This is a genomic window from Streptomyces bluensis, assembly GCF_014650715.1.
GTDB lineage: Bacteria > Actinomycetota > Actinomycetes > Streptomycetales > Streptomycetaceae > Streptomyces > Streptomyces bluensis.
On record NZ_BMVM01000008.1, the window covers coordinates 171,526 to 286,256 of the forward strand.

Annotated in this window: 96 protein-coding genes, 2 tRNA genes and 4 pseudogenes (2 of these 102 only partly in view); 45 read left to right on the top strand and 57 right to left on the bottom strand. The window is 70.4% G+C overall.

All coding sequences use genetic code 11. From position 1 onward, the window contains the following. Positions 1 to 84, bottom strand: a pseudogene (locus IE262_RS21105) (ATP-binding protein) (it extends 336 nt beyond the left edge of the window). Between the two features lie 235 nt (positions 85 to 319). Here IE262_RS21105 and IE262_RS21110 point away from each other — a divergent pair. Further along, positions 320 to 1,168 (top strand): helix-turn-helix domain-containing protein, encoded by an 849-nt coding sequence (locus IE262_RS21110; RefSeq protein ID WP_189875599.1) that lies wholly within the window; start codon positions 320 to 322, stop codon positions 1,166 to 1,168. Positions 1,169 to 1,175: 7 nt separating this feature from the next. Continuing rightward, positions 1,176 to 1,388, top strand: a complete 213-nt coding sequence (locus IE262_RS21115) for a DUF397 domain-containing protein (protein ID WP_189875601.1) — start codon at positions 1,176 to 1,178, stop codon at positions 1,386 to 1,388. A 21-nt stretch (positions 1,389 to 1,409) separates the two neighbouring features. Here the strand turns inward: IE262_RS21115 and IE262_RS21120 are convergent, their stop codons facing one another. The 9 genes from IE262_RS21120 to rsmI form a co-directional block, all read right to left on the bottom strand. Further along, positions 1,410 to 2,114 (bottom strand): helix-turn-helix transcriptional regulator, encoded by a 705-nt coding sequence (locus IE262_RS21120; protein WP_189875603.1) that lies wholly within the window; start codon positions 2,112 to 2,114, stop codon positions 1,410 to 1,412. Between the two features lie 277 nt (positions 2,115 to 2,391). After that, complete coding sequence (locus tag IE262_RS21125) at positions 2,392 to 4,260, bottom strand: outer membrane protein assembly factor BamB family protein (protein ID WP_189875605.1); 1,869 nt, start codon at positions 4,258 to 4,260, stop codon at positions 2,392 to 2,394. 281 nt (positions 4,261 to 4,541) lie between these two features. Then, positions 4,542 to 6,353, bottom strand: coding sequence for an ABC-F family ATP-binding cassette domain-containing protein (locus IE262_RS21130; protein WP_189875608.1), 1,812 nt, complete (start codon positions 6,351 to 6,353; stop codon positions 4,542 to 4,544). Between the two features lie 103 nt (positions 6,354 to 6,456). Continuing rightward, positions 6,457 to 7,359: a 4-(cytidine 5'-diphospho)-2-C-methyl-D-erythritol kinase gene (locus tag IE262_RS21135; RefSeq protein WP_189875609.1), complete on the bottom strand. Its 903-nt coding sequence runs from the start codon at positions 7,357 to 7,359 to the stop codon at positions 6,457 to 6,459. Further along, entirely contained in the window at positions 7,356 to 8,255 is a 900-nt protein-coding gene (gene rsmA, locus IE262_RS21140; protein WP_189875611.1) for a 16S rRNA (adenine(1518)-N(6)/adenine(1519)-N(6))-dimethyltransferase RsmA, read from the bottom strand. Before rsmA ends, IE262_RS21135 begins: the two co-directional genes overlap by 4 nt. 339 nt (positions 8,256 to 8,594) lie before the next feature. Further along, positions 8,595 to 10,007 carry a resuscitation-promoting factor gene (locus IE262_RS21145; RefSeq protein ID WP_189875614.1) on the bottom strand — a complete coding sequence of 471 codons (1,413 nt, stop codon included), beginning with the start codon at positions 10,005 to 10,007 and terminating at the stop codon, positions 8,595 to 8,597. A gap of 167 nt (positions 10,008 to 10,174) precedes the next feature. Then, entirely contained in the window at positions 10,175 to 11,116 is a 942-nt protein-coding gene (locus IE262_RS21150) for a TatD family hydrolase (protein ID WP_189875616.1), read from the bottom strand. A gap of 47 nt (positions 11,117 to 11,163) precedes the next feature. After that, positions 11,164 to 11,559, bottom strand: a complete 396-nt coding sequence (locus IE262_RS21155) for a hypothetical protein (RefSeq protein ID WP_134038845.1) — start codon at positions 11,557 to 11,559, stop codon at positions 11,164 to 11,166. 352 nt (positions 11,560 to 11,911) lie between these two features. Continuing rightward, positions 11,912 to 12,760, bottom strand: a complete 849-nt coding sequence (rsmI, locus tag IE262_RS21160) for a 16S rRNA (cytidine(1402)-2'-O)-methyltransferase (protein WP_189875618.1) — start codon at positions 12,758 to 12,760, stop codon at positions 11,912 to 11,914. 92 nt (positions 12,761 to 12,852) lie between these two features. Between rsmI and IE262_RS21165 the strand changes: the two genes are divergently transcribed. Then, positions 12,853 to 14,571: a dolichyl-phosphate-mannose--protein mannosyltransferase gene (locus IE262_RS21165; protein ID WP_189875860.1), complete on the top strand. Its 1,719-nt coding sequence runs from the start codon at positions 12,853 to 12,855 to the stop codon at positions 14,569 to 14,571. A 154-nt stretch (positions 14,572 to 14,725) separates the two neighbouring features. Here the strand turns inward: IE262_RS21165 and IE262_RS21170 are convergent, their stop codons facing one another. Continuing rightward, a complete protein-coding gene (locus tag IE262_RS21170) occupies positions 14,726 to 15,241 on the bottom strand; it encodes an SRPBCC family protein (RefSeq protein WP_189875620.1) in 516 nt (171 codons plus the stop codon). Between the two features lie 249 nt (positions 15,242 to 15,490). Continuing rightward, positions 15,491 to 16,516: an alcohol dehydrogenase catalytic domain-containing protein gene (locus tag IE262_RS21175; RefSeq protein WP_189875622.1), complete on the bottom strand. Its 1,026-nt coding sequence runs from the start codon at positions 16,514 to 16,516 to the stop codon at positions 15,491 to 15,493. A gap of 273 nt (positions 16,517 to 16,789) precedes the next feature. Here IE262_RS21175 and IE262_RS21180 point away from each other — a divergent pair, with 273 nt between their 5' ends. Together IE262_RS21180 and IE262_RS21185 are read left to right on the top strand one after the other, a co-directional pair. Continuing rightward, positions 16,790 to 18,448 (top strand): penicillin-binding transpeptidase domain-containing protein, encoded by a 1,659-nt coding sequence (locus IE262_RS21180; RefSeq protein ID WP_189875625.1) that lies wholly within the window; start codon positions 16,790 to 16,792, stop codon positions 18,446 to 18,448. A gap of 101 nt (positions 18,449 to 18,549) precedes the next feature. Further along, positions 18,550 to 20,295, top strand: a complete 1,746-nt coding sequence (locus IE262_RS21185) for a penicillin-binding transpeptidase domain-containing protein (protein ID WP_189875627.1) — start codon at positions 18,550 to 18,552, stop codon at positions 20,293 to 20,295. Positions 20,296 to 20,548: 253 nt separating this feature from the next. Here IE262_RS21185 and IE262_RS39560 read toward each other — a convergent pair. Further along, positions 20,549 to 20,668 (bottom strand): annotated as a pseudogene (locus IE262_RS39560) (FAD-binding protein); the annotation flags it as partial. Between the two features lie 68 nt (positions 20,669 to 20,736). Further along, positions 20,737 to 21,012 (bottom strand): DUF1876 domain-containing protein, encoded by a 276-nt coding sequence (locus IE262_RS21190; protein WP_134038838.1) that lies wholly within the window; start codon positions 21,010 to 21,012, stop codon positions 20,737 to 20,739. Between the two features lie 190 nt (positions 21,013 to 21,202). On the opposite strand from IE262_RS21190, the gene IE262_RS21195 reads away from it, so the two are divergent. After that, complete coding sequence (locus IE262_RS21195; protein ID WP_189875629.1) at positions 21,203 to 21,589, top strand: AQJ64_40280 family protein; 387 nt, start codon at positions 21,203 to 21,205, stop codon at positions 21,587 to 21,589. On the opposite strand, the gene IE262_RS21200 is transcribed toward IE262_RS21195, so the two are convergent. The 3 genes from IE262_RS21200 to IE262_RS21210 form a co-directional block, all read right to left on the bottom strand. After that, complete coding sequence (locus IE262_RS21200; RefSeq protein WP_189875631.1) at positions 21,586 to 22,434, bottom strand: EamA family transporter; 849 nt, start codon at positions 22,432 to 22,434, stop codon at positions 21,586 to 21,588. The two genes, IE262_RS21195 and IE262_RS21200, sit on opposite strands and share 4 nt — an antisense overlap. Continuing rightward, positions 22,431 to 22,982 carry a YbaK/EbsC family protein gene (locus IE262_RS21205; protein WP_189875633.1) on the bottom strand — a complete coding sequence of 184 codons (552 nt, stop codon included), beginning with the start codon at positions 22,980 to 22,982 and terminating at the stop codon, positions 22,431 to 22,433. Before IE262_RS21205 ends, IE262_RS21200 begins: the two co-directional genes overlap by 4 nt. Before the next feature lie 131 nt (positions 22,983 to 23,113). Further along, entirely contained in the window at positions 23,114 to 23,689 is a 576-nt protein-coding gene (locus IE262_RS21210) for an XRE family transcriptional regulator (protein ID WP_268249575.1), read from the bottom strand. 127 nt (positions 23,690 to 23,816) lie between these two features. Between IE262_RS21210 and IE262_RS21215 the strand changes: the two genes are divergently transcribed. Together IE262_RS21215 and IE262_RS21220 are read left to right on the top strand one after the other, a co-directional pair. Beyond that, on the top strand, positions 23,817 to 25,289 hold the full coding sequence (locus IE262_RS21215) for an MFS transporter (protein WP_189875637.1): 1,473 nt from the start codon (positions 23,817 to 23,819) through the stop codon (positions 25,287 to 25,289). Positions 25,290 to 25,323: 34 nt separating this feature from the next. After that, the gene (locus IE262_RS21220) at positions 25,324 to 25,956 is read left to right on the top strand and encodes a class I SAM-dependent methyltransferase (protein ID WP_134038833.1); all 633 of its coding nucleotides are present in this window, start codon (positions 25,324 to 25,326) and stop codon (positions 25,954 to 25,956) included. A gap of 117 nt (positions 25,957 to 26,073) precedes the next feature. On the opposite strand, the gene IE262_RS21225 is transcribed toward IE262_RS21220, so the two are convergent. The 3 genes from IE262_RS21225 to IE262_RS21235 are packed head-to-tail and all read right to left on the bottom strand — an operon-like array spanning position 26,074 to position 28,677. Continuing rightward, a complete protein-coding gene (locus IE262_RS21225) occupies positions 26,074 to 26,844 on the bottom strand; it encodes an energy-coupling factor ABC transporter ATP-binding protein (RefSeq protein ID WP_189875639.1) in 771 nt (256 codons plus the stop codon). 11 nt (positions 26,845 to 26,855) lie between these two features. Continuing rightward, positions 26,856 to 27,617, bottom strand: coding sequence for a cobalt ECF transporter T component CbiQ (gene cbiQ, locus IE262_RS21230; RefSeq protein ID WP_134038832.1), 762 nt, complete (start codon positions 27,615 to 27,617; stop codon positions 26,856 to 26,858). 1 nt (position 27,618) lies between these two features. Then, positions 27,619 to 28,677 (bottom strand): energy-coupling factor ABC transporter permease, encoded by a 1,059-nt coding sequence (locus tag IE262_RS21235; protein WP_189875641.1) that lies wholly within the window; start codon positions 28,675 to 28,677, stop codon positions 27,619 to 27,621. A 288-nt stretch (positions 28,678 to 28,965) separates the two neighbouring features. On the opposite strand from IE262_RS21235, the gene IE262_RS21240 reads away from it, so the two are divergent. Then, positions 28,966 to 29,313: an SsgA family sporulation/cell division regulator gene (locus IE262_RS21240; protein WP_189875643.1), complete on the top strand. Its 348-nt coding sequence runs from the start codon at positions 28,966 to 28,968 to the stop codon at positions 29,311 to 29,313. Between the two features lie 149 nt (positions 29,314 to 29,462). Here the strand turns inward: IE262_RS21240 and IE262_RS21245 are convergent, their stop codons facing one another. The 4 genes from IE262_RS21245 to IE262_RS21260 form a co-directional block, all read right to left on the bottom strand. Then, on the bottom strand, positions 29,463 to 31,733 hold the full coding sequence (locus tag IE262_RS21245; protein WP_189875645.1) for an MMPL family transporter: 2,271 nt from the start codon (positions 31,731 to 31,733) through the stop codon (positions 29,463 to 29,465). A 222-nt stretch (positions 31,734 to 31,955) separates the two neighbouring features. After that, a complete protein-coding gene (locus IE262_RS21250; RefSeq protein ID WP_189875647.1) occupies positions 31,956 to 32,555 on the bottom strand; it encodes a TetR/AcrR family transcriptional regulator in 600 nt (199 codons plus the stop codon). 230 nt (positions 32,556 to 32,785) lie between these two features. Then, positions 32,786 to 33,775 carry an alpha/beta fold hydrolase gene (locus tag IE262_RS21255; RefSeq protein WP_189875649.1) on the bottom strand — a complete coding sequence of 330 codons (990 nt, stop codon included), beginning with the start codon at positions 33,773 to 33,775 and terminating at the stop codon, positions 32,786 to 32,788. After that, complete coding sequence (locus IE262_RS21260) at positions 33,772 to 35,271, bottom strand: flavin-containing monooxygenase (protein WP_308432774.1); 1,500 nt, start codon at positions 35,269 to 35,271, stop codon at positions 33,772 to 33,774. The genes IE262_RS21255 and IE262_RS21260 overlap by 4 nt, the downstream gene beginning before the upstream one ends. A 355-nt stretch (positions 35,272 to 35,626) precedes the next feature. Between IE262_RS21260 and IE262_RS21265 the strand changes: the two genes are divergently transcribed. Next, complete coding sequence (locus IE262_RS21265) at positions 35,627 to 36,274, top strand: MerR family transcriptional regulator (protein WP_134038957.1); 648 nt, start codon at positions 35,627 to 35,629, stop codon at positions 36,272 to 36,274. 218 nt (positions 36,275 to 36,492) lie between these two features. On the opposite strand, the gene IE262_RS21270 is transcribed toward IE262_RS21265, so the two are convergent. Next, positions 36,493 to 39,774, bottom strand: coding sequence for an AfsR/SARP family transcriptional regulator (locus tag IE262_RS21270; RefSeq protein ID WP_189875654.1), 3,282 nt, complete (start codon positions 39,772 to 39,774; stop codon positions 36,493 to 36,495). A 244-nt stretch (positions 39,775 to 40,018) separates the two neighbouring features. Between IE262_RS21270 and IE262_RS21275 the strand changes: the two genes are divergently transcribed. Next, entirely contained in the window at positions 40,019 to 41,281 is a 1,263-nt protein-coding gene (locus tag IE262_RS21275; RefSeq protein WP_189875657.1) for a hypothetical protein, read from the top strand. A gap of 367 nt (positions 41,282 to 41,648) precedes the next feature. Here IE262_RS21275 and IE262_RS21280 read toward each other — a convergent pair whose 3' ends face one another. Both IE262_RS21280 and IE262_RS21285 read right to left on the bottom strand, forming a co-directional pair. Next, positions 41,649 to 43,904: an ATP-binding protein gene (locus IE262_RS21280; RefSeq protein ID WP_229877375.1), complete on the bottom strand. Its 2,256-nt coding sequence runs from the start codon at positions 43,902 to 43,904 to the stop codon at positions 41,649 to 41,651. 121 nt (positions 43,905 to 44,025) lie between these two features. Continuing rightward, entirely contained in the window at positions 44,026 to 44,826 is an 801-nt protein-coding gene (locus tag IE262_RS21285) for an exodeoxyribonuclease III (protein ID WP_189875661.1), read from the bottom strand. 74 nt (positions 44,827 to 44,900) lie between these two features. On the opposite strand from IE262_RS21285, the gene IE262_RS21290 reads away from it, so the two are divergent. After that, positions 44,901 to 45,377, top strand: coding sequence for a GNAT family N-acetyltransferase (locus IE262_RS21290; RefSeq protein WP_189875663.1), 477 nt, complete (start codon positions 44,901 to 44,903; stop codon positions 45,375 to 45,377). 54 nt (positions 45,378 to 45,431) lie between these two features. On the opposite strand, the gene IE262_RS21295 is transcribed toward IE262_RS21290, so the two are convergent. Both IE262_RS21295 and IE262_RS21300 read right to left on the bottom strand, forming a co-directional pair. After that, a complete protein-coding gene (locus tag IE262_RS21295; RefSeq protein ID WP_189875665.1) occupies positions 45,432 to 46,967 on the bottom strand; it encodes a family 43 glycosylhydrolase in 1,536 nt (511 codons plus the stop codon). A gap of 325 nt (positions 46,968 to 47,292) precedes the next feature. Beyond that, on the bottom strand, positions 47,293 to 48,450 hold the full coding sequence (locus tag IE262_RS21300; RefSeq protein WP_189875667.1) for a nuclear transport factor 2 family protein: 1,158 nt from the start codon (positions 48,448 to 48,450) through the stop codon (positions 47,293 to 47,295). A gap of 95 nt (positions 48,451 to 48,545) precedes the next feature. Between IE262_RS21300 and IE262_RS21305 the strand changes: the two genes are divergently transcribed. Beyond that, a complete protein-coding gene (locus tag IE262_RS21305; RefSeq protein ID WP_189875669.1) occupies positions 48,546 to 49,484 on the top strand; it encodes a LysR family transcriptional regulator in 939 nt (312 codons plus the stop codon). A 243-nt stretch (positions 49,485 to 49,727) separates the two neighbouring features. Here IE262_RS21305 and IE262_RS21310 read toward each other — a convergent pair. The 7 genes from IE262_RS21310 to galU form a co-directional block, all read right to left on the bottom strand. Further along, positions 49,728 to 49,801: transfer RNA gene (locus tag IE262_RS21310), tRNA-Ala, on the bottom strand. 115 nt (positions 49,802 to 49,916) lie between these two features. Then, the gene (gene sepX / locus IE262_RS21315) at positions 49,917 to 51,242 is read right to left on the bottom strand and encodes a divisome protein SepX/GlpR (protein ID WP_189875671.1); all 1,326 of its coding nucleotides are present in this window, start codon (positions 51,240 to 51,242) and stop codon (positions 49,917 to 49,919) included. 172 nt (positions 51,243 to 51,414) lie between these two features. Further along, positions 51,415 to 52,065, bottom strand: coding sequence for a GNAT family N-acetyltransferase (locus IE262_RS21320; protein ID WP_189875673.1), 651 nt, complete (start codon positions 52,063 to 52,065; stop codon positions 51,415 to 51,417). A gap of 20 nt (positions 52,066 to 52,085) precedes the next feature. Next, positions 52,086 to 52,739: a MogA/MoaB family molybdenum cofactor biosynthesis protein gene (locus tag IE262_RS21325; protein ID WP_189875675.1), complete on the bottom strand. Its 654-nt coding sequence runs from the start codon at positions 52,737 to 52,739 to the stop codon at positions 52,086 to 52,088. After that, the gene (gene moaC, locus IE262_RS21330; RefSeq protein ID WP_134038814.1) at positions 52,736 to 53,248 is read right to left on the bottom strand and encodes a cyclic pyranopterin monophosphate synthase MoaC; all 513 of its coding nucleotides are present in this window, start codon (positions 53,246 to 53,248) and stop codon (positions 52,736 to 52,738) included. Before moaC ends, IE262_RS21325 begins: the two co-directional genes overlap by 4 nt. A gap of 113 nt (positions 53,249 to 53,361) precedes the next feature. Continuing rightward, positions 53,362 to 54,684 (bottom strand): molybdotransferase-like divisome protein Glp, encoded by a 1,323-nt coding sequence (gene glp, locus IE262_RS21335; protein WP_189875677.1) that lies wholly within the window; start codon positions 54,682 to 54,684, stop codon positions 53,362 to 53,364. Positions 54,685 to 54,689: 5 nt separating this feature from the next. Continuing rightward, positions 54,690 to 55,592 carry a UTP--glucose-1-phosphate uridylyltransferase GalU gene (gene galU / locus IE262_RS21340; RefSeq protein ID WP_134038812.1) on the bottom strand — a complete coding sequence of 301 codons (903 nt, stop codon included), beginning with the start codon at positions 55,590 to 55,592 and terminating at the stop codon, positions 54,690 to 54,692. 103 nt (positions 55,593 to 55,695) lie between these two features. Here galU and IE262_RS21345 point away from each other — a divergent pair, with 103 nt between their 5' ends. After that, entirely contained in the window at positions 55,696 to 56,313 is a 618-nt protein-coding gene (locus tag IE262_RS21345) for a 5-formyltetrahydrofolate cyclo-ligase (protein WP_189875680.1), read from the top strand. A 105-nt stretch (positions 56,314 to 56,418) separates the two neighbouring features. Here the strand turns inward: IE262_RS21345 and IE262_RS21350 are convergent, their stop codons facing one another. After that, positions 56,419 to 59,259 carry a penicillin acylase family protein gene (locus IE262_RS21350; protein WP_189875682.1) on the bottom strand — a complete coding sequence of 947 codons (2,841 nt, stop codon included), beginning with the start codon at positions 59,257 to 59,259 and terminating at the stop codon, positions 56,419 to 56,421. Positions 59,260 to 59,494: 235 nt separating this feature from the next. On the opposite strand from IE262_RS21350, the gene IE262_RS21355 reads away from it, so the two are divergent. The 6 genes from IE262_RS21355 (at position 59,495) to mscL (ending at position 65,328) form a co-directional block, all read left to right on the top strand. Continuing rightward, on the top strand, positions 59,495 to 61,030 hold the full coding sequence (locus IE262_RS21355; protein WP_134038809.1) for a potassium/proton antiporter: 1,536 nt from the start codon (positions 59,495 to 59,497) through the stop codon (positions 61,028 to 61,030). A gap of 292 nt (positions 61,031 to 61,322) precedes the next feature. Continuing rightward, the gene (locus tag IE262_RS21360) at positions 61,323 to 62,603 is read left to right on the top strand and encodes an MFS transporter (protein WP_134038808.1); all 1,281 of its coding nucleotides are present in this window, start codon (positions 61,323 to 61,325) and stop codon (positions 62,601 to 62,603) included. A gap of 68 nt (positions 62,604 to 62,671) precedes the next feature. Then, positions 62,672 to 63,004, top strand: coding sequence for an FmdB family zinc ribbon protein (locus tag IE262_RS21365; protein WP_134038807.1), 333 nt, complete (start codon positions 62,672 to 62,674; stop codon positions 63,002 to 63,004). A 137-nt stretch (positions 63,005 to 63,141) separates the two neighbouring features. Further along, complete coding sequence (locus IE262_RS21370) at positions 63,142 to 63,984, top strand: S-methyl-5'-thioadenosine phosphorylase (protein WP_134038806.1); 843 nt, start codon at positions 63,142 to 63,144, stop codon at positions 63,982 to 63,984. Positions 63,985 to 64,110: 126 nt separating this feature from the next. Then, positions 64,111 to 64,734 (top strand): CpaB family protein, encoded by a 624-nt coding sequence (locus IE262_RS21375; RefSeq protein ID WP_189875683.1) that lies wholly within the window; start codon positions 64,111 to 64,113, stop codon positions 64,732 to 64,734. A 123-nt stretch (positions 64,735 to 64,857) separates the two neighbouring features. Further along, on the top strand, positions 64,858 to 65,328 hold the full coding sequence (gene mscL, locus IE262_RS21380; RefSeq protein WP_189875685.1) for a large conductance mechanosensitive channel protein MscL: 471 nt from the start codon (positions 64,858 to 64,860) through the stop codon (positions 65,326 to 65,328). A 43-nt stretch (positions 65,329 to 65,371) separates the two neighbouring features. On the opposite strand, the gene IE262_RS21385 is transcribed toward mscL, so the two are convergent. Continuing rightward, the gene (locus IE262_RS21385; RefSeq protein WP_134038804.1) at positions 65,372 to 65,554 is read right to left on the bottom strand and encodes a hypothetical protein; all 183 of its coding nucleotides are present in this window, start codon (positions 65,552 to 65,554) and stop codon (positions 65,372 to 65,374) included. A 130-nt stretch (positions 65,555 to 65,684) separates the two neighbouring features. Between IE262_RS21385 and IE262_RS21390 the strand changes: the two genes are divergently transcribed. Both IE262_RS21390 and IE262_RS21395 read left to right on the top strand, forming a co-directional pair. Further along, positions 65,685 to 66,908, top strand: a complete 1,224-nt coding sequence (locus IE262_RS21390; protein WP_189875687.1) for a low temperature requirement protein A — start codon at positions 65,685 to 65,687, stop codon at positions 66,906 to 66,908. 44 nt (positions 66,909 to 66,952) lie between these two features. Continuing rightward, positions 66,953 to 67,984 carry a P1 family peptidase gene (locus IE262_RS21395; protein WP_189875689.1) on the top strand — a complete coding sequence of 344 codons (1,032 nt, stop codon included), beginning with the start codon at positions 66,953 to 66,955 and terminating at the stop codon, positions 67,982 to 67,984. A 35-nt stretch (positions 67,985 to 68,019) separates the two neighbouring features. Here IE262_RS21395 and IE262_RS21400 read toward each other — a convergent pair whose 3' ends face one another. Next, positions 68,020 to 68,421: a DoxX family protein gene (locus IE262_RS21400; RefSeq protein ID WP_134038801.1), complete on the bottom strand. Its 402-nt coding sequence runs from the start codon at positions 68,419 to 68,421 to the stop codon at positions 68,020 to 68,022. 290 nt (positions 68,422 to 68,711) lie between these two features. Between IE262_RS21400 and IE262_RS21405 the strand changes: the two genes are divergently transcribed. Together IE262_RS21405 and IE262_RS21410 are read left to right on the top strand one after the other, a co-directional pair. After that, positions 68,712 to 69,899, top strand: a complete 1,188-nt coding sequence (locus tag IE262_RS21405) for a L,D-transpeptidase (protein WP_373305096.1) — start codon at positions 68,712 to 68,714, stop codon at positions 69,897 to 69,899. 241 nt (positions 69,900 to 70,140) lie between these two features. Beyond that, positions 70,141 to 70,896, top strand: a complete 756-nt coding sequence (locus IE262_RS21410; protein ID WP_134038800.1) for a DUF6227 family protein — start codon at positions 70,141 to 70,143, stop codon at positions 70,894 to 70,896. A gap of 89 nt (positions 70,897 to 70,985) precedes the next feature. Here the strand turns inward: IE262_RS21410 and IE262_RS21415 are convergent, their stop codons facing one another. The 4 genes from IE262_RS21415 to IE262_RS21430 form a co-directional block, all read right to left on the bottom strand. Beyond that, the gene (locus IE262_RS21415) at positions 70,986 to 71,258 is read right to left on the bottom strand and encodes a hypothetical protein (RefSeq protein WP_134038799.1); all 273 of its coding nucleotides are present in this window, start codon (positions 71,256 to 71,258) and stop codon (positions 70,986 to 70,988) included. A 273-nt stretch (positions 71,259 to 71,531) separates the two neighbouring features. Further along, positions 71,532 to 73,712, bottom strand: coding sequence for a PTS fructose transporter subunit IIABC (locus IE262_RS21420; protein ID WP_189875693.1), 2,181 nt, complete (start codon positions 73,710 to 73,712; stop codon positions 71,532 to 71,534). Positions 73,713 to 73,905: 193 nt separating this feature from the next. Beyond that, complete coding sequence (pfkB, locus tag IE262_RS21425; RefSeq protein WP_189875695.1) at positions 73,906 to 74,853, bottom strand: 1-phosphofructokinase; 948 nt, start codon at positions 74,851 to 74,853, stop codon at positions 73,906 to 73,908. Beyond that, entirely contained in the window at positions 74,850 to 75,611 is a 762-nt protein-coding gene (locus tag IE262_RS21430; protein ID WP_134038796.1) for a DeoR/GlpR family DNA-binding transcription regulator, read from the bottom strand. Before IE262_RS21430 ends, pfkB begins: the two co-directional genes overlap by 4 nt. A gap of 207 nt (positions 75,612 to 75,818) precedes the next feature. On the opposite strand from IE262_RS21430, the gene IE262_RS21435 reads away from it, so the two are divergent. After that, complete coding sequence (locus tag IE262_RS21435; protein ID WP_189875698.1) at positions 75,819 to 76,793, top strand: helix-turn-helix transcriptional regulator; 975 nt, start codon at positions 75,819 to 75,821, stop codon at positions 76,791 to 76,793. Between the two features lie 616 nt (positions 76,794 to 77,409). On the opposite strand, the gene IE262_RS21440 is transcribed toward IE262_RS21435, so the two are convergent. From IE262_RS21440 to IE262_RS21450, 3 genes are all read right to left on the bottom strand, one after another. Next, positions 77,410 to 78,408, bottom strand: a complete 999-nt coding sequence (locus tag IE262_RS21440; RefSeq protein ID WP_134038794.1) for a sigma-70 family RNA polymerase sigma factor — start codon at positions 78,406 to 78,408, stop codon at positions 77,410 to 77,412. Positions 78,409 to 78,694: 286 nt separating this feature from the next. Next, positions 78,695 to 82,714: a wHTH domain-containing protein gene (locus IE262_RS21445; RefSeq protein ID WP_189875700.1), complete on the bottom strand. Its 4,020-nt coding sequence runs from the start codon at positions 82,712 to 82,714 to the stop codon at positions 78,695 to 78,697. A gap of 192 nt (positions 82,715 to 82,906) precedes the next feature. Continuing rightward, entirely contained in the window at positions 82,907 to 83,707 is an 801-nt protein-coding gene (locus tag IE262_RS21450; protein WP_189875702.1) for a dioxygenase family protein, read from the bottom strand. Between the two features lie 112 nt (positions 83,708 to 83,819). Between IE262_RS21450 and IE262_RS21455 the strand changes: the two genes are divergently transcribed. After that, positions 83,820 to 84,323 (top strand): MarR family winged helix-turn-helix transcriptional regulator, encoded by a 504-nt coding sequence (locus IE262_RS21455; protein WP_134038790.1) that lies wholly within the window; start codon positions 83,820 to 83,822, stop codon positions 84,321 to 84,323. A 153-nt stretch (positions 84,324 to 84,476) separates the two neighbouring features. On the opposite strand, the gene IE262_RS21460 is transcribed toward IE262_RS21455, so the two are convergent. Further along, complete coding sequence (locus IE262_RS21460; protein ID WP_134038789.1) at positions 84,477 to 86,015, bottom strand: MFS transporter; 1,539 nt, start codon at positions 86,013 to 86,015, stop codon at positions 84,477 to 84,479. A 311-nt stretch (positions 86,016 to 86,326) separates the two neighbouring features. Beyond that, positions 86,327 to 86,971: a TetR/AcrR family transcriptional regulator gene (locus tag IE262_RS21465; RefSeq protein WP_134038788.1), complete on the bottom strand. Its 645-nt coding sequence runs from the start codon at positions 86,969 to 86,971 to the stop codon at positions 86,327 to 86,329. A gap of 551 nt (positions 86,972 to 87,522) precedes the next feature. Between IE262_RS21465 and IE262_RS21470 the strand changes: the two genes are divergently transcribed. Together IE262_RS21470 and IE262_RS21475 are read left to right on the top strand one after the other, a co-directional pair. Next, positions 87,523 to 88,809 (top strand): M6 family metalloprotease domain-containing protein, encoded by a 1,287-nt coding sequence (locus tag IE262_RS21470; RefSeq protein WP_373305097.1) that lies wholly within the window; start codon positions 87,523 to 87,525, stop codon positions 88,807 to 88,809. Positions 88,810 to 89,114: 305 nt separating this feature from the next. Continuing rightward, a tRNA-Arg gene (locus IE262_RS21475) sits at positions 89,115 to 89,190 on the top strand. Between the two features lie 68 nt (positions 89,191 to 89,258). Here the strand turns inward: IE262_RS21475 and IE262_RS21480 are convergent. From IE262_RS21480 to IE262_RS21490, 3 genes and pseudogenes are all read right to left on the bottom strand, one after another. Further along, the gene (locus IE262_RS21480) at positions 89,259 to 90,410 is read right to left on the bottom strand and encodes a tyrosine-type recombinase/integrase (RefSeq protein ID WP_189875715.1); all 1,152 of its coding nucleotides are present in this window, start codon (positions 90,408 to 90,410) and stop codon (positions 89,259 to 89,261) included. Next, positions 90,410 to 90,592 (bottom strand): helix-turn-helix domain-containing protein, encoded by a 183-nt coding sequence (locus tag IE262_RS21485; protein ID WP_134038768.1) that lies wholly within the window; start codon positions 90,590 to 90,592, stop codon positions 90,410 to 90,412. The genes IE262_RS21480 and IE262_RS21485 overlap by 1 nt, the downstream gene beginning before the upstream one ends. After that, positions 90,585 to 91,291, bottom strand: a pseudogene (locus IE262_RS21490) (replication initiator); the annotation flags it as partial. The pseudogene IE262_RS21490 and the gene IE262_RS21485, both read right to left, overlap by 8 nt. A 697-nt stretch (positions 91,292 to 91,988) precedes the next feature. Here IE262_RS21490 and IE262_RS21495 point away from each other — a divergent pair. From IE262_RS21495 to IE262_RS21505, 3 genes are all read left to right on the top strand, one after another. Further along, complete coding sequence (locus tag IE262_RS21495) at positions 91,989 to 92,936, top strand: trypsin-like serine peptidase (protein WP_189875717.1); 948 nt, start codon at positions 91,989 to 91,991, stop codon at positions 92,934 to 92,936. An 11-nt stretch (positions 92,937 to 92,947) separates the two neighbouring features. Then, a complete protein-coding gene (locus IE262_RS21500; protein WP_134038766.1) occupies positions 92,948 to 93,340 on the top strand; it encodes a carboxypeptidase-like regulatory domain-containing protein in 393 nt (130 codons plus the stop codon). 239 nt (positions 93,341 to 93,579) lie between these two features. Further along, entirely contained in the window at positions 93,580 to 94,458 is an 879-nt protein-coding gene (locus IE262_RS21505) for a peptidoglycan-binding protein (protein WP_189875719.1), read from the top strand. Positions 94,459 to 94,496: 38 nt separating this feature from the next. On the opposite strand, the pseudogene IE262_RS21510 reads toward IE262_RS21505, so the two are convergent. Beyond that, positions 94,497 to 94,841 (bottom strand): annotated as a pseudogene (locus IE262_RS21510) (HAD family hydrolase); the annotation flags it as partial. A gap of 57 nt (positions 94,842 to 94,898) precedes the next feature. Here IE262_RS21510 and IE262_RS21515 point away from each other — a divergent pair. From IE262_RS21515 to IE262_RS21540, 6 genes are all read left to right on the top strand, one after another. Next, positions 94,899 to 95,087 carry a hypothetical protein gene (locus IE262_RS21515; protein WP_134038765.1) on the top strand — a complete coding sequence of 63 codons (189 nt, stop codon included), beginning with the start codon at positions 94,899 to 94,901 and terminating at the stop codon, positions 95,085 to 95,087. A gap of 943 nt (positions 95,088 to 96,030) precedes the next feature. Beyond that, positions 96,031 to 96,234, top strand: a complete 204-nt coding sequence (locus IE262_RS21520) for a cold-shock protein (protein WP_004986771.1) — start codon at positions 96,031 to 96,033, stop codon at positions 96,232 to 96,234. Between the two features lie 232 nt (positions 96,235 to 96,466). Continuing rightward, positions 96,467 to 97,960, top strand: coding sequence for a DEAD/DEAH box helicase (locus IE262_RS21525; protein WP_189875721.1), 1,494 nt, complete (start codon positions 96,467 to 96,469; stop codon positions 97,958 to 97,960). Between the two features lie 44 nt (positions 97,961 to 98,004). Continuing rightward, complete coding sequence (locus IE262_RS21530; protein ID WP_134038763.1) at positions 98,005 to 98,352, top strand: CBS domain-containing protein; 348 nt, start codon at positions 98,005 to 98,007, stop codon at positions 98,350 to 98,352. A 47-nt stretch (positions 98,353 to 98,399) separates the two neighbouring features. After that, on the top strand, positions 98,400 to 98,708 hold the full coding sequence (locus tag IE262_RS21535; protein WP_189875723.1) for an SCO5918 family protein: 309 nt from the start codon (positions 98,400 to 98,402) through the stop codon (positions 98,706 to 98,708). 758 nt (positions 98,709 to 99,466) lie between these two features. Further along, positions 99,467 to 99,817 (top strand): MerR family transcriptional regulator, encoded by a 351-nt coding sequence (locus IE262_RS21540; protein ID WP_134038761.1) that lies wholly within the window; start codon positions 99,467 to 99,469, stop codon positions 99,815 to 99,817. 689 nt (positions 99,818 to 100,506) lie between these two features. On the opposite strand, the gene IE262_RS21545 is transcribed toward IE262_RS21540, so the two are convergent. After that, positions 100,507 to 101,664 carry a Dyp-type peroxidase gene (locus tag IE262_RS21545; protein WP_189875725.1) on the bottom strand — a complete coding sequence of 386 codons (1,158 nt, stop codon included), beginning with the start codon at positions 101,662 to 101,664 and terminating at the stop codon, positions 100,507 to 100,509. A gap of 87 nt (positions 101,665 to 101,751) precedes the next feature. Here IE262_RS21545 and IE262_RS21550 point away from each other — a divergent pair, with 87 nt between their 5' ends. After that, entirely contained in the window at positions 101,752 to 103,107 is a 1,356-nt protein-coding gene (locus IE262_RS21550; RefSeq protein ID WP_189875727.1) for a right-handed parallel beta-helix repeat-containing protein, read from the top strand. A gap of 51 nt (positions 103,108 to 103,158) precedes the next feature. On the opposite strand, the gene IE262_RS21555 is transcribed toward IE262_RS21550, so the two are convergent. Continuing rightward, the gene (locus tag IE262_RS21555) at positions 103,159 to 103,947 is read right to left on the bottom strand and encodes a hypothetical protein (RefSeq protein WP_229877377.1); all 789 of its coding nucleotides are present in this window, start codon (positions 103,945 to 103,947) and stop codon (positions 103,159 to 103,161) included. Positions 103,948 to 104,149: 202 nt separating this feature from the next. Then, a complete protein-coding gene (locus tag IE262_RS21560) occupies positions 104,150 to 106,567 on the bottom strand; it encodes an SdrD B-like domain-containing protein (protein ID WP_189875729.1) in 2,418 nt (805 codons plus the stop codon). 679 nt (positions 106,568 to 107,246) lie between these two features. On the opposite strand from IE262_RS21560, the gene IE262_RS21565 reads away from it, so the two are divergent. The 4 genes from IE262_RS21565 (at position 107,247) to IE262_RS21580 (ending at position 111,257) form a co-directional block, all read left to right on the top strand. Then, positions 107,247 to 108,203 (top strand): GlxA family transcriptional regulator, encoded by a 957-nt coding sequence (locus IE262_RS21565; protein ID WP_134038758.1) that lies wholly within the window; start codon positions 107,247 to 107,249, stop codon positions 108,201 to 108,203. A 120-nt stretch (positions 108,204 to 108,323) separates the two neighbouring features. Beyond that, positions 108,324 to 109,322, top strand: a complete 999-nt coding sequence (gap, locus tag IE262_RS21570) for a type I glyceraldehyde-3-phosphate dehydrogenase (RefSeq protein ID WP_134038757.1) — start codon at positions 108,324 to 108,326, stop codon at positions 109,320 to 109,322. Between the two features lie 175 nt (positions 109,323 to 109,497). After that, on the top strand, positions 109,498 to 110,697 hold the full coding sequence (locus IE262_RS21575) for a PP2C family protein-serine/threonine phosphatase (protein WP_189875731.1): 1,200 nt from the start codon (positions 109,498 to 109,500) through the stop codon (positions 110,695 to 110,697). A 215-nt stretch (positions 110,698 to 110,912) separates the two neighbouring features. Further along, positions 110,913 to 111,257: a hypothetical protein gene (locus IE262_RS21580; RefSeq protein WP_189875733.1), complete on the top strand. Its 345-nt coding sequence runs from the start codon at positions 110,913 to 110,915 to the stop codon at positions 111,255 to 111,257. 84 nt (positions 111,258 to 111,341) lie between these two features. Here IE262_RS21580 and IE262_RS21585 read toward each other — a convergent pair whose 3' ends face one another. Continuing rightward, positions 111,342 to 111,983, bottom strand: coding sequence for a dihydrofolate reductase family protein (locus IE262_RS21585; RefSeq protein ID WP_189875735.1), 642 nt, complete (start codon positions 111,981 to 111,983; stop codon positions 111,342 to 111,344). Positions 111,984 to 112,054: 71 nt separating this feature from the next. Here IE262_RS21585 and IE262_RS21590 point away from each other — a divergent pair, with 71 nt between their 5' ends. From IE262_RS21590 to IE262_RS21600, 3 genes are all read left to right on the top strand, one after another. Beyond that, positions 112,055 to 112,633 carry a TetR/AcrR family transcriptional regulator gene (locus IE262_RS21590; protein ID WP_134038753.1) on the top strand — a complete coding sequence of 193 codons (579 nt, stop codon included), beginning with the start codon at positions 112,055 to 112,057 and terminating at the stop codon, positions 112,631 to 112,633. A 123-nt stretch (positions 112,634 to 112,756) separates the two neighbouring features. After that, entirely contained in the window at positions 112,757 to 113,218 is a 462-nt protein-coding gene (locus IE262_RS21595) for a GNAT family N-acetyltransferase (protein WP_134038949.1), read from the top strand. 307 nt (positions 113,219 to 113,525) lie between these two features. Next, positions 113,526 to 114,431 carry a calcium-binding protein gene (locus IE262_RS21600; protein ID WP_189875737.1) on the top strand — a complete coding sequence of 302 codons (906 nt, stop codon included), beginning with the start codon at positions 113,526 to 113,528 and terminating at the stop codon, positions 114,429 to 114,431. Positions 114,432 to 114,493: 62 nt separating this feature from the next. Here the strand turns inward: IE262_RS21600 and IE262_RS21605 are convergent, their stop codons facing one another. Continuing rightward, positions 114,494 to 114,731 carry the final stretch of a cation-translocating P-type ATPase gene (locus IE262_RS21605; protein WP_189875739.1) on the bottom strand. The gene runs 4,457 nt beyond the window's last position, so only the last 238 of its 4,695 coding nucleotides appear in the window; the start codon falls outside the window, past its right edge; the stop codon is at positions 114,494 to 114,496.

Here is a 114,731-nt window from a genome sequence, read left to right on the forward strand (position 1 = left end):
AGTTCGGCGACTGATGGTGACGGCTCGGGGGTCGTTCGGGATGTGGAGGCAGTACTCCCAGGGTTCGCATTCGTTTTCAGGCATGGGTGAACTCCGTTCGGTGGGGAGGGGTTGGCAGGTCACAGCGGTCGCGGGCGGTGGCATTGCCGCAGCCGTCATGGCAGGACGGAGTGGTGCGCTTCCGGGACTCCCGGCGTTTCGCAGCGTGTGCGTCGCATCACTGACGGTAGAGCAAAAATTTTTCCTCCCGCAACCGAATGGCGTAGCCTGACGCCCGAACGAGGCACAGCGGCAGGCCGGTTGAGGCCAGGAGGGGTGCATGGCGCCAAGGAGCCAGCCCACCGCGCGACAAGTACGACTGGGCACGGAGTTGCGGAGACTGAGAGAGGCCGCCGGCCTGAAGGCTCGCGAGGTTGCAGGGCTCTTGAGCTCAACGTCGGCGCAGATCAGCCAGGTCGAAGCGGGCCTGGCAGGTGTGAGCGAGCAACGTGTGCGACGGCTCGCGGCCCACTACGCGTGCGACGACGAGACCTTGATCGAGGCACTCGTCGCCATGGCGACCGACCGCACAAGCGGCTGGTGGGAGGAGTTTCGGGGCATCCTGCCGTCGGTGTTCCTGGACGTCGCCGAGCTGGAGCACCATGCGACGTCCCTGCGCGAGGTCGTCATCACCCACGTACCGGGCCTGTTCCAGACCCCCGACTACGCCCGCGCCGTCTTCGGGTACATGGTCCCGGAACTCCCGCCGAGCGAGTTGGAACCCCGAGTCCAGCACAGGCTGCGGCGCAGGGCCGCCATCGAGGGGGACGACGCTGCCGAATACGAGACAATCGTTCACGAATTCGCACTGCGCATACTCGTTGCCGACCGCCAAGTGGCGCGTGCCCAACTCCTGGAAATCCTGAGCCAGATCGAGCGGGGCCATGCCGTACGGGTCATCCCCATCGACGTGCAGGGCTTCGCCGGCGCCAGCAGCGCGATGCTGTACGTGGGCGGACCGCTCCCTCGGCTGGACACTGTGCTTCGCGACTCGCCCCACGGCACCGCATTCCTCGATGCGGAGTCCCAACTGGACCGGTTTCGAAAGCTCTTTCGTAAGGTGGAGAAGGCAGCTCTCGATCCCATCCCGTCACGGGAGCTCATCCACCGCATCGCCAAGGAATTGTGAGGCAGGCATGGCCCACCCCCTCCACTGGCAGAAGTCGTCCTTCTCCGAGGGAGGCGACGGCAACACCTGCGTTGAGCTGGCGAGGGCCCACACCACCCTCCACCTCCGGGAAAGCGACACCCCGCACACCGAGGTCACCATGGCCCCCGCCCCCCTCGCCCACCTCCTCCACGGCATAAAGACCGGCAGACTCGGCACCGGGACACCCCGATGTGACTGAGCGCTGAAACCTGTGTGGGGGTCAGTCCCGTTCCGCGTCCAGGTCGTCCTCAGGGCGTGGTGGTGGGCCCGCGCGGTCCAGTAGGCCCGTGCGCGCCGCCAGGGCCGCCGCCTCCAGGCGGGAGCCGACGTCCAGCTTCATCAGGACCCTTTGCACATGGGTGCGGGCCGTGGAGGGGGCGATGCCCATGCCGGCCGCGATCAGGCGGGTGTCCTCGCCTTCGGCGACGCGGACCAGCACCTCGACCTCACGCGGGGTCAGCAGCTGGAGCAGGCGCTGGCCCTCGTCGTCGGGCTGGGCGGCCGGGTTGAGCAGTTCGCTGAAGGCGCCCTGGAGGAGGGCGGGTGCGACCGCCGCCTCGCCCGCCCGTGCCTTGATGATCGCGCGCTCGACGCCCTCTATGCGCTCGTCGTGCCGTACGTAACCCGAGGCGCCCGATGCGAACGCCGCCGCTATGCCGCGCGGGTTCGGCACCGGTCCGAGGACCAGTACCGCCACCTGCGGGCGCTCCCGTTTGATGCGCACCACCGGATCGAAGATCCCCGGCTCGGCGGGTGCCGCCGTACCGAACAGGCACACCTCCGGTGCCCGGGTGATCACCAGTTCCGCCGCCCCCGCGGCGGGCGCCGCCGCGGCGAGCACCCTGTGCCCGCGCAGCTTCAGCGCCGAGGCCAGTGCCTCCGCGAGCAATCGGTGGTCGTCGACCACCATGAGCCGCACTCCCATCGAGCAACCCCCCAGTCCCCCCAATGGCGCACCACTATGGCTGCCCACTGATCCCCACGAACAGATCCCCCTTGGTTCCCCCGCTCTTCATGCCCCCGGAAGCTACACGCTTGTTCGACGTTACGCTCCCCCTCTACGGGAGAAGTGCCCCGGAATACAGGTATTCCTCCCGTTCGAGAGTGATGAGGGGTAAGGGCACGGCCCCGCCCCTGAGCAGGGGCGGGGCCGTTCCGCGGGGGCCCGGGGGCGCATGGAGTTGCGCGGCACCGAATGGGGATCACTTCGCGCCGAAGGCGAGCGCCGCGTACCTCTTCTCGTCCGGGGAGTACGCCTTGCCGGCCAGTTCCTTGCCCATGAAGAGCCGCCCGTTGCTGTAGAGGAGCTCGGCGGAGTCCGGGACCATGCTGCTGATCGCCATGAGTACCTCCCGGGAGGCCGGGGTCTCCAGGAGCTTGGTGGTCTTCAGCGTGGAGGTGTCGACGGAGACGACCTGGGCGCCCTTGTTGTACGGGGGGTCCTTGAAGGCGATGATGTTCGGCCCGTCCATGCGGATCGGGAACAGCGCGTAGCCGTCGCCCGCGTCGACGCGCTCACCGGTGGGCTTGCCGGTGGCCAGCGAGAAGGACACGATCTCGTTGGTCTGGGCGCTGCCGCTGCCGTTGTGCTCCTCGGTCGACACGTACAGCTTGTCGTTGCCGACCGTGACCCCCTTGCAGTCCCAGACCTCGCCGACGTCGCAGTCGGACTTGTACTTGCCCGCCGGGGTCGTGATCTTCGTACGGAGCTTGCCGTTGTCGTCCAGCGAGAAGACGTCCGTGAAGCCGGAGGCGGTGATCTCGCCCGAGTCCACGCCGAAGACGACCGGCTTGGTGGAGATCACCTTGGCGTTGTCGATGCCGGAGGGCAGCTTGTAACTCCACTTGCTGGAGCCGCTCTTGGGGTCGAGGAGCTGTACCTCGTACTGCTCGTCGCCGTAGTCGCCGCACTTGCGGACCGCGACGAGCTGGGTGCCGCCGGCGTAGCCGACGTCCACGCACTCGCTGACCTTCGGCGCCCACAGGGGCTTGCCGGTGTTCACGTCGAAGGCGGCGCCTCCGTAGAGACCGCCCACCGCGGCCGTGGAACCGGAGATGGTGACCTGGGTGAAGGCCACGGCCTCGCCGCTGAGTTCGGCGCTCCTCGTCCACACCTTCTTGCCGTCGGCCACCCGGAAGGCGGTGATCGCGGTGCAGGGCTGGGCGAGGCCCTTGCTGTCGCGCTTCTTCGTCTCGTGCACGACCACGGCGATCCCGTCGGCGCTGACCTCACGGGAGGCCGCACAGGTCTGGCCGTCCAGCGGGAGCGTCCATCGGGGGTCGCCGCTGTCGGGGTCATAGCCGACGATCTTGGCTACGCCGCCCTTGACGTACACCGAGTCGGTGAGCCAGGAGCCCTTGATGCTGGCGACCTGCTGCCGGTCCTTCACCTCCGGCGCTTCCAGCCGGAACAGCACCTCGGCGCTGGTGCTGGACGGCACCTTCTCCTGGGCATCACTGTCCCCGCCGCCGGACGTACCGCCGGTGCTCCCGTCGTCGCCTCCGGTGGCGCCGCCGGAGTCCGCGGAGTTGTTCTTGCCGTCGTCGCCCTTGCCGTCGGAGGACGCGTACCAGACGCCACCACCGATGATCAGCGCGATGGCGGCGACGGCCGCGACGATGATGACCAGCTGGGAGTTGACCTTCCTCCCGCCTTGACCGACTCCGACTTGGCCGACTTGGCCGGCCTGGGGCTGCTGGGGCGGGGTCGGCTGCGGGTAGCCGTACGGCGGCTGGCCGTAGGGGGGTTGCTGGCCGTAGGGGGCCTGTTGGCCGTACGCGGGCGGCTGGCCGTACGGGGGCTGCTGGCCCGGGGCGCCGTAGCCGGGCTGGGCGGGCTGCGCAGCGGGCTGGGGCGGTGGGGGCGGCGCCTGGGGGTAGCCGTAGCCGGGGGCGGGCGCGCCGAAGCCGCCCTGCGGCGGCTGCGGGGGTGCCGCGGGCGGCTGCTGTGGTGGCGGAGGCGGGGGTGGCGGCCCTTGCGGCGGCGGCCCTTGCGGCGGCTGTCCCTGCGGTGGTTGCCCTTGTGGTGGGCCGAAGCCGCCCTGCGGCGGCTGATTGGGCGGCTGAGTCATCAGCGCGCTCCCCCTCTTCGCTGCTTTTGAGCCACCCGCTGTCACGCGAGGTGATGGTTCTCGGAGTTCTCAGAGTTCTCGAAGTGTTCCCAGACGGCTCTTTCTACCACTGCCCAGCACCGCGACGCTCCCACGCACGGGCCGGTCACTTCCCCCGTTCCCAAGGGAGGACCGGCCCGTGATGCCCTCGTTACGCTCCTTCATGGCCGCTTCATGGCCGCTTCGCGGTCGTTTCACGGTCGCTTCACGTGTCGCGAAACCATCGGTGGAAGCGGTAGCGGTCACGCTTCCTCGGCCAGCTCCAGCCAGCGCAGTTCCAACTCCTCGCGCTGCCCCGCCAGGTCGCGCAACTCCGCATCCAGTTCAGCCACCTTCGCGAAGTCCGTGGCGTTCTCGGCGATCCCCGCGTGCAGCTTCGTCTCCTTCTCGGAGATCTTGTCCAACTGCCGCTCGATCTTCTGCAGTTCCTTCTTCGCGGCCCGCTGGTCGGCCGCGCTCTTCTCCGGTGCCGCCTTTGCCGCGCTCGCCGCGGGCGCGGCCGCCCTCGCCGCGCTCTCCTCCATCGCGTGGCGCCGCTCGATGTACTCGTCGATTCCGCGCGGCAGCATCCGCAACGCCCCGTCGCCGAGCAGCGCGTACACCCGGTCCGTCGTCCGCTCGACGAAGAACCGGTCGTGGGAGATGACGACCATCGAGCCGGGCCAGCCGTCGAGGAGGTCCTCCAGCTGGGTGAGGGTCTCGATGTCGAGGTCGTTGGTGGGCTCGTCGAGGAAGAGGACGTTCGGCTCGTCCATGAGCAGGCGGAGCAGCTGGAGCCGCCGGCGCTCACCACCCGACAGGTCACCGACCGGCGTCCACTGCTTCTCCTTGCCGAAGCCGAACGTCTCGCACAGCTGGCCCGCGGTCAGCTCGCGGCCCTTGCCGAGGTCGACCCGGTCGCGGACCTGCTGCACGGCCTCCAGCACCCGCACGCTCGGGTCGAGTTCGGCGACCTCCTGGGAGAGGTAGGCGAGCTTGACGGTCTTGCCGACGGCGATCCGGCCCGCGGCGGGCTGCTCCTCGCCCGCGGAGCGCGCCGCGTCCGCGAGGGCCCGCAGCAGCGAGGTCTTGCCGGCGCCGTTCACTCCGACGAGGCCGAAGCGGTCGCCGGGGCCGAGCTGCCAGGTGAGGTGCTTGAGCAGCACCTTGGGGCCGGCCTGGACCGTCACGTTCTCCAGGTCGAAGACCGTCTTGCCGAGGCGGGAGCTCGCGAACTTCATCAGTTCGCTGCTGTCGCGCGGCGGCGGCACGTCCTTGATCAGTTCGTTGGCGGCCTCGACGCGGAAACGCGGCTTGGATGTGCGGGCGGGGGCGCCGCGCCGCAGCCAGGCCAGTTCCTTGCGGACCAGGTTCTGGCGCTTGACCTCCTCGGTGGCGGCGATGCGCTCGCGTTCGGCGCGGGCGAAGACGTAGTCGGAGTAGCCGCCCTCGTACTCGTAGACCGCGCCGCGCTGGACGTCCCACATGCGGGTGCAGACCTGGTCGAGGAACCAGCGGTCGTGGGTGACGCAGACGAGGGCGGAGCGGCGCTCGCGGAGGTGGTTCGCGAGCCAGGAGATGCCCTCGACGTCGAGGTGGTTCGTGGGCTCGTCGAGGATGAGGATGTCCTGCTCCTCGATGAGCAGCTTGGCGAGGGCGATACGGCGGCGCTCGCCTCCGGAGAGGGGGCCGATGACGGTGTCGAGCCCCTGCGGGAAGCCGGGGAGGTCGAGTCCGCCGAAGAGGCCGGTGAGGACGTCCCTGATCTTGGCGTTGCCCGCCCACTCGTGGTCGGCCAGGTCGCGGATGACCTCGTGGCGGACGGTGGCCTCGGGGTCGAGGGAGTCGTGCTGGGTGAGGACGCCGAGGCGGAGTCCTCCGGAGTGGGTGACGCGGCCGGTGTCGGCCTCCTCCAGTTTGGCGAGCATGCGGATGAGGGTCGTCTTGCCGTCGCCGTTGCGTCCGACCACGCCGATGCGGTCGCCTTCCGAGACGCCGAGGGAGACTCCGTCGAGCAGGGCGCGGGTGCCGTACACCTTGCTGACGTTCTCGACATTGACCAGGTTGACGGCCATTACTCTCCTGAGCGCGGGGGTGGATCGACCCTCCAGGGTACGCGTCGCGGTCGGTCGGCCGTCCGGATATGTGGCCCCCGCCGCCTCCCCGGCCTCCCGGGTGTCAGCGGCCCCGGACCACGGTCGCTCCCTGCGCCGGGGATGTCGCGGTGCGGGCCGCGCGGCACGTACCGGAGGCCAGGAGGGACTCGGCGACCTCGGCGGCGCTCTCGGCGTCCCGCACCAGGAACGCCGTGGTGGGGCCGGAGCCGGAGACGAGGCCGGCGAGGGCGCCGGCGGCGCGACCGGCGGCCAGCGTGTCGGCGAGCGACGGGAAGAGGGAGATCGCCGCGGGCTGGAGGTCGTTGGAGAGGGCGGTCGCCAGGGCCGTGGCGTCGCCCTTGGCGAGGGCGTCGAGCAGTTCCTGGGAGGCGAGGGGCTCGGGGACCTCCGTGCCTTCCGTGAGGCGGTCGAACTCCCGGTAGACGGCCGGGGTGGAGAGACCTCCGTCCGCGACCGCGAACACCCAGTGGAAGGTGCCGCCCACGTCGAGGGGCCGGAGTTGCTCGCCCCGCCCGGTGCCGAGCGCGGCGCCACCGACCAGGCTGAAGGGCACGTCGCTGCCCAACTCGGCACAGATGTCGAGGAGTTCGCCCTGTGGGGTGTTCAGGCCCCACAGCGCGTCGCACGCCACCAGCGCGCCCGCCGCGTCCGCGCTACCGCCCGCCATACCGCCCGCGACGGGGATGTCCTTGGCGATGTGGAGGTGCACGGCGGCATCGAGGCCATGACGTGCGGCGAGGGCGAGGGCGGCGCGGGCCGCCAGGTTCGTACGGTCCAGGGGGACCTGGTCGGCGCCCGGCCCCGTGCACGTGATGCGCAGCTCGTCGGCCGGAGTTGCGGTGACCTCGTCGTACAGGCCGACGGCCAGGAAGACGTTGGCCAGGTCGTGGAAGCCGTCGGGGCGGGCGCCGCCCACCGCGAGCTGGACGTTGACCTTGGCGGGGACGCGTACCGTGACGCTCACTGCTGGACCGGCTCCTTGTGTTCTTCTGCGTTCCGCGCGGAACGGTGCTCCGCGATACGGGCGAACTCCTCGACCGTCAGCGACTCCCCGCGCGCCTGCGGCGACACCCCGGCGGCCACAAGCGCGGCCTCTGCTGCCGCGGCCGAGCCCGCCCAGCCGGCGAGGGCGGCGCGCAGGGTCTTGCGGCGCTGGGCGAACGCGGCGTCGACGACGGCGAAGACCTCCTTCCGGGAGGCCGCGGTCCTGACCGGCTCCGCCCGCCGGACGAGCGAGACGAGACCGCTGTCGACATTGGGCGCGGGCCAGAAGACGGTGCGGCCGATGGCGCCTGCTCGCTTGACCTCGGCGTACCAGTTGGCCTTCACGGACGGGACGCCGTACACCTTGGAGCCGGGCGGGGCGGCGAGGCGGTCGGCGACCTCCGACTGCACCATGACGAGCGTGCGCTCGATGCTCGGGAACGTCTCCAGCATGTGCAGCAGCACCGGGACGGCCACGTTGTAGGGCAGGTTGGCGACGAGGGCCGTGGGTGCGGGGCCCGGGAGTTCGCGTACGTGCATCGCGTCGGAGTGCACCAGCGCGAAGCGGTCGGACCGCTCGGGCATGCGCGTGGTGATCGTGGTGGGGAGGGCGGCGGCGAGTACGTCGTCGATCTCGACCGCGGTGACGCGGTCGGCCGCCTCCAGCAGGGCGAGGGTGAGCGAGCCGAGTCCCGGGCCGACCTCGACCACCACGTCGTCGGGGCGTACCTCCGCGGTGCGGACGATCCGCCGTACGGTGTTGGCGTCGATCACGAAGTTCTGGCCGCGTTGTTTGGTGGGGCGTACGCCGAGGGCTGCCGCCAGGTCGCGGACGTCGGCGGGGCCCAGGAGGGCGTCGGGGGTGGGGCTGCTCACGTGCCAAGGGTACGGGTGGCCGGCCACCGGGTTGTTCCTCGCCCCCGCCGCCCCTACCCGTCCCATCCCCAGGGGCTCCGCCCCTTCGACCCCGCCAAGGGGACTCCGCCCCCTGGCCCCCGGACTTCGGGGCTCCGCCCCGGACCCCGTCTTCGGGGGCCGGCCCCCGGACCCCGGCTCCTCAAACGCCGGAGGGGCTGGAATGGGCGGGCACCCCCAGCCCGTCCGGCGTTTGAGGACGAGGCCGTTCAGGCCGACAAGCCGGGGTCTGGGGGCGGCAGCCCCCAGGGAAGGATGGGACGGGTAGGGGCGGCGGGGGCGAAAGAAACCACCCCCGCCTCAGCCGTGCAGCCGCGCACCGCAGTGGGGCCACGGGCTGGCCCCTCGGCGCACGTACAGCTTCTTCGCCCGCATCGTCTGCTCGTCCGCCGACGCGTCCTGGGGCCGCCCCTCACCCCCGAGGCTCTGCCAGGTACGGGAGTCGAACTGGTAGAGCCCTCCGTACGTCCCGGAGGGATCCACCGCCCCCGGCCGCCCACCGGACTCACACGCCGCCAGCCCCGCCCAGTTCAGATGGTCCGCCCCCCGCACGGACGTCGGCACCGGCTTCGTCCCCACCTTCACGACCTGCGTCCGTGCCTCGCGCACCACCTCGGAGCGGGTACGGCGCGGTTTCTGTCTGACGCCGTTGACGACGCGCACGGAGTACGTGTCGCGGCGCACGCCCGGACGCCCGGCCCGCTCGACGACCTCCGTGCCCTGGAAGAGGGACGGGTCCTCCGTCCGGAACACGTCGAAGGGGATCGACTCCTCGCGCACCTCCCGCTCCCCGGTGATCCGCAGCACGGTGATCGTCTGCCCGTCCCGTGGAAAGCCGTCCTGCGGAACGGACGTCGTGTCCTGCCCCTCCAGCGTGATCCCGGCCTGCTCCACGGACTCCCGCACGGTCGCCGCGTTCGTACGGATCGTCCGCGGGCGGCCGTCCGCCATGATCGTGACCGTCCGCTCGGTGCGGACGTCCAGCGCCAGCCCCTCTCGCCCGATCCGCCGGGAGCGCGAGGTCGACACGTACGCCCCCTCCGCTCGCACCCCGAGTTGTTCGAGCGCCCCGTCCACCGTGTGCGCCGTCGTCCACACCTGGCGCCGCTGCCCGTCAAGGGTGAGCCGCACGGGCCGCCCGTAGCGGACCGCCACCTCGTCGCCACTGGCCAGGGCGGTGCCCGGCGTGGGCGCCACCACGTCGTGGGCGCCCACGGCGACACCCTCGTCGGCGAGCAGTTCGCTCACGTCGTCCGCGAAGGTGTGCAGGGTGCGCGGCTTCCCGTCGACGCTCAGCTCGATCGCCTTGTCCTTGGCGACGAAGGCGGACGTACCGCCCGCGAGGAACGCCACCACCAGCGCCTGCGGGACCAGGCGGCGCAACGGCACGGGCCGCTCGACGGCACGTCTGCGGCGCGGGGCCCGCCGGGGCCGGGCCCGGCTGCCGGGGCTCGTGGGCACCGCCCGGTCCTCCGGACGGGACACCACCGGCTGGGCCGCCGTCTCGTAGGCGGGACGGTACGTGTCCTCGTACGCTCCGTGGCTCAGCCCGTACGCTTCGCCGTACATGTCGCCGTGCATGTCGCCGTACGACTCGTACGACTCGAATGGCTCGTACGGCTCCAATGGCTCCAATGGCTCGTACGGCTCGTACGACGTGCCAAGCGTGTCTCCATACGTCTCGCCATACGTCTCGTGCTGCACTCTGCTCACAACGACACGCTCCTCGGGAGGCCGGAGGCCGGATCGGGCGACCGCAACCTAATGGAACGGCCATCACTCCCCCAAGCAACGCGACTACACAGCGTGGCGACACGGGCCAATACCCAGTGACCTTGATCACTCGAACGGCGCCGCGGCTGTACCGGAAGTGTTATCCCTCAGTAATCAAACGCCCGCGCGGTGTTCGCGCCGATCGCCGTCGCCAGCGCTTCCTCGCCGATGCCCCGCACGGCGGCCATGGCGCGCACCGTGACCGGAATGAGATACGGCGCGTTGGGCCGACCGCGGTACGGCGCCGGGGTCAGGAAGGGCGCGTCGGTCTCCACGAGGACCAGCTCCAGCGGGGCCACGGCGAGGGCGTCGCGGAGCGGCTGGGCGTTCTTGAAGGTCACGTTGCCGGCGAAGGACATGAAGTAGCCGTGCTCGGCGCACACCTCGGCCATCTCCGCGTCGCCGGAGTAGCAGTGGAAGACCGTCCGGTCCGGGGCGCCCTCCTCCTTGAGGAGGCGCAGCACGTCGGCGTGGGCCTCGCGGTCGTGGATCACCAGCGCCTTGCCGTGCCGCTTGGCGATCTCGATGTGGGCCCGGAAGGACCGCTCCTGCGCCGCCTTGCCCTCGGGACCGGTACGGAAGTAGTCGAGCCCGGTCTCGCCCACGGCCTTCACGTGCGGCAGCGCCGCCAGCCGGTCGATCTCGGCGAGCGCCTCGTCCAGGGCCGCGTCCCCGCCCGGCTTCCGGGCGCCCTGCCGGGACCATCCCGCCCGTCGCCCACCACCACCCTTGTCCGAGTCGCTTCGCGACGCCCCCTCGATGGGGTCGCCGTGGACGATGCGCGGGGCCTCGTTGGGGTGCAGCGCGACCGCCGCGTGGACGTTCCCGTGCGCCGCCGCCGTGTCGGCCGCCCAGTGGGAGCCCTTCACGTCGCAGCCGACCTGCACGACCGTCGTCACACCCACCGACGCGGCCTTGGCGAGGGCCTCCTCCACCGTGCCGGACTGCATGTCGAGGTGCGTGTGCGAGTCGGCGACGGGCACCCGGAGGGGCTCGGGGAGCGGGGGCGCGGCGTTCTTGTCGTGCGGGCCGGAGGTGTTCGAAGGCATGCCCCGATCCTACGAAGGGGGCATGCCCTCACGGCGTCCGGTGGCTGTCAGCTCGCCTTGCGCTGGAACGGGTGCAACAGGTCGGACAGATGCCAGTGGTGGTGGTTCTTGGGGCCCTCGGGCTCCTCCGCCCTGATCTGCCGCGGCACCGGTGGGGACTGCCGGCGGAGGTGGCTCTGCACGGAGGACACCTGCCCCGGCCGCATGATGCGCACCACGTGGTTGTCGCAGTTCTGGCAGGTGGGCTTGGACAGCGGCGACGGGACGACCCGTCCGTCCGCCACGTACATGACGAACTCCTGCCCCTGGCCGTCTATGTGGTGCTCTATCTCGTACGACTGCTCCCAGCCGTGCCCGCAGCGCATGCAGGCGAAGGAATAGGACTCGTGGACGACTGCGGTCGCCGTTCCGCGGTGGCCGATCTGCCCTGCGATCTCGGTCATGCCAGCTCCTGTTGTCCGCTGGACAAGCACCCCCGGCGCGGGTTCCCCCCGGAATGCCAGTGGAGGCGGGGGACGGGTGCGTCCCCTCACCCAGTGGACTCCGCTCCGGGTGGGCGCGCAGCAGCCCTGTCGAGTGTTGGACCCGATTTGGCGTTTCCTTGTCGCAGAGCGTGTGACGAAAGGCCTGAGCTTTGCTTTTAACGGCGTGCTTTTACACACCCATGGGGCGCAGGGGCGCACCTGGGGGCGCAGAGCGCCCGGCGCGCCCCGCAAAAACGCTCACCCCGCATAGCAGCTCACCCCCCCAAAAAAAATCACCCCCCCAAAAAAACCGCTCCCCCCGCAAAGCCGCTCACCCCGCGGAGCTCTTCGCCGCAACCACCGCGTCAAAAACCACCCGCTTCGGCACCCCCGCCTCCACGGCCACCGCCGCGATCGCCTCCTTGCGCCGCTCGCCCGCCTCCTCCCGCACCCGCACCCTCCGCACCAGTTCGTCGGCGTCGAGTTCCTCGGCCCCCTTCTCGGGGGCACCCTCCACGACGACGGTGATCTCCCCGCGCACCCCCTCGGCGGCCCAGGCGGCCAGCTCGTCCAAGGACCCCCGCCTTACCTCCTCGTACGTCTTGGTCAGCTCGCGGCACACCGCGGCCCGCCGCTCCGCCCCGAACACCTCGGCCATCGCCGCGAGGGTGTCGTCCAGCCGGTGCGGGGCCTCGAAGTACACGAGCGTGCGCCGTTCCCCGGCCACCTCCCGCAGCCGCGACAGCCGCTCGCCCGCCTTGCGCGGCAGGAACCCCTCGAAGCAGAACCGGTCCACGGGCAGCCCGGACAGCGCGAGCGCGGTGAGCACGGCGGACGGGCCCGGGACGGCGGTGACGCGGATGTCCTTCTCGACGGCCGCGGCCACCAGCCGGTACCCCGGGTCGGAGACCGACGGCATGCCCGCGTCCGTCACGAGCAGCACCCGGGAGCCCCCCACCAGCGCCTCGACGAGCTCGGGCGTTCGGGCGGACTCGTTGCCCTCGAAGTACGACACGACCCGTCCGGAGGGCTGCACGCCCAGCGCCTGGGTGAGGCGCCGCAGCCGCCGGGTGTCCTCGGCGGCGATCACGTCCGCCCCGGCCAGTTCCTCGGCGAGCCGGGGCGGGGCGTCCGCGATGTCGCCGATGGGGGTGCCTGCCAACACAAGGGTTCCTGTCACGTTTCCATCCTCGCAGGGGGCATACGCGGGACTCCCACAGACGTGTTCCCTACGATGGCGCGGTGACCAGTACCGCGAGTACCGAGTCCTCCATGGACACCCGGCAGAGCCAGGCCACCGAAGAGCAGCGGCCGTCATGGCAGCAGCGGCTGCGCCGGTTCGGATACACGGCGAAGCCGAGAGGCGACGTCCGTGACCGTCTGGTGCCTCCGTACACCCGGCCCGGCCCGCTCCTGTGGGCCGTGCTCGGGCTGCGCGGGGAGACCGGCGCCCGGATCACGCGCTGGGCGGCATGGGGCGGGCCGCTGCTGGTGACGCTGCTCGCCGGGCTGCTGCGGTTCTGGAACCTGGGCAGCCCGAAGGCGGTGATATTCGACGAGACGTACTACGCCAAGGACGCGTGGGGGCTCATCCACCGCGGGTTCGAGGTCAACTGGGCCAAGAACGCCAACGACCTCATCCTGCAGTCCGGCGGTCACGTCCCGGTCCCGACGGACCCGGCGTACGTGGTGCATCCGCCGATCGGGAAGTACGTCATCGGCATCGGCGAGTGGCTGTTCGGGTTCACGCCGTTCGGCTGGCGCTTCATGCCGGCGCTGCTCGGCACGCTCTCCGTCCTGATGCTGTGCCGCATCGGACGCAGGCTGTTCCGCTCCACGTTCCTCGGCTGTCTCGCGGGGACGCTGATGGCGGTGGACGGGCTGCACTTCGTGATGAGCCGTACGGCGCTGCTCGACCAGGTGCTGATGTTCTTCGTGCTGGCGGCGTTCGGCTGTCTGGTGATCGACCGCGACAGGACGAGGGAGCGGCTCGCCGCCGCGCTGCCACCGGACGGCGACGGGGTGGTCCGCCCGAACGCCCATGTGGCGGAGACCACCCGCTTCGGTCTGCGCCCCTGGCGCTGGCTGGCGGGCCTGTGCCTGGGCCTGGCCTTCGGCACCAAGTGGAACGCCCTCTACTTCCTCGCCGCGTTCTGCCTGATGGCGGTGTTGTGGGACGTCGGCTCCCGCAGGGTCGCGGGCGCGCACCGCCCGTACGCGACGGTCCTCAAGCGCGACACGGGCCTCACGTTCCTGGCCACGGTCCCGGTCGCCATCGCCACCTACCTGGCCTCGTGGACCGGCTGGATCCTCTCCCCCGACAACGGCTCGGGCGGCTACTTCCGCGACTGGGCGGCGACCGCGGGCAAGGGCGGCCACTTCACGTGGCTGCCCGACTGGATGCGCAGCCTGTGGCACTACGAGTACGAGGTCTACCAGTTCCACGTGGGCCTGCACTCGCCGCACACGTACCAGTCGAACCCGTGGAGCTGGATCGTGCTCGGCCGCCCGGTCTCGTACTTCTACGAGTCCCCGATGCCCGGCAAGGACGGCTGCCCGTCGGACGCGGGCGAGAAGTGCGCCCGCGAGGTCCTGGCCCTCGGCACACCGCTGCTGTGGTGGGCCGCCGCCTTCGCCGTGCTCTACGTCCTGTGGCGCTGGTTCTTCCGCCGCGACTGGCGCGCGGGCGCCATCGCCTGCGGTATCGCGGCCGGCTACTTCCCCTGGTTCATCTACCAGGAGCGCACGATCTTCTTCTTCTACGCGATCGTCTTCCTCCCGTTCCTCTGCCTGGCCGTCGCCATGATGATCGGCGCGGTCCTGGGCCCCCCGGGCTCGACGGAACGCCGCCGCGTCGCGGGCCTGGCGGGCGCGGGCGTCCTGGTCCTCCTGATCGCGTGGAACTTCATCTACTTCTGGCCGCTGTACACGGGCACGGCGATCCCGATCGACTCGTGGCGGGCTCGGATGTGGCTGGATACGTGGGTCTAGCTGGGCCGTTCGGTTGGTCAGCCTGCTGCTCGCGTGAACCCGTGGCTCCGCTCCACTTTCGCCACGTGCAGCGTGTAGCCGAGTGATCGCTCATGGCGCCACCGTAAGGCGGGGCGTACGCCTCCGGAAGAACCAGGGGGCCTGAGTGCAGGCCCTAGCCGACCAGCGAGGTCGCCAGCTTCTCCAGCGCCGCCATCTGCTCCTGCACGCCGGTCTCCATGCCGGACTGGACGATCGCGTCGCGGACGGTGCGGTCAGGCACCTCGGTGAGCAGCCACAGTGATGTGCGGCCGTCCTTCTCGGTGAAAACGGCGGTGTTCACCGCCGCGTTCTCCTCCGCCTCCTCCGGGGTCATTCCGGGCGCGCCCTCGAACACCTCGGTCCAGACGATCCGCTCCTCGGGGACGATCTCGCGGTACTCGCCGTGGAAGGCGACCTCGAATCCGCCGTCGGCCAGCGCACCCCACATGACGTATCGCCACTTGCCGCCGACACGGAAGTCCGTTTCGACCGTGTCCAACGTGCCACGCTCGCCGCACCACCAGCGCTTGACCAGTTCCGGTGTGGTCCACACCCGGTAGACCAGCCGGCGGGGCGCGTCGAAGTCCCGGGTGATGAGGATCTGGTCGTCCGCCGGGAGGGTGAGGGTCGCGGTGCGGTGGCTGGTCATGGTCTGTTCTCCGTCCTCTCGTCATGGTGCTCTTGCCGCTTGAGGTCCGCGATGACGGCGTCCAGCCGGTCGAACCGCGCCGACCAGAGCCGCTCGTATTCCCCGACCCAGTCGTGGATCGGCTTCAGCGCTCGGCGTTGAGCCGGTAGAACCGGTAGAACCGGTAGAACCGGTAGAACGGGTAGAACCGGTCCCGGCCGTCCTCCCGGACGTCCACGGCACCGCCCTGAGGCAGGCGTCAGCCGGGCGTCAGCCGGGCGTCAGCACCATCCGGAAGCGGGCCCTTCCGGCCAGCATCTTCTGGTAGGCCTCGTCGGCGCGGTCCAGCGGTACGGGCTCCGTCATCGGGCGGATGCCGTGCAGGACGCTGAACGCCATCGTGTCCTCCACGTCCTGCGAGGTGCCGGACGGGTGGCCCCGGACGACCTGGGCGCCCATGATCAGCTGGGCCGGGGTGATGCCCATCGGTTCGGTGGTGGCCCCGATGACGATCAGTTCCCCGCGGTGGGTCAGGCCGTCCGCGGTGGCCGTGATGGCCGCGGAGTTCCCGGCGGTGGCGAGGACGGCCTTGGCGCCGCCGAGGGACCGCAGCGCCTCGCCGACCGGGGTGCCGGAGGTGCTGTCGATGTAGTGGTGGGCGCCCAGTTGCTTGGCGAGGTCGGCCTTCTCGGCGCCGCGGGCGATCCCCACGGTCTCGTAGCCCATCGCCACCGCGTACCGCACCCCGAGGTGCCCGAGGCCGCCGAGGCCGAGCACGGCGACCAGATCGCCGGGACGGGCGGAGCTGCGCCGCAGCCCGTTGTACGTGGTCACGCCCGCGCAGGCCATCGGCCCGGCATCGCTCGCCGCCAGTCCGTCGGGGATCCTGGCCAGGGCGTCGACGGGCGCGATCACCTTCTCCGCGTAGCCTCCGTCGTACGCCCATCCCGGGACCTTCAGGTTCTCGCACACGATGAAGTCGCCCTCCCGGCAGGGCCCGCAGTGGCCGCAGCTGCCGCCGAACCAGCCGACCGCGACCCGGTCACCGACCTGCCAGCCACGGTCCTGAAGACCTTCGCCCAACTCCTCGATGTGCCCGGCGATCTCGTGCCCGGGAACATCGGGGAAGGACACACCGGGTACCGCGCCGTTCACGAAGAGTGCGTCGCTGTGGCAGACGCCGCACGCTTCCACAGCGATCCTCACATGGCAGGGTCCTGGCCGCGGCACCTCTCGCTCGGCCAGCTCGAACGTACCGCCCGGGGCGGTCACCTGCGCGACTCGATAGGTACTCATGCGTTCCTCCGGCGAACCCGTACGCAGCCCCTCCAACCAGCAGACCAGTTGCGGGCCGATCGTGCGCGCCGAGGGCACCGGACGTTTCGGCGCATGACGTGGGTCAGGTTCGAGCCACGCATTCGATCTCACTTCGGACATCATTGGGGCAACCCCTTCCACAGTCCCCCCTCAGGTCGCTTACAGTTCCAAGCGGCCGAGGATTTCTGAACACGTTCAGAAACGGTCTCAGGGGGTGCCGCCTACAGGGCGCCAACGGGGAGGGAGCGCGCGATGCGCAAGGGGGCAAAGGCCGCCGTCGTCGGTGGGGTGTTCGCCGTGATGGTGGGGGGTGCCGGGTACGGGGCGTACAACTTCGTGACCGCGTTGAGCGGCGACGGGGGTTCGGGCTCGGCCGGGACACCCGTGGTGAGGACCGGGCCGCCGAGCCGGGACGAGGTCCAGGAGACGACGCGGAAGTTCTTCGCCGCCTGGGAGAAGGGGCAGGCCGCCGAGGCCGCGTCGTACACGAATTACGAGGAGGGGGCCGAGGGGCTGCTGGCCGCCTACCGCGACGATGCGCACATACGTGACGTGACGATCACGCCGGGGACGACGTCCGGCCGGACCGTACCGTTCTCCGTCAAGGCCACGGTGGCGTACGAGGGGAAGAGCGAGCCGCTCGCGTACGACAGTGAACTGACCGTGGTGCGCGGGAAGACGACCGGCAAGGCACTCGTGGACTGGCAGCCGTCCGTGGTGCACCCGGAGCTGCGCAAGGGCGACACCCTGGTCACGGGTGAGGCCTCGGCCCCGCCGATCAGGGCCGTGGACCGCGACGGCGTCGAGCTCAGCAAGGAGAAGTACCCCTCCCTCGGGCCGATCCTGGACGCCCTGCGGGACAAGTACGGCGACCAGGCGGGCGGCGAGCCCGGCGTCGAGCTGTCGGTGCGGCACACCGGCGGGGGGCAGGGCGACGGACAGGGCGACGGACAGGGCGAGGGTGACACGACGCTGGTGACCCTCGCCAAAGGCAGGGCCGGCGAGTTGCGGACGACGCTCAGCGCCACCGCGCAGGCGGCGGCCGAGAAGGCGGTCGCGAAGTTCCCCGAGTCGTCGGTGGTGGCCGTGAAGCCGAGCACGGGCGAGGTGCTGGCCGTCGCCAACCACCGCGAGGACGGCTTCAACGCGGCCTTCCTCGGCAAGCTGGCCCCGGGATCGACGATGAAGATCATCAGCGCCGCCATGCTCATCGACAACGGGATCACGACAGCGACGGGCCCGGCCCCCTGCCCGCCCACCGCCGCCTGGCAGAGCCAGACCTTCAAGAACATCGACGGCATGGACCCGAACGAGAACGCCACCCTCTCCGAGAGCTTCGCGCGCTCCTGCAACACGGCGTTCGTGAAGTACGCGGACGATCTGGAGGTCGACTCGCTGACGAAGGAGGCCAAGGAACGCTTCGGGCTCGGCCGGGACGACTGGAAGGTCGGCATCCCCTCCTTCGACGGATCGGTCCCCGCCTCCGGCGGCCCGGACACGGCGGCCAACATGATCGGCCAGGGCCAGGTGCAGATGAGCCCGCTGAACATGGCCTCCGTCACGGCGACCGCCATGACGGGCAGCTTCCGCCAGCCGGTCATCGTCTCGCCACGGCTCGACGACCGCCAACTGGCCACCGCCAAGGGCCTGTCCGCGAGTACCGTCCAGCAACTGCGCCAGATGATGAACCGGACCGCGACCAGCGGCACCGCCGCCACCGCGATGTCCGGGCTCGGCGGCAGCATCGGCGCGAAGACCGGCTCCGCCGAGGTCGACGGGCAGGCGGTGTCCAACAGCTGGTTCACCGGCTACCGGGGGGACGTCGCGGCCGCGGCCATGACCCAGGAGGGCGGTCACGGCGGCGACGCGGCCGGTCCGATTGTCGCAAGCGTGCTACGAGTTGCCGGCTGACGTCACAGCTGTCACAGCGGGACTCTAGGGTGGTGCTGTCGTTCTCGTTTGAGGAGCGTGAGGGCAGCGGGGGCCTGGGTACAGCGGAGGAACGTAGGGCTGTGGGCAAGAGAAGGCGTGTCGCCGAGGAAAACAGCAGCAACAACCGCCCGCTCGTGGTGGGTGGGCTGATCGCCGCCGTGGTCGTCGGCGGCGGCGCGGTCGGCGCGTACGCCCTGTTCGGCGGTGGCGCGGTGGCGGAGGACGGGTCGTCCTCGGCTTCCGGTGCCGATGCGGTGAAGACCGGCCCCCTGTCGGCGGCCGAGGTCCGCACCGCCGCCACGACGTTCCTCACCGCCTGGCAGGGCGGCTCCGTCACGAAGGCGGCGGCCGCCACCGACGACGCGGTGGCCGCGAAGGCCGCGCTGACCGGCTTCAGCGAGGACGGGCACATCACCGATGTGACCCTCACCCCCGGCAAGCGCTCCGGCGACGCGGTCGCCTTCTCGGTGAAGGGCACGGTGTCCTACAAGGGCACCGCCGACAAGCCGCTGGCGTACGAGTCGTCCCTGACCGTCGTACGGAATGCCAAGGACGGCAAGCCGCTGGTCGGCTGGAAGCCGTCGGTGGTCCACCCGGACCTCGGTGAGGGCGACCGGCTGGTGACAGGTGAGGCGGGCACGCCTCCGGTGAAGGCGCTCGACCGGGACGGCGGCGAGCTGACGGCCGCCGAGTACCCGTCTCTGGGGACCGTGCTGGACGGGCTGCGCGAGAAGTACGGCAAGGAGGCGGGCGGTAAGGCGGGGATCGAACTGCGGGTGGTTCGCGCGAAGTCGTCGGAGTCCTCGAAGTCGACGGACGCGTCCAAGGCCTCGACGGTCTCCAATACCTCCAAGAACGAGGACGCCGACAAGAAGGTCCCGGACAAGACACTCCTGGAGCTGAGCAAGGGCACGCCCGGAACCCTGAAGACCACCCTCAGCCCGAGCCTCCAGAAGACCGCCGAGCAGCAGGTGTCGGCGAAGAAGGGGGCCTCGGTCGTGCTGCTGCGCCCGTCGACCGGCGAGATCCTGGCCGTGGCGAACTCCAACCCGAACTTCAACGTGGCCTTCCAGGGCTCACTCGCGCCCGGCTCCACGATGAAGATCGTGACGTCCGCCCTGCTCATCGAGAAGGGCCTCGCCTCGTCGGACAAGCCCCACCCCTGTCCCAAGTACGAGACGTACGGCGGCTGGAAGTTCCAGAACGTCGACAAGTTCAAGATCGACGGTGGCACGTTCAAGGCGAGCTTCGGGGCCTCCTGCAACACGGCCTTCATCTCGCAGGCCAAGAAGCTGGACAACGACTCGCTGACGAAGGAGACCCAGCAGGTCTTCGGGCTCGGCCTGAACAACTGGTCCGTCGGGGTGCCGACGTTCGACGGTGCGGTGCCGGTGCAGAGTGACGCCCAGATGGCGGCGTCGCTGATCGGGCAGGGCGGGGTGCGGATGAACCCGCTGAACATGGCGTCCGTGGTCGCCACCGCCAAGACGGGCGTCTTCAAGCAGCCCTACCTGGTCGCTCCGTCGGTGGACGACCGCTCGCTCGCGACCGCGTCGCGCACGATGTCGTCGAAGGTGCAGACGCAGCTCCGTGAACTCCTCCAGTACACGGCGGCCGCGGGTTCGGCGGCGGAGGTGATGGCAGGGCTGGGCCCCGACTTCGGTGCGAAGACCGGCTCCGCGGAGGTCGACGGGCAGAAGAAGCCCAACGGCTGGTTCACCGCGTGGAAGGGTGACCTCGCGTCGGCGGGTGTGGTCCAGCAGGGCGGCCGCGGTGGTAAGTCGGCCGGTCCGATCGTGGCGGCGCTGCTGCGGGCGGGCAGCTGACCGCAGCTTTTCCTCGCCCCGCCGCACCGCCCCGTCCCGTCCCGTCCTGTCCCCGGCAAGGAAATCGTGCGCCAGTGCCGCCTTCGCGGATGCGGCCTCCCTCCAGGGAAGCGGTGGTCCGGCGGATCGCGCGGCCGGACCGGTCCTCGACTGCCCATACCCGAAACACCCCTACCGCGGGGACCGGCCCCGGACGCCTCAGTCGCTGCCCGGGGAACGGCACCAGGCGGTGCGCACGCACTCCCAGCACAACCGCCGGAGCGGTACGCGGTTCCCCCGCGTCGATCACCAGCACCGACCTGCGGACCGGTGCCAGGTTCAGGGCGGCCGAGAGGCCGGCCGCCCCACCCCCTACCTCATGCCGTTCCGGCAAGGCAGGGGCGAGCGGACCGTGCGGTGACGTCTCGGCTCACACGGCTTACGCGCCTCACGTGGCCGCGCTCAGAGCGCGATCGGGTGCGAGGTCCTGCCGGACGCCTCGTCGATCTCGTCGTGTGCCTTGGTGAGCAGCTTCATCGCGAGTTCGTTCAGGGCCCTGGCGCCGGCGATCTCCTCGCCGACCCGTGGCTGATTGGTGTCGGTGCGGTAGCGGCTGGCGTACCCGTGGGCCCGTACCTCGTTCCCGTCGGGCAGCCGCACGAGGGCCGCCGCCTTGGTGCGCTGATCGTCCTCCTCGAATTCCAGCTCGACATGCCATCCGACTGTGGTGTGCTTCATGACGATCACCTCCGGAACCGCTGCTTCCAGGGTGCGCCTCCGCGCCCGCCGATGCACGACTTCGCGCTCGTCCTCGCCCCCTGCCATGGCCCGCGCCTGGTGCCGTGCTGGTTCCGGCTCAAGCAACCTTCGCCGGCGCCGGGCCGTCTTGGCAGACGACGATGTGCCCAGTGACTGAGCAAGGGCGGCAATGACCAGTCTGAACACCGTGGTGACGTGGGTGGACGTACGCGAGAGGCTGCCTCCCAGCGGTATACCGGTGGCCGCAGCGATCACGGGCCGGTATCCGGCTGACAGCGCCACTGAGTCCGATACGGCGCTGGGTGAGGAGTTCTGGCTGGTGAGGCCGATGTACTTCACGACTCAGCACTGGAGTGAGGACGGGGCGGAGCACAGAGACTGCTTCGTGGACTCCGACGGGGTTGTCCGTTTGCCGCACGGCCTGACCAGCGATGAAACCGTGACTCACTGGGCTGAGTTGCCCACCCTGCCGGGCGGGATGACGCACGTCGTTCTTGGGGAAGACGTGCAGTCAGCTCTCCAGAACGCGTGGGGCGCTCGTCCCCTCACCGACTAGCCCGCCCGCAGCATCAGCCCGATGCCGATCACCAGCAGCCCCGCCGCCATGATCCGCGGCGCCCCGAACCGCTCCCTGAAGAACACCGCGCCGATCGCCGAACCGACGATGATCGAGGACTCGCGGAGCGCGGCGACGGGCGCCAGCTCGGCCCGGGTCTGGGCCCACAGGACCAGCCCGTACGCCACCACGGACAGCGCGGCGCCTAGCAGCCCGAGTGCGGCGAACGGCCGGAGGACCCGAAGGGTCTCCCCGCGCCAGCGGTACGCCACCGCGTACACCGGGAGCGCCACGCCCTCCAGCGCCATCAGCCAGGCGATATAGCCAAGGGACGACCCCGAGGCCCGTACGCCCAGGCCGTCGACCACGGTGTACGCCGCGATCGACAGGCCCGTGGCGAGGGCAGCGCCGATCGCCGCCCAGGGCGGACGGTTCCCGCGCAGGCCCCACAGCGCCACGCCCGTCAGCCCGGCGCAGCTCAGCCCGATGCCGGCCGCCGCCCAGCCGTCGGGCACCTCGTGGGCGAACACGGCCGCCAGCAGGGTCACCACGAGCGGCGCGGTCCCGCGAGCGATCGGATACGCCTGCCCGAAGTCGCCGAGCCGGAACGACCGCATCAGCAGCACGTAGTACAGGAGGTGGATCACCACGGACGCGATCAGATACGGCCACGCCCCGGCCGCCGGGACCGGTACGAACGGCATCGCGGCGAACCCGATGAGCGCGCCACCGCCCGCGATCAGTGTGAAGCCGACCAGCTTGTCGGTGATGCGGTGGGCGATGGCGTTCCAGCTGGCGTGGGTGACCGCGGCGAGCAGCACGGCCGCGGTCACGGCCGGTGTCACGCGGTCTGCTCCCGCACGTCGACGAGCGTGGCGCCGGCGTGCGTGATCAACTCCTTCGGAGCCATGGGGAAGACGGTGTGCGGGGTGCCCGCGGCGGCCCACACGGTGTCGTGGTCCAGCAGTGAACGGTCGGCGAGCACACGGGTCTTCGTCCGGTGCCCGAAGGGCGGCACGCCGCCGATCGCGTACCCGGTGGTCTCCCGTACGACGTCCGCCTTGGCCCGGGTCACCTTCCCGGCGCCCAGTTCGCTCCGTACGAGCTCCACGTCGACGCGGGAGGCGCCGTCCATGAGGACCAGGACGGGCACCCCGTCGGCCGCGAACACGAGTGACTTGCAGATCTGGCTGAGTTCGCATCCGACCGCGGCGGCGGCCTCGGCGGCGGTACGGGTCGCGTCCGGGAAGCGGCGGATCCGGTCGTGGAGCCCGTCGAGCCCCAACTCCGTGAGTGCCTCGGCGAATCGGGGGTGAGCACCCGAGGCACCGGAAGCGGCTGAAGCACCGGCAGCGGCTGAAGCGGACACAGAGGCGGCGTCGGAAGCGGTCATGGCGGCACGGTAGCGGTAGGTATACGGAGCGTGCGACCGAGTTCCAGGGGATGGCGGACTGCCGGCGGTTGACTGCACACGGGCCTGTTCTGGCGCGCCGGCTCGCGCACGTCCAGAACCCGGCGTCCCGTTCAGGTGGTACGGGCCTTGAGATGGGCCCGCTCGCCCTGGTGCCCGAACAGGACGAGGAGTTCGACGGTCTGGTCGTCGTCGGGACCGAGCCAGTGCGGCACATGAGTGTCGAACTCGGCGGCTTCGCCGGGCTTGAGGACCAGGCGCTGGTCGCCCAGCAGCAGCCTTAGCCGCCCGGCGAGCACGTAGATCCACTCGAAGCCCGCGTGAGTCCGCAGCTCGGGCTCTGTGCCCGGCCTGGGCGGAATGAGGAGCTTGTGGGCCTGGACGCCGCCGGGGTGGCTGAGCGGTATGTAGGTCATGCCGTCGCGGGTCACCGGGCGCAGGTGGATGCGCGGGTCCCCGGTGCGGGGCGCGCCGACGAGGTGGTCCAGGGGGATGGCGTAGACCTCGGCGAGCGACAGCAGCAGTTCGAGGGTCGGTTTGCGGGTGCCGCCTTCGAGACGGGAGAGGGTGCTCTCGTTGATCCCGGTTCGCTCGGCGAGTTCCGCGAGCGTCATGCCGCGCCGGCGCCGCAGCTCGCGCAGCCGGGGGCCGACCGCGTCCAGGACGTCCTTCTTCGTTCTGCGGCTCACGCCTTCAGGTTGCCGAAACAGCACGAGCCTTTGCAACTGCGGCAGCAGGAGACGCACTGTCGTCCCGGCGGCGACCGACGACTTACTGCCTGCCCGTATCCCTGCTTCGCACGAGGAATGGACTGCGATGACCATGCGAACCGACGCCACGAGCCAGGGCGCTCCCGCTCTGGATCCGCGGCGCTGGCAGGCCCTGACCGTGATCTCCGTGGCCACGTTGATGGTGGTGCTGGACGCCTCCGTCATCAACATCGCCCTCCCGCAGGCCCAGATCGACCTGCGCATCAGCGACGCGGACCGGCAGTGGGCAGTGACCGCGTACGCGCTGGCCTTCGGTGGTCTGCTGCTGCTCGGCGGACGCATCGTCGACTTCGTCGGCCGCAAGCGCGTCTTCCTCATCGGACTGGTCGGATTCGCCGCCGCCTCCATGCTGGCGGGCATCGCCCCCGACGGCGCGACCCTGTTCGCCGGACGGGCCTTGCAGGGCGTCTTCGCCGCACTGCTCGCCCCCGCGGCGCTGTCGCTGATCGCGGTCACCTTCACCGACGCCCGGGAGCGGGCCAAGGCGTTCGGTGTGTACGGCGCGTTGCAGGGCGCCGGCGGCGCCATCGGCCTGATCGCGGGCGGCGTGCTGACCGAGTACACGACCTGGCGCTGGTGCCTGTTCGTGAACGCCCCCATATCCCTGGCGGCGGCCCTGGCCGCCGTTCCGACCGTCCGGGAGAGCCGCGCCGAGGGAGAGCGCCGCTACGACATCCCCGGCGCCGTGCTGGTCACCACCGGCCTCGTCGCACTGGTGTGGGGCTTCACCCACGCCGCCGAGTCCGGCTGGACCACCATCCTCACCTGGCTCCTGCTGGCCGCCGGCCTGGTCCTGCTGGCCGCGTTCGTCCTCGTCGAACAGCGCACGACGCACCCGCTGCTGCCGCTCCGTGTCGTTCTCGACCGTGACCGCGCGGGCGCCTTCCTCGCCTCCCTGCTCACCGGGGCAGGCATGTTCGGGCTGCTGCTGTTCCTGACCTACTACCTCCAGGTCAACCTCGGCTACCAGCCGCTCCACGCCGGTCTGGCCTTCCTGCCGTTCAGCGCGGGCATCATCGCCGCCGCCTCCTTCGGCGCCCCGCTGGTCCCCCGGCTCGGCCCCAAGCCGCTCATGGCGGTCGGTATCGCGGTGACCCTGGCCGGGACGCTGTGGCTGCTCCTGGTGCAGCCGACGGGCGGCTATCTTCCCGTGGTGCTGCCCTCGATGGTGCTGACCGGGCTCGGTCTGGGGGTCTTCTTCGTCGCCCTGCCCAACACCGCCCTGTCGGCCGTCGACCCCTCCGACACGGGCGTGGCCAGCGCCATGATCAGCACGACCCAGCAGGTCGGCGGGGCGATCGGCCCGGCCCTGCTCAACACCCTCTACATCTCCGCTCTCACCGGCTTCCTGGCCGGCCACGGCGGGACGGTGACACGGGCGGTCCAGCTGGACGGATACGTGCACGGCTACCGCGTCGCCTTCACCGCCAGCGCCGTCCTGTTCGCCCTCGCCCTGGCCGCCGTCGGCCTCCTCGTCCGTACCCAGCGCGGCGCCGGCCCCTCGGCGTCCGCCGCCTGACCAACCACCACCACCCGCAGAACAGGACCCGCAGATGACCAACGCCGGCAAGTCCGCGACCTTCTGGGAGAACCACTACTCCCGCCTCGACGACCAGTGGGGCACCCGGCCCAACGCCGTCCTCAAGGATCTTGTCACTGCCCTCACGCCCGCGCCCGGCACGGCCCTGGACCTGGGCTGCGGGCACGGCGGCGACGCGATCTGGCTCGCCACCCACGGCTGGGACGTCACCGCCGTCGACGTCGCGCAGACCGCCCTCGACCGCGTGGCCGCGGGGGCCAGGGCCACCGGCGTGTCCGACCGGGTGCACCCGGCTCGCCACGACCTGGCCGAGTCCTTCCCCGAGGGGCAGTTCGACCTGGTGAGCGCCGCCTACTTCCACACCCCCGTCGACATCCCCCGCGCCCTCGTGCTGCACCGCGCCGCGCAGGCGGTCGCCCCCGGCGGCCTGCTGATCGTCGTGGAGCACGCCTCCGTGGCGCCCTGGTCCTGGCAGGCCGGCCAGGACGTGCGCTTCCCCACCCCCGCCGAATCCCTCGCCTCGCTGCGCCTCGGCGACGGCTGGCACACCGAACGCTGCCACGCGCCCCAGCGCACCGCCACCGGCCCCCAGGGCCAGATCGCGACCGTCACCGACAACGTCCTCGCCCTGCGACGGACACCCTGACGACACACCCGCCCGTAACGGCTGCCCGGCTCGCCCGAGCCGGGCAGCCGTCGCGTCCATCGGCGGCGAGGTCCTACCGCTGTGCCCCGGCGGTTGCCGCAGCCGCGAGAACTTGCTTCACGCGCCCACGCTCACGGAACGCGGATCGAAGCCGAAGGGGAGCTCCAGACGGTGGGCGCGCATCAGGTCGTCGTCCGCGAGGAGTTCGCCGGTCCTCCCGTCCGCCGCGATCACGCCCTCGCTGAGGACCAGCGAGCGCGGGCACAGTTCGAGGGCGTAGGGCAGGTCGTGCGTGACCATGAGGACGGTGACGTCCAACGACCGCAGGATGTCGGCGAGTTCGCGCCGGGAGGCGGGGTCGAGGTTCGAGGACGGCTCGTCCAGGACGAGGATCTCCGGCTCCATCGCCAGCACCGTCGCCACGGCCACCCGGCGGCGCTGTCCGAAGGAGAGGTGGTGCGGCGGACGGTCCTTGAACTCCGCCATGCCGACCCGCGTCAGCGCCCGGTCCACGCGCGCCTCCAGTTCGGCGCCCTTCAGCCCGGCCGCCGCGGGCCCGAAGGCCACGTCCTCCCGTACGGACGGCATGAACAGCTGGTCGTCCGGGTCCTGGAAGACGATGCCGACGCGCCGCCGGATCTCGGCCATGTGCTGCCTGCCGACCGGGAGCCCGGCGACCCTCACCGTGCCGGCGCCCGCGGTGAGGATGCCGTTGAGGTGCAGCACGAGCGTGGTCTTGCCCGCGCCGTTCGGCCCGAGCAGCGCGACCCGCTCACCGCGGGCGAGGCTGAAGTCCACCCCGAACAGGGCCTGGTGGCCGTCGGGATAGGCGAACGCGAGCCCGGACACTTCGAGGGAGGGCACGGGGGTCACGGAATCCGTGGCCATGGATGATGAGGTCACAGGAACCATCCCAACAGACACACGACGAGGGCGGCGCACGGGAGGGCGAGGGCGTACGACCACTGCGCCCGGGACGCGGTCACCTCGTCGATCACGGGCATGGAGCCCGCGTACCCCCGGCTGATCATGGCCAGGTGCACGCGCTCGCCACGCTCGTAGGAGCGGATGAAGAGGGCGCCCGCGGACTTGGCGAGCACGCCCCAGTGCCGTACGCCCCTGGCCTCGAACCCGCGGGACTCGCGCGCGATCCGCATCCGCCGCATCTCGTCGGTGATCACGTCGCCGTAGCGGATCATGAAGGACGCGATCTGGACGAGGAGCGGGGGGAGGCGGAGCCGTTGCAGCCCGAGGAGGAGTTCGCGCAGTTCGGTGGTGGCGGCGAGGAGGACGGAGGCGGCGACGCCCAGGGTGCCCTTGGCGAGGACGTTCCAGGCGCCCCACAGGCCGTTCACGCTCAGCGACACACCGAGGACGTCGACGCGCTCGCCCTGCGCCACGAACGGCATCAGGACCGCGAAGGCCACGAACGGGATCTCGATCAGCAGCCTCTTCAGCAGGAAGGAGGCGGGCACGCGGGCCGCGTACGCGACCGTGCCGAGCAGCGCCGCGTACAGCGCGAACGCCCAGACCGCGGTACGCGGCGTGGACACCACGACCACCACGAACGCGAAGACGGCCGTCAGCTTGGTGTGCGGCGGCAGGGCGTGCACGGGCGAGTGCCCGTGACGGTAGAGCTTGTGCGCGTGGCCCGCCCCCATGTCAGGCGTTCCCGGGGATGTCGGACGTGGACGCCGGAGACGTGCCGCCGGTACGGCGCCTGCGGACGGCCCAGAAGACGCCGGTGCCGGCGACGACGGTGACGCCGACGCCGATCACGCCCGCGAGACCGCCGGAGAGGCGGCTGTCGGTGATGCCCTGCACGCCGTAGTCGGCCAGCGGGGAGTCGGCGGCCGCGTGGTCCTCGGCCTTGGCGTCGATGCCCTTGTCGGCGGCCACCTTCTCCAGGCCGTCGGGGTTGGCGGAGGCGTAGAAGCTGACGAATCCGGCGAGGAGGAGGGAGGTGACGAGGCCGGCGAGCAGCAGTTTGCGAGGGGATCGTGCCGCGACGGGCACGGGCTCGGCGGCCGGGGCGTCGACGAGTTCGCCGTTCACCCGCAGCTTCAGCGGAGCGGTCAGGCCGCGGGCGCCGTACACCAGGTCCGGCCGTACGGCGATGACGGCGCCGACCGTGAGCGCGGTGATGGTGGCCTCGCCGATGCCGATGAGGAGGTGGACGCCGACCATCGCGGTGAGGACCTGCCCGATCGGTACGTCCGTGGTGCCGCCGACGGCGTAGACGAGCGTGAAGGCGGCGGCGGCCGCGGGCACGGAGAGCAGGGCGGCGACGAAGGCCGAGACGGTGATGGAGGGCCGCTTCTTCGGCAGGACCTTCACCAGGGCGCGGAAGACGGCGTACCCGACGACGGTCGTCACGACGCCCATCACGGTGATGTTCACGCCGAGCGCGGTGAGGCCGCCGTCGGCGAACAGGATGCCCTGCATGAGCAGCACGACGGACAGACACAGGACGCCGGTGAAGGGGCCCACGAGTATCGCGGCGAGCGCCCCGCCCAGCAGATGCCCGCTGGTGCCCGCGGCGACCGGGAAGTTCAGCATCTGCGCGGCGAAGACGAACGCGGCGACCAGTCCGGCGAGCGGTGCTGTGCGCTCGTCCAGTTCACGCCGGGCGCCGCGCAGGCTCACGGCCACGGCGCCCGCCGCGACGACTCCGGCGGCCGCCGAGACGGGGGCGTTGATGAATCCGTCGGGCACATGCATGGGAGGGCTCGCTCTCCTGCTCGGGGTCGGGCCGCGATCGGCTGGTGTCGACTGTGTCGGCTGTCTCGGCTGTGTACGGTTCGGCGGGCCGGCTGGAACCGTACGATGATAGAGCCTTGTTGCGAACCTTTCGCAAGAGCGCACAGCAGCCAATAACCTGCACGCCCGAAGATCATCCCCGGCCGGGCTGCGCAAAATATGCGACATTGGACAAATAGCGGAATCGCAGCTGCGGAACGCGCCCGCGGGATGTTCCGCTTGGGTCGCTCAGCGCAAGGGAGCCGTCCGATGTCCGTTGTCGAGCAGTACGCACGAGCCCACGTCGTCACGGACTCCGTGGGGTCCGAGGACACGGTGCGTGTGCTCCTCCGCTACGACTCCGAGGCCGATCCGCGCTCCGTCCACGTCAACCTCCCCGGTATCCACGAGGGACCCCAGGACTGGCAGGTCTCCCGTGACCTCATGGAACGCGGCCTGCGCACCCCCGCCAGCAGCGGCGCCGTGAGCATGTGGCCCTGCGGCCGCGTCCAGGCGATCATGGAGTTCCACTCGGCCGAGGGCGTGGAGGTCATGCAGTTCGACGCGAAGACCCTGATCCGCTTTCTCCGCCGGACGTACATGACGGGGACCGCCTGACACCGCCTCGACGGTCCTCGACGACGAGGAAGCCGGTGAGGGCGCCCCGTCCCCACGGAGCCCTCACCGGCTGGTCCACTGCGGTGGCCGTCGCGTCAGACGCGTACGTCAGACGTGTGCGTCAGAACGGGTGCGTCAGACCGGGCGCTTCAAACATGTGCCAGCTTCCGCTGCCCGTCCGGGTCCGCGTCGCCGCCCTCGGAGCCGGAGCCGGTGCGCTCGGATTCCTTGCGCAGGCCCTCACCCTCGACGTCCACGTTCGGCAGCGCCCGGTCCAGCCACTTCGGGAGCCACCAGGCCTTCTTGCCCAGCAGCGCGAGCACCGCGGGGACGATGGCCATGCGGACGATGACGGCGTCGAAGAAGACGGCGATGGCGAGGCCGAAGCCGATCATCTTGACCATCGACTCGCTGGAGCCGATGAAGCCCGCGAAGACCGCCATCATGATGACCGCCGCGGCCGTGACGACCCGGGCGCCGTGCTGGAAGCCGGTGACCACCGCCTGGGTGGGCTTCTCCCCGTGGACGTACGCCTCGCGCATGCGGGTCACGAGGAAGACCTCGTAGTCCATCGCGAGGCCGAAGACGATGCCCACCATGAAGATCGGCATCATCGACATGATCGGGCCGGTCTCCTCGATGCCCAGCGCACCCGCCAGCCAACCCCACTGGAAGACCGCGACCACGGCGCCCAGCGCCGCCAGCACGCTCAGCAGGAAGCCGAGGGCTGCCTTCAGCGGGACCAGGATCGAGCGGAAGACCACGATGAGGAGGAGGAAGGCGAGGCCCACCACCAGCGCGAGGTAAGGGATCAGCGCGTCGTTCAGCTTCTGGGACACGTCGATGTTCATCGCCGTGGTGCCCGTCACCACGGCGTTCGCCTGCGTGTCCGTCCTGATGTCCGCGCCGGCGGCACGGATCTCGTGCACCAGGTTCTCGGTCTTCGCCGAGGACGGCTTGGAGTCCGGGATCACCGTGAGCATCGCGGTGTCCCCGGCCTTGTTGAACATCGCCGGGCTCACCGACACGACGCCCTTGATGTCCTTGACCGTGTCGGACACGTCCGTGACGGCGGCCTTGGGGTCGTCACTGGACTTCGCGTCGACCACGACCATCAGCGGACCGTTGAAGCCGGGACCGAATCCCTCGGACAGCAGGTCGTACGCGCGGCGCTGGGTCGTGGAGGTGGGCTGGGAGCCGTCGTCCGGGAGACCCAGTTCCAGGTCGCTCGCCGGGACGGCGACCGCGCCCAGGCCGACGATGCCGACGAGGAGGACGGCGACGGGACGGCGCACGACGAAGCCGGCCCAGCGGGCGCCCAGCTTCGGCTTGACCGGTTTCGACACGTCCCCCTGGGTGTCGGCAGCCTTCTTCTCGGCCCGGCCGCCGCCCATCCACCGGGCCTTCCTGCCCGCGGGCTGGATCCTGCGGCCCGCGTAACCGAGGAGCGCCGGGGTCATCGTCAGCGCGATGAGGACGGCGACGGCGACCGTGCCCGCCGCCGCGAGGCCCATCTTCGTCAGCATCGGGACCTGGACGACCGACAGACCGGCCAGCGCGATCACGACCGTGAGGCCCGCGAAGACCACCGCCGAGCCCGCGGTGCCGGCGGCCCGGCCGACCGCCTCCTCGCGGTCGTGGCCCTCGGCCAGTTCGCCGCGGTAACGGGAGACGATGAACAGGGCGTAGTCGATGCCGACGGCGAGGCCGAGCATCGCGGCCAGGGTGGAGGTGGTGGAGCCCAGATCCAGTGTGCTCGCCAGCGCCATGATCGACGCGACGCCGATGCCCACACCGATCACGGCGGTCAGCAGCGGCAGCCCGGCCGCCACGAGCGAACCGAGGGTGACGACTAGGACGACCGCGGCGACCGCGATGCCGATGATCTCCGTGGTCCCGGTCGAGGGCGCCGCTTGCAGCGCGTCACCGCCCACCTCGACGGTCAGCCCGGTGTCACGCGCGTTCTGCGCGGCCTTCTCCAGGGCGTCCCGCGACGCATCCTCCAGTTCCATGCCGGCGACCTTGTATCCCACCTGCGCGTACGCGATGGTCCCGTCCTGCGAGACCGAGCGGGTCAGATACGGGTCGCTGACGGAGGTGACTTCGGAGCCGGTGCCCAGTTCCTTGACCGTCTGCTCGACGGCCGCCTTGTTGCCGGCGTCCGTCATCTTCTCGCCCGAGGGCGCCTTGAACACGACACGCGCGGTCGCACCGTCGGCACTGGAGCCGGGGAAGCGCTGTTCCAGCAGGTCGAACGCCTTCTGCGCCTCGGTGCCGGGGATGGAGAAGGACGTGGAGCCCGCGGGGGGCGCGGAGGCGGCGCCGACGCCCGCGAGCGTCAGCAGGGCCACCCAGATCAGGGCGACGAAATGCCGTCGCCGGAAGGCGAGTCGGCCGAGTTTGTAGAGGAATGTGGCCACGGGGGCGTACTCCCGTTCAGGTCGTGGATGAGCATGCGGGCAGGGGAGATCAGCCCGTACGAGGGCAGGGGTGATCGACTCGCGGGGAGGCGGGGTCGGTGTGCCCGTGCGGGGACAGGGCTGATCAGCCCGACGACGTGAGCGGTCGCGTCAGGTGGTACTCAGCTGCCGGCCAGGCAGTGACTTCGGGGCTTTTCAGTGGTTTTGAGGTTTTCAGGGGTATCAGTGGGTTCGCACGCCGAGGGCGGGGAGGATCACGGCGTCGATGTACGAACAGATGAACTCCTGCGTCGGCGGCAGCTCGTCGAGCAGCGTCCGGGTGACGAAGGCACCCAGCATCATGTGCACCACGTACTCGATCGCCGGACTGTCCGCGGGGACCTCCCCGCGGTCGACGGCACGCTGGACCACCCGGCGGAACTCCGTCGTCTCCGGATCGACGAGGAACTCCCGGAAGGCCTGAAGCAGTTCGGGGTTCGTGTGCACCGCCATGAACAGGCCCCGCATCAGCGCGGAGTTCTGTTCGATGACGCAGTCGTCCGCACGCCCGATGAGGGCGTGGAGATCGCCTCTCAGCGACCCGGTGTCGACGTCGGCGAAGCCGCCCGGCTTGCTGAATCGCATCGCCTTCGCGACCAGTTCGGCCTTGCCGCCCCACTGGCGGTAGAGGGTGGCCTTGCTGGAGCGGGTGCGGGCGGCCACGGCGTCCATGGTCAGGGCGTCGTAGCCGACTTCCCGGAGCAGATCGAGCACGGCCGTGTAGAGCTCGGCCTCGCGCTCGGGCGTGATCCGACTGCGGCGCACCGTCGCGGTCTCAGTCATCCCACTCTCCTCTTTCCCACTCCGCGTTCGGGGGCGGCCCGGGGACAGCCTAGTGGGAGCACTGCCGCCCGACACCGTTCCGAACGAAACGGTTTCGTACACTCACGACGATACCCCAGGACTCAGCGAAACGAAACGGTTTCGTACGTGTCCTGGGTCACGCGGTGCCGTGGTGCGGTGGTGCCGTCATGAGGCTGCCGGGGGCCGGCCCCCTCCCCCTCCCCCGCCGCTCACGCACTCGCCTCCTCGCCGACCCCGACACCTCCCGTATCAATGCCGGTACCGTCCCCCGCGATGACACCGCTCGCACTCGTGACATACGTGGTGACGAGCTCCCTGATCCGCGAGCACACCAGCTCGGGCGCCTCCATCGGCGTCATGTGCCCGACGCCCGTCAGTTCGGTGAGGCCGACGCACTCCGGCAGCGCGGCGGCTATGGCGCGCGCGTGCACGGGCGGGGTCAGCCGGTCCGACGTACCGGTGACGACGGCCGTGGGCACCCGCAACTCCCGTACGCCGGCGTCGAGGTCGAGCAGATCGAGCACGTGCGCCCAGGTGTAGCGCACCCGGCTCGGACAGGCGTGCGCGATACGTGCGCACGCCTCGACCATCAGCGGCGACGCACCGGCGCCCATCGTCCCGTACTTGAGGATCGCCTTGGCGACCGGTGTGACCGGCCCGAGCGGAAACCGGAAGCCGAGGAGCTTCCGGGTGAGCCAGGCACGCAGCCGTCCCGCACGGATCGGGACGACGAGTGACTCGGCGACGAGGTTCGAACTGCCCGTGCTGAGCAGCAGGGCCGCCACGATGTGCTCCCGGAACGCCGGCCGGGCGGAGGCGGCCATCACGGTCATTCCACCCATGGAGTGGCCCGCGACCACGGCCCGTTCACCGGGTGCGAGCGTGACCCTCAGCACCGCCTCCAGGTCGTCGGCGAGCGTGTCCGTGCTGCACATGGTGGCGGCCGGGCTGCGTCCGTGGCCGCGCTGGTCGTAGGCGATCACCCGGTGGTCGACGGACAGGTCCCGGATCTGCGCCGCCCAGAAGGCGGTCGAGCAGGTCCAGCCATGGGCGAGCACCACGGCGGGCGCGGCGGTGTCGTCGACGGGACCGTGCACCTCCACATGCAGCCGGGCGCCGTCGGCGGAGACCGCGGTCACCTCCCGTACGGGGACGGGCGGAGCGAACGGGCCGCTCTTCACACTCATCAGTCGGGTCACGCTCCTGCCTCCGTCTTCCTCGTCTTCGTCGCCTTCGCTGTCTTCGTTGTCTCCCGCAGCACCTCGTACTCGTCCAGGTGCACGCGGCGCGTGGCGCTCCGGAACTCCGTCGTCGTGCCCGGCCAGATGGTCGTGTTGCGGCCGCTCGCGTCGAGGTACCAGCTGGTGCAGCCGCCCGTGCTCCACACGGTGCGCTTCATGCGTTCCTGGACCCTGAGGTTCCAGGCGGTGACGGCGGCCGGGCGGGCGTCGAGGGCGACGCGTCCGCCGAGCGCCCCCAACTGCCGCAGGAAATCGACCATGTAGTTCAGCTGGGACTCGATCACCAGGATCATGCTGGAATTCCCGAGTCCCGTGTTGGGACCGATGATCGTCAACCAGTTGGGGAAACCGGCGGCGGAGGCTCCGCGCAGGGACCGCATGCCGCTCTCCGCCCAGGTGTCGGCGAGCGTGCGCCCGTCCGCGCCCACGACCCGTTCGGCGATGGGCATGTCGGTGACGTGGAAGCCAGTGCCGAACACGATGGCGTCGACCTCGGCGCGGGTGCCGTCGGCGGCGACGACGGTGGAGCCGTCGATCTCGGCGAGTGAGGAGGCCACGACGTCGACGTTGGGCCGCGTCAGTGCCGGGTAGTAGGTGTTCGACAGCAGGATGCGCTTGCAGCCCAAGCGGTAGTCGGGCGTGAGTTTCGCGCGCAGGGCCGGGTCCTTGACGGCACGGGCCATGTTCCGCTTGGCCATGCGCTCGACCAGGCCCAGCTCACCCGGGTGCCGGGTGAACGCCTGCACCTGCACCTCCCGTACCCCCCACAGGAATCCTCGCCTGAGCCGCGTGGTGAAGGGCAGGTGCCGGTGCAGTCGGCGCTCGATGCCGCTGATGGCGCGGTCGACGCGGGGCATCACCCAGGGCGGGGTGCGCTGGAAGAGAGTGAGGCGGCCGACCCGTGGCTGGATCTCGGGCACGATCTGGATGGCGGACGCGCCCGTGCCGACCACCGCGACCCGCTTGCCGCGCAGGTCGTAGTCGTGGTCCCAGCGGGCCGAGTGGAAGACCTTGCCGGGGAAGGAGTCGATCCCGGGAACGTCGGGAATCCTGGGGTCGGAGAGTGGGCCGGTGGCGGAGACGACGACATCGGCGCACAGCCGGCCACTGCTGGTCTCGATGTCCCACCAGAGCCGCTCGCTGTTCCATGTCATCCGCTTCACCTCGGAGTTGAAGCGGATGTGCGGGCGAAGCCGGAAGACGTCCGCGACGTGGTCGAGATAGGCGCGGATGTGCTCCTGCCCGGAGAAGGTGCGCGGCCAGTCGGGATTGGGCGCGAAGGAGAACGAATAGAGATGGGACGGCACGTCACAGGCGCAGCCCGGGTAGCTGTTGTCGCGCCAGGTGCCGCCTACGGAGTCGGCCCGTTCCAGGACGACGAAGTCGGTGACGCCGGCGCGCCGCAGCCGCACGGCGGCGCCCAGCCCGCCGAACCCGGTGCCGACGACGGCCACCCGCACATGCTCGCCCCCGTGCTCAACTCCACACCCATCGCGCCCATGAGGCCCACTAAGTCCGTTACGTCCATCAAGCCCGTTATGCCGGTCAGGACCGCTGGACCCGTCACCCCTGCGATCGCTCCGCTGCCCCCGTTCCCACCCCCGCTCCTGCCCCTGCTCGGCCATCCCGACGCCTCCTTGCCTCGCACCGGCCGCGCCACCACGCCAGTGAACACTGGCGCAATGGGGAGGGTAGGGCAGGACCGTACTGCTGGGTAGGGGCGGAGCCAACGAAGTTACTTTCAGCACAACATAGGCTTCTGTCGTGGCTGACCGAACGGGAGAACACGGCGGACGACGCGAGTACCGCATGGAGGAACTGGCCGAGGTGGCCGGAATCACCGTACGCACCGTGCGCTTCTACCGGGAGCGCAAGCTGATCCCGCCACCCCGCCGCGAGGGCCGTATCGCCTGGTACGACGACACGCACCTGACCCGCCTGCGCACCATCGCGGCCCTCCTGGAACGCGGCCACACCCTGAGCGGCATAGCCGAACTCGCCGAGGCCTTCGACCACGGCCGCGACGTGGCCGAACTGCTCGGCCTGGGCGCCCCCTCCGAGGAGGTGCCGGTCCGGCTCTCCCCCGAAGAACTCGCCGACCACTTCGGCGGCCAGGCGACCCCCGGGAACCTCGCGGCCGCCCTGGACCTCGGCTATCTCGGCACCGACGGCGGCGAGATCGTCCACGTCAGCCGCCGACTCCTGGACGCCTCGGCGGCCCTGGTCCGCGAGGGCCTCCCGCTCGCCGACGTGCTGGCGGCCGCCCAACGCGTCCGGTCCCACGCCGACGCACTGGCCGAACTCTTCACCGAACTCGTCCTCGCGCAGCCCGGCCGGACCACCGAGGACCTCCAGAGGCTGCGGCCGCTGGCCAAGAGCGTGGTGGAGGCGGAGGTGTCGATGGCGCTGGACCGACGGTTGCAGCAGTCGACATATAAACAAAGGCAAGATGGCTGACGGCAGCCCCCGCAATCACGCGTTCGAGTAGCGACAGCCGTTTCGATCATCCACCCCAGATGCACTAATGTGACTGTCGCACAGACGGTTCCGTTTCACAGCTTGCTCGTATCGGGAGAGAAGTGCGTACCTTCTCAGTTCTGTTCTGCACCGCCACCATTCTGGTCATGAACATGACCGCAGCGCACGCCGAGTGCATATGGTAGCCCCACCGGCATTCAGGAGCCGGTAGCACCCCAGTCACCGAACAGGCGGTCCAGTTCAGCCGCCTCCCCGTCCGCCCCGAGCCTCCGGTACATCGTCAGCGCACGTTTCGCGTGGGCCAGGGCGGACGGGGTGTTGTGCATACGGAGATACACCCGGGAAATACCGGCCAGCGCGCGTGCCGCGCACAGCGAATAATTGTGCTCGCGCGCTATCGCCAGCGCGTTCCGGTACGTTTCGAGCGCGGCACCCAACCGTCCCTCCGTGTACTGCGTTTCGGCAATTCCGAGGAGGGCTCTTTGCCTTTCGTACGAGTTGTCAATACGGCGGGCGACCTCCTCCGCCGCACGGAAGTGATCGAGCGCCTCCTCCACGTGTCCGGAACCGGCATACGTCTCGCCCAGGCAGATGAGGGTGTTGACCTCGCCGATGGCGTCCCCGCCGGCCCGGTGGCTGGCCAAGGCCCGCCGGAAACAGGCGAGCGCCCGCCCCGGCTGACCCGTGGCGTGGTACACGGCACCGAGGTTGGTGTCGAGGATCGCGCGTTCCTTCTTCCCGCCGACCTCGCGCATCAGAACCAGCGCCCGCTCGTAGTGATCGCGGGCCTCCTCGTGGAGCCCCAGCGCGAGCCGGATGTCCCCCAAGTTGTTCCACGCGACGGCCTCGCCGTGACGGTCGTGCAGTTCCTGGTTGATGCCGAGCATGGTCCGGAAGCAGTGTGTCGCCTCGGCGTACTCCGCGCGGTGCACCCGTGCAGTGCCCTGCACGTTCAGCGTCGCGGCCACCCCGTGCCGGTCGCCGACCGCGCGGTAGAGCACGAGGGCCCGGTCCAGCTCCCGCAAACACGCCTCTCCCCGGCCGGCCCCCAAATGGGCCCGGCCCATCTCGAACAGGGCCTCGGCACGGCCCTGTGGGTCGGCGAGGCCCTCGAACAGGGTCAGCGCCTCGGTCGCCGCGGCGAGGGCCGCGCTGTGGTTCTCACGGGCCAGGACACTCGCCTGCTCCACCAGGGTCTGGGCGAGGGCCGGGCGGTCGCCGCCCGAGCGGAGTGCGCTGAGGGCAGCGGCGTGGAGTTCGGCGGTGATGTCGCGCGTGCCCCAGTGTCCGAGGGAGTGAGCGAGGACATGGGGGAACAGGGCGGCGAACTCCGGAAACTCCGCCGCGGCCATACGCGCCACCGCCAGCAGGTTGCCGCGCTCCACGTTCAGCCAGACCGACGCCCCGTCGGCGGCGGATTCCGTGTGAGGGCCCCCAGGGCCTGTCGTCGAACTCCCCTCGTCCGCCCGGAGGGCGGGCGCGGGGCAGGCGGGCGTTTGACGACAGGCCCTGGCGAAGCCGGGTGTGATCGGTGCCGTCAGCTCCGGCGGGACGTGCCGTCTGCGCCGCCGCGGGTGGGCGAGCCGGTCGGCGTGGTCGGCGGCCGTGAGGTAGTACGACACCAGGCGCCGCGAGGCCGCACGGCGCTCCGGTGGCGGGTCCTCCCCGCGGCTCAGGCGGTCCCCGAACGCCCGGACCAGATCATGGAGTTGATAGCGGTCCCGGACCCGTTCGTCGAGGAGGTGACGGTCCAGCAGTGCGTCGGCCGCGCGCCGGAGCACGCCCGGCTCGACGTCCCCCGAGAGGGCCATCGCGGCCTCCAGGGGGATGTCGGGGCCCGGGTGCAGGGCCAGCAGGCGGAAAAGCCGCCGCGCGGACTCGTCGAGGTCGGCGTAGGACAGCTGCAGGGCGGCGGCGACGCGCTCGTCGAACTCGTCCAGCCGGTCGGTGGCCCCATCCAGCCGGTCCGCTACGTACTCCAGGTCCCAGGTGTCCCGGTGCCGGAACCGGCTCGCGTGCAACTGCAGAGCGAGTGGGTGGCACCCACACAGTTCCACAACGCGGCGCAGCGTCGCGGTGTCGGAGACCCGGGCCGCCCCCGCGATCCGGGCGAAGAGCGAGGCGGCCTCGGACACGGACAGCACGTCCAGGTGCAGGGACGTGGCGCCGTCCAGTTCGGCGAGCCGGTTGCGGCTGGCCACGAGCGCGTGGCAGTCCGGCGAGCCGGGCAGCAGCGGCCGAACCTGCTCGGCGTCCCGGGCGTTGTCGAGCACGACCAGGACCCGGTGCTGCGCGGTCCACTCCCGCCAGCGCGCGGCCCGCTCGTCGAGTGTGACGGGCAGCGGATCGGGGACGCCGACGGCGTGCAACAGGAACGCGAGGGCGTCCGCGGGATCGTACGGCGGCTGGTCGCTGTAGGCGCGCAGGTCCACGTAGAACTGGCCGTCCGGGTAGCGGTCACGCATCCGATGCGCGGCGTGGACGATCAGCGCGGTCTTGCCGATGCCGGGCATTCCGTGCACGACGGTGACGGGCAGCGCCGTCCCGTTGCCGTCGGGGACGGGCTCGGCGAGCAGGATGTCGAGTTCCCCCGTGCGACCGGTGAAGTCCCGTGTGCTCCGCGGCAGGCTGCTCCCCAAGGGAGCGACGGAGCGGTCCGGCGCCCGTCCGGCGGCGCCCGGTCCGGCCCCCGGCACCACGGCAGCCGGGCCGGGCTCCCGCAGGGTGGGGTCCTGGCTGAGGATACGGCTCTGCAGTGCCTGGAGTTCGGCACCCGGATCGATGCCGAGTTCCTCGCTCAGGTGGCGCCGCGTCGTGCGGTACACGGCCAGGGCCTCCCCGTCCCTGCCGGACCGGTACAGGGCCAGCATCAGCGCGGCGACGGCCTGTTGGGCCAGCGGGTTCAGGGAGACGAGCTCGTGGAGTTCGCCCAGGAGGTCGGCGTGCCGACCGAGTTCCAGCTCCAGCCGGATGCGCTCCTCCCGTACCCGGCGGTGGTCCTCGGTCAGCCGCGCTCGCGCGGAGGCGGCCCAGCCCCCGGTGAACTCCGCGAACGGCTCCCCGCGCCACAGTGACTCCGCCGTGTGCAGCAGACCTACGGCGTGCTCCCGGTCACCGCGCCCAGCGGCCGCGCGGGCCTCGGCGCGCAGCCGCTGGAGCCGTACCAGGTCCACGTCGTCCGCGTGCTCGACGCGCAGCCGGTAGCGGCGGGGCGACGGGCGTTCGAGGACCGCCAGTCCACCGACCGCGCGCCGCAGTCTGCTGCGCAGCCGGGAGAGATAGGTCTGCAGAGTCTCCACGGCGGTCACGGGCGGTTCGTCGTCGTCCCAGACGCGTTCGACGAGCGTGTCGATGGCGACCGGATCCCCCCGGGCGTACAGCAGCACCGCCAGGACGCTGCGCTCCTTCAGAGATCCGAGCGGGTACTGCCGTCCCTGGTGCCACAGTTCGAGCGGCCCCAGCGCAAGAAGGTCCACCACTTCCCCCAGGTGGTTCCGCTTCGCCCAAGTCTCACTGTCGCGGCCGTGCCAGGCAGAGCAGAGGGGCGGAGCGGGGCGCACAGTCGCGTGGAGGGGCGCACGAAGCGGAGTGACGGAGCCGGGCACGGGAGAGTGCAAGTTTTCTGCAAGCCCACCGTCCAGCCGCCCGGACAGACCCGGCTCTGTGGCCACGCCACTCACCTGACCGCCCACATCAACTCCATTGATCCACGGGGGAGTTCACATGAGTCTGCTGATGCCGGACACCGATCGGCGTCCCGCCGTGCCCTTGCGTCTGGACGTCGAACGCTGGGCCACCTTCCGCATCCGAAAACGAGTGCTCGCCGTGGTGCACACGGTGACCTCCGCGCGGCGGCTGCTGGACGCGGTCCGGCTGCTGGAGGGCGATCCGCGGGTACAGGTCCTGTTCACGGTGGCCGGCGACGTCTTCAACCACGGAGTGGACGAGTTCCTGGAGAACACCAGGGCCCTGGTGGTGCCGTGGGGGCAGGCGGTGCACACGCGGTTCGACCTCGCGCTGGCCGCGAGCTACGGGAGCCTGCACGAACTGAACGTCCCGGTGATCGTGCTTCCGCACGGCGCCTCGTACAACAGGCGCATCTCGGTGCCCGGCGGCCACCACGGCCGTCCCCCGGCGGTGCGCGAGGTGTACGGGCTGGGCCGGCAGTGGCTGGTGCGGGACGGGGTGGTCGTACCCGCGGCGATCGTCCTCGCGCACGAGGACGACCGTGCACGCCTCGGCCGGGAGTGCCCGGAGGCGCTGCCCGTGGCCGAGGTGGTCGGGGACCCCTGCTACGACCGCGTCGCGGCGAGCCTCTCCGCCAGGGACCTGTACCGGAAGGCGCTGGGGGCGGGCCCCCGACAGCAGCTGGTGCTCATCTGCTCGACCTGGGGCCCCGACTCCCTGGTGGGACGCCACTGGGGGCTGCTGGAACGGCTGGCCGCCGAACTGCCCCCAAAGGACTTCCGCATCGTCGTCATGCTCCACTCGAACGTCTGGAACGCCCACAGTGAATGGCACATACGCAGCGCTTTCGCCGGGCTGGGCCGGCAGGGCGTCGGTCTGGTCAGCCAGCACGCGGAGTGGTGCGGTGCCGTCGTCGCCGCCGACTACATCGTGGGCGACCACGGCTCCGTGTCGCTGTACGGCACGATGACCGGCGCGCGCATCCTGACGGCCGGCTCCCCGGACACCGACCTGGACCCCTCGTCGCCGATGGCCGAACTGCGTTCGCTGGCGCCCCGGATCGATGCGGGCCTGCCGTTGCTCGGCCAACTCCGCAACAGTTCCCTGGCGTACAGTCCGGGCCGGTACGCACGGATCGCCGCCCGCATCAGTTCGGAGCCGGGCCGGTTCGCCCGCCGGATGCGCACCCTGCTCTACCGGAAGCTGCGCCTGCGCGCCCCGGTCGCGCGCCCCGCCCCGGAGCAGGCGGCGCCGCCGGTCACGGTGCGCTACGGCACACCGAGCGGTGCGCTGTCATGAGTGCCGCCGAGGACCGCGGGGCATGGGCGCGGTACGTCCGGGTCGCACTGGCGCGGCGGGGCGGAGGGAGACTGCTGGTGGACGAGCACCTGAGCGTGTCCCTCCCCGCCCCGCGTCCGTGGCCGGCGCTCGCAGACGTACTGGTCGCACCAGGTACGGGGCACGGAGCGGCCGACGCCCTGGCCGCCGACCATCCGGGCACCTCGGTGGTGGCGGTGTACCGGGAGGGCAGTGCGTGCTGGGTGCGCGTCGGTCCGTACGGCCGCGACCCCATCCGGCTGACCCTGACCTCGCGGCACACCGCTGTGTGCCCCTGGCCCGTCTGGGCGTCGTTGGCGCATGCGTGGCTGGTGGCCGGAGTGCCTGTTCAGCCAGTGGTTTCCTCGTGGGTGGTGCTCTCGTCGGGGAAGCTCGCGTCAGAGACGCCGGCATCCAAGACGCCCGTGCCGGAAGTGCTCTCACCGGAGGTGCCGTCCTCCCCCAGCACGCGTAGCCGCGCACGCACCCCCTCGGCCGGTTCCGGCCGCCCCACCGCCACGTAGAGGTCCAGTGCCTCCTGGTAGTGGTCCCGGGCGAGGGCTCGTCGGCCGTGTTGCTCGGCGGCCTCGCCCAGGGACTCAAGAGCGCGCGCCACCTCGTAGTCGGCGGCGACACCGCGCAGCACCGTCAGGGCGCCGGAGAGCCAGCGCTCCGCCTCGTCGAGGCGCTCGCGACGCAAGCAGGCGCGGCCGAGCAGGATTCCGGCACGCGCGGCGTTGTACGGGTCGTCGGCGGCCAGCAACGTCGCGCGGGCCTCGGCTCCATCCGTGGCGGCCTGCTCCGGGCGGCCACGGGCAAGCTCGACGTCGGCGGCGTTGAGCCGGGCGAGTCCACCGGCCCGGCGGTCACCGCACCTGGGCAGTTCCACGGCCGCGCGGGCGAACAGGTCGGCTGCCTCGTCCAGTCGGCCCAGGCGCTGGTGGGCCAGCCCGCGGTAGTTGAGCGTTCGGGCGTGACCCAGCTCGTCCCCGTACTCCGCGAAGAGCCGCGCTGCTTCCTCGAACATCTCCAGTGCCCGCTCGTGGTGCCCCCTCCCCAGTTCGCCCAGGCCACCGGAGGTGAGCATCCGGCACTCGGCCATCGTGTCGCACAGCTCCCGCGCGGCCGCCAGTCCCTCCGTGTACGCCGCGTGCCAGTGGTCGTAGTGCTTGCGCCGGATGAAGAGCGGCCCCAGGGCGTCGGCGAGCTGCCACGCGACCTCGGGGGCGCCCGCGGTCCTCGCATGCCGTATCACCGCCATCAGCTGGGGCAGTTCCCGCTCCAGCCAGTCCAGTGCCGCCTGGACACCCTCACCGAAGTCCTCCGTGAGCACCGGGCCGGGTCCGAAGGAGCGTTCCCGCAACGGATGTCGTGGGTCGATGGTCTCCTCGGCCCTGGTGGCGGTGGCCAGATAGGAATCCGCGAGCCGGCGAACCGCCGCTGCCCGTGCCCCGGCGGTCTCGTCCTGTGCCGCCCGGGCGGCCGCGTGCAGCCGTACGAGATCGTGGAAGCGGTAGCGGTCCTCGCCGACGTCGGTCACCAGGTTGGCGTCGTGGAGGACGTCCAGCAGGTCCCCCGGGTCCGACTGCTCGGTGCCGGTGCCCGCGTCGCCCGCCAGCAGCGCCGCTGCCGCACCGCTGCCGAACTCCGTGCCCGGGTGCACCCCGAGCAACCGGTAGAGCCGGGCCGCCTCGTCGGGCAGCCCCCGATACGACAGGTCCAGCGCGGCACGTACACCGTGGTCGCCGTCGATCGCGAGCGCGTCCAGTCGTCCATGCTCCGCGGCCAGCGCCTGGACCATCGTGTTGATCTGCCGGTGTGGCCGGGCGGCGAGCCGGGCTCCGGCGACCCGCACGGCGAGCGGCAGCCCGGCGCACAGGCCGACGAGGGCACGGGCGTCGTCGGCCTGGGTGGCCACCCGGTCGTCGGCGAGGGTCAGGGCGAGCAACTCCACCGCCGCTTCCGGGGCGAGCGGCTCCAGGTGCATCTGGTAGCAGCCCTCAAGCGCCAGTCCGGACATCCGCCGACGGCTGGTCACGAGGGTGACACTCGGGCCGCCCGGCAGCAGCGGCCGCACCTGGGCCGCGGTCACCGCGTCGTCGAGCAGCACGACCAACGCGCGTTCGGCGGTCAACGAGCGGTAGAGCGCGGCCCGTTCGGCACCCGCGTACGGCACCTGTTGCGGGGGCACACCCAGACCCCGCAGGAATCCGCTCAGCACCTCGGCCGGATCAGCGGGCCCGGCAGGCGACTGGGCGCCCAGGTCCGCGTACAACTGGCCGTCAGGGTAGTCCGGGCGCAGCCGGTGCAGCCAGGACAGGGCGAGGGTGGTCTTGCCGACTCCGCCCAGCCCGCTCACCGCGGCCAGCGCCGGATGCCCCCGGCCGGCGGCCAGAGCGCGGTGGCGCTCCAGGCGCTCCACCTCAGCGGTGCGGTCGGTGAGGTGGACGGCCGGTGGGAGCTGCCATGGCAGAGGTGACCGCGGCTGCGGTGCCGCAGTACCGCTGCGGATGTGGACGTCGCCGTGCACGACGGCGGCCTGCACGCTGGCTCCGTGCACGACACCGCTCAGCTCGTTGTGCCCGCCCCTCTCCTGCCCCCGCACGCGTCCCCCTCCGGCCGGTGAGCACCGCCTTCTGGGGATGAGTATTCCCCACAGCATGGGAACAACCAGTCGTGCGCCGGAGCACATCCAGGGCCTGTGGGCTCCGTCGCTCGCTCGCGACTCACTCGTACACGACGGTGACGGGCGCGTGGTCCGACCACCGCTCCCCGTGCGTGGCCGCCCGCTCCACATGTCCCTTCACCGCTCGGGCGGCGAGCCCCGGTGTGGCGATCTGGTAGTCGATGCGCCAGCCGCTGTCGTTGTCAAAGGCCCGCCCCCGGTACGACCACCACGTGTACGGCCCCTCAACGTCCGGATGCAGTGCCCGGACGACATCGACGTACCCGCCGTCCTCGGGGTCGAGGACGCGGCCGAGCCACTCGCGCTCCTCCGGCAGGAACCCGGAGTTCTTCTGGTTTCCGCGCCAGTTCTTCAGGTCGGCCTGCTGGTGGGCGATGTTCCAGTCGCCGCAGACGACGACATGGCGCCCGTCGGCGGCGGAGCGCTCGCGCAGTTCCTTCAGGTAGGCGAGGAACTCTCCCATGAACCGCACCTTCTCGTCCTGCCGCTCGGTGCCGACCTCGCCGGAGGGGAGGTAGAGGCTGGCGACGGTGACGCCGGGCAGGTCGGCCTCCACGTACCGGCCGCTCGCGTCGAACTCCGTCGAGCCGAAGCCGACCTGGACGCGGTCGGGCTCACGGCGGGTGTAGAGGGAGACCCCCGCCCGGCCCTTCGCCGCCGCCGGCGCGTGCACGACGTGCCAGCCGTCCGGCTCCCGGACCTCCGCCGGCAGTTGCTGGGGCTCGGCGCGCACCTCCTGCAGACAGAGCACGTCCGCCGAGGTTGCCGCGAGCCACTCCACGAAGCCCTTCTTCGCGGCGGCCCGGAGCCCGTTCACATTCACAGAGGTCACGGTGAGCACCCGGGCACGATACCGGGGAGCGACGAGAGGGGACGGACAGCCCCAGCCTCTCGCACAGACGTACGATACTCGGCATGAATATACGTACCGTGTCCTTCGACCACCCGGACGCCATCAGACTCAACGACCGGGTGCAGGCCGAGTACGCCGTTCGATACGACGACGGCGGCGACGCCACACCACTCGACCGGGCCGACTTCGAGCCGCCTCAGGGGCTGTACCTCATCGCCTACGACGAGTCCGGCACACCCGTGGCGACGGGCGGCTGGCGCGCCCGGGACGAGAACGGCGAGGGGAACCTGGACGGGGACGCCGAGCTCAAGCGGATGTACGTCGTCGAAGAGGCGCGTGGCAAGGGGCTGGCCCGCCGCATCCTGGCCGCCCTGGAGGACGACGCCCGCGCGGCGGGCCGTATCCGTATGGTGCTGGAGACGGGCGCGAAGCAGCCCGAGGCCGTCGGCCTGTACACCTCCAGCGGCTATGAGCCGTGCGCCAAGTTCGGCTACTACCGCTTCCACGAACTGAGCATGTGCTTCGCGAAGGAACTGTAGGCGGGCTGTAGGCGCCCGCCTACTCGCGCCCGTCACCCCCCGCCCCCGCCGGGCTCAGGCGGTGGTGGGCACGATCCGCCACTGCTGGCAGTTGTTGTTCAGCCGGCTCCACTGGCGCACGTCCACCCCGTCGCCGGTGCCGCAGTCGGCGACGTCGGCGACCTTGCCGGTGGCCGCGTTGACGATCCGGACGTGGTCGCCGCCGGTGTAGACGAGCCGGTACCTCTGGCAGTTGTTGTTGAGCCAGGACCACTGGCGGATGTCGGCACCGTCGGCGGAGGAGCAGTCGGCGACGTCCATGACCTTGCCGGTGGCCACGTTCACCAGACGGCTGGTGTCGTCGGCCATGTCCTCGATGCGCCACTTCTGGTTGGCGCCGCCGTTGCAGGTCCACTGATGGATGTTCGTGCCGTCGGCGGCGCCGCCGCCGTTGACGTCCAGGCACTTGCCGCTGTTGCGGTTGACCAGCGTGTACGCGGTCGGGGTCGTCGCGGTCTCTCCGGAGGGGCCGGGCAGGGTGGTGCCGAGCGCCACGGGCGTACCGAAGTCGGGCGTACCGTCGGCGTTCCATGTGAACTTCTGGGCGCGCGTGGTGCGGGCGTTGCCGCAGCCGCCGTTCGACGTGCTGTTGCCGTGGTAGACGATCCAGTTCTCGGTGCCGTCGGGCGAGGTGAAGAACCCGTTGTGGCCGGGACCGTAGACCCCGGCGGCGTCGTTGCGCTGGAAGACCGGCGTCTGCCTCTTGGTCCAGGAGGCGGGGTTGAGCGGGTCGCTGCCGGTGAGTTCGAGCCGGCCCAGCTTGTAGTCGGGGGTCTGGCAGGAGCTCGCGGAGAAGGTCAGGAAGGTCCGGCCGTCGTGGTACAGCGGCTCGGGGCCCTCGTTGACCGGGGCGCCGGAGGTCTCCCAGCTCAGCGTGGGGCTGGAGATGATCGTGAAGGTGGAGCTCGCCAGGGTGTACGGGTTGTTCATGGGCGCGATGACCAGGCTCTGCGCGCTGCCGCCGATGAAGCCACTGCCCACCAGGTACAACTTGCTGCCGTGCCGCAGCACACTGGCGTCGATGAGCCAGCCGCCGGGGGTGAGATTGGCCCCGGTGAGGCTGTTCTTGTACGTGTACGGCCCCATCGGGTCGGAACCCGCGCTCTCCAGCACGTGCGTGCGCTGCGAGTCACAGCACGCGGTGCCGCGGTTGCCGGCCGAGTAGTACAGGTACCACTTCCCGTCGAGGAAGTGGATCTCGGGCGCCCAGAAGTTGGAGTTGCGGCCGGTGGTGGAGTCGGACCACACCTGGACGCTCGGTGCGGTGGACAGCCCGGCCAGCGTCGGCGCCTTCCGCATGGTCAGCTCGCCCGTGAACGAGGTCGTCACCAGGTAGTAGTTGCCGTTGTAGTACTCCAGCCAGGGGTCGGCGCCCTTCTGCGCCTTGACCGGGTTGGTGTACGGCTTGCCGTCGGCCGCGACGGTGGGCTGCGTGGCGACGAGTGACAGTGACGCGAGCAGGGACAGCAGGACCGCCCCGAGGATCGACCAGTGACGGGGGCGGGGGCGAGGGCGGGTCCGGGTGCGGGTTCTGGTACGGGTGCGGAGCACGGCAAGTCCCTTCCGGCAGCGACTCGTTCGTTCGACATGTCGAACTACGTGCGTAACTTCGGCCAGAAGGTAGAGGTGAGTCGGGAGTGACGTCAATGGATACGACGTGAGGACGCTGCCGATGCGCTTGCCGACGGCGGCCTCGGTGACAACCAGTTCCCGTGCCATGGCGCCGTTGAAGCGCCGGTCTTCCTTCTCTCAACCGTCCACCAGGAACCGTCGTTGATGAGGTTGACGAGGGCCTCGGCCTGGTCACTGTGGTTCCAGCCCGCCCAGCCCGCCCAGCCCGCCCAGCCGAGCTCACCGGAGATCGTTCCCCGTCTTCTCAGAAGTGGCGGTGATACGCCTTGTTGGCGATACGCCAGCTGTCGTCGGTGCGGACCAGCAGGAAGACGTCGGTGAACGTGTCTGGGCCGTGCGAGAGCGTCATGGTTGCGGTCGCGACGGTGCCGTGGACGTCGATGGCGTCGATGCGGCGGGAGCGGGTCGGTTCGTCCGAGGCCGGCCGGCCTGGGAAGAGAGCGCAGTATTCGTCCAGGCGCCAGGAGACGAATGCACCGTCGCGGAGTCCCTCGATGTGGGCGGTGGGCAGGAACGCGTCGCGGAAGTGGGTGGGGTCGCCGGTGGCGTGTCCGCGGATGTAGGCGCGGAGCGGTTCGAGTACGGCGTCTTCCACGGCGGGGACCGTGGCGGCGAACGCTATGTCGGCCTCAGGGGCGGCAGGGCTGTCGGCCAGGCCGGCTGCGCTGCGCAAGGGGGTGTGGGACGCGGCGGCCAGCAAGGCCATGTCCTTGGCCAGCGCGCCGATGGTGAATTCGGCCGTGACAGCGTCCGACTGGTTGGCGAGGAAGGGTCGTTTGCGTGCCACGAGTCCGCCGAGCTGGCCGAGTTCGAGGACGTCCAGCGCCTGGGTACGGGGCAGGCCGAGGGCGTTGGCCTGCCGCAGTGAGTCACGCAGCGCGAGGACGGCGCCGGCGAGGCTGTTGTTGGCGATCAGCTTCAGCGCGGCGGCGGTGGAGGCGTCATCGACGTGCCGCACGGTGCCCAGCGCTTCCAGTACCGGTCGGGCTCGATCAAGCGCGTCTTGGTCGGCGGCGGCAAGAATCTGCAGGGCTCCGGCAGCGGCAGCGGGAACAGAGCCGAGTACGGGTGCGTGGACGTAGGCCGGGCCGAGTTGCCGGGACAGCTTCGACGCTTCGGCGGGGGCGATGGTGCTGGTGTTCAGCACCATCGTGTCCGTTCGCAGCGAGCCACGGACGTCGTCGAGGACCTGCCGGCAGGCCGGGCCGTCGAACAATGCCAGGAGCACGAACTCGGCCTTCGCCACGGCGTCGTTCGGATCGCCGGTCGTCTTGACGGCGCCTGATGTGCGCCCCGAGCGGGTCCAGCCGACGACGTCCCAGCCCTGGGTGGCCAGTCGTGTCGCGATCGCCCCGCCCATGCGCCCCAGGCCGAGGACGGCGATCGTGTGCGGTGTGGTCATGCGCGCCAGACTGGTGCACCACAAGGGCTGCGACAAGCGCAGATTGTGCAGGCCGGCCCTGCGGAGTGCGCATACCGGCCGGGCATACTGCCTCCATGGAACTGACGGTGTGGCGGACCTTCGTGACCGTGTGCCGACTCGGGTCTCTGTCGGCGGCGGCCGCCGAGCTCCATCACACGCAGTCGGCCGTCTCCCGGCAGGTCGCCGGGCTGGAGCGGCAGCTCGGCGTGCCGCTGATCGAGCGGCATGCGCGCGGTGTGCGCCCGACGCCTGCCGGCGAGGTGTTCCGGCACCACGCTCTGGCCACGCTCAGCGAGGCCGACCGCGCCGTACGTGCCGCACGGGAGGCCGGCGACGGGGCGTTCAACCGGCCGCTGACGGTCGGCGCGACCCCTTCTCTTGCCGCAGGGATCGTCCCAGAGGCCATCCGGGCCCTGCAGAAGGAGACCGGATCCATCCGGTGGAGCCTGCTCCCCGGCTTGAGCGCACAACTGCACCACCGTGTGACCACCGGCGATCTCGACGTTGCCGTCGTCACCGACGCACCGCCAGGGCTGCCCCATGACCCGCGGGTCGAACGCCGGTTCCTCGGGCTGGACGACATGGTCGTCGCACTGCCCGTCGACCATCCACAGGCCGGGCGCGGCCCGGTGCGCATGCGGACACTGGCCGACGAGACCTGGGTCGAGGACAACGACGGCTCAGCGGCGCTCCTGCACCAGCACGCCGCCCGCGCCGGAGTCAGCGCCCGTATCGATCTCACCGCGGCCGATCTGCCCGGCAAGCTGGCCCTGGTCGCGACCGGCCACGCCATCGCGCTGATACCCGGGGTGCTGACGCGCGCACTGCGAATAGACATCACCACCGTGGGCCTCGTCGATCCTCCGACCCGCGGCATCTACACGATCACCCCGCATCGCAGCCCTCACCCCTGCGCAGCCCCTCTGCTCGACCAGCTCGCCACTGCCTTCACCTCGATCCGGCCGGCCCACGAACTCGTGAGCCGGGGCTCTCCGGGATCGGGCTACCGCTGACTTCCCCAACTGCCCGACACAGTTTGGCTTTTGAGTGTCTGGGACGCCTGGGGTTGCCTAGGAACTCGCGGGACCGTCTTCAGCCTGCGGCAGCACACCAACCCGGCCCCACCAAGCACCGCCGTCATCCACCAGCCCCAACAGGCTCGAACGGACCCCGGAAACGACGAAGATCCCGACTGATCACAATGATCAGCGGGATCTTGTCAACCACTCCTGAGCGAACTCAAGAACAGTCGTGCGTGGACCTGAGGGGATTTGAACCCCTGGCCCCCTCGATGCGAACGAGGTGCGCTACCGGACTGCGCCACAGGCCCTTGCAACGAGTGAAACTCTAGCATCCCCGTCCGGCTGCTTGGAAATCCGTTCCGGCGCTGGTCAACGGCACCCCGCTGCCGCAACCCGGTGACGGCCCTCCCGCGCGCCTCAGTCCTACTCGTTGGCCGCGCGCGGCCGGTCGCCGTCCTCGTACTGGTCGAACAGTGGGGTGCGCCCCCGCTCCCGGGAGCGGCGTGCGGACGCGGCACGGCGGGCGTCGCAGCGACCGTCGTCGGAGGAGCCGGTGCCTGCCGGGTCCTCCTCGGCGGTGTCGGCGGCGGTGGGGGTGGGGGCGGGGAACTCCGGCTCCTGTTCGGCAGCGGCGTCAGTGCCGGTGCCCCTTCCGGTACCGGTCGTACCCGCCGCGCTCGACCGCGCCGAGCTCCACGAGTCCGGAGCGCCCAGGTCCACGTTCGGTGTGGCCCGTGGTGCGACCGGCGCCGTCACGTAGGTGGGGAGCGGTACCGGAACCGGGTCCCAGCTGTCCCCCTGGCCGGGGCGGCGCTGCCGCTCGCGCTGCTGGTCGACCCACTCCGCGTGGTCGGTCTGCTCGACGAGGGCGCGACGGTCGGCCGCGAGCGCGGAGAGGCCCGGGTTGGTCCCGGGCTCTGGTCCGTCCTCCGGCTCGTCGGCGTCCAGGTCGGGCGCCGGGCGCCGCCGGGGGTGGCGCTCACGCAGCCGCTGTGCCGCCGCCTCGGCCCGGCGCCGGTCCATCGTGTACGCGAACCGCCGCCGCTCCTGGGCGCGCAGGTACACGATGTACGCGCTCAGCAGGACCGCCGGTACGCCGGGCGCCCACAGGAAGGCCAGCCCTCCGACCGCCGCGACGATCGCTCCGAACGTGAAGGCGAGGAAGAGCATGACGGTCGTACGCCGTCGGCGCGCGAGCACCTTCAAGCGCCGGGCGCGTGCGGCCGACTCCGCCGAGGTTCCACGTGGCCCGCGCGCACCCGATCCCGTCTTCTCGGCGGCCTTGGACGACGGCGAAGCCTGCGCCGACGAGGGCTGCGCCTTACTGCCCGACTGCACCTTGTTACCCGTCTGCACCTTGCCGCCCTGCTGCGCCTTGCTGCCCTGCTGCACCTTGCCGCCCGGCTGTGCCTGCTGCGGCACCGGTCTGGCCGGCCCGCCCGGCTCCGTCGGCAGCTGCGTCCTGGTCTGCGCACGGTACGGAGGCATGGCGAAGGCCCGGACGTCCACCGAGTCGGTGACGGCGTCCGGGTCGGCGTTGGGCTCCTCCTCGTCGGTGGAGCGCGCCCGCAGGTCCTTGGCGTACCGGCGCTCCATGCCCGCCCGTCCGGAAAGCAGCCGGATGGCGGTGCTGAAGCGTTCCGTCGGACGGGCTTCGTTCAACTCGTCCTGCCTACGGAGCCACATGGGCACCAAGTAGGCGGCCCAGGCCCCGACGATGACTGCGTAGATGAGGCCGCTGCTGCTCACGCTCACACGGTAGAGGGGTTTGCTTGGGGCCATCTGCCAATTGCGCCGGTGTGTCGCACGATCTGGCTGATATTTCGAGCGTTTTTTGCGACCGATGTGATCAACAGGACACCGTGAGTGCGAAATTAACGCGCTCAGGCGGTCGGCGAGCGATCAATTTCGAACACTTATTTCATTTGCGCGGAGTCTCGCCGGACGTGTTCTGCGATGCGCTCCACGGAGTGTTCCGCGCGTTCCGCGCACGTACCCGCTGCCAGCGGGCCAGCAGGCCGTCGGGGACCTCTTCGGCGGTGAGTGCGAAGACGAGATGGTCGCGCCAGGCCCCGTCGATGTGAAGATATCGTGGACGAAGTCCTTCCTCGCGGAATCCGAGTTTCTCCACGACCCGGCGGCTGGGGCTGTTCTCGGGGCGAATGCAGACTTCGATCCGGTGCAGACCGACGGCGCGAAAACAGTGGTCGACCACAAGGGCCACGGCCGTCGGCATCACGCCCCGCCCTGCGACCGCCTCGTCCACCCAGTAGCCGATGTGCCCGGAGCACATCGAGCCCCAGGTGATCCCGGCGACCGTCAGCTGTCCGACCAGCCGGCCCTGGTACTCGATCACGAACGGCAGCATCCGGCCCGCGTTCGCCTCCGCGCGCAGATGGCGGACCATCTGGCGGTAGGTCGGCCGGTGGGTGATCGGGCCTCCGGGCGTGGGCGGCGGAATCGTCGCCTCCCACGGCCGCAGCCAGTCCCGGTTGCGTCGGTTGACCTCGCGCCAGGCCCGCTGGTCACGCAGCTTTATGGGCCGGAGGACGATATCGCCGTCCGCCAGCACGACGGGCCAGGATGGGCTGTTCAGCTCGCACCCCCCGTCGGTCCGGAGCGGTCCGTGTCGGGGGCAGGGGCGGGGCCGTCCTCGGCGGCCCCGCCGGGTCTGTGCCCGGCTTCCGTGCCCCCGCCGGGTCTGTGCCCGGCGGCTTCCGTGGCCCCGCCGGGTCTGGGGTGGTCCCCGCCTCGGATCTGGTCGACGGCGTGGACCAGGAGGGGCTCCAGTACCGCCAGCCCGTCCTTCACACCGCCGGTGGAGCCCGGAAGGTTCACGATCAGTGTCCCGCGCGCGACGCCCGCGAGTCCACGGGACAGCGCCGCCGTGGGCACCTTCTGACGGCCGAACGCCCTGATGGCCTCCGCAATGCCCGGCACCTCGTGGTCGAGGACGCCGCGGGTGGCCTCGGGGGTGCGGTCGGTGGGTGAGATGCCGGTTCCGCCGGTGGTCACGATGAGGTCGTACCCGGCGTCCACCCCCGCCCTCAGTGCCTCTGCCACCGGGTCGCCGTCGCGGACGACCTGCGGGCCGTCGACAGCGAAGCCGAGCCTGCCGAGCCCCTCCACGATCAGGGGCCCGCCCCTGTCCTCGTACACCCCGGCCGCCGCCCGGTTGGAGGCGGTCACCACCAGGGCCGCGTACGGCGCGAGCAGGGCGCCGCCCAGCGACGGGGAACCGGTCATTCCCGGCTCCAGTCGCCGGACTTCCCGCCGGTCTTCTCCTCCACGCGCACGTCCGTGATGACCGCCCCCTTGTCGACCGCCTTGACCATGTCGACCACGGTGAGCGCCGCCACGCTGACCGCGGTGAGGGCCTCCATCTCCACGCCCGTGCGGTCAGTCGTCTTCACGGTGGCCAGGATCTCGACGGCGTCGTCCGCGACCGACAGGTCAAGCTTGACACCCGACACCGACAACGGGTGGCAGAGCGGGATCAGTTCGGGGGTGCGCTTGGCGCCCATGATCCCCGCGATACGTGCGGTGGCGAGGGCATCGCCCTTGGGGACTCCCTCGCCGCGCAGCAACTCGACCACGCGCGGTGAGACCAGGACCCGGCCGCTGGCGCGGGCGGTGCGCGCGGTCACGTCCTTCCCGGACACATCGACCATGCGGGCGGCTCCCGCCTCGTCGATGTGCGTCAGTCGGTCCTCCGCCGGCGGTCCGGGGGTCTCCCCCCGGGAAGACACAGTCATGTGGTGTGGCGCTCCCGGTCAGGGCCGTCGCGGTGGGCGCACGGCCTGTTGTGCGCGACACGGTACGCCAACTTCAGCGGCCTCGCGGAGCCGGTTCTCCCTGGCCCCGGGTGTCAGCCGAGGAGGACGACCTCGACCTCGCTGCCGGGCTCGACCGACTCCACGTCCTCGGGGACCACGATCAGCGCGTCGGCAAGGGCGAGGGCCGAGACCAGGTGCGATCCGGCACCCCCTACGGGGGTGACCTTCCCGTCGGCGTACGTGCCGCGCAGGAACTGCCGGCGCCCGGCGGGCGAGGTCAGCGCCTTGGGCACCTCCAGCGTCGCGCGGGTGGTGGGCCGGTGGAGGTCCTCCAGCCCCATCAGGGCGCGGATCGCGGGCCGTACGAACAGTTCGAAGGAGACGTACGACGACACCGGGTTGCCCGGCAGGGCGAGCAGCGGGGTGTGGTCGGGGCCGATGGAGCCGAAGCCCTGGGGCTTGCCGGGCTGCATGGCGAGCTTGCGGAACTCGACGCCGCTGCCGGCCTCGTCCTCGTCGCCGACGGACTGGAGTGCCTCCTTGACGACGTCGTACGCTCCGACGCTCACCCCGCCCGTGGTGACGAGCAGGTCGGCCCGGACGAGCTGGTCCTCGATGGTGGCGCGGAGGATCTCGGCGTCGTCGGTGACGGCGCCGACCCGGTAGGCGATCGCTCCGGCGTCGCGGGCGGCGGCGGTCAGGGCGAAGCTGTTGGAGTCGTAGATCTGGCCGGGGTCCAACTTCTGGCCGGGCTGGACGAGTTCGCTGCCGGTGGACAGGACGACCACGCGCGGGCGGGGGCGTACGCGGACCGTGGCGCGGCCGATCGCGGCGAGCAGCCCGATCTGCGGCGGGCCGAGGATCGTGCCCGCCGCCAGGGCCCGGTCCCCGGCCTTCACGTCGCTGCCCTTGTCACGCACGTGCGCGCGTGCCCCGGCAGCGCGGTGGACGGCGACCTGCCCGGAGGCGCCCTCGGGGCTGGCGCTGTGGGCGCGCATCCGGGAGACGGGCCCCCGGCCGAGGCCGCCGTCGGTCCACTCCACGGGGACGACGGTCTCGGCGCCGGGCGGCAGCGGGGCGCCGGTCATGATGCGGGCTGCCTCACCGGGCCCCACGTGCGGCTGCTCGCCCTGGCCCGCGGCCACGTCGCCGATCACCGTCAGGACGGCGGGGTACTCCTCGCTCGCGCCCGCGATGTCCGCGACCCGCACCGCGTACCCGTCCATCGAGCTGTTGTCGAACGGCGGCAGCGACAGCGGCACCGTGACGTCCTCGACCAGGACGCAGCCCAGGGCGTCGAGGAGGTGCAGCTCGATGGGGTCCAGGGGGCGGACGGTGGCGAGGATGTCCTCCAGGTGCTCGTTCACCGTCCAGAAGTGGTCCTGGCCGGTGTCGCGGGTCGGGGCGCTGCTCAAAGTCGCTACATCTCCTCGGCTACGTAACTGCGAAGCCAGGTCCGGAAGTCCGGGCCCAGGTCTTCACGTTCGCATGCGAGTCGGACAATGGCACGCAGGTAGTCGCCGCGGTCACCGGTGTCATAGCGGCGGCCCTTGAAGACGACGCCGTGGACGGGGCCGCCCAGCGTCTCGTCGGCGGCGAGTTGCTGGAGGGCGTCGGTGAGCTGGATCTCGCCGCCGCGGCCGGGCTCGGTCTTGCGGAGGATGTCGAAGATCTGCGGGTCGAGGACGTAGCGGCCGATGATCGCGTAGTTCGAGGGGGCGTCGGCCGAGTCGGGCTTCTCGACCATGCCCGTGACCCTGACGACGTCGCTGTCCTCGGTGGCGTCGATGGCCGCGCACCCGTAGAGGTGGATCTGCTCGGGGGCGACCTCCAGGAGCGCGACGACGCTGCCGCCGTGCTGCGCCTGGACCTCGACCATGCGCTGGAGCAGGGGGTCGCGCGGGTCGATGAGGTCGTCGCCGAGGAGGACGGCGAAGGGCTCCTGGCCGACGTGCGGGGCCGCGCACAGGACGGCGTGGCCGAGGCCCTTGGGGTCGCCCTGGCGGACGTAGTGCATGGTGGCGAGGTCGCTGGACTCCTGGACCCGGGCGAGCCGGCCGGCGTCGCCCTTCTTCTGGAGGGCGGACTCCAGTTCGTAGTTGCGGTCGAAGTGGTCCTCCAGGGGACGCTTGTTACGACCGGTGATCATGAGGACGTCGTCGAGACCCGCGGACACGGCCTCTTCGACCACGTACTGGATCGCCGGCTTGTCGACGACCGGCAGCATCTCTTTGGGAGTGGCTTTGGTGGCCGGAAGGAACCGGGTGCCGAGGCCGGCTGCGGGGATGACAGCCTTGGTGATCCTGGGGTTCGACTCAGTCATGCGCGCAACCCTATCCGGTGCCTTTGTGCAGAATCTGTGGCTCCGGTTAATTCGCACTCATATGAGCCCCTCATGAACACTACGGGAGCAGCCTGTGAGCCGGATGAGGAACGGAACCGACCCTGCCAAGCGAATCTTGCGGCGGGGCTTCCTCACGGTAAGGAAAGGGTTGACGGCGGATGACGTCGCGAAGGCGGCGGACGCTCTCGCCGTCCGCGCTCTCGGCCTGCCCGAACTGGCGCGGGCGCGCACGGTCGCGGCATACGTCTCCGTCGGGAACGAGCCGGGCACTCTCGCGCTTCTGGACGCGCTCCACGCGCGCGGGGTGCGTGTTCTGCTGCCGGTCCTGATGGAGGACAACGACCTCGACTGGGGCGCGTACGAGGGCGAGGGTTCACTGGTGCGTGTGCGGCACGGCGGAAGGATGGCCCTGTTGGAGCCGACCGGCGAGCGCCTGGGCCCCGCGGCCGTCGAGCGGGCCGACGCGGTCCTGCTGCCCGGTCTCGCCGTGGACGCCCGCGGAATGCGCCTGGGGCGCGGCGGCGGCTCGTACGACCGGGTCCTCGCCCGTCTGGAGCGCGCGGGGGCCGATCCGGCGCTGGTGGTGCTCCTGTACGACACGGAGGTCGTCGACCGCGTGCCGGAGGAGCCGCATGACCGTCCGGTGCACGCGGTGGTGACCCCTTCGGGAGTACGGCGCTTCGGGACCGCCCGCCCTTAGGCACCCCTGGGCACCCCTCTCGCAGGTACCCCCTCTCGCACGGAAAGGGCCCCTCTACGCGCGCGTAGAGGGGCCCTTTCACCGGTATGCGTCAGGCGGGCGGCGTCACGGCTTCAGCAGCAGTGTGTCGCTCGTGTTCGCGTCGACCGCCTTCTGAGAGAAGGGCCAGGTCAGCAGCTCGCCGTTGGCCCACTTGTCCGTCTGGTCCGTGTAGTGGGCGTTGTAGGCGTGTCCGGAGGCACCGGTGAGGTTGATCCACTTGGACTTGTCGAGGTCCCCGAGGTTGACCACCATGCGCATCGACGGCACCCAGACGACGCCGTAGCCGCCGGCCGCGTTCCAGCCGGTCGCGTTGACCGTGGCCTCTCCGCCGCCGAGGTTCCAGGGGCCGCGGTTGAGCATGTACTGCAGGAAGCCGGGGCCGTTGGTACCCAGGGTCTGGTTCTTCAGGAACAGGCGGTGCAGGCGGCCCCAGTTCCAGGTGTCGATGTCCTTGCCGAGCTTGGCGGTCAGCTCCCAGCGGGCGTCGTCCATGGCCCGCTCGAACAGCTCGTCACGGGTGTTGGCGGGCTCCTCGGTCCGTGTCCCGGGCGCCGACCACCAGTCGTTGTCCTCGTCGTCGATGATCCTGCGGACCGTCTCGAACCAGCGGTCGCCGCCGTCCGGCTGCGCCTGGTCCGCGTCGCGCTCTCCGCACTCGCGCACCTTCTGGTCCTCGTCCGCGGGGCCGGTCGTGTCGACCGGATCGACCGTCAGGCACTGTCCCTTGACCCGCAGTTCCTTGGGCAGCTTGTTGCCGAAGGCGAGCTTGAGGATGTTGCGCCAGACCGCGTTGAAGTACGCGGCCGCCGCCGAGTCGGCGTCCTGGGTGTAGTCCCAGCCCTCCAGCAGCTTCTGCGTCTCCCGGACGCTCTTGTCCTCGACGTCGATCTTCAGCAGCCTGGGCACCAGCAGCCGGGCGACCTCGCTGCTGTTGTCCAGCTGCATCTGGCGCATGTCCTCGGTCGAGACCTTCCCGCCGCCCTTGATCTTCGAGTCGATCAGGTCGGCGAGCCGCTGGCTGCGCGTGCCGTAGCCCCAGTCCGCGGTGAGCGTGTAGGGGTACTTGTCCTTGTCGACGACGGCCTGGTTGGCGGTGACGACATAGCCGCGGTCCGGGTTGTACTCGTACGGCAGTTCGTCCTGGTCGATGTAGCCGGTCCAGCGGTACTTGGAGTCCCAGCCCGGCGCCGGGAGCGAGCCGTCGCCCTCGCCGCGGATCGGGATCCTGCCCGGCAGCTGGTAGCCGATGTTGTCCTTGGTGTCGGCGTAGACCAGGTTCTGGGAGGGCACGTCGAACAGGGCGGCGGCCTTGCGGAAGCCGTTCCAGTCCTTGGCCCTGTTGATGGCGAACACGGCGTCCATGGAGGTGCCCGGGTCCAGCGCGGTCCAGCGCAGCGCGATGGCGTAGCCGTCGCCGCGGTCGGGGGCGGCGGTGTTGACGGTGGCCTTCTTGCCGACCTTCAGGAGCTCGTCCTCCCGGTCCGACAGGAGGGGGCCGTTGTTGGTCGTGCGGACGACGATCTTCTTGGACCCGCCGCCGGCGACCGCGATGGTCTCCTCGCGGGTGTCGAAGGAGCGCACCTTGCCGTCGTACTCGTAGCCGTTCCCGGTGAGCTTCTCCAGGTAGAGGTCCGTGACGTCGACGCCGGAGTTGGTCATGCCCCAGGCGATGTCCTCGTTGTGGCCGATGATCACTCCGGGCATACCGGCGAACGTGTACCCGGACACGTTGTACTGGCACTTCTGGGAGATCACCTTGCAGTGCAGGCCCATCTGGTACCAGACGGACGGCAGCGTGGCCGACAGGTGCGGGTCGTTGGCGAGCAGCGGCTTGCCACTGACGGTGTGGTCGCCGGAGACGACCCAGGAGTTGGAGCCGATGCCGTTGCCGTTCACGCCGACGGCCTCGGGCACGTCCTCCAGCACCTTGTAGAGGCCCGAGAGCTGCGTCTGGACGGCCGAGGACGCGCCGGACGTCCCCGCGGTCCCTGCGGTTCCTGCGGTTCCTGCGGTCCCCGAGGTTCCTGTGGAGATCCCGCCGCCGCCCGTGCCCGCACCGCTCTGCGTGGAGCTTCCGGAGCCCTGCGACCCCGGCAACCCCTGTGTCCCCTGCGCTCCCTGGCTCCACGTACCGGCGATCTCGTCGTACTGGCCCTCCCGGATGATCGCCTTGTTCCGGTTGTACGGGTACTCCGGGTACAGGTCGGCGATCTGCTTCGGGCCCAGGCGGCTGGTCATCAGGGCGCGGTCGATCTCGTCCTGCATGTTGCCGCGCAGGTCCCAGGCCATGGCCTTCAGCCAGGAGATCGAGTCGACCGGGGTCCACTCCTCGGGCTGGTACTCGTTGCTGAAACCGAGAGCCGCGTACTCCAGGGAGATGTCCTTGCCGTCCTTGCCCCGCAGGTAGGCGTTGACACCCTTGGCGTAGGCCTGGAGGTACTTCTTCGTCTCGGCCGACAGCTTGGTGTCGTACTCCTCCTTCGCCACCCTGTCCCAGCCCAGGGTGCGCAGGAACGCGTCGTTGCCGATCTGGCTCTTGCCGAACATCTCGGACAGACGGCCCGCGGTCATGTGGCGGCGCACGTCCATCTCGTAGAACCTGTCCTGCGCCTGGACGTAGCCCTGCGCCATGAACAGGTCCTCGTCGGTGGACGCGTAGATCTGCGGGATCCCGTAGTCGTCGCGCTGGACGTCGACCGGCCCGGACAGGCCGTCCAGCGTGATCGAACCCTTGGTCTGCGGGAACGAGGCGCGCACGGTGCTGATCGACCAGTACGACCCGTAGCCGACGCCGCCGATGATCGCCAGGACCAGGACGATCACGAGCAGGCGGGCTCTGCGCCCCTTCTTCCTGCCGGACTTGCCGGGCTTCTGACCGGAAGAGGCGGTGGTGTTGGGGGGCATCGCTGTCCTTGCTGTCCTAATGCGAGCGGCAGGCCGGGCTGTGCTTTTAACTGAGCGCAGGAGCAACCATAGGCGCAGGGCGGGACAGGGCTTGACGCGGAGTCGGCAACCAGCGCGCACGGGCGTTCGATCTTGCCACTCCCGAGTGTCAAGAAAACGTCAAGAGTTAGGTAAGGTAACGAAGTACTTGCACTGAGGCGCCCGCCGACGACCGCCTTCGCGTGCTCGAATCCACTTGCCCGGACCCGCGAGAAGGGACCAGCCGCTGACTGTCCACCACCTCAACCAGCTCCTGCTCGTGTGCTCGCTCGTTCTGCTCGTCGCGGTGGCAGCGGTTCGTATCTCTTCACGCAGCGGGCTCCCCAGCCTGCTCGTCTACCTGGGCATAGGCGTTGCCATGGGTGTGGACGGGCTCGGGGACATCCAGTTCAGCAACGCCGCCATGACCCAGGTCATCGGCTACGCGGCCCTCGTCGTGATCCTCGCGGAGGGCGGCCTCGGCACGAAGTGGAAGGAGATCAAACCGGTCCTCCCGGCCGCCAGTTCACTGGCGCTGGTCGGCGTCGCGGTGAGCGTCGGCGTGACAGCCGCGGGCGCGCACTATCTGATCGGGCTGGAATGGCGGCAGTCGCTCATCATCGGCGCGGTGGTGTCCTCGACGGACGCGGCGGCGGTCTTCTCCGTCCTGCGGAAGATCCCCCTCCCCGCGCACCTGTCGGGCACCCTGGAAGCCGAGTCCGGCTTCAACGACGCCCCGGTGGTCATTCTCGTCGTCGCCTTCTCCACGGCCGGACCGGTGGAGCACTGGTACGTACTGCTCGGCGAGATAGCCCTGGAACTGGCCATCGGCGCGGCCATCGGCCTCGCGGTGGGCTGGCTCGGCGCGCTCGGACTGCGGCACGTGGCCCTGCCCGCCTCCGGCCTCTACCCGATCGCCGTCATGGCCATCGCCGTCGCGGCGTACGCGGCCGGCGCACTCGCCCACGGCAGCGGCTTCCTCGCCGTCTACCTGGCCTCCATGGTGCTCGGCAACGCCCGGCTGCCGCACTGGCCCGCCACGCGCGGCTTCGCCGAGGGTGTCGGCTGGATCGCCCAGATCGGCATGTTCGTCCTGCTCGGCCTGCTCGTGACCCCGCACGAGATGGCCGACGACATCGTGCCCGCGCTCATCATCGGCCTGGTGCTGACCATGGTGGCCCGACCAGTGAGCGTGGTCGCCGCGCTGCTGCCGTTCCGGGTGCCCTGGCCCGAGCAGGCGCTGCTGTCCTGGGCCGGGCTGCGCGGCGCGGTGCCCATCATCCTGGCCACCATCCCCATGGTGAACGACGTCGAGGCAAGCCGCCGGATCTTCAACATCGTCTTCGTGCTCGTGGTCGTCTACACCCTCGTCCAGGGACCCACACTGCCCTGGCTGGCCCGGAAGCTGCGCCTGGGCGAGGGCCCCGAGGCGGCCGACCTCGGCATCGAGTCGGCACCTTTGGAGCGGCTGCGCGGGCACCTGCTGTCCGTGGCGATCCCCGAGGGCTCGAAGATGCACGGCGTCGAGATCAGCGAGCTCCGGCTGCCCGCCGGCGCGGCCGTCACGCTCGTCGTCCGCGAGGGCACGTCGTTCGTCCCCCTGCCGAGCACGGTGCTGCGACGCGGCGACGAACTGCTCGTCGTGGCCACGGACCCCGTCCGGGACGCGGCGGAACGGCGTCTGCGGGCCGTCGGCCTGGGCGGCAAGCTGGCCGGCTGGCTGGGGACGACGGACGGCGGGGCGCGCCCCTAGCCTGCCGGAAATCCCAGGTCGGCTGGCTGGTGGTGCTCGCTTTCACAGGCGGACAGCACCATCATCTCTGTACTATGAAGGCGCACCTTGATCGAACCACCTCTGCCTGAAGCAGAGCTGGCGCGACCGTATGGCGGCCGGGACGCCCTCGCAGTGGACTCCGGTATCCACCGCAGTACGCGCAAGAGGACAGCTCTCGGCACGCCTCCCCCGAACGACCGGACGAAGAGACCGGACAAGCGGAAGACCGGACAACGGGGCGCGTGCTACCAGGCGGCGAAAGGCATGGGCCGTGGCATCCACGGTCACCTCGACGTCGTCCCGCCCGGGCTACGGGCAACTGCTGCGCACCCGTGGCGCCTGGACGTTCCTGCTCCCCGGCTTCGCGGCGCGCCAGCCGTTCGCGATGCTGACCATCTCCCTCGTACTGCTCGTACAGCACACCACCGGCTCGTACGGGGCGGCCGGTGCCGTGGCCGCCGTGACCGGTGTCTCCATGGCACTGTTCGCCCCGTACAGCGGGCGTCTGGCCGACCGCCACGGACAGCGGGCCGTGCTGGTGCCCGGCGTCGTCCTGCACTCCCTGGCGGGCCTCTCCCTGACCGCGCTGGCGCTGGCGGACGCCCCCTTGTGGACACTCTTCGCCGCCGCCGTGCCCACCGGTGCCTCGGTACCGCAGATCGGCCCCATGGTGCGCGCCCGCTGGGGCGTGAAGCTCCAGGGCACGCCCCTGATGACGACCGCGACGGCCTTCGAGTCCGTCACGGACGAGCTGACCTTCGTGCTCGGCCCGCTGCTGGCGACCGCGCTGTGCACGACCGTGGACCCGGCGGCCGGACTGGTGACGGAGGCCGCCCTCACCCTGGCCGGCGGTCTGCTCTTCGCGGCCCAGAGGGGCACGCAGCCCGCCCCCGTTCTCGACGGGCACGCGCGCGTGGAGCACGTTTCGGCACTGCGGGTCCCCGGAGTGCGCGTTCTGATCGTGGCCTTCCTGGGGATCGGCTTCGTCTTCGGCGGCATGCAGGTCTCGCTGGCCGCGTACTCCGAGTCGATCGGTGAGCCCGGCCTGAACGGTGTCCTGTACGGCGTCTTCGCGGCGGGCAACATGCTGTCCGGCCTCGCCTGCGGTGCCATCGCCTGGAGGGCGGCCCCGCAGCGGCGGCTGGTCGTCGCGTACACGGCCCTCGCCCTGACCGCCGCCGGCCTGTGGCCCGCTCACTCCGTAGCGTCCGCGATGGTTCTCGGCGGTCTCGGCATGCTGGTCGGCATGTGCGTCGCACCCGCGCTGGTCACCGGCTACACGCTGGTCGACGGTCTGGTGCCGGCGGCCGCCCGCACGGAGGCCTTCACCTGGCTGACCGGTGCGGTCGCGCTCGGTCAGGCCGCCGCCGTCACGGTCGCCGGACAGCTGGAGGACCGGCTCGGCGACGGCACCGGATTCCTGGTGCCGACGGCCGGTACGGCGCTGGCGCTGGCGGTCCTGGTCGCACGGCGGGCACGGCTCACACCGCGGCCCCCGAACCGCACCGTCGCACGTGGCATCGGTCACCGCGCACAAGTGGCAGTGGACTGAACCGACGGAATACGTCACTATGGACCGTCGTTAGCACTCATCGAGTGAGAGTGCCAGGAGGAAGACCAGTGCCGACGTACCAGTACCAGTGCACCGAGTGCGGTGAGGGCCTCGAAGCGGTGCAGAAGTTCACCGACGACGCCCTGACCGAGTGCCCCCACTGCAATGGCCGCCTCAAGAAGGTGTTCTCCGCGGTCGGCATCGTCTTCAAGGGCTCCGGCTTCTACCGGAACGACAGCCGCGGTTCGTCGTCGAGCAGCAGCTCGGCGTCGTCCTCCAAGTCCTCGACGTCGTCGGACTCGAAGTCGTCATCCGACGCGAAGTCCTCGTCCGACGCGAAGTCGTCGTCCGGCTCGTCGGCCTCGGGCTCTTCCGCCTCCAGCAGCAGCTCGGCGGCGTAGGGGGCCGGCCGGCCGCAAAGGCTCGGGCCGCAAAGGCCTGGGCCCCAGGCTCGGGCCGCGACAAGAAGGCTTACGGGACCCTGTCGTCGTGCGGCGACAGGGTCTCCGGCGTTCGCGGGCCCGGTTAGGGTGCGGGCATGGCGAACACGGAAAACGCTGAGATCGGTGTCATCGGCGGTTCGGGCTTGTACTCCTTCCTCGACGACGTGACCGAGATACGGGTCGACACCCCGTACGGGCAGCCCAGCGACTCCCTCTTCCTCGGCGAGGTCGCGGGGCGGCGGGTCGCCTTCCTCCCCCGCCACGGGCGCGGCCACCACCTGCCGCCGCACCGCATCAACTACCGCGCCAACCTGTGGGCGCTGCGGTCGGTCGGGGCACGCCAGGTGCTGGGGCCCTGCGCGGTGGGCGGACTGCGGCCGGAGTACGGGCCGGGCACGCTGCTCGTGCCGGACCAGTTCGTGGACCGTACGAAGGCGCGGACGCAGACGTACTTCGACGGGCTGCCGCTGCCGGGCGGCGACATCCCGAACGTGGTGCACGTGTCGCTGGCCGACCCGTACTGCCCCACGGGCCGCAAGGTCGCGCTGGAGGCGGCCCGCGGGCGGGACTGGGAACCGGTGGACGGCGGCACGCTGGTGGTCGTGGAGGGGCCCCGCTTCTCGACGCGCGCCGAGTCGCTCTGGCACCAGGCACAGGGCTGGTCCGTGGTCGGCATGACCGGTCATCCCGAGGCCGCGCTCGCCCGTGAACTGGAGCTCTGCTACACGTCGTTGACCCTCGTCACCGACCTCGACGCGGGCGCCGGGACCGGCGAGGGCGTCTCGCACGAGGAGGTGCTCCAGGTGTTCGCGGCGAACGTCGACCGGCTGCGGGGTGTCCTCTTCGACGCGGTCGCCGCACTGCCGCCGAACGAGAAGCGCGACTGCCTGTGCACGACGGCGCTGGGCGGGATGGATCCGGGTTTCGCGATGCCGTGACGGAACCTCCCGTTCGGGTGAGGGAGTTATCCACAGCTCGTGGGTTGTCCACGGGCGTCGGCGGCCTCTGCCGCGAAGCCTCATCGTGGGACCGCAAGCCGATCTCACGCAGCAGGTGGTGGCCTCATGTCCCTTCCGTTCCCTTCCCTGACTTCGTCCACGTCCTCACCGTCGTCATCGTCCGCGTCCGCGTCCGCATCGAGGTGCACGTCCACGTCCCTGGGCGGCCCGCTCGGCTCCGGCGCTCCCCCGACCTGCGAGGTTCCGCACTTCGCCCCGTTGCGGGTGGGCGGTGCCCGCTACCAGTTGCGGCGGTTCGTACGGTGCCGGAGGCGGGCCGTGGCCGCCGGGCTGGCCGTGACCGCGGCGGCGCTGGTGGCGGCGGGCCCGCGGGAGGCGGAGCCGGCCCGGGACGGCCAGCGGGCCCGCGGGCATCCGATGGTCGAGGCCGTGCCGGAGCGGGGGCGGTCCGTCGAGAGGGTGGCGGCACCGGTGCGCATCGCCGACGGTGCGACGGTGCGGCTGCTGCGGCCCGGCGACCGGGTCGACGTGATCGCGGCCGAGGAGTCGTCGACGGACGGGGGCGGCGCCCGGGTGGTCGCGCGCGGGGCCCGGGTGACGAGGGTGCCGGCGGCGAGCGCCACCGAGAGCGGGGCGCTGGTGGTCCTCACCGTGCCCCGGGCCACGGCGGCACGACTGGCGGGCGCGGGCGCGACCTCACGGCTGGCGGTGACCCTGTGCCGGCCTTGACCAGGGGCAGCGCCGAGCGCCGGTCACGCCTCTCGTTCGACAGGTGCGACTGGACAGGGCCCGGACGCCGTGCCGTAAGTTGCGGAGTCATTTGTTCCACGACTTGCACGGAAAGGCGTCGCGGTGAGCGAGAAGAAGGAGCCGGGCATCTGGGAGGGCTTCAAGGCCTTCCTGATGCGGGGGAACGTCGTCGACCTGGCGGTGGCCGTGGTCATCGGCGCGGCTTTCACCAATATCGTGAACTCGGTGGTGAAGGGCGTCGTCAACCCCTTGGTGGGAGCGGTCGGAACCAAGAACCTCGACCACTACACCTACTGTCTCAAGGACCCCTGCACGGGCAGCGGCGACACCGCGACGGGCATCCGCATCCTGTGGGGCTCCGTCCTGGGAGCGACCCTCAGCTTCGTCATCACGGCGGCCGTCGTCTACTTCCTGATGGTGCTGCCGATGGCCAAGTACCTGTCACGGCTGGAGGCCCGGCGGAAGGCCAAGGAGGGCGCGCAGGAGGTCATCGAGGTGACCGAGCTGGAGGTTCTGAAGGAGATACGCGACGCCCTGGTCGCCCAGCGGGCCTCAGCACACCGCCGCGAGTAGCGCGGTTCACGGACCCGCGGTTCACGGACCGTCTGCGGCGTCCTCAGACGTGGTGGGGCGGCTTCTCGTCGAGGAAGCGCTTCAGGTCGGCGACGCTGTCGCCGTCCGCGGGACGCTCGCCCCACCCACGGTCCGTGTCGTCCGACGACTGCTGGTCGAGCGGGTCGTCGAAGACCAGCGCGGCCTTCGTCTGCTCGGGCGGTTCGGGGACGGAAGCGGTACTCATGCCCCCCAGAGTACGGCCCCGCAGGCGGGCGAGATCCGGGCACCACGGAAGGGCAGGGGTCCATGAGGGCTCGCCCGCCGGTGCGCTCGGCTCGGAGAAGCTCCGTGGGTTTTCTGGTGTGCTGTGTCCCATGACATCCCGTTCTGCCCGTTCGGCTTCGGACTCCGCTCACGCCTCCGGCCGCGGTCCCGTGCGGCGGCTGGTCGCGCGGGGGCGCGACGAGGAGCACCGGGTCGCGTCACCGCTTGAGCTCTTCTTCGACCTGTGCTTCGTCGTGGCGGTCGCCCAGGCGGGCCTCCAGTTGGTCCATGTGGTGGCGGAGAACCACGTGGGCGAGGGCGTCCTCGACTACGCGATGGTCTTCTTCGCGATCTGGTGGGCTTGGATGAACTTCACCTGGTTCGCCTCGGCGTACGACAACGACGACGTGCTGTACCGGATCGTGACGCTGGTCCAGATCGCCGGTGTGCTGGTGCTCGCGGCCGGGGTCTCCCGGGCGTTCGAGAACCACGATTTCCTGGTCGTCTGGATCGGCTACGTGATCATGCGGTTGGCGATGGCGGCCCAGTGGCTGCGGGTGGCGCGGTCGGCCCGGGGTGCCGAGAGAACCATGGCGCTGCGGTACGCGGGCGGTGTGGCGCTGTGCCAGATCGGCTGGACGGGGCTCCTCTTCTTCCCGGAGCAGGCCCGTCCCTGGGTGTACCTGGTGATGGTGCCGGCGGAGATGTGCGTGCCGGTGTACGCGGAGAAGGCCTGTGCCACGGCGTGGCATCCGCACCACATCGCCGAGCGGTACGGCCTGTTCACGATCATCGTGCTCGGCGAGACGATCGCCGCGGCCACGGTCGCCGTGAAGTCGGGTGTGGAGGAGAGCAACGCGCTGGGTGAGCTGCTGCCGATCGCGGCGGGCGGGCTGCTGACCGTGTTCTCAGCGTGGTGGATCTACTTCGTCGTGCCGATCCACGGGCGGTTGCGCTCGAACAGGGACAGCTTCCTCTGGGGGTACGGGCACTACCTGATCTTCGCGTCGGCGGCCGCGATCGGTGCCGGACTGGAGGTCGCGGTGGAGCAGTCGGTCGGCAAGGCGCACATCTCGACGCTCGTCGCGTCGGCCTCGGTGACGTTGCCGACCGCGCTGTACCTCCTGACCGTATGGGCGTTGCACGCGCGCCACTTCAAGGTGGGGATCGCCCAGCAGGCCGTGTTGCCCACCACCGCGCTGGCGGTGATCGCCTGCACGTTCCTGGGGGACTGGGCGGTGTTCACGACGGGCATCGTGACGGCACTGGCCGTGGTCGCGGGGGTGACGCTGACGGCGCGAATGGTGGCGAGAGAGGAGAGAGCGGCGGCATAGGTGGGATGAGGCGGGACGGGCCGCGCCGGATCACACTGGGTCCCATGACAGTTGACGCTTTGACAGATGTCGTGGGGCTGCGGGTCGGGCACGCCACCCGGATCGGTGACGGCTGGCTCACCGGGACGACGGTCGTGCTCGCCCCGGAGGGCGGAGCGGTCGCGGCCGTGGACGTACGCGGCGGGGGGCCGGGGACCAAGGAGACGGACGCGCTCGATCCGCGGAACGTGGTGCAGAAGATCGAGGCGGTCGTGCTGACCGGGGGCAGCGCCTACGGGCTGGACTCGGCCTCGGGGGTGATGGCCTGGCTGGAGGAGCGGGGACGTGGGGTGCGAGTGGGTCTCGATCCGGCACGCGTCGTGCCCGTCGTACCGGCGGCCTGTGTCTTCGACCTGGGCCGTGGCGGCGACTTCCGGGCCAGGCCGGACGCGGCGACGGGACGGGCCGCGGTGGAGGCGGCCGCCGCGAGCGAGCCGGGCGCACCGGTCGAGGTGGGCTGCGTGGGTGCCGGTACCGGGGCGGCGGTCGGGCAGCTGAAGGGCGGCGTCGGCACCGCGAGCGTCGTGCTCGGCTCGGGTATCACGGTGGCCGCTCTGGTGGTGGCCAACGCGGTGGGCTCGGTGATGGATCCGGAGACGGGAGTGCTGTACGGGGAGTTCTTCCAGGGAGGCGGTGGTCCGGCGTGCCCGGCGGCCGAGGTGCACGAGGCGGCGCGGCAGCGGCTCGCGGAGGCCACCGCAAAGAACACGGTGCCCCCGCTGAACACGACCCTCGCCGTCGTCGCCACCGACGCCGATCTCACCCGCGCCCAGGCGCAGAAGCTGGCGGGCACGGCGCACGACGGCATCGCCCGCGCCGTACGCCCGGTGCACCTCCTCAACGACGGTGACACGGTCTTCACCCTGGCCACCGCCGCCCGCCCCCTGGCCCCGGACAACCCTCTCGCCCTGAACGAGGTGCTCGCGGCGGGCGCGGACATGGTGACGCGGGCGATCGTCCGAGCGGTGCGTGCGGCCGGGTCGGTGGAGGGGCCGGGCGGGGTGTGGCCGGCGTACGGGGAGTTGTACGGGAACTGAGGGTCGTCCCCGCGGCGCGCCGGGCGTGGGTTTGGTCAGGAGCGGCCTGCGACGACAAGAACGCACAGGCCGAGGAGTGCGAGATTGGTGAGGACGGCGACCGACTCGATGGACTCGTGGAGACGGCGGCCCGCCCGGAGATCGGCTCGCAGCAGGGTCGAGTGGCTGATCAGCGCACCGGTCATGACGAGCGTCAGACCGGCGGCGGCGACCACGGTGAGGGTGGGGGCGATGCCGGTGAGCTGTGGCAGGACCAGACCGAGGACGGCGGCCAGTTCCGCCCAGGCCGTCAGCTTGATCACGGACGGAGGGAAGGGTGCGACCCCGCTCTGCCCGGTGGCGAGCAGGCGCTCCTTGGGCAGGGTTGCCTTGAGCGTCCCCGAGAGGAGGAAGATCACGGCGAGCAGGATCTGCGCGGTCCACAGCAGCGCGTTCATGAACAGGCTCCTTGTCGTGGCGTGCCAGTACACCCACGGGGACGGAGCGGGGGCCGACGAATGTGACATGGGCGCGAGCGGCCCTGAAGGGGACGTGGAGGGAGGAGCCCAGAGGGAGGAGTCCGGAGGTGCCCGGCCTCGTAGGGCGATTGTCCAGGTTCTGTCACGTGACGGCTGCAGCGGTGGGACCGCCGGAACCCCGCTGAGCCCGGCGCGCTCTTTCTCCTCGTACTGAAGCGGATCACGTACGAAGCGAGAATATGGAGCAGCCCGTGACATCGCCGGACAAGATGGCGCGACGCACGCTGGGGGCCTGGGCCGTCCTGGTGGTCGGTTCCCTGACGCTCACCGCCTGCGGTGGCAGCGCCAAGGCCGACAACGACAAGAGCCCCGCCGAGAACTCCCCGGCGAGGATCACGATCTCGGCCAAGGACGGCTCGACGGGTGCGTCCATCAACGCGACCGGTGTGAAGGTCAGCGGCGGCGAGCTGACCGAGGTGAAGATGACGGTGGCGGGGACGGAGCAGGCCGTGCCCGGCGCGCTGTCCGCGGACGGCGAGGCGTGGAAGCCGAAGGAGCAGTTGGAGCGGGGCACGAAGTACCAGATCTCGGCCGTCGCGAAGAACGCCGACGGGCGCACGTCCGCCGCCAACTCGATCTTCACCACCGTCACTTCGGCCAACAGTTTCATCGGGACGTACACGCCGGACGACGGGAGCACGGTCGGTGTGGGGATGCCGGTGTCGTTCACGTTCGACAAGGCGATCAGCGACAGGAAGGCCGTGCAGTCGGGCATCACGGTGTCGTCGAGCAGCGGGCAGAAGGTGGTCGGGCACTGGTTCGGGGCGCAGCGGCTCGACTTCCGGCCCGAGGAGTACTGGAAGGCCGGCTCCGAGGTCACGATGAAGATCGACCTGGACGGGGTGGAGGGCGCCAAGGGCATCCACGGCGTACAGGACAAGACGGTCCGCTTCACCGTCGGGCGGTCCCAGGTCTCCACCGTCGACGCCACCACGCAGACCATGACGGTCGTACGTGACGGGAAGACGATCAGGACGATCCCGATCTCCGCGGGCAGCCCACAGAACACCACGTACAACGGGCAGATGGTGGTCTCGGAGAAGTTCGTGCAGACGCGGATGAACGGATCGACGGTCGGCTTCGGCGGCGAGTACGACATCCCGGATGTGCCGCACGCGATGCGGCTGACGACGTCGGGCACCTTCATCCACGGCAACTACTGGTACTCCAAGGGCAACCCGCCCTTCGGCAGGCAGGGCACCAGCCATGGCTGTGTCGGGCTCCAGGACGTGCAGGGCGCCCAGGGCGCCACCCCCGCCAAGTGGTTCTACGACAACACGCTCATCGGCGACGTCGTGACGGTCAAGAACTCCCCCGACAAGACGGTCGCCCCCGACAACGGCCTCAACGGCTGGAACATGTCGTGGAGCGCCTGGACGGCGGGCAGCGCCCTCTGAGCCGTGCCACGGCAGGTGACGTCAAGGCCGACTCGGCCACCTCGGCCAACTCGGCCATGACAGGCGCTCTTTGGTGACACGACGCCAAGATCTTCGGCAAAACAGGCGGGCCGCGCGGGAACCATCCGCGCGGCCCTCGCGTTTTCAGGACGTACGTTTTCTCGGTTCCCGGACATGATGTCCGACCGAGGGGCTACGGTATGCACCCACAAGGTGACATGCAGCAACGCCGGGAGAAGCCTTGAGCGTTCCGTACGAGACGGCAGCGTACGAGCCACCCGAGTCGCCGGAGTCTCCGGAGGAGCACCTCGCGCGACTCCTCGGTCGCGCCCTGAACTCCTTCGAGCTGCCCGACGAGACCATACGGCGGCTCGACTGCGCGCTCGCGCACGACAGTTCGCTGCACTCGGCGCACTACAGCGCGGGACTGCACCGGGCGACGTACCGGCACACGTGGCTGCTGGCCGACGGCTGCGCGCTCACGCTGTGGGAGCTGGTGCACAACACGGCACCGGGCAGCGACGTGCAGCACGAGGTGTACGTGGACGAGGAGGAGCTGTGGGCCGCCACGACGCGGCTGCCGCTGCCGTCGGTCACGCCTGAGTTCGAGCTGCCCGTGACGGTGGAGCTGGCGCCGGTCCCCGAGCCCCGCCACGAGTATGTGACGGACGACTCAGCGGACCACGCCCGGCGGCTGCTGCGACGCGCCGAGAACCCGGACCCGCCGGGTGACGAGCTCGCCACGCTGCTGCTGCGGACGGCGTTCGCCCACGAGATCACCCAGGCGTTCGGCCGCACCGGCCGCACGGGACGTGTGGGGCCGAACTTCTCGTTGTACGAGCACGCGTTCCTGCTCACCGACGGCCGGGAGGTCTCCCTGTGGGAGGTCGAGCACACGGCGACGCCGGACGGGCGTCACATGTGCGAGGTCTATGCGACGGAGGACGCGGCGCGGGACGCGATGGACCGGCGGGCGGCCAGCGGCGAGCGGTGGTGACGACCGCAGATGACGACCCCCGCAGATGACCATGCCTGGGCCCCGGGGCGGCCGGCCGACCGCAGGGCAGACAGCCGGTCACAGGGCAGTCAGGGGCGGCCGTCGCTGAGCCGTCGTACGAGGACGGCGAAGGCGTCGCGTTCCGCCGGGGTCAGTTCGACCTGCTCGATGTAGGGGGCGGAGTGCCGCTGGTAGGGCAGGACCCGCAGGGTCCTGCCACGACGGGTCAGGGCGGCGAACTGCCGGCGGTGCACGGGAAGGTCGCGGCGCATGACGCAGACCAGCATGGCGACCCAGATGACCGCCGCCACGGTGAGGGCGGTCACGCCCAGCAGCTGGAGGATCGACACGGGCTCAGGCATGCCTCCCAGTAGACACCACGGTCCGGGCTTTTTGGCCCGGACCGTGACGCATCTCGCAGGCGACACGAAAAACTCACTGCGGACGTAAACCCGCCAAACACACACCGCGGCGAGCAAGCGGACGAGGCACGGCGGCCGCAGCCCCCTGTCCAACGGGCTGCGGCCGCCGTGTGTCGATGGGCTCGCCGTTTGCGGTGGTGCGTCCGATCGGCCGTCGTGCGTCCCATGGGCCGTTGTGCGTCCCATGGGCCGTTGTGCGGGCCGGTCGCGGGTTCAGGCCGCGACCGGCTGCTTCGTTTCCGTGCCAGTGGCGGGGGTCGCTGCGGTGACCGTGGCCGGCTGGGTCTTCCGCATGCCCTTCAGGACGATGACCAGGCCGGCCGTGACCGCCGTACCCACCGCGATGGCCAGCAGGTACAGGAGCGGCTTGCCGATCAGGAAGGTGACCCAGATGCCGCCGTGCGGGGCGCGCAGGGTCGAGCCGAAGGCCATGGTCAGCGCGCCGGTGACCGCGCCGCCCGCCATGGAGGCCGGGATGACCCGCAGCGGGTCGGCGGCGGCGAACGGGATCGCGCCCTCGGAGATGAAGGAGGCGCCGAGGACCCAGGCCGCCTTGCCGTTCTCACGCTCGGTGGTGGTGAACAGCTTCTTGCGGATCGTGGTGGCCAGAGCCATGCCCAGCGGCGGGACCATCCCGGCGGCCATCACGGCGGCCATGATCTTCATCGCGGAGTCGCTCGGGTCCTGGACGGCGATGCCGCCCGTGGCGAAGGCGTACGCGACCTTGTTGACGGGACCGCCCAGGTCGAAGCACATCATCAGGCCGAGCAGGATGCCGAGCAGGACCGCGTTGGTCCCGGACAGGCCGCCCAGCCAGTCGGTCATGGCCTTCTGCGCCTCGGCGATGGGCTTGCCCACCACGACGAACATCAGGAAGCCGACGACGATCGAGGAGACCAGCGGTATCACCACCACCGGCATGATGCCGCGCAGCACCGGCGGGATCCTGATCCGCTGGATGCCGAGGACCACCGCACCGGCCAGCAGACCGGCGACCAGACCGCCGAGGAAGCCGGCGGCGATGTTGGAGGCGATCATTCCGCCGACGAAGCCGGGGACGAGACCGGGGCGGTCGGCCATCCCGTAGGCGATGTAACCCGCGAGGACGGGGATCAGGAAGCCGAAGGCGACGCCGCCGATCTGGAACAGCAGCGCGGCCCAGCTGTCGACCTGCCCCCAGGCGAAGTGCTCGATGACCGGCTTGGCCTCGCTGATCCGGTAGCCGCCGAGCGCGAAACCGAGCGCGATGAGCAGACCGCCCGCCGCGACGAACGGGACCATGTAGCTCACGCCGGACATCAGCCACTTGCGGAGCTTGGTGCCGTAGCCGTCGCCGGGCTCACCCGCGCGCTCGACCGGGGTCGAGCCGGGTCGGGCGGACGCGGTGATTTCGCCGCGCTCGGCCTTGCCGCGGACCTCGGCGATCAGCTCGGCGGGCCGGTTGATACCCGCCTTCACACCGACATCCACGGTGGGCTTGCCCGCGAACCGCTCCTTCTCGCGTACCGGGACGTCGTGGGCGAAGATCACGCCGTCGGCCGCGGCGATGACGGCCGGGTCGAGCCGGGAGAATCCGGCCGAGCCCTGCGTCTCGACGACGACCTCGACACCGTCGGTGTCACGGCCCGCGTTCTCCAGCGACTCGGCGGCCATATAGGTGTGTGCGATGCCGGTGGGGCAGGAGGTGACGGCGACGATACGGAACGGACGGGCCTCGTCCGCACCGGCCGCACTCACGGCACCCTCCGCACTCACGGCACCCTCCGCGCCCGCGACACCCTCGGCGCCCGCCGCGTCCGCACTGCCGCCCTTGCGGTCGCCCTCCTTGTCGCCCGCGCCCTCGTCGTCAGCGCTTTCGTCGTCAGCGCTTTCGTCGTTCGTGCTGCCCGCGGCGGCGTCGGCGGAGGCCGTTCCGGCCGGCGCCGCCGCGGAGTCTTCGGTGCCCTGGGCGTCGTCGTCGCCCCGGATGAGTGCCGCGGCGCGCTCCGCGTCGTCCACGGACCGCAGCGCGGACGTGAACTCGGCGTTCATCAGCTGACGGGCGAGGGACGACAGGATGGTGAGGTGGGCGTCGTCCGCGCCGGCCGGGGCGGCGATCAGGAAGATGAGGTCGGCGGGCCCGTCGGCGGCGCCGAAGTCGATACCCGCCGCGCTGCGCCCGAAGGCGAGGGTCGGCTCCGTGACGTGCTCGCTGCGGCAGTGCGGGATGCCGATGCCGCCGTCGAGGCCGGTCGGCATCTGCGCCTCGCGAGCGGCCACGTCGGCGAGGAAGCCGTCCAGGTCGGTCACCCGGCCCTTGGCCACCATGCGTTCGGCGAGCGCGCGGGCCGCCGCTTCCTTGGTGTCGGCGGACAGGTCGAGGTCGACCAGGTCCGCGGTGATCATCTCGCTCATCGCGGGCTCCTTCGCACGCGTATCAAGTGGGGGGCGACGGGGGTGGGGGTGCAGGTGACGGTGAGGGCGGCGTCAGCCGTGGCAGTGGTGGGAAAAGGGGAAACCGTGGCAGTGGTGGGTAAAGGGAGGCCGCCACTTCCCGGGCCCGGCGACAGCTCTGCCGACAGTTCTGCTCGTAGCGAGGGTACGGGCGTCATGACACCGGCTCCCTCAGCTCTCGGTCCACCGGGACCTCGGCGGTCACCGTCACCGCTGCCGGATCCAGGTCCCCCGGCGTCGGCATCACGCTGCCCGGCAGCTGGACGGCGGCCGCGCCGTGGGCCACCGCCGAGGCGAGGGCCTCAGGTCCGTCGCCGCCCGCGATCAGGAAGCCGGCCAGGGACGAGTCGCCGGCGCCGACGTTGCTGCGTACGACATCCACGCGGGCGCTGCCGAACCAGGCGCCCGAGGCGCCCACCAGCACCTGGCCGTCCGCGCCGAGGCTGGCGAGCACGGCGCCCGCGCCCATCTCCCTCAGTTCCTCGGCGGCCTTGACCGCGTCGCCGACCGTGGTGAGGGGGCGGCCGACGGCCTCGGCGAGTTCCTCGGCGTTGGGCTTCACGACGTCCGGGCGCTCACGCAGAGCGGCCAGCAGTGCCGGGCCCGAGGTGTCGAGGGCGATCCGGGTGCCCGCCGCATGGGCGCGGGCGACCAGGGCGGCGTACCAGGACGGTGCGAGCCCGCGCGGGAGGCTGCCGCAGCAGGCGATCCAGGAGGCGTCGACGGACTGCGCGCGGACGGTCTCCAGGAGCAGCTCCTGCTCGGCCGCGGAGAGTTCCGGCCCGGGTGCGTTGATCTTCGTGAGGACACCGTCGGGCTCGGCGAGCGCGATGTTGGACCGTGTGGCCCCGGCGACCGGTACCCGTGCGACCTCGATCCCCTGTGCGTCGAGCAGGTCCGCGACCAGCGCGCCCGGGGCGCCGCCGAGCGGCAGTACGGCCACGGTGCGCTGTCCGGCGGCGGCGACCGCACGCGACACGTTGACGCCCTTGCCGCCCGGGTCCATGCGTTCGCCGGTGGCCCGGACGACCTCGCCGCGGTCGAGGGAGGGGACCTCGTAGGTGCGGTCCAGGGACGGGTTCGGGGTGACGGTGAGGATCATGCGCGCACCACCTCCGTGCCGCCGCGCTCGATGGCGTCGGCGTCTTCGGGGCTCAGCCCGCTGTCGGTGATCAGCAGGTCCACGTCACCGAGGTCGCCGAAGCGGGCGAAGTGTTCCTGGCCGTGCTTGGAGGAGTCCGCGAGCAGCACCACGCGGCGGGCGGCGGCCACCGCCGCGCGCTTCACGGCGGCCTCGGCGAGGTCCGGGGTGGTCAGTCCGTGGCCGGTGGAGAAGCCGTTCGCGGCGACGAAGAGCACGTCCGCGCGGATCTCGCCGTAGGCCCGCAGGGCCCAGGCGTCCACGGCCGCGCGCGTACGGTGCCGGACGCGGCCGCCGACCAGGTGGAGCTGGATGCCGGGGTGGTCCGCGAGGCGGGCCGCGATGGGGAGGCTGTGGGTGACCGCGGTGAGCGCGGTCTCCAGCGGGATGGCGGCGGCGAGCCGGGCGATCGTCGTACCGGCGTCGAGGATCACCGTGCCGTCGCTCGGCAGTTCGGCGAGCGCGGCGTGGGCGATACGGTCCTTCTCGTCGGCGGCGGTGCCCTCGCGCTCGGCGAGGTCGGGCTCGAAGTCCAGCCGGCCCGCGGGGATCGCGCCACCGTGCACGCGCCGCACGAGGCCCGCCCTGTCCAGGGCCTTCAGGTCGCGCCGGATCGTCTCAGCGGTGACCTGGAACTCCTCCGCCAGCGAGACCACGTCCACCCGGCCGCCGTCACGGGCGAGCCGGAGGATCTCCTGCTGCCGCTCCGGTGCGTACATGTCCGTTCGCCTCCGACTTCCCGCCCGCTGATGCCCGAACTTGTGGATTCGCAAGGAGGCTACGCCTGGATTTCCAGAAAGTAAACAGGTTCGGGCACGGGTCAGACACAACCGGGCACGGGGGGGTGTTGCATCAGGCCGAGTGTTGCCTTGGGACCGGATGTACTAGGCCGGATTCTGTCCTCATCGCACGGCATGCTGTGATGCATGACGACCGACACCCCGGCCCGCCTCCTCCGGCTCCTCTCCCTCCTCCAGACCCCGCGGGAATGGCCCGGCGGCGAGCTCGCCGACCGGCTCGGCGTCTCCCGTCGTACCGTCCGCCGGGACATCGACCGGCTGCGTGAGCTGGGCTATCCGGTGCAGGCGACCAAGGGTGCCGAGGGTGGATACCGGCTGGTGGCCGGGAAGGCCATGCCGCCGCTGGTCCTGGACGACGAGGAGGCGGTCGCGATCGCGGTCGGGCTGCGCGCCGGGGCGGGACACGCGGTCGAGGGCGTGGACGAGGCCTCCGTACGGGCGCTCGCCAAGCTGGAGCAGGTGCTGCCGTCGCGCCTGCGCCGTCGGGTCTCCACCCTGCAGGCCGCGACCGATCCCCTGACCAGCGGTGACGGGGCGACCGTGGCACCGGAAACGCTGACGCTGATCGCCTCGGCGGTGGCCGGGCAGGAGCGGCTGCGGTTCGCGTACCGCTCCCGCGACGGCACCGGGACACGGCGCCTGACGGAGCCGTACCGGCTGCTGTCGACCGGCCGGCGCTGGTACCTCGTCGCCTACGACCTCGACCGCGCCGACTGGCGCACCTTCCGTTTGGACCGGGTCAGTGACCCCTTCGCGACGGGCGCGCGCTTCACGCCGCGTGAGCTGCCGACGGGGAGCGCGGCGGAATACCTGCGACAGTCGATGTACCGGCGGCAGGAGGCATACGCGTTCGACGTGACCTTCGCGGCGCCCGCGGAACTCGTCGCGGCGCGGCTGCCGGGGTGGCTGGGCTCGCCCGAGCCGGTCGACGAGCACAGCTGCCGGCTGCGGGGCACCGCGGACGCGTCCCCGGCGTGGCTGGCTGTGCGACTGGCACTGTTCGACTGCGAGTTCACGGTGCACGAGCCGCCGGAACTGCTCGGGTGTGTACGGGATTTGGGGGCGCGGCTGACGCGGGCGGCGGGCGGGACGACCCCGTGACGAGCCCGTAGAGCGCACCCCCGTCCTCTGACGTGCAGGTACGCCACCTGTCGCCCTACGGCGCAGCGCGCCCCTGTGGCACAATCTGCCGTTCGGGTCACCCCGGGGTTCAGGTCCGGGGTGGCCCTTTGACGTCCGGTGCGTGGCGAGAAGTGGAGCCGGGCTCCGGCGCCAGGGGGGAGGCGCCGAAGCCCGGCTCGGGGAGAGTCCCGGCGCCGGGGGGAGTGCGTCGGGACTTGGCTTTCGGGTATCGGCCGACAGCCGGCGGACGGGGTCGTACGGCGGCGCGGAGGTCGTGCGGGGCACACAACCTCGCCCATAGACCCCGTACACAGACTTCGTGCACAGAGTTCGTGCAGAGGCTTCGTGCACAGACTCCGTACAGCGACCTGGGGCTTCGCCCCGGGCCTGGCGTTTCCGGAACCACCTGTCGGTCCTGTGCCCGCCAGTCTTGTGCCCGCGCAGCGCGGGGTTGAAGCGGCGGAACACGGCCAAGTCCGTGCGCGCAGCAACAACCACGCTCAGGCGCACTGGGGTCTCGCGCGAGCCCCGGCCCAAGCGGTCATCGACCTCGTGGCTGTGGCCGTGGCCGCGTGTCGCCTGACGCGCCATGGCGTCAGGCGGCCGCGTCGAACCCCGTGTCCCGCGCCAGCTTCTTCAGCTCAAGCAGCGCGTGCTTCTCGATCTGGCGGATGCGCTCGCGGGTGAGGCCGTGCTCCTTGCCCACCTCGGTCAGCGTGCGCTCGCGGCCGTCCTCGATGCCGTACCGCATCTTGATGATGGAGGCCGTGCGCTGGTCGAGGCGCCCGATCAGCTGGTCGAGGCCCTCGCTGCGCAGCAGCGTGAGCACCGACTGCTCGGGCGAGACCGCGGAGGTGTCCTCCAGCAGGTCGCCGAACTGGGTCTCACCCTCGTCGTCGACCGACATGTTGAGCGAGACCGGGTCGCGCGCCCAGTCCAGCACGTCCGACACGCGCTCGGCGGTGGAGCCGAGCTCCTCGGCGATCTCCGCGGGCTCCGGGTCGCGGCCGTGCTCGCGGTTGAACTCGCGCTGCACACGGCGGACGCGGCCCAGCTCCTCGACGAGGTGGACGGGCAGCCGGATGGTCCGCGACTGGTCCGCTATGGACCGGGTGATGGCCTGACGGATCCACCATGTGGCGTACGTCGAGAACTTGAAGCCCTTGCGGTAGTCGAACTTCTCGACCGCGCGCACCAGGCCGGCGTTGCCCTCCTGGATCAGGTCCAGCAGGGGCAGGCCACTGCGCGGGTAACGCCGGGCCACGGCCACGACCAGCCGGAGGTTCGAGCGGATGAAGACGTCCTTCGCACGCTCTCCCTCGGCGGCCAGGGCCTCAAGCTCCTCTCGGGTGGCATCCGCCTTGGCTTCCTCCTCACCCTCAAGGATCTGCCGCGCGAACACACCCGCCTCGATGGTCTGGGACAGCTCTACTTCCTTGGCGGCGTCCAGCAGCGGCGTACGCGCGATCTCGTCGAGGTACATGCCGACCAGGTCGCGGTCGGCGATCTCGCCGCCCGAGGCGCGAACGCTGAGTGCCGCGTCGTCTCCGCCGGAGGCGGACGTACGACGGGCGGCGACGGCACGGGTTGCCATGCGTGCTCCCTTGCGATGGTGGGCTAGCGGATGGTCCTGTGACACTGGTCACCCCCTCGGGTGCCCGGCATCCGAAGGAAACAACGACTGGAATCGGGACAGAATTCCCAACCTGCACCTCAATTTTTCTGATCATGCAGTACCCTGCCCCGACTACAAGGCGTGAACGGATGCCGCCGGAACGTACGGAGGCGCAGATCAGTGCCGCCCTTGGCCGCCCCTCCCACTCCTGAAGACGACCCGCGCCGCCCGAAAGTTGCCGGGACGCGGCTCACAGGCAGGGCTGCTATGCCTCCTGGGCACGGGGAAGCCTGGCCATGGCGGCGCGGATGGTGCCCGTGACTTCGGGGACGTCGAATCCCAGGCGGCGGAAGCGGACGGCGGCCTCGGGGATGGTGATGCCGAGTTTCACGGAGGCAGCACACAGTTGGCTCAGGGATACGGGGTCTTCGGGCTCCATCCACGGGGCCGCGCTGTCCAGGTCATAACTGAGCAGCATCAGATCGTCGGCCAGATCGCCCGGGTCGAGGTGGTCGTGGCGGGGGATCCGAAATCCGTACGACTCCAAGCGGGCCGCGATCTCCTCGACAGGCCTTCTCAGCTCGCGGGCGGTGCCCAGCAGAGCCGCCAGGGAAACGTCCGTTCCGCTCACCTTGCGCTCACTCCAGAGCTTGAGCTCGTGGTCGGGCAGCAGGGCATCGTCCAGCTCGTCCGGTTCCTGGGGAAAGTCCAGCGGAACGGCCACCCCGAGCGCGCGGAGCCGGTCCGTCACCGTGGCCAGGGACCACCCCAGCACATCGGCCGCGCTCCACAGGTCGACGAAGTCGAGCCTGTCGAGCAGACTCGGCGAGACGTCCTCAAGTTCGAGGGCGTCGAGGAGTTCCCGATCCGCTTCAGAGAGCTCGGTGTGCGGCGCCGTCCTCGGGCGCAGTCCGTAGTCGCTCAGCGCGGCGATCACGTCGTCCACCTCCTGGCCGGACGCCTCTGCGGCCCGCCGCACATGCCCGAAGGGCACCTCCTCGCCGACCTCAAGCCAAGGAGGCTCACCGTCAAGCCGAGTGCTGAGCAGGGGGAGGTCCTCGGGGCGCGACCGTTCGGGCAGGTCGGTGACCGTCAGGCCGTACGCCCTCAGTGTCCGGCACACGTCCGCTGCGGGGAGGCCGGTGCGGACCGAGGCCCGGAGCACATGCCCTGGAGGAACCTCCCGCTCGGCAGCACACCAGTTGCCCTCGCCCTCGCCGTCCCTGCTCAGCAGGACGAGGTCGGTCCTCTCCGGGCGGTCCGGAAGGCCGGCGGCCAGAGAGACGTCGAAGCCGTAGGGGGTCATCCGTGCGGCGGTCTCCCCGATGCCGAGGCCGTGTCTCACATAGGCATCGAGGAAGTGGCCCAGCGGAACGGGGACATCCGTGGAACGCCAAGGGGCCGAGACGTCCGGCCTCGGGGCCCTCCCAGCCCACTTGAGGAGCGAGAGATCGAGCGGATCAGGATCGTCGTCGGGGTAGTGGTCGAGGGCCGTCACGTCGGCACCCAGGGCGGCGGCGCGGAGGGCGATCCGCCGCGGGGTCATCCCGAGACGTGCCGCTGTCCACAGCACGAAACCGGGCTTGGACCAGTCCCCTGCCTCCAGCCACTCCCCGGACGGTGCGAGCAAGGCGGAGTCCGACGGCAGGGCGGGGAGGAGGCGACCCACCGTGCCCAGTTCCGGGACGAGGTCGACGAGCCGTTGCGCCTGCCCGTGCGCGAGGAGCCGCCACAGCAGTACGTGGTCCGGCATGCCTCTGGAGGGACGGTTGTCCGCGCGCGTGGCAAAGCCGATGATCCCCGAGTCCCAGGGCAGAATCCCCACCTCGGCCGGTCTGAAAAACTTGCCGTCCCGCAGTTCCAGCTCCAGGTCGGTCGCCATGAGCGCTTCGGTGACGATGTCGGCGACCTTCGGGCTGGTCTCGGCCACGGAGGAGATCCACTCGGTGGTGACCTGCGCGTCCATCGACGTGACCAGTTCGCGCGCTGCCGTGCGCAGCAGCCGTTCCACGTCTTCCGATACATCGTCGAGGATCTGCAGACGGTCGACGGACAGCTTCGGAACGAGGTCCCCGGTCAGGTTCACCAGCCCCCCTCGCAGCACCGGGTAGGCCGCACGCCTGAAGCGACCCGCCATCCCCTGCGACTCCGCCAGCACGCCTCGGCGCTGCTCGGGCCGGGTCAGGATGCCGTCGACCAGCACGCCACCGCCGGACTCGCACCAGACCACCGACGGGGCGACAGCGCCCTCCGGAACCGGGCCGGGCACCTGCCAGCCCGAGGCGGTGAGCCTGTCCGAGCCGTCACCGCTGGGCCCCGGTTTCAGCCGGTAGGCCCCCGCCGCCCACCGTGCCGACCGCGCCCCGTGCTCGACCTCGACGTCGGCGTCCGACACCCCGAGCAGCCGCACCAGCTCCGTTACGCAGGAGGGCGCCTCCTTCCGCAGATACAGCCGTACCGTCGTCCCCGGATACCGTCGCTCCGTGCTCCTCTCGATCCGGAACAGGTGGTTGGGCCCGTAGATCGCGACCTTGAAGCACGGCTCCGACGTTGCCCCGTCCTCACCCAGCCGACGGGTCACGACCTCGATCTCATCCGCGATCATGAAGTAGCTGAGCACACCGATGCCGAAGCGGCTGACGGGGTAGAGGTTGATACCCACGGCCTCCCAGTTCGCCCGTTCGTTGCGTACGTCCGTCAGGTCGGTGAAGCGGGTGCCCGCGCGCGCGAAGACGCGGCTGAGCTCGGACTCGCCCATGCCGATGCCGTTGTCCTCGCACAGCAGGTACGGGCGGCCGTCCGGCCCGACTCCCTGCTCGAAGCGGATCCGCCCCTTCCAGTCATCCGGGGAGGCGCCGGGCCTGGTCGCCAGGAAGTCGGTGCGGGCCTTGCGGTAGCGGCAGGCGTCCAGCGCGTTCTGGTAGAGCTCGCGGATCGCGAGCCCCGGGCTGCGGTACAGCTGGTCACCCATGAGCAGTTCCTGCACGCGGCGGGCGTCCACACGGAACTTGCTGTAGCTCTCGAACTTGGGCCGGTCGTGGTCGTCCAGCGCCGCCTCGACACCCTCGGCGGAGGCGCGCAGGGGCAGCGCGCGCAGGGGCTCCAGGAGTTCGTCGCCGCGGGCCGCGCGGTGGATGTCGTAGAGAAGGACGTCGACCTGCTCCACATGCCGCCGCAACGCCTCGACCACGGCCTCGTGATGGCAGTCGGCGGCCTGGAGCACCATGGGGCCGCTGTCGGCGTGCCAGGCGGCGCCCGCCACCGTCTCGTGCAGTTCGGCCAGGTCCACGCGGTACGGGATGCCGAGGTTCTCGACGAGGTCGTCGGGGAGAGCGGGGATGTCCAGCGCCCTGGCGCGGGCGATGGCCAGGAGGAGGGCGAGGCGGCGGACGCGGACCTTCTGGGGTATGCCGCCGGTTCCCGGTACGGAGACGGCCGAGTCGATACGGTCGAGGCGCTCCGGCCGGCACATCTCCCCCAGCGGCAACCGCAGCCCGTAGAGCAGTTGCCCCGCGCGGCGTTTGTGGAACAGGGCGGTCAACGAGGCGTCCGGCAGGGGAAGTCGCTTGACCAGGTCCGTGTACGCCGTCCAGTGGTCCTCCGTCCCCCGCAGACCGTGGTCGATCCACTGGTGGAACAGCCACCACCCGATGTCCGACTCCGCGCCCGGGCGTTCGGGCAGGTCCAGCGTGGCCCGGCGGACGAGGCGTTCGTGACCCCGGTCGAAGAACTTCTCGAAGTCCGCCCGGTCTCCCGCGGCTCGGGTCGGGCGGAGGTTCGCGGGGCCGACGTGGGCGCGGGCGGCGGCCGTACGCACCCAGAGCGTCTGGGACAGGAACGGCGTGAGGGTGAGCAGGAGCACCTCGGCGGGCTGGAAGTCCCAGTCGGCGGCGCCCTCCGCGCACACCAACTGGCTGGTCTCGCCGTGGAAGCGGGTGGCGAAGGGGCGGTCCCACCACGGGTCGCGCGGGTCGCCGGTCAGCTCGCGCTCACCCTCGTCGTGCAACTCGGCGAGAACGGAAGTGATGGCGCGGGCCGCGTCCCGGGCGGCGGTGGCGTCCCGGCCCTCCGGGATCCGGTCCCACAGCGGGGAGTCCGAGAGCTCCCGCACCCAGGGGTGGGCCGACGGCGGCTCGGTCTCGGCCGAGGGTGCGGCCGAGCCGTACTGGTTGAGCACCAGCGACGCCACGTAGTGCGCCTGCACGGCCGAACCATGGACCGTGCCGCCGCTGAAGGTGTTCCCCGCCCCGCTGTTCGCGCCGTTCGCCCCACCTGGATCTGTCACGCCGTCAAGCGTAGAAGCAACTCCCGCGGCCCATCAGGGGAAATGCGTCAGTGACCGGAGTGACCGGGCGCAGCGCCGTCGTCAGCGCCGAAGACCGACGCGGGAGTCAGGGCGGAAGACCGACGCGGGAGTCGGCACCGAAGACCGACGTAGGAGTCAGGGCCGAAGACCGAACGACCGCCCTCAGCCCCCTCAGCCGAACTGCACCGACCGCTTGGCCAGCCCCATCCAGAATCCGTCGATCACCGACTTCTGGGCGTCCAGCTCGCCGGAGGCCTCGGCCGCGCCCATCGTGACGAAGAGCGGCGCGAAGTGTTCGGTACGGGGATGGGCCAGCAGGCCGGAAGGGGACTTGCGGGTGAAGTCGAGGAGCGCGTCCCAGTCGCGGTTCTCCAGAGCGCGGTGACCCCAGTCGTCGAACTCCACGGACCAGGACGGGATGCCTCCCTGCCGCAGGGCCGCGAGGTTGTGGGTGAAGAAGCCGGAGCCGATGATCAGAACGCCCTCGTCGCGCAGGGGCGCCAGCCTGCGGCCGATCTCCATCAGCCGCACGGGGTCGAGCGTCGGCATCGAGATCTGGAGCACCGGGATGTCGGCCTCGGGGAACATCTCGACCAGCGGGACGTACGCGCCGTGATCCAGGCCGCGGTCGGGGATGTCCTGCACGGGCACGCCGGGGGCGCGCAGCAGCTTGCGGACGGACTCGGCGAGCTCGGGCGCGCCGGGGGCCTCGTACGTCACCTGGTAGTAGTGCTCGGGGAAGCCCCAGAAGTCGTAGACAAGAGGGATCGTCTCGACGGCGCCGAGCGCCAGCGGGGCCTCCTCCCAGTGCGCGGAGACCATCAGGATCGCCCTGGGGCGCGGCAGTCCGGCCGACCAGGCGGCCAGTTCACCGGGCCAGACCGGGTCGTCGGCGAGCGGCGGCGCGCCGTGGCTCAGATAGAGGGCCGGCATCCGCGTCACGACGGGGTGCTCTTCGGCGACGGCGGACATGCGACGACTCCCTCGCTCAACCTGAAGATATTCTTGAAAGCTCAAGCTCTACGCTGCACAGGTTACGCCTTATTTGTTCAAGTTTCAAGGATGGGCCTCGTACAGTAGATACATGAATACGGCACCCGCTGAAGAGCCCCGCTGGCTGACCGACGAGGAACAGCGCACGTGGCGCGCGTATGTCCACGCCTCGACCCTGCTGGAGGACCATCTCGACCGGCAGTTGCAGCGTGACGCGGGCATGCCGCACGTCTACTACCACCTGCTCGTGGTGCTCAGCGAGGCGCCGCGGCGGCGGCTGCGGATGACCGAGTTGGCGATGCGCGCGAAGATCACGCGGTCGCGGCTCTCCCATGCGGTGGCCCGGCTGGAGAAGAACGGCTGGGTGCGGCGCGAGGACTGCGCCGACGACAAGCGGGGGCAGTTCGCGGTGCTGACGGACCAGGGGTACGACGTGCTGGCGCAGAGCGCGCCCGGGCACGTGCAGGCTGTGCGGCAGGCGATCTTCGACCGGTTGTCCTCGGAGCAACGGGAGTCCCTCGGCGAGATCATGCAGATCGTGGCCGAGGGTTTGCAGCCGAAGGAGGCGGGGGCGGACCTTCCTTGGTTGAGGTGAAGTCCCCGGGTTGAGGTGGAGCCCCGCGCCCTTGAAAAGCACTGGGCCCGCCCCGGCCTTGTCCGGGGCGGGCCGGGGCGGGCCGGGGCGGGCCGGGGCGGGCCGGGGCGGGCCGGGGCGGGCCGACGAAGTGTGCCCGAAGTGTGGGTGGGGTCAGTGGGCGACCACCGGGACCTTCAGTTCGTCGTCCGTGGCCTCGTTCGCACCGGAGACCGAGACGCCCGGACGGCCGGCCGTGACGAAGGTGAAGGCTATCGCCGCCGAGAGGGCCAGGATGCCGACCGCGAACCAGATCGCGTTGGTGTAGCCGTGGACCATGCCCTGCAGCTGAACGATCTGCTGCTGGGACCTGGAGGCGGCTCCCCCGATGTGGTCCGCGATGTACGCGGTGGTGGCCGAGGCCGCGATGGTGTTCAGCAGGGCCGTGCCGATCGCGCCGCCCACCTGCTGCGAGGTGTTGACCATCGCGGACGCGACACCCGCGTCACGCGGCTCGACGCCCTGCGTGGCCAGGGACATGGCCGGCATGAACGCCGTACCCATGCCGAGGCCGAGCAGCACCTGGGCCGGGAGCAACAGGGCCGCGTACGACGAGTCGATCTCCATCCGCGTGAGGAGGAGCATGCCGGTCGCGGCCACCAGGAAGCCGGGCGCCATCAGCGCACGCGGCGGAACCCGCGTCATCAGCCGGGTGCCGATCTGCGTGGAGCCCACGATCATGCCCGTGATCATCGGCAGGAAGGCGAAGCCGGTTCTGACCGGTGAGTACCCCTTCACGATCTGCAGGTAGTAGGTGAGGAAGAGGAACAGGCCGAACATCGCGATGACCGCGAGGCCGAGCGAGAGGTAGACGCCGCCGCGGTTGCGGTCGGTGATCACGCGGAGCGGCAGCAGCGGCGCCTTGACCCGGGACTCGACGACGACGAAGGCCAGCAGCAGAACGGCCGACGCGACGAACATGCCGATCGTCAGCGAGTCGCCCCAGCCGTCGGACTCGGCGCGGGTGAAACCGTAGACGAGGCCCACCAGACCCAGGGTGGACAGCACCACGCCCGGGACGTCCAGCGACGAGCGGTTGCGGCCGCCCTCGGGCTCACGGACGACGAAGTACGCGCCCGCTGCGGCGGCCGCCGCGAACGGGATGTTGACGAAGAACGTCCAGCGCCAGTCCAGGTACTCGGTGAGGAAGCCGCCGAGGATCAGCCCGACGGCGCCACCGCCACCGGCGATCGCACCGTAGATACCGAACGCCTTCGCGCGCTCCCTGGCGTCGGTGAACATCACGGCCAGGAGGGAGAGCGCGGCGGGGGCGAGCAGCGCGCCGAAAACACCCTGGAGGGCACGGGCCCCGAACATCGTCGCCCCGTTGGTGGCGGCGCCACCGAGCGCGGACGCCGCGGCGAAGCCGATCAGCCCGACGAGGAAGGCCCGCTTGCGCCCCCAGAGGTCGGCCATGCGGCCACCGAAGAGGAGCAGACCGCCGAAGGCGAGGGCGTAGGCCGTGACGACCCACTGCCGGTTGCCGTCCGAGATGCCCAGGTCCTCCTGGGCGGACGGGAGGGCGATGTTCACGATGGTCGCGTCGAGAACGACCATCAACTGCGCGAGCGCGATGAAGACGAGGGCTTTCCAGCGCCCCTCGTCGGGGACCGGGGCCGGCTTCGCGGCGGCGGCCTGGGCTGTTTCAGACATGGAGGTACCCACTTCGGGACTTCGTCGTAACGGAAAAAGGTGCGGGAGGTGTGCAGGAGTGTGTGAAAGGCCTGCGGTGGAACGGCAGGCGCGCGAGGGAGCCGGCGCGTCGGAGCTGACGTCGTCGTCAGTGAGGGCCGGAAGCTTGGCGTGCTAGGTGTTTTTGGTGTTACTGGTCACCAGACGCGCTTGGCGTGCTTGGTGTGCTTGGTGTGCTTGGTGTGCTCTATGGGTTCTGTGTGCTTGGTGACCCGGTCAGTGGTGACCCCGGCAGCGCCCAGAACTAATCGGTCAGGACCGGTAGGTCGCGGTCAGGTCTGGCGCAGATCCTCCATGGTCGCCGACGCCCCCGGCAGCTCGGACCGGGCCGGAGCCCGCAGTCCGTCCAGGAACAGTTGCAGATGGCGGTGGACGAAGCGGTCGGCGCTGAGGCACCCGGTGCCGGCCGGAGGACGGCTGAGCTGGGCGAGCGCGACCATCAGATCACCCACACCCACGTCCGGTCGGAGCTGCCCGGCTGCCCGGGCCCGCTCCATGAGCGCCTCGACCAGTTCCTCGACCCGTTCGCGTGCAGCCTCCAGATCCGGGTGGTGCTCGCCGAAACCGGCGGAGATCATCGGGCAGAGCGCGCTGATGCGCTCCTCGGCGGAAACATGCACGAAGCGGGACAGCGCCTCGAACGCGTCACCCGTCTCGGCGAGCGCGAGCTCCGCCGCCTCGGCCGTACGGCCCATGACCGAGCAGACGACCTCGCGTACGAGTGCCTGCCGGTCGGGGAAGTTGCGGTACACCGTGGCGTTGCCGACACCGGCCCGGCGGGCGATCTCGTCCAGCGGCACCTCGGGGCCGCCCTCGACGAGCATCTCCCGGGCGGCGTTGACGATCCGCTCCCGGTTGCGCAGGGCGTCGGCCCGCGGGCGGGACACCTTGCGCTCTACGGGGGTGGCGGTCTGCACGGCGTACTCCTTGGTGAGGTTCTCGCGATCCGGGGGGCGTTTCCCCGTTTCGTTCGGACACATGACCAAACGGGGAAACCGTCCCCGGTTATTTCACCCTCAGCCACGCATTTCATGTGACCCCCGTCACACCCCTTCCGGTCAGAAAGCACACGATCGGCCTGCTCCAACGCGCGATCGGGCGACCCCGGACACAGGGTGATCGGAAGGGTGCAGCCCGAGACCGGCGCGGCTGCCGTGGAGCGAAAGGTCCCTGCATGCAGCCGACCAGCCGCCGCGCACGCTCCGCCCTTCCACGCAGAGGCCGTCGCACTCCAGCCGGTCACACACAGGCCGATCACATACAGGCCGACCACGAACAGGCCGACCCCGAGCAGGCCGACCTCGAGCAGGCCGACCTCGAACAGGCCGCCCCCGAACAGGCAGGCCACCTCCGCTCCCGTCGCACACTCCCTGAGCGCGTACGCCCTGGACGCATACGTTCTGAGCGCAAACGCCCTGATCGCAAGGGCCCCGATCGCAAGGGCTCCGATCACAAGGGGCCCGATCGCATACGCCCTGGACGCATACGCCCTCAAGGCCGCCCGCGTCGCCTCGCCGCGCTCGCCTCCGTCACGGCCCTCACCCTCGCCGTCAGCACGTCCGCGGGCGCCGGGCACCTGAGACCGGACCCCACGACCGCTGCCGGCTCCACCTCGCTGGCCCGCCGCGCGTCGCTCAGCCCCTGCATGATCAGCGGCCCGTCCTCCGTACAGATGTCGGAGGGCATCCCGACCGGACCCGGCTACTCCCGGTCCACGGGCACGGTCCGTGCCCTCAACCTGATGATCGACTTCTCGGACGCTCCCGGCGAGGGCAGCGCGCTGGAGCGCCTCGCGGAGTTCGCCCCGCAGACCCGCGCGTGGTTCGCCACCAGTTCGTACGGCAAGCTCGACTATCGCCCCGAGGCCCCGATCGGCGACTGGCTGCGCATGCCGAAGTCGTTCAAGGAGTACGGCATAGAGCGCGGTGCCCCCTTCGACCCCGGCTACCGCAAACTGGTCGAGGACCTCGTGACCAAGGCCGACCCGCGCGTGGACTTCCGCAAGTACGACCTCGTGAACGTGCTGGTCACCCCCAACGCGGGCCCCTCCGCCCTGGACACCGTCCTGTCGGTGACCTTCGCCGGCAACCACGAGGCACCCGTCGCCGACGGCGTCCCCATCGCCAACGCGTCCTTCGTCTACAGCCGCCAGGACGACGGCTCCGGCAGGTACGCGGAGACCGGTTACCGCGTGCTCCCGCACGAGAACGGCCACGTCTTCGGGCTGCCCGACCTCTACACCCACGAGGGCGGGGGCGCGGTCGGGCACTGGGACATCATGAGCGAGGACTGGGGCGCCGACAACGACCTGCTCGGCTGGCACAAGTGGAAGCTGGGCTGGCTGGACGACAGCCAGGTGCGCTGCGCGACCACGCCCGGCAGCACCGAGTACACGCTCACCCCGCTACCCCGTCCCGGCGGCGGCCCCAAGCTGGTCTTCGTGCCCCTGGACTCCCGCTCCGGGTACGCGATCGAGCTGCGGGTCCGCGGCGGCAACGACGCGGTCGTGTGCCGTCCCGGCATCCTCGTCTACAAGGTCGACGCGACTGTCGACACGGGCGGCGGGCCGGTGCGGGTGTTCGACTCCCGGCGCGACAGCGGCGGCTGCACCAACAGCCCCAACGTCCACGCGGAACTGTCCGACGCGACGTTCGTTCCCGGCGAGTCCTTCCGCGATCCACGCTCGGGAGTCGAGGTCAAGGTCCTGGCGACCGATCCGGAGGGGAACCACCGGGTGCGGGTGACACAGCGGTAGGGCCCATGGCCCACCGGTGCGCCCGGGGATGCGAGAGGCCGGTGGTCTGGTCGAGACCACCAGTTTGGTGAGCAGCAGGAGGACGACACCGGCCTCGGGCACCATCCGCAGGAACCCGTACTACCCGGTCGAGGTGCCATCGTGCCCGAAGCCCGGGGTACCGGGCCAGCCATGCAGGGCCCACCCAGCTTCCACCCAGCCGCCACCCGTCCGCGCTGACCGTCCGATGCCCAACTGAGGCGACCACCCCATCCCTCCATCCGCTACGCTGTCTCCGACCGGCCGCCACACCGCAGCCGCACCCCGCCTTCGTAGCTCAGGGGATAGAGCACCGCTCTCCTAAAGCGGGTGTCGCAGGTTCGAATCCTGCCGGGGGCACCAGCCAAAAGGCCCCGGACCGATCTTGGTCCGGGGCCTTTGACATCTACTTCTGACATCAACGAGCACGGTCACTGACGACCGGGGGGCCTCCTGAGCAGGCGGTCCATGTAGCTCATGGCTTCGCGCTGCGTGTCCTGGACGACGTGGGTGTACACGTCCATCGTGATGCTGATCTGGCTGTGCCCGAGGATCTCCATCACTACACGGGGCGCGACTCCGGCCGCCGTGAGGAGGGTGGCGGTGCCGTGCCGGGCATCGTGCAGCCGGATGACGCGGAGGCCGGCGGACTGGGCGACCCGGGTGAACGAGCGGTAGAGGTTGCGCGGCTCGACCGGGCGGCCGGTGCGGGTGGTGAAGACGTATGCCGACTCCTGCCACCGCTCCCCCGCCTTGGCTCGGGCAGCCGCCTGCCGCATCCGGTGCCAGCGCAGGGGTGCGATGCAGAGCGCGGGCAGAGGAACGGCACGACGGCGGCGACTCTTGGGATCATCGTCGTACAGGACGCCACGGCGCCGCTGGATCTGCTGGCCGACGTAGAGGACGCGGTTGTCGAGGTCGACGTCCGACCACCGGAGTCCGACGATCTCTCCTCGGCGCAGACCCATCGCGATGGCGAGCACGAAGGCCGCGTAAAGCGGGTCCTTGCGGGAGGCGGCGAGAAAGTCGAGGGTCTCGTCCAGCGTCCAGGGCTTGAGTTCTCGGTTGTCGGTGCGGGGCGGCTCGACGAGCTTCGCCACGTTGCGCGTGATCAGTTCCTCGCGGCAGGCGGAGGAGAGCGCCGAGCGCAGAACTCGATGTGATTCCTTGGCAGTTGCTGCGGTGCTCTCCTTCTCCAGTCGGACGAGGAAGCGGCGGACGTCGGCGACGCCGAGGGATTCCAACCGCTTCGCGCCGAGCCAGGGCACCAGGTAGAGCCGAACGTGTGCCTCGTACTTGTCGAAGGTGCTGAGCTTCCGCCGGGGCTTGATGACGTTGTCCAGCCAGTACGGCAGCCCCTCGGCGAGCTTGGCCGAGCGGGTAGGCACGGGCACGCCCTGGTCCACCTTGTCGAGCAGTTCCCGGCGCTTGGCGTCGCACTCGGCCCAGGTCTTGCCGTAGGCGAACTTACGGGCGCGGGTCCCGTCCGGCTGGAGAACGTAGACCGCGCACTGATAGCGGCCGTCCTTGCGCTTGGTGATGGTGCCAGCGCCGTTGGGGTTCCGCTTGCGTTGCTGGGCCATCAGGCAGCCGCCTCCAGTTCGTTGGTGATGTATTCGCGGACGGCACGCGCCGGAATGCGACGGCACCGGCCGATGGTGAGCGAGGGCAGGCGACGCGAGCGGATCAGGTCGTAGACCGTGGACCGGCCGAGCTTCAGCCGCTCCATCACGTCGGGCACCGTCAACAGCTCGTCATCAGGCATGGGTGGGCTCCCCTTCCGTTCCGGGGGCGGGTTCGACGGATGCGGCAAGCCAGGCTTCGGTGTCGGACAGACCGGTTCCGGCGAAGACCCAGTGGGCGAGGACGTACGTCGTGTCGGCCTCTCGCTCGGGCAGTGCAGCAGCGGCTTGTGCGCGGCGCCATTCGGAGCGGGCGTCGCGAAGGGCGCCGAGGGTGGTGGAGTAGCGGCGGGACTTGGTGGAGAAGTGGCCTCGGAAGCCGAGCATGTGGGCCCGGGCTCGGAGCCGGAGCTCTTCAAGTTCCTTGCGTGCGCCGAGCGTCCACGCGGTGCGGATGAGGCGGCGGGCGTGGTCGCTGATGTCGAGCTGGGCCAGCTCGGCGACGAACTTCAGCGGCCGGTCGAGAGCTCCCGTGGCAGTTTCGGCGCCCTTGGTGGCGTACTTGGCGATGTAGGCGGCGACGGCGCGTTCGGTGAGCTCCTGGCCGTCGTTGAAGTCGGCGGAGCGGATGGTGCGTACGTCGAGTTGGCGGCCGAAGGCGAAGGTGTGGGCGCGTCCGTCTATGACCGGGCCGTCTACGCGGACCTTGGCGGCAGCCGCCTCGATGGCGTCGGTGAGCAACTCGGCAGTGGCCCACGCCGGGGGCGGGGTGTCGCCACCACTGGGACCGTCAAGGCGATGACGGCGTGGAAGTGTACGGCGCCGCGCTTTTGGTACTCGGCCGGGCAGGAACTGCCCATCACAATCCGTCCCGAGTCGGCTGACGAACTCGACTGGCTGGACCCGTACTTGGACGGGAGGGCGGGAACGCTCGCAGTGGTGCTCCACGGCAATGGCGTGAACGCCGAGAGCCAGCACGTCGACTGGTGCAACCCGGCCGGCCGCCGCCTCGGAGTCCCAAGCTCCGCGTCGGCGGCGCCGACTACTTGTTGTGGATCAAGGCGCCTGGGGACTCGGACGGATCCTGCGGAGTCGGCATGGGCATCCCGGCCGGAAGGTTCTCTCCATACTTGGCGGAGCGGCGGATCGACGGCTGGTAGCGACTGCGAGACGGATGCCCCCATTTGTCCGGGCATTACTGCCGGGCCCTACCCGGAATCCTCCAGTCGCCGCGAAATGGCTTGAACCCCTGCCCACTATCTCCCCTGACTGATCTTTCGCAGGTGAGATGAATGCCGCTGCAATCGGAATATGACATTCGAGGCAAGTGTGACCGAATCTCGCCTCCGTTGATCGAGCAAGTGCACTCTTGCACTCTTCTGCGCCTTCCACCCGCGTTGTTAGCGTTCCTGCGCTGGTGCTCATCTCGGGCACTTCAGTCACTTACGTCCCCCCTCGCATGTCCAAACGACTACAAGGAGAGGACCGTTGACGCGCCTTTCACCGATCCGCCGTTTACGAAGATCCCACCCACTGGCCGTGAGCCTGGTGATACTCCTCGGCAGTCTCGTGGCTGTACCGTCCCAGGCGGTCGCCCATGCCGCTGAGACGCCGCCTGCCGCGGCCGCGAGCGCAGAAGAAGAAGAGGGAGCAACCGACCTCGCCGTGGGTGTCACCTCGTCCGGCGAGGTGCTGGAGGCACCCCGTGGTACGCCGACCGCTACCACGGAGACGATCGAGCCCTACACGGGATCCGGCGACATAACGGATGCCGGCCCCAATGTCTCCTTCGAACCCGCGCCCGAGGACGCATCGACCGGCGGCGGCGATGTGTCCACCGACTCTGTCATCGGAGCTGACAACCGGACCCGCATCACAGCGACGACATCCCATCCCAGCCGAACCATCGTCTACCTGACCTCAAGTGATGCCAGGTGCACGGGTTTCCTGGTCTCCAAGGACACCGTCGTCACGGCTGGTCACTGCGTACACCCAGGCGGCACCGGCAGCACATCCGATTTCTACAACAACTTCCGTGCCTACCCGGGCAAGAACGGCAGCACCAATCCCTACGGGAGCTGCGGCTGGACCCAGGTGTGGACGGACACCGCCTGGATCAATGACGAGAGCGAGGCCCACGACTGGGGCGTCATCAAGCTCAACTGCAGCATCGGCAACACCGTTGGATGGCTCGGCTACCGCTGGCAGAGCGCCTCACTCAACGGGACCTCCGTGACGGTCCGTGGCTATCCGGACGACAAGGCATATGCCACCTTGTGGACGCACAGCGGGTCCATCCAGTACTCGTACACCCACGTCCTCGGGTACGCCATTGACACCGGCGCCGGCCAAAGCGGCTCCCCCGCCTACGACGCCAACCTCTACGCTGTCGGCATTCACGTGCGCGGGGCCGGCGGATCGATTGCTTACAACCAGGCCAAACGCATCACGGAAAGCCTGTTCAACATCATCCAAGGCATCACCTGACGCGGAGACATATGAGAGCCATCCGCCAAACCCTCCTGACCGGCGTCGTGGTCGCGGCGCTCGCCGCATGCGGTTCGTCAAGCGGTGACGGCCGGGACGGAGGCAGCACCCACGGCACCGTCTCCGGCAGAGTGCGCGCCCCTGACGGCACAGGGGTGCCCGGCTGTCCGGTCCTTCCCAAACTCGTCGAGGGCGATGTGGGCGTACCAGAGAAGAGCATTGTCACCAAGGAGGACGGCTCCTACACCTGGACCCTGCCCCCAGGCACCTACGACTTCACGGTCGTATGCGAGACCGAACGGGATCCCGCGGTACCGGATGAATACGGCGGACTCAAAGCGAACGCCTCAAAGGTGAAGGTCGCCTCCGGCGAAACGAGAACCCTGGACTTCGACCTGTCCTGAGCCGGTGACCTCTTGCTCGTAGGGCCGCTCGTAGGGCCAGTCATGCATTCGACCATGGGCTCGTCGGTCGGGGGCATGACTGGCCCGTGACGTCTTTCCTGTGCCCCCGGCAAGCTGGGACAAGCTACGCCCGCTTCGGGCGACCCTCCGCCCAGCAGCGTTATCTCCCTTGAGGGACCGCTGGTTGGCTGCCGGCGCTGCGCGACCGCATGGAGGCGCGGGGGAGAAGGCGCCCCAACGTGGCTCAACCACTGTCCGCAGACCAGTTCCGCGCCATCCTGAAGAAGTCCGGCGTCCGAGTCGTCGAGCACGGCAACTGGCGCACCCACAACCGCAACCACAAGGGGGCCTGGGGCCCAGTCCATGGCGTCACGATCCACCACACCGGCCCGTACTCCACCGAGGCCGGCATGGTGGAACTCTGCCGCACCGGATATACCTCCCTGCCCGGCCCGCTGTGCCACGGTGTCATCGACCGATCCGGCACCGTCCACCTCGTCGGCTACGGCCGTGGGAACCACGCAGGTTCCGGTGACGAAGATGTCCTGAAGGCAGTCATCGCCGAGAAGTCCCTGCCACCCGACAACGAAGCCAACACCGACGGCAATCCGCACTTCTACGGCTTCGAGTGCATCAACACCGGCGGCGGTCAGATGTGGCCCGAGGCCCAGCTGGATGCCATGCACAAGGTCAGCGCTGCCCTGTGCCGAGCACACGACTGGGCTGCCCGCTCCGTCATCGGCCACAAGGAATGGCAGCCCGGCAAGCCGGACCCCGCGGACATCGCCATGAACGACTTCCGCACCGCAGTGGCCAAGATCCTGGAGGGCAAGCCGACCAGCACCGTTCCCCCGGACGTCGACGAGCCGAGGTACGCCCCGTTCCCCGGCGCCGCCTACCTCCGCACCGGACGGCGCTCCGCCCTGATCACCGCGATGGGCAAACGGCTCGTCGACGAGGGTTGTGGCCGTTACAGCAAGGGACCAGGCCCCACCTGGACCGATGCCGACCGCGGCTCCTACGCCGCCTGGCAACGCAAGCTCGGCTACTCCGGCACTGACGCCGACGGCATCCCAGGCCCCACCAGCTGGGCCAGACTCCAAGTCCCGAAGCCCTGATCCACGCCCCGACAGGACACCAACCCTATGGCCACCGCCAACAGCGCCCCGTACGCGCGGGCGGTCTGGTTCGCGGCAATGACGACCCGCACCCCGAGCTCCCGCAGCGCCGCCAGGGCAGGCCAGACATCGTCGTACAGATCCCTCTCATCCAGTGGCTCGCCGCGGCCGACGGCCTCCATCGCGGCGCGTTCGGCGGCCACGTCGATTCCAGGGCGGACCAGACGCAGGGCGTCGGCGTTGTCGCGGCCTTGGGCCACGACGGCGCCGACGCATGCGGAGATGGTGTGGCGGGGCACGTCGAGCCAGTCGGCCCAGGTGGCCCAGTAGCGGTCGTCTCGGGTGATGGTCTCGCCGACGTCGAACACGATGCTTTCGAGCACTTCGAAAAGCCTACGGGGCCATGAGTGTTCCGGGGTTCTGCTCGCCAGGCTGAAGACATGCCCACCAACCCGAGCCCTGGTTCCGTGCGGCCATCTGCCGTCGTGAACGAGGAGATCCGCGCACTCATCAGGTCGTGTGGTGGCTGGCTGTACGGGGACGCCCGCACGAGGTATGAGCGGCTGGTGGAGGAGTGGACGCTCGCGGTGGCGGCCGAGCGGCGCATCGACGTCGTCAAGGCCGCGTAGTTGCACGTACAGCCGCCGCCGCTGCGGATCCAACGCCCCGGCCGCCTGCGGACCATTCCCCTGCCCCGGCTGCTCCGGCGCAGGCGCGCCATCCCGACGACACACCAACGCGGCCGGGTCCCACGATGGCGCCTGCAACGAGTAGTCGTCCGGACAGTTCGGTCCTGCCGGGCCCTGGGGGCCGGTCGCCCGTGTCGCCCTTCTCCCCGCGCTCACCCTGTGACCGGCCGGACCGCTCGGCCCGGCAGCGCCAGGTGGCCCGGACGGGCCCACCGCACCCGGCTCGTTCAGGGTGATTGACGCCCCACTCGGGAGCCAGGGGGCTCTCGATCCCCCTCCGGGCCACACGATGGGCCACACGAGCCCCGTGCGGATCACGCCGGATCGGGTCCCTGGCCTCAAACGGGGACCGCTCGCAGGGGCGTTGCGGGCGAGGTCGCGTGCTGCCGCTGAGGCGGTGGCCGACGTGCGGCCCGGCTGCGGGCGGTCACGTCCGACTACCTGCCGGCCACCGGCCGTCGCGCTCTTCGCGCTCTTCGCGCTCTTCGCGGGGATGTGACCTTCATCGCCGTAGCGGGTTTTCGGCGCGTTCAGCGCTGTGCCGTCCGCTGACGACGGCGGCAGCGGCACATCTCCCGCCGGCGGAGGTCAGGCGGAGGTCATAGGGCTGTGAGCGGAAGTGCACGGCAGAAAATGCCGCGCACACGGAGGGAAATATCTGTGTCCGCGGCATGAGAAATAAGGTGCGGGGCACGGTGAGTATTCCCTCAAACGTCGACCGGGGTGGAATTATCGACCGTGCAAGGCCGGTCGCACCGTGCTACTGTCGATCTCAGTTGCAGGTGTGGTTGCCAGAAGGTTCATTTCCGACGGGGTAATCATCACGGCGACACGGAATTCGCACAGTGCGAATTCCTGGCACCGCCTCCGAAGGAGAAATGACATGGCTACTGGCACCGTGAAGTGGTTCAACGCGGAAAAGGGCTTCGGCTTCATCGAGCAGGACGGCGGCGGCGCCGACGTCTTCGCCCACTACTCGAACATCGCCGCCCAGGGCTTCCGCGAGCTGCTGGAAGGCCAGAAGGTGTCGTTCGACATCGCGCAGGGCCAGAAGGGCCCGACGGCCGAGAACATCGTTCCCGCCTGACACCGGCGCTGACGCATACTTCGCAGCTGGGGCCCGCACCTCTGGGGTGCGGGCCCCAGCTCGCTGCTTTCAGGGCGCGCGACGGGAAAGATCCACCACATCAGCCGACCGGTGAAACATTCCCCGGCGGTCCGACGTCGCCCACATCGACTTTGGCTCGTCCCAAGATTCTCTGCGCCGCTCATCTGCTGCGGGAATTCCTTGCTACGTGCCCTATCAAGGAAGGTTCCGCATGCAGCGTGCCCGCACACCCCGCACATATGACCGCTTCGGAGGAGGAGCCGGCGGCAGCCGTTCCGGTGGTCCCCGCCGTTCCAAGGGCCCCGGAAATCGACAGGGCGGACGGGCCGTTCAGGGCGAGTTCGCGCCGCCGAAGACGCTGACGCCCGCACTGCCCGCCGTCGGGTCGTTCGCCGAACTCGCCATGCCTGCACGGCTGTTGGCCGCGCTCGGCCACGAAGGCGTGACCGTGCCGTTCCCGATCCAGGCGGCGACCCTGCCGAACTCCCTGGCCGGTCGTGACGTACTCGGCCGTGGCCGCACCGGCTCGGGCAAGACCCTCGCCTTCGGCCTCGCCGTACTGGCCCGTACAGCGGGACGGCGTGCCGAGCCACGGCAGCCGCTCGCCCTTGTCCTCGTCCCCACCCGCGAGCTCGCCCAGCAGGTCACCGACGCGCTCACTCCGTACGCCCGCTCCGTGAGCCTGCGGATGGCCACCGTCGTCGGCGGGATGTCCATCGGCAGGCAGGCCGGTGCGCTGCGTGCCGGCGCCGAGGTGGTCGTCGCGACGCCCGGGCGGCTCAAGGACCTCATCGACCGGGGCAACTGCCGACTGGACAATGTCGCCATCACGGTCCTCGACGAGGCCGACCAGATGGCCGACATGGGCTTCATGCCCCAGGTCACCGCCCTGCTCGACCAGGTACGTCCCGACGGGCAGCGGATGCTCTTCTCGGCCACCCTGGACCGCAACGTCGATCTGCTGGTCCGCCACTACCTGACGGACCCGGTCGTGCACTCCGTCGACCCGTCGGCGGGCGCGGTCACCACGATGGAGCACCACGTACTCCATGTTCACGACGCGGACAAGCATCGGACGACCACCGAGATCGCGGCGCGAGACGGTCGAGTGATCATGTTCCTCGACACCAAGCACGCGGTGGACCGGCTGACCAAGGACCTGCTGAGCAACGGTGTCCGCGCAGCGGCCCTGCACGGTGGCAAGTCCCAGCCGCAGCGCACGCGGACCCTGGCCCAGTTCAAGAGCGGGCATGTGACGGTCCTGGTGGCCACCAACGTCGCGGCGCGCGGGATCCACGTCGACAACCTCGACCTGGTCGTCAATGTGGATCCGCCCAGCGACCACAAGGACTACCTGCACCGCGGCGGTCGTACGGCCCGTGCGGGCGAGTCCGGCAGCGTCGTCACCCTGGTGACCCCTGATCAACGTCGCGGCATGAGCCGGCTGATGACAGCGGCGGGCATCACCCCTCGGATCGCCCGGGTGCGGTCGGGCGAGGCGGAGCTGAGCCGCATCACAGGCGCCCAGGCCCCTTCCGGTGTCCCGGTCGTCATCACCCCTCCGGACGCGGAACGTCCCCGTGGCGCGTCTTCCTCGTCACGGGGCCGTCGGGGCCGCAGGGGCCACGCCGGACAGGCCCGGCCCGTCGGCGAAGCGGCGCGCCGCAGGGCGCAGCGGCGGCCCGGCTTCGGCTCGGCCGCCTAGAGCCGCCGTGATCACCAGCCCATCCCTTCCCATAGGAGGCACCTATGACGGCGGCTCAGGCGCAGCACCAAGTAGCGGATCGCTCCCCCAAGCCCGTAGTTGACGACAGGGACACGTCCGGACCTCGGGTCCGTGACGACATGACGGTCGAGGTGGCTCTGTCCCTCATGGCCGGAGCCCGTGTCGATCACCTCGTCCTGTGCGACGGAGACGACCAGGGCACGGGCCTGATCACCCTGGCCCGGCTCGCCGTTCTCCGCGGCAGCCCGGCCTACACGGACCGGATCCGTCTACGGGACATCCTCGACGGACCGTTCACCGCTCCCGGCGCTCGGCCCGATGCCGTCGGGGAGCATGGCCGGACCCCGGGCGTCCTCACCCTCGCCCGCTGATCCGCCTCACCCGTTCGGCCCGTTCTCCTTCTCCTCTGTGAGGCATCATGCGCTGTGTCATCGCCCGGTACCCGTTCGAGCTCACCAAGGACGGGGTGCTGGCCTCGATGAAGGGCATCACTCCCGAACTCGTCACGGGTGAGTCCGTGACCATCGGCCGCCGCCGCTACCCGGTCAAGCAGGTGGGCCAGGTCATCACCCGACAGGACCGCCGCGACTTCACCAGCGGCGAAGTCGTCCGGGCCATGGCCCGCCTCGGTTTCACCTGTCACGCCCACCCCGACGCCGCGCCGGTGGGTGTCCCCACTCCGCTCCAGAGCGCTTCGGCGCTGCTCGGGGGCACCGCCACCCCATAGGCGTGAACACAGGCGGAAAACCGCCATCAAAGACCCGGTGAGGGCCCTGCCGACGCGCGTCGGCAGGGCCCTCACTGTCGTATCGCCGCCCTGCCGTATCACCGCCCCGCCGTATCACCGCCCGTCGTATGGCCGCCCGTCGTATCGCCGCCGGCACACGGCCACGGTCTCGGCGCCCCCGACGACCGGTTCCCCCGTTATCGCGGCCCACAGGAGACCTGCGGCCCCTGAGTGCCAAAATCTACTCTTGCCGGAGTAGACATTGGCTCTTGGTGCGGTTAATCTTTTTCTCGTTGACACGGTCAAGCGAGACCCGGCAGACACGAACTGGCGGGTAGCAGTACGTAAGTTCGCAGGTCAGTGCGGCTCTGGAGCTCCGAAGCCAAGGTGTTCTCAGAGCGGTGACGGGGCTGAGAGCCGCACTGGGCAGCCCGCAGGTCGAGGGGCTGCCGAACAGCATCACCGAGCAGTACCGCAGTACCGTTCACAGTGGTCGGTTCAGAGAAAGGACGGAGGAGCAGACGCCATCAGGATCGCCCGGCCCGGGAAACTCTCGGTCCGGGTACCGCAAGACCCCGGAATGGATGGTGGTCCCCGGTCACGCAGCCGCGATCCCCGCACCCCTCCCGTTGCCGGGCCGGGTAGCGGAAACAGAAGGTCGGCAGAGCATGAGGGCCGACAGATGGTGTTTCATTTCCTTCGGGGCCCTGGTGCCGTACGGCACCAGGGCCCCTCGACGCGTTGCACAACGAGGTGACATGGCAGCAGACACTCCACTCAGCGATCGTCTGGAAGACGACGACTACCCCGCATACAGCATGGGCCGGGCCGCCGAAATGCTCGGCACCACCCCTGGCTTCCTCCGAGCCATCGGTGAGGCTCGTCTGATCACTCCGCTGCGCTCGGAGGGCGGGCATCGCCGGTACTCCCGGTACCAACTGCGGATCGCCGCACGCGCCCGCGAGCTCGTCGACCGGGGAACCCCGATCGAGGCTGCATGCCGCATCATCATCCTTGAGGACCAGCTTGAGGAGGCGCAGCGCATCAACGCCGAGTACCGCCGTGCCGCGGACGAAGCCTCCGAAAGTTCCCGTCCCGGTTCCAGCTGATCACCCGGCGCGGACAGGCGGAAAGGAACCGTCCCAGGCGGGGCTGGACATGCGTTTTCCTGCGCAGTGCACTTGGCGTGCCCGTAGAGGCGGACACGGTCGACAGCGGTGCGATCCGGGCGCCAGGCATGGGGCACCCGGCCGCGGCCACACCTGGTGGCCACGTCATCGACCCCGCCCACAGCCACGAACCCGAATCCATCGGCCACGGACGAACATGTGGAAAGCGGGTCGGGTTCGACCTTGCACCGTTGGGGTCGTGTCATCGTCCGCCTGAGTGGGCCGGCCTGGGGGCGCAGGGCGCCGGGGCACAACGCATTGCCGCTCGGAGGAGTTGATCTCTCGGATATCGCCGGATGGATCAGCATGATCCGGCACGGACTCCGGGTCGGGCTTCTCCACATCGTCCGGTTCTGGCTCCTCCTCGGGAGCGATGTTCTCGGATGTGGCGCGGGCCCGCGGTACGAGCCGGGCCGCGGCCTCGGCGATCCAGCCGTCACCGGCCTCGCCGGTCGTCACCCTAATGATCCGCTCCAGCCACTGACGGGCCCGGAGGCGGGACTCACCTTGTCGTGACTGGCCGAACGCCGTTGCGCATCGCCCCCACGAACGCAAGCCCGCGGCTCCCTCCTGCTCTGAGCCGCCGCCGTTCAGCCACCTGGTCAGGCCCAAGCCACGGCGCGGCGCTATCAGCCGAACAACTGGGAGCCGAGCGGGCGTTGCCGGTCGAAGCCGGGGAGGATCAGGAAGGTGGCGCTGGCGGTTGTGGTGGTGAATGGCAGCAGCGCGTCGGAGGTGTCCATGTGGGTGAGGGTGGCGGTGAAGGTCCGCAGGTCGTTCTGGAAGCTGATGAAGAGCAGGCCGGGGGCGGGATCGTCGGTGCTGTAGGAGCGGCGGAGCATGAGGCCGACCCCGACCACGGTGGCGTGGGCCCTGCGCACATGGGCGTCCGCGGGGACGAGATAGCGCCCGTCCGGTGTCTTGGCGCCGAGCATCGGGCCCGAGTCGGCGGTGCCGCCGGAGAGAGGGACGCCGCTGGCCCGGCGACGCCCGAAGACCGCTTCCTGCTCGGCTACGGACAGGGCGGCGAACCGTGGCAGGTCGAGTTCCATGCGCCGCAGTACGGCGAGGGTGCCGCCTGCGACGGCGGGGGGTCCGGCCAGCCACAGGTCGCGTTGTTGTTCGGCGGTCGTGTGCGGGCCCACGATGCCATCGATGAAACCGAGCGGGTTTCGTGGCGCGGTAAGGCCCTTGCCGACGGACACGTTCGTACCGCGGCGTCCGGACTGCCGCCAGCGTTCGCGGACGCGGTCACCGGCCTGGTCCAGGAGCGCGGCGGCGACGACCGGTAAGAGCAGCGCGTCGCCGGCGCAGATCTGTATCAGCAGGTCACCGCCGCGTGCCCGCGGGGCGATCCGCTCACGGGAGAAGCGGGGGAGGTCGGCCGTGCCCGGCAGCGAGGCACCGGCCGCGCGCACCAGCCGGGGGCCCACGCCGACGGTCACGGTGAGGTCGCCCGGCGGCAGGCCCATCAGCCGTGGGTCGGTCCCCGCGACGAGTGTGCGGATGGCCTGGCCGAGTTCGGCCAGTAACGGGCCGGGAGCCACGTCGGCACCGAGGTCGGCCACCACGGCCAGCAGGTTGGCCTGAGCCTGCTGGGGGAGGGTGATGCCTGCCTGATGGCGGCCGGTTGCCGCAACCGGCTTCGGCGTGGCCGCCGCGGAAGGGGCGTGCCGGCCGGGCTGGGCGGAGTCCGATGTGCACCCGGCGGTCAGACCGGCGGCCACCATGGCGCCGCTGACATCGAGGAACCTGCGGCGCGACGGGTGGTGATCGGCTCGCTTCATGGTGTGCAGAGTGCCACACCGGAATCGTGCGTGCCGGTCAACCCCGTGATTCTGGTGTGGAATTGGGCGTCATGCCAAACTGGGATCATGCCTCGATTAGCTCTTCGCGTGTTGGCGGCGGTAGTGGGCACGCTGACACTTGTGACCGGCTGCAGCGGCGGTGACGACGGCGGCGACGACAGCGGATCGGGCAAGGGCCGGCGTCCGGCCGGTGAGCAGGTGACGATCCGCGTGCCCGGCGATGCTCCGACGATCTCGGCAGCGGTGTCGCTCGCTCGGCCCGGTGACCTGGTGCTGGTCGCTCCGGGCGTGTACCGCGAGTCGGTGAAGGTCTCCACGCCTCGTGTCACTGTTCGTGGTGAGTCCCGGGACAAGGTCGTCATCGACGGGCGGTTGCAGCAGCCGAACGGCATCCTCGTCACCGCGCCCGGGGTGGCCGTGCAGAACCTGACCGTGCGGAACAACACACAGAACGGGGTCCTGGTCACCGGTTCGGCGAAAGCGGCCGCCGGGCTGCCGGGGCAGTCCGGGGGCTACGACACCGGCGACGAGCCCGTCACCTTCCTGAAGTCGTTCCTGGTCTCCCACGTGACCGCGACCCGCAACGGTCTGTACGGCATCTACGCGTTCTCCGCGCAGAACGGTGTCATCGAGAACTCGTACGCGTCAGGCGGGGCCGACTCGGGGATCTACGTCGGACAGTGCAAGCCCTGTCGCATCGTGGTGCGGGACAACATCGCCGAACTCAACGCGGTCGGTTACGAAGGCACCAACGCCAGCGGAGACATGTACGTGGTCGGCAACCGACTGGTCGGCAACCGGGTCGGACTCACCACCAACTCCAACCACCAGGAGAAACTGCTCCCGCAGAAGGGCTCCGTCGTCGCGGGCAATCTGATCGCCGCCAACCAGCAGACGGCCACCCCGGAGCAGGCCGACGGCGGGTGGGGCATCGGCATCGGCATCGACGGCGGCAGCGACAACCAGGTGGTCCGCAACCGCATCGTCGGCAACAGCAACGCCGGGCTGGTGATCACCGCGACCGCCGACATACCTCCGGTCGGCAACCAGATCGTGGACAACACGTTCACCGGCAACGGCGTCGACGTCGGCTGGACGTTCCCCACCGCCACGCGGGGACGGGGCAACTGCCTGCGCGGCAACGAACTGCGCACCACGGTGCCCGCCCGGCTCGCGACGACCGCGTCCTGCCCGACGTCCGCCAAGTCGACCTCGCCGGCCGGCCAGTGGGCGACGCCGACGGCGCCCGGTGGCATCCCGTTCACCGATGTCGCGGCGCCTGCTCCACAGCCGCAGTTCCCCAACGCCCTCACTGCGGGCGCCACCGCCGTCCCGGCCGTTCCGGCCCTGCCGGACACGGCGGACATCCCGCTGCCGTCGGCGTCCCTGCTCGCCGCGGACGCGCGGGTGCGGACGTCGTGAACCCCTGAACCCGTGAACCCGTGAACCCCTGAACAGCGGCTACCGCAGCGGCTACCGCGTCGGGGTGACTCCGGGTACCGGCTTGACCGGAAGGTACTTCTGGGTGTCGAAATCGATGACCACCGGCTCCGGCTCGGAACTCACGCTGGCGCGGACCCGGTACATCGTGCCGTCCGAGCCGATCCAGTAGCGCACGTTGCCCGCCGTACCGGAGCGGCCTGGGGAGGAGGGCCCGGTCATGACGTCCACCCGATGCCCGTCCACCTGGTCTCGTCCCCACCAGGTGGCGCCGTTCTGCGGCAGCAGTTCGGCGTTGTCCGGCCGGTCGCTGCCGAGCTTGAGCGCGATAGCCAGCGACGTGTCCAGCGCGCTGCCGGACGACTGCAGCGGACGGCTGTACCAGCCCGAGCGGGGCGGCGACGCGGGTGCGTGCGCCGGGGCGTTCGCCATCGGGTGGACGAACACCGAGGTGGCCGTCCACTCGATCAGCCCGTCACTGGACGTGTCGCGCCCGGTGCCGTGCACCACGCCGTAACCGAGCTTGCTCCGGTAGTCGACGGAGCCGGTGACGGTCAGCCCACCGGCGGTGCCCGGCACAGTGATCGTCACGGCGCGGCCGCGCGCCTCGTAGTTACGGAACCGAGTGATCGCCAGCCGGTTCGCCTCGTCCGACGTCAGTGCGCGCGGACCGCTGGGGTCGGAGCCGCCGCCGGTGAACAGGAACGCGGCCCCTGCGGCCACCGCTACGGCCGCTGTGCCGATGACGGCTGCGGCCCGGCGTGGCCGCAGCCATCGGCGCCGGTCAGCCGCACGGCCCGGTAGTGCTTGCTGGGTTCTCACGCTCCGCACGCGGCTCGACGCTGACATTCTTCCGATTCACCCTCTCGATCACCGCACTGCTCGGCCGCCGTACGGTCGCGGCGGCACTCGGCAGTCAGTGGCAGACGACGCCAAGGCCGGCCCTCATGGGCCGGCCGAGACGTGATCTGCCCGTCCGCGCCGTGCAGATGACGGACGGGCAGATCACCGTTGTGCGGTTGGTTCAGTGTTGCTGGGCGCGACGGTTCCGGGTCACGAACACGATGACCAGGCCCGCACCCACCAGCAGACCGACGATGCCGATCATCTCCACCAGCCCGGACGTACCGGTGTTCGCCATGGAACCCCCGCCTCCACCGGCCGGGGCCGGTTGGTTGGCAGGCGGCGCGGGCGACGGCGGCGTGGAGGCCGCGGGCGGCGTCGGTGTCGGTGTCGGTGTGGGAGTCGGCGTCGGCGTCGGCGTCGGGGCCGGTGTTTCCTTGGGGATGTACACCCCGGCGTCGATCGTGTGATCGACCCCGCCCGGCTTGTCCGGCGCTGTGACAGGCGCGTAGCCGTTGCACAACCGTCCGCTCGTCGGCGGTGTCACGTTGGAGTCGTGCGCACGGTTGGCACCGGCCCGCGGGAGCGTGAACCTCAACTCGCTCGCCGACGGCTGCTCGGGCACGTCGCTGGTGTCCGCGGTGCACACGTCGAACTGCACCGTGTACTTCGCGCCCGGCGTGAGCTCGTACGCGGCGCCGACACCGCCGAAGTAGTACTCGCCGGCGGCATTGGTCTTCGTCGTGGCGACCTGTTTGCCGTCCGCGTCCAGCAGGTTGATCGTCGCCCCCGGCAGCAGCACGTGCCCCGGGTCCTGGATCCCGTTGCGGTCGCCGTCGAACCACACGACGTTGCCGATCTGGATCGGCGCGTTCGCCGCCGCGTACGCGATGTCACCGAGCCCGCCGGCCTTGCCGAACCCGCCTTGTTGTGCGCTGACGAACTGGAACCCGTTTTCGGTCGGGTTGTTGCCCGGGCCCTCACCGGTGGCGATGTTGTGGTACCCGGTCCCTGAGGTCGCGACATTGACGACCGGGTCGAACTCCGTGCTGACGACCCACTCCTGCCGCGGGATATAGGCCACCGACCCCAGCGCGGTCTCCTGGTGCGCGCCGGCGAAGGAGTCGCCCGGGAAGTATTCGACGACACCGGGGGCCTGGCCGCCGCTGTTGGCGGGGGTGGCGTGGTTGGGGCAGCTCCCGGTGCCTTCCCACTGGTATTCACCGGTGGGAGTGGCGCAGACCATGGTGATGTCACCACCGGACATGCCGTTCTCCGGCGTGTCGTCCCCCGGGCGGGGGTCCAGCCCTCCCCAGCCGAGCACGTCCATGAACCGGTCGCGGAAACCCAGGATCATCGAGCCGTCGCGGCCGAAGGCGAGCGAGGACAGCTCCGGCTGCGGATCGATGAAGACGTTGCCCGACTTCCGGTCGTCCCACGTGTCCAGGCTGGTGTTCCACGGGTTCCAGTGGGTGGCCTTGTCGCCGGTACCGAAGACGCTGCCGCGTTCGTACGTGAGCGACTGGCTCAGCACCGTGGTGAACCGGTTGCCGTCGTAGGTGGAGACGACGGCTTTCAGGTCCGCGCGCTGCTGCGTGCTCTCCGCGCTGCACACGCCGCCGACGTACAGCTTGTTGTCGTGGGTCTGGAGACCGAACGGCCGCCAGTCGTCGGGGCTCGCGCACCCCGGGTCCGGGATCGGGACCGTCGACTTGGGCGCCGCGGCGGTGGCCCCTGTCGCGTCGAAGCTCACCAGGCTGCGGGTCCGCAGGTTCACCGCGTACAGCGTGGAGCCGTCTTCCGACAGGGCCAGGCCACCGATGCTCTCCTTGCCCGGCGCGTCGGTGAACCCGGCATCCTTGATCATGTTGGCGGTGTCGTGCGGCGTCACCGCGGCGTCCGGCACCCGCGCGAACAGCTTCGGCGCACCCGAGCCGTTGACCGGCACCGTGTAGATCGCGCCCCCGCCCTGCGGCCCGTACGGGGCGTACCTGCGGGCGAACGCGCTCTGGAACAGCCGGGTCCGGTCCTTGTCGTACGCCAACCCGAACGTCGTGCCCACCTGGTCCTGCGTGGCCAGCGTGGTCGGGCACGCCACATCGGTGGGACACGTGCCCCGGTCCTTCGTCCCGAACGCCACCAACGCCCGGTTGTCGTTCCCGTTGGGGCCGTTGTGGATCGGCACGAAGTACCGCGAGTCCGGCAGCGTGTAGTCGGCCGGATTCCACACCCCCGTCACCACCGAGGCGTTCTTTCCGTCCGACACGTCCACGAAGGACGTGAAGCTGTCGAAGTGGTTCTCCGCCGTCGACGCGGGCGCCGCCCGCAGATAGTCGCTGTACGGTGCCGGGATCCTGACGTCGACGCGGTACTGGCCGCCGCTCAGCACGGTCGACCCCGAGACCACGACCTTTCCGGTGGCATCCGTGACGCCGGTGACACGGTGCCCGGCGGGGTCGGAGATCTCCACCTTCATGCCCCGCTGGGGCACGTCCATCGTCGCGTTGATCACGCCGGTGCCGAAGAAGTCGCGCAGCACCTGGACCGTCAGCGTGCCGTCATCGGCCGAAGCGGCGGCCGGTCCGGCTGTCGCTCCCACGGCGCCGCCGGCCAGCAGAAGAACAGATAAACCGATGCGCGCCAGCGGCCCCACAAGCCTTGGGGCCGACCGGCGCGAGTCTCTGCAGACTCGGTTCATGGCATCACACTCCACGCTTCTCTTGTCTTGAAGCTTGTCTTGAATCTTGTCTTGAAAACGCAGCGGTGTTTCTCGCTGCACGTCCACTTCGTGACCCCAGGCGCGGAAGCCTGTCGCGAACGCCATGCAAAAGAAAAAGGGCCCACCGTCGCGCGGACCACTTTGTGATGATCTTTTGACGGCGTTGTGGACGAGTCGTAAACGTCGCAGGCCAGGAAAAGCGCACACGCGTTCAGAGCCTCGTGCGGCACCGCCCTGCAGGGTGTGTTTTTGCAGCTCAATCACGGCGCCTCGCCCCCCCACCGCCAACCTCACCGACCGCCATCGCGAGCAGCGCGCGATATCCTATCCGCTGGATCTCGCCGCCACAGCAAAACCTGGGCATCCAACGGGATCCGTTAATAATCCCCGAACGCCCAGAGAATGGCGGCCGAAAGAACATACGACAGCTACGTGATGGCTGAATCCGGTCTTGTTGAGTGCGTTTACGCCCGGACAGGCCCCCCGGGCCGTGGTGGCGTACGCCCGCGTCGCGTTCACCACGGCGGATCGACGTCACGCCCCACGTAGCCTCTTTCCCATGTCAGCCTCCCGCCTGCATCGCGTCGCCGTCCTGGTGCTTGAGGGTGCGAAGCCGCTCGATGTCGGAATTCCCGCGCAGGTCTTCACCACCCGCGCGAGCATGCCGTACGAGGTGCGGGTGTGCGGGGCGACACCCGGTCTTGTGACCGGCGGCGACGGCCTGTCGTACTACGTCGCCCACGGCCTCGACGCGCTGGCGTGGGCCGACATCGTCTTCGTGCCCGGTTACCGGTTCCCGGACCGCGACGACCCGCCGCAGGCCGTCGTCGACGCACTGATCACCGCCCACGCTCGGGGCGCGCGGCTCGCCGCCATCTCGACGGGCGCCTTCGCGCTCGCCGCCACGGGCCTGCTCGACGGCAGGCGCGCCACGACGCACTGGCACTACACGCGTGCACTCGCGGCGAAGCATCCGCTCGTCCAGGTCGACGAGAACGTGCTGTTCGTCGACGAGGGCAGCGTGCTCACCTCGGCCGGCGCCGCCTCCGGCATCGACCTGTGCCTGCACATCCTGCGCGGCGACCTCGGAGTGGCCGCGTCCAACCACGCGGCCCGCCGCCTGGTCGCGGCCCCCTACCGCAGCGGCGGCCAGGCCCAGTACGTGCCGCGCAGCGTCCCCGAGCCGCTCGGCGAGCGCTTCGGCACCACCCGAGAGTGGGCGCTGCACCGGCTCGGCGAGCCCCTCACCCTCGACATACTGGCGCGGCAGGCCGGGGTCTCGCCGCGCACGTTCTCCCGGCGCTTCGTCGAGGAGACCGGCTACACGCCGATGCAGTGGGTGATGCGCGCCCGCATCGACCTGGCCCGCGAACTGCTCGAACAGTCGGAGCGCAGCGTCGAACAGATCGCCGCCGACGTCGGCCTCGGCACCGGCGCGAACCTGCGCCTGCACTTCCAGCGCATCCTCGGCACCACCCCGAGCGAGTACCGGCGCACCTTCACCCGGGGTGAATAGCACGGGTGAAGGGCAGCGTGGCGACAGTCATGGCGAGATCCTTTTGAACCATGGCGATCCCGCCGCTGTCAGTTGCACGAGCCGCGGGCGAGCCTGGTGGCGAAGGAAGGGACCTCACTCATGACTCGCATCGCCATCAACGGATTCGGCCGCATCGGACGCAATGTGCTGCGCGCACTGCTCGAACGCGACAGCGCCCTCGACATCGTCGCCGTCAACGACCTGACGGAGCCCGCCACGCTCGCCCGGCTGCTCGCCTACGACAGCACGGCCGGCCGGCTCGGGCGTCCGGTGACCGTCGACGGGGACGCCCTCGTCGTCGACGGCCGTCGGATCACGGTGCTGGCCGAGCGGGAACCGGCGCAGCTGCCGTGGGCCGACCTCGGCGTCGACATCGTCCTGGAAGCCACCGGCCGCTTCACCTCGGCCAAGGCTGCCCGCGCCCACCTCGACGCGGGCGCGAAGAAGGTGCTCGTCAGTGCGCCGTCGGACGGCGCCGACGTCACGCTGGCGTTCGGGGTCAACACCGATACCTACGACCCGGAGCTGCACACGATCGTCTCGAACGCCTCCTGCACCACCAACGCGCTCGCCCCGCTGGCCGCGGTGCTCGACGACCTCGCCGGCATCGAGCACGGGTTCATGACGACGGTGCACGCCTACACGCAGGAGCAGAACCTGCAGGACGGTCCGCACCGCGACGCCCGTCGTGCCCGCGCCGCCGGCGTCAATATCGTGCCGACCACGACCGGCGCCGCCAAGGCGATCGGGCTGGTGCTGCCGAACCTCGACGGCAAGCTGTCGGGCGACTCGATCCGCGTACCGGTGCCGGTGGGCTCGATCGTCGAACTCAACACGACCGTCGCCCGCGACGTCACGCGCGACGACGTGCTGGCGGCGTACCGCGCCGCAGCGGAGGGGCCGCTCGCCGGCGTCCTTGAGTACTCCGACGACCCGCTCGTGTCGTCCGACATCACGGGCAATCCCGCCTCGTCGATCTTTGACTCGGCCCTCACCCGCGTCGACGGCCGCCACGTCAAGGTGGTCGCCTGGTACGACAACGAGTGGGGCTTCTCGAACCGCGTGATCGACACCCTCGAACTCCTCGCCGCCCGCTGACACTTCCCTTGAGCGCTCTGGCCGGCCGGAGCGCTCAGGGCACAGGATCGGAGCCGCCCGGCCCTGGCGCTCATCGGCCTCGGCCTGTGCGGGGTGGGCCGGCGACAGGGCCGCAGCACCATGCCGTCCACGCTCGCCCGGGTCGGATGCGCGGCGGATCGTGCACATTGGAGACATGCACGTTGGGCAGCGTCTCGCCCGGGTACGGCAGCTGTGGCGTTCGCGCCATGCGCTGGTGGCGATTCCCCTTGCGCTGATCCTGGCCATCACGTTGATTGACGTGCACACCCCGGGATCTGTCATCCTCGCCCCGCTGCTGGTCGTAGCCCCTGCCCTCACCACCGCGTTCGCCGGCCCCTGGCTGACGGGATGCATCGGGGCACTGGCACTGGGAGCCCAGACCTACCTGGCCTCACGTACCGGGCTGGTCACCACGAACCACGTCGCCCAGCTCATCGGGCTGGCGGTCCTGTCGATCTTCGCCGTGCTCGTGTGCCTCCTGCGTGACCGGCATCAGGCGGAGCTGGCCCAGGTGCGGTCGGTGGCCGAGGCCGCGCAACTGGCTCTGCTGCGCCCGCTGCCCGACCGCCTGGGCCCTTTGCACCTCGCGTCCTCGTACCTGGCCGCGGAGAAAGAGGCCTGTGTCGGCGGTGACCTGTACGCGGTGGCGCGCACCGGCAGCCGCACCCGGGTGATCATCGGTGATGTCAGAGGGAAAGGGCTGGCCGCGATCGGTGAGGCGGCCACACTGATGGGCGCGTTCCAGGAGGCCGCCCACCAACACGCCACGTTGCCCGATCTCGCCGGGGCCCTGGACCGCAGCGTCTGCCGCTACCTATCCGAGTTCCCGGAATCGGACGAGGAGGCCCAGGAACACTTCATCACCGCATTGCTGTTGGAGATCCCTGACCACAGCCCTGTCGCACGGGTGACGGTGTGCGGGCACCCGCCGCCCCTGCTGATCAGACGTGGCCGCGTCATGACCGTCGCGGGTCCGCACACCGCGCCGCCGTTGGGCATGTGGGAGCTGGAACCGGATGCTGATTCCCTGCACGCGTTCTCGTTCCTGACCGGTGACACCCTCATTCTCTACACCGACGGCGTTGTGGAGGCCCGGGACAGTAGCCGTGCTTTCTACCCGTTGCAGGAGCGGGTCGGTCTCTTCGCGAAGAGCCGTCCCAAAGCATTCGTCCAGCACGTCCAGCAGGATCTCCTCGCCCACGCCCGAGGGGCTCTCGGCGACGACGCGGCCATCCTCGCCATCCAGCGCGCAGCCGCACCGCAGGCCGGACTTGGCATCAGCGATCTGGTACACAGCGATGAGGCCCACGCGGGGCCTGAGCAGGCCAATCTCCGGCCCACCTCTGACCAGTGAAATCACGGCACGGGAATTAAATGCTATGAACGCCTCAGGTAGTCAATCGCGATCAGCTCCACCTTTGACCCGTTCCGCATTGACGTATTTCCGGCACTCATTGACGTACTTCCGGCACTATTGAACATCGGGTTTCTTTCAGTTATCTGCGCGGTATCCCTGTACCAGTTCCTGCCAGTCGGCTGGAAATTTACCTGCAGCACAGGAGCCGCATCATGTTCAAGCGGACAACGACCCTTGCCGTCGCTACGCTTCTCGCCGGCCTGGGCGTCGCCCCCGTAGCCGAGGCCGCGCAGACGCATTCACTCGCCGCAAGCAGCGTCACGCTGTACTCAAAGGCGGACGGGCAAGGCAACTCGGTAAGTTACGCCCAGCCCGGGGATGTGCCGCTCGTGCAGTTCACCGCGAAGTCGGCCAAGAACACCACCAACCGCGAGGTCAGGCTCTGGTCGCAGGTGACGGCGGCGGGCAAATGCGGCGGCACCTACAGGAGCGTCCCCGCCGACGGCAGGATCAAGAACTTGGATCCCGCGAAGACCGTAAGGTGCATTCAGTTCTGAAGCCCGGCCGTCCCCAAGCCCGACCGTTCGCAGGGGCAGCCAAGGCTCGCCCGACGGCGCGAGCGGCGGCTGCCTCGAAGCCGCCTACGCCACCGCCTGGTCCGCCTTCCTCCCAGGCGCGTGGTCGGCCTGGTGGCGGCGGGTCAGGTGGGTGAGGGTGACGCCGTTGGGGAAGGCGGTGCGCTCGGCGACGTCGAAGACGGTGGGGTCGAAGGCGCCGTCGAAGGCCGGGATCCCGGCGCCGGCGACCACGGGGTAGTTCTTGATCACGAGTTCGTCGATCTCGGGCAGGAGGGCGCCCGCGAGCTTGCCGCCGCCGCAGAGCCAGATACCGAGGCCGGTGTCCTCCTCCCGCTTGAGATCGCGGACGAGGGCGAGCGGGTCGCCCGGGACGACGGTGACGGCTGGATCGATGTCCGGCTTGAGGGTGCTGGACACCACGTACTGGCGCAGGTGGGCGTACGGACTGGTGATCCCGTGGTCGAGGGCGGGGCGGTAGGCGCCGAGGCCCATGACGATGGTGTCGAAGTGCCGGCCCGGCGCGTCGGTGAGGCCGGCGGCGGCGCGGTGGGCGGTCGGGACGGTCTCGGGGTACAGCGCGGTGGTCCAGGCGGTGTAGGCGGCGCCCTGCTGTTCGTCACCGGCGGGGTAGAAGTCGTACTCGCCGCCGGGCCCGGCGATGCGGCCGTCGAGCGAGACAGCGACGTAGTACACGAGCTTTCGCAAGCCTGATCACTCCTCATGAAGTACTATGACTGAAGTGGTTTGAACGTAGTACTACAGTTGGAGTGGTGTCAATGGTGAGACGGAACGACCAACGGCGCGCTGCCCTCGTAGACGCCGCGATCGAGGTGCTGGCCAGGGAAGGCGCACGGGGCCTGACGTTCCGGGCGGTGGACACCGAGGCCGCCGTACCCGTCGGCACGGCGTCCAACTACTTCGCCGGCCGCGACGACCTGCTCACCCAGGCCGGCGCCCGTGTCTACGAGCGGCTCCAGCCCGACGAGGCCACGATCGCCCGCCAGCGGGCGGCAGGCCGTGACCGGGAGACCTACGCGGAGCTGATGCGCGAACTCGTGGGCCGCGTCGCCGCCTTCCGCACCGGCTACCTCGCGCTCCTCGAACTCCGCCTGGAGGCCACCCGCCGCCCCGAACTGCGCAAGGTGCTCACCGAGCGGGTCCGGGCCGACGTGGACGCCAACATCGCCTACCACGAGGCCTCGGGCCTCCCTGGCGACGCCATGGCCGTCAAGCTGCTCATCCTGACCCTGAACTGGCTGATCGTCGAGCAGCTCACCCTGCCGGACGTCTTCACGGAAGCGGAGCGCGAACAGCTGGTGACGGCAGCGGTCGAGCGCATCGTGACGCCGGAGTAGGCGACTGGGCGGGGCCGTGGGCTGTGTTTTCATGACGACGTGAATGCGGAGAGCTTCGGGGCCGCTGTGAGGACTCCGGGTCCCTGGGTCCGGCCGAGGACTGGTGGCGATGTCGAGAGGTGCGTGGAGGTCCTCGCGGAGGTCCACCGAGATGACGGGTACCCGGTGAACTGGCCCGAGCGGCCTGGTGCGTGGTTGTCGCAGGCTTCTTCACTGGGAGCCTGGGTCGCCGAACTCGACGGCCGTCTCGTCGGCCATGTCAGCTTGTCCCGCAGCGGCGAAGGAGATCTCGCCCCCGGTTTGTGGAGCGAGCGGAGCGGGACGAGCGAGGACCTCACCGCGGTGGTCAGCCGGCTGTTCGTCGCCCCGCAGGCCCGGGGGCACGGGATCGGCGCGCTGCTGATCGGCCGGGCCGTGGAGGAATCACGTCGTCGTGGCGTGCATCCGGTGCTCGACGTCGTGGCGTCCGACACTGCGGCGGCAGCCCTCTACGAGCGGCTGGGCTGGGAATTGATGGCCACGGTCGAGCAACGATGGAGCCCGTCCCAACTGGTGTCCATCCGCTGTTACACGGCGGCATCGTGACGCGCCACAGGGAGTGCTGAGCCTCACTTCGCACGGCTCCCTCCCCCGCTTTCTTCACCTCTCGTGGAACGTGAATTCAAGTTGAATTGTGGCTGACGGGCCCCTGAATTACCGCATCCCCATTCGGTCGATCACCGCTGGTCAGTCGCTATGTGCCCGCTCCGGCGCAATCACCGCGGCCGATTTCCCGTACGAGAGGCCGGACAACCAAGTGCCCGCTCCTGGGGTCTCACGTGTCGTCACACCACATATCCCCCACGGAGGTTATGCAATGCCCTCTCGTCCCTTAGGTCTCGTCGGTCGCCGGATGCCGCGGATTACGTCGGCGCTGACCCTGACCCTCGGTGCGGGGCTGGTCGCTCCGGTGCTGCTGGCCGGTACCGCCGGTGCCGCGGTGGCGTCGGCCACCGCCGAAGTCGACGGCAAGTCGGTCGCCTACACGGCCGCCTCCGGCCAGGCCAACGAGGTGACCGTCACCGCGTCGAAGAGCAGCGGCCTGGAGACCATCACCTACGTCATCGACGACGTCGTCCCGATCACCGCTGGCAGCGGCTGCGCCTACCCCAGCAGCGCGGACCACACGAAGGTCTCCTGCGAGGTCACCACCCTGGAGAGCCAGGACCCGTACGCCACCCTGCGCATGGCTCTCGGGGACGGCGACGACACCGTCACCTACACCAACAGCACCGACCAGGCCTACTACTTCGCCGCGATCGACCTGGGCGCCGGCAAGGACACCCTGACGGAAGCCAGCGGCGTCCAGGGCAACGATGTCAACGGCGGCGACGGCGACGACACCCTCACGGTGGGCGCGGTCACGGTGGTGCGCGGACAAGGCGGCAACGACACCATCGACGCGGGCGAGGGAACCATCGCGCAGGGCGGCGACGGCAACGACACGATCCACTCGGGCGGTGACGAGAGCGCCGTCGACGGCGGCGCGGGCGACGACGTGATCCGCGGCGGCGCGGGCAGGCAGAACCTGTCCGGCGGCGACGGCGCCGACGAGATCTACGGCGAGGACGGCAACGACTTCCTGTACGGCGGCAAGGGCGACGACTTCCTGTACGGCGGCCCCGGCAACGACATCCTCTACGGCAACAGCGGCAACGACACGATCTACGGAAACAGCGGCGACGACGAGCTGTACGGCGGCCCCGGCACGGACACGCTCTCCGGCGGGCCCGGCACGAACATCGTCCGCCAGGACTGACCTGATGTCGCTTCCCCGGGCCGGGGAAGCGACGTCAGGGAACCGCCCGTAGAACCGCCTGTTCAGCCAGGCGGTATCCCGATTCCGGTCCGGAGGGCGAGCATGTCGCTTCCTCGGACCAGCGCGTGATCGAGCAGGTCGGCGCCGTGTTCACTCCATGAGCGCGGCGCCGTCGGCGACGGCCCTTCACGGTGCCCCTGCCGTTCAGGGCGGCCCTGCGCCCGCGATGCCCCCGAAGCCGTAGCAGCCGCGCCCGGGCCCGCGGTCGTACCCGCAGCGGCGCCCGCGGCCGCACCCGTA

What these genes read in the sequence shown, in the direction of transcription:
- IE262_RS21370 (WP_134038806.1), top strand. Translation starts at nt 63,142, where the DNA reads ATGGCGAACACGGAAAACGCTGAGATCGGTGTCATCGGCGGTTCGGGC.
- IE262_RS21550 (WP_189875727.1), top strand. Translation starts at nt 101,752, where the DNA reads ATGCCTCGATTAGCTCTTCGCGTGTTGGCGGCGGTAGTGGGCACGCTG.
- moaC (WP_134038814.1), bottom strand. Translation starts at nt 53,248, where the DNA reads ATGACTGTGTCTTCCCGGGGGGAGACCCCCGGACCGCCGGCGGAGGAC.
- IE262_RS21240 (WP_189875643.1), top strand. Translation starts at nt 28,966, where the DNA reads ATGTCCGTTGTCGAGCAGTACGCACGAGCCCACGTCGTCACGGACTCC.
- IE262_RS21395 (WP_189875689.1), top strand. Translation starts at nt 66,953, where the DNA reads ATGACAGTTGACGCTTTGACAGATGTCGTGGGGCTGCGGGTCGGGCAC.
- IE262_RS21345 (WP_189875680.1), top strand. Translation starts at nt 55,696, where the DNA reads ATGAGGAACGGAACCGACCCTGCCAAGCGAATCTTGCGGCGGGGCTTC.
- IE262_RS21450 (WP_189875702.1), bottom strand. Translation starts at nt 83,707, where the DNA reads ATGTCCGCCGTCGCCGAAGAGCACCCCGTCGTGACGCGGATGCCGGCC.
- IE262_RS21375 (WP_189875683.1), top strand. Translation starts at nt 64,111, where the DNA reads ATGTCCCTTCCGTTCCCTTCCCTGACTTCGTCCACGTCCTCACCGTCG.
- IE262_RS21440 (WP_134038794.1), bottom strand. Translation starts at nt 78,408, where the DNA reads ATGGCAACCCGTGCCGTCGCCGCCCGTCGTACGTCCGCCTCCGGCGGA.
- IE262_RS21455 (WP_134038790.1), top strand. Translation starts at nt 83,820, where the DNA reads ATGAATACGGCACCCGCTGAAGAGCCCCGCTGGCTGACCGACGAGGAA.
- IE262_RS21500 (WP_134038766.1), top strand. Translation starts at nt 92,948, where the DNA reads ATGAGAGCCATCCGCCAAACCCTCCTGACCGGCGTCGTGGTCGCGGCG.
- IE262_RS21235 (WP_189875641.1), bottom strand. Translation starts at nt 28,677, where the DNA reads ATGCATGTGCCCGACGGATTCATCAACGCCCCCGTCTCGGCGGCCGCC.
- IE262_RS21405 (WP_373305096.1), top strand. Translation starts at nt 68,712, where the DNA reads ATGGCGCGACGCACGCTGGGGGCCTGGGCCGTCCTGGTGGTCGGTTCC.
- IE262_RS21540 (WP_134038761.1), top strand. Translation starts at nt 99,467, where the DNA reads ATGGCAGCAGACACTCCACTCAGCGATCGTCTGGAAGACGACGACTAC.
- IE262_RS21175 (WP_189875622.1), bottom strand. Translation starts at nt 16,516, where the DNA reads ATGAGTACCTATCGAGTCGCGCAGGTGACCGCCCCGGGCGGTACGTTC.
- IE262_RS21215 (WP_189875637.1), top strand. Translation starts at nt 23,817, where the DNA reads ATGACCATGCGAACCGACGCCACGAGCCAGGGCGCTCCCGCTCTGGAT.
- IE262_RS21515 (WP_134038765.1), top strand. Translation starts at nt 94,899, where the DNA reads ATGCCCACCAACCCGAGCCCTGGTTCCGTGCGGCCATCTGCCGTCGTG.
- IE262_RS21575 (WP_189875731.1), top strand. Translation starts at nt 109,498, where the DNA reads ATGCACGTTGGGCAGCGTCTCGCCCGGGTACGGCAGCTGTGGCGTTCG.
- IE262_RS21165 (WP_189875860.1), top strand. Translation starts at nt 12,853, where the DNA reads ATGGACACCCGGCAGAGCCAGGCCACCGAAGAGCAGCGGCCGTCATGG.
- IE262_RS21195 (WP_189875629.1), top strand. Translation starts at nt 21,203, where the DNA reads ATGACCAGTCTGAACACCGTGGTGACGTGGGTGGACGTACGCGAGAGG.
- IE262_RS21180 (WP_189875625.1), top strand. Translation starts at nt 16,790, where the DNA reads ATGCGCAAGGGGGCAAAGGCCGCCGTCGTCGGTGGGGTGTTCGCCGTG.
- IE262_RS21600 (WP_189875737.1), top strand. Translation starts at nt 113,526, where the DNA reads ATGCCGCGGATTACGTCGGCGCTGACCCTGACCCTCGGTGCGGGGCTG.
- IE262_RS21525 (WP_189875721.1), top strand. Translation starts at nt 96,467, where the DNA reads ATGCAGCGTGCCCGCACACCCCGCACATATGACCGCTTCGGAGGAGGA.
- IE262_RS21415 (WP_134038799.1), bottom strand. Translation starts at nt 71,258, where the DNA reads ATGCCTGAGCCCGTGTCGATCCTCCAGCTGCTGGGCGTGACCGCCCTC.
- IE262_RS21480 (WP_189875715.1), bottom strand. Translation starts at nt 90,410, where the DNA reads ATGGCCCAGCAACGCAAGCGGAACCCCAACGGCGCTGGCACCATCACC.
- IE262_RS21290 (WP_189875663.1), top strand. Translation starts at nt 44,901, where the DNA reads ATGAATATACGTACCGTGTCCTTCGACCACCCGGACGCCATCAGACTC.
- IE262_RS21300 (WP_189875667.1), bottom strand. Translation starts at nt 48,450, where the DNA reads ATGACCACACCGCACACGATCGCCGTCCTCGGCCTGGGGCGCATGGGC.
- IE262_RS21435 (WP_189875698.1), top strand. Translation starts at nt 75,819, where the DNA reads ATGACGACCGACACCCCGGCCCGCCTCCTCCGGCTCCTCTCCCTCCTC.
- IE262_RS21420 (WP_189875693.1), bottom strand. Translation starts at nt 73,712, where the DNA reads ATGAGCGAGATGATCACCGCGGACCTGGTCGACCTCGACCTGTCCGCC.
- IE262_RS21115 (WP_189875601.1), top strand. Translation starts at nt 1,176, where the DNA reads ATGGCCCACCCCCTCCACTGGCAGAAGTCGTCCTTCTCCGAGGGAGGC.
- IE262_RS21190 (WP_134038838.1), bottom strand. Translation starts at nt 21,012, where the DNA reads ATGAAGCACACCACAGTCGGATGGCATGTCGAGCTGGAATTCGAGGAG.
- IE262_RS21430 (WP_134038796.1), bottom strand. Translation starts at nt 75,611, where the DNA reads ATGTACGCACCGGAGCGGCAGCAGGAGATCCTCCGGCTCGCCCGTGAC.
- IE262_RS21275 (WP_189875657.1), top strand. Translation starts at nt 40,019, where the DNA reads ATGAGTCTGCTGATGCCGGACACCGATCGGCGTCCCGCCGTGCCCTTG.
- IE262_RS21205 (WP_189875633.1), bottom strand. Translation starts at nt 22,982, where the DNA reads ATGACCGCTTCCGACGCCGCCTCTGTGTCCGCTTCAGCCGCTGCCGGT.
- IE262_RS21305 (WP_189875669.1), top strand. Translation starts at nt 48,546, where the DNA reads ATGGAACTGACGGTGTGGCGGACCTTCGTGACCGTGTGCCGACTCGGG.
- IE262_RS21590 (WP_134038753.1), top strand. Translation starts at nt 112,055, where the DNA reads ATGGTGAGACGGAACGACCAACGGCGCGCTGCCCTCGTAGACGCCGCG.
- IE262_RS21120 (WP_189875603.1), bottom strand. Translation starts at nt 2,114, where the DNA reads ATGGGAGTGCGGCTCATGGTGGTCGACGACCACCGATTGCTCGCGGAG.
- IE262_RS21225 (WP_189875639.1), bottom strand. Translation starts at nt 26,844, where the DNA reads ATGGCCACGGATTCCGTGACCCCCGTGCCCTCCCTCGAAGTGTCCGGG.
- IE262_RS21535 (WP_189875723.1), top strand. Translation starts at nt 98,400, where the DNA reads ATGCGCTGTGTCATCGCCCGGTACCCGTTCGAGCTCACCAAGGACGGG.
- IE262_RS21325 (WP_189875675.1), bottom strand. Translation starts at nt 52,739, where the DNA reads ATGACCGGTTCCCCGTCGCTGGGCGGCGCCCTGCTCGCGCCGTACGCG.
- IE262_RS21220 (WP_134038833.1), top strand. Translation starts at nt 25,324, where the DNA reads ATGACCAACGCCGGCAAGTCCGCGACCTTCTGGGAGAACCACTACTCC.
- IE262_RS21530 (WP_134038763.1), top strand. Translation starts at nt 98,005, where the DNA reads ATGACGGCGGCTCAGGCGCAGCACCAAGTAGCGGATCGCTCCCCCAAG.
- IE262_RS21400 (WP_134038801.1), bottom strand. Translation starts at nt 68,421, where the DNA reads ATGAACGCGCTGCTGTGGACCGCGCAGATCCTGCTCGCCGTGATCTTC.
- IE262_RS21485 (WP_134038768.1), bottom strand. Translation starts at nt 90,592, where the DNA reads ATGCCTGATGACGAGCTGTTGACGGTGCCCGACGTGATGGAGCGGCTG.
- IE262_RS21460 (WP_134038789.1), bottom strand. Translation starts at nt 86,015, where the DNA reads ATGTCTGAAACAGCCCAGGCCGCCGCCGCGAAGCCGGCCCCGGTCCCC.
- IE262_RS21150 (WP_189875616.1), bottom strand. Translation starts at nt 11,116, where the DNA reads ATGCCTTCGAACACCTCCGGCCCGCACGACAAGAACGCCGCGCCCCCG.
- IE262_RS21265 (WP_134038957.1), top strand. Translation starts at nt 35,627, where the DNA reads ATGGAGGAACTGGCCGAGGTGGCCGGAATCACCGTACGCACCGTGCGC.
- IE262_RS21125 (WP_189875605.1), bottom strand. Translation starts at nt 4,260, where the DNA reads ATGACTCAGCCGCCCAATCAGCCGCCGCAGGGCGGCTTCGGCCCACCA.
- pfkB (WP_189875695.1), bottom strand. Translation starts at nt 74,853, where the DNA reads ATGATCCTCACCGTCACCCCGAACCCGTCCCTGGACCGCACCTACGAG.
- IE262_RS21580 (WP_189875733.1), top strand. Translation starts at nt 110,913, where the DNA reads ATGTTCAAGCGGACAACGACCCTTGCCGTCGCTACGCTTCTCGCCGGC.
- IE262_RS21385 (WP_134038804.1), bottom strand. Translation starts at nt 65,554, where the DNA reads ATGAGTACCGCTTCCGTCCCCGAACCGCCCGAGCAGACGAAGGCCGCG.
- galU (WP_134038812.1), bottom strand. Translation starts at nt 55,592, where the DNA reads ATGACTGAGTCGAACCCCAGGATCACCAAGGCTGTCATCCCCGCAGCC.
- IE262_RS21250 (WP_189875647.1), bottom strand. Translation starts at nt 32,555, where the DNA reads ATGACTGAGACCGCGACGGTGCGCCGCAGTCGGATCACGCCCGAGCGC.
- IE262_RS21155 (WP_134038845.1), bottom strand. Translation starts at nt 11,559, where the DNA reads ATGACCGAGATCGCAGGGCAGATCGGCCACCGCGGAACGGCGACCGCA.
- IE262_RS21350 (WP_189875682.1), bottom strand. Translation starts at nt 59,259, where the DNA reads ATGCCCCCCAACACCACCGCCTCTTCCGGTCAGAAGCCCGGCAAGTCC.
- IE262_RS21565 (WP_134038758.1), top strand. Translation starts at nt 107,247, where the DNA reads ATGTCAGCCTCCCGCCTGCATCGCGTCGCCGTCCTGGTGCTTGAGGGT.
- IE262_RS21130 (WP_189875608.1), bottom strand. Translation starts at nt 6,353, where the DNA reads ATGGCCGTCAACCTGGTCAATGTCGAGAACGTCAGCAAGGTGTACGGC.
- cbiQ (WP_134038832.1), bottom strand. Translation starts at nt 27,617, where the DNA reads ATGGGGGCGGGCCACGCGCACAAGCTCTACCGTCACGGGCACTCGCCC.
- IE262_RS21545 (WP_189875725.1), bottom strand. Translation starts at nt 101,664, where the DNA reads ATGAAGCGAGCCGATCACCACCCGTCGCGCCGCAGGTTCCTCGATGTC.
- gap (WP_134038757.1), top strand. Translation starts at nt 108,324, where the DNA reads ATGACTCGCATCGCCATCAACGGATTCGGCCGCATCGGACGCAATGTG.
- IE262_RS21390 (WP_189875687.1), top strand. Translation starts at nt 65,685, where the DNA reads ATGACATCCCGTTCTGCCCGTTCGGCTTCGGACTCCGCTCACGCCTCC.
- IE262_RS21110 (WP_189875599.1), top strand. Translation starts at nt 320, where the DNA reads ATGGCGCCAAGGAGCCAGCCCACCGCGCGACAAGTACGACTGGGCACG.
- IE262_RS21170 (WP_189875620.1), bottom strand. Translation starts at nt 15,241, where the DNA reads ATGACCAGCCACCGCACCGCGACCCTCACCCTCCCGGCGGACGACCAG.
- IE262_RS21520 (WP_004986771.1), top strand. Translation starts at nt 96,031, where the DNA reads ATGGCTACTGGCACCGTGAAGTGGTTCAACGCGGAAAAGGGCTTCGGC.